Source organism: Mycoplasma corogypsi (genome assembly GCF_045276875.1).
Lineage (GTDB): Bacteria > Bacillota_I > Bacilli_A > Mycoplasmatales > Metamycoplasmataceae > Mycoplasmopsis > Mycoplasmopsis corogypsi.
This window is the reverse complement of sequence record NZ_CP174163.1, coordinates 634,385-749,727: the sequence shown is the minus strand read 5'-3', so window position 1 is coordinate 749,727 and position 115,343 is coordinate 634,385. Positions and strand designations below refer to the sequence as shown.

General features: G+C 29.8%; 94 protein-coding genes, 15 tRNA genes, 2 rRNA genes and 2 pseudogenes (2 of these 113 running past the window's edge). 78 read left to right on the top strand and 35 right to left on the bottom strand.

The window, feature by feature from the left end; translation table 4 throughout:
• The 9 genes from ACJA23_RS03190 to pgmB all read left to right on the top strand — a co-directional run.
• A protein-coding gene (locus tag ACJA23_RS03190) for an ABC transporter permease subunit (RefSeq protein WP_406613928.1) crosses the window boundary here: on the top strand, positions 1-2,467 show its 3' portion. Its footprint begins 710 nt before the window's first position; only the last 2,467 of its 3,177 coding nucleotides appear in the window; its start codon lies off the left edge, out of view; the stop codon is at positions 2,465-2,467.
• Positions 2,468-2,469: 2 nt separating this feature from the next.
• Positions 2,470-3,525, top strand: a complete 1,056-nt coding sequence (locus ACJA23_RS03185; protein ID WP_406613925.1) for a sugar ABC transporter permease — start codon at positions 2,470-2,472, stop codon at positions 3,523-3,525.
• A 3-nt stretch (positions 3,526-3,528) separates the two neighbouring features.
• The gene (locus ACJA23_RS03180) at positions 3,529-4,734 is read left to right on the top strand and encodes an ABC transporter ATP-binding protein (RefSeq protein ID WP_406613923.1); all 1,206 of its coding nucleotides are present in this window, start codon (positions 3,529-3,531) and stop codon (positions 4,732-4,734) included.
• A complete protein-coding gene (locus tag ACJA23_RS03175; RefSeq protein ID WP_406613921.1) occupies positions 4,734-5,945 on the top strand; it encodes a hypothetical protein in 1,212 nt (403 codons plus the stop codon). The genes ACJA23_RS03180 and ACJA23_RS03175 overlap by 1 nt, the downstream gene beginning before the upstream one ends.
• 88 nt (positions 5,946-6,033) lie before the next feature.
• Positions 6,034-6,711: a GntR family transcriptional regulator gene (locus ACJA23_RS03170; RefSeq protein WP_406613919.1), complete on the top strand. Its 678-nt coding sequence runs from the start codon at positions 6,034-6,036 to the stop codon at positions 6,709-6,711.
• A gap of 348 nt (positions 6,712-7,059) precedes the next feature.
• Positions 7,060-9,072, top strand: a complete 2,013-nt coding sequence (locus ACJA23_RS03165) for an alpha-amylase family glycosyl hydrolase (protein WP_406613917.1) — start codon at positions 7,060-7,062, stop codon at positions 9,070-9,072.
• Between the two features lie 6 nt (positions 9,073-9,078).
• Positions 9,079-10,719: an alpha-amylase family glycosyl hydrolase gene (locus tag ACJA23_RS03160; protein WP_406613915.1), complete on the top strand. Its 1,641-nt coding sequence runs from the start codon at positions 9,079-9,081 to the stop codon at positions 10,717-10,719.
• 9 nt (positions 10,720-10,728) lie between these two features.
• A complete protein-coding gene (locus ACJA23_RS03155; RefSeq protein ID WP_406613913.1) occupies positions 10,729-13,101 on the top strand; it encodes a glycosyl hydrolase family 65 protein in 2,373 nt (790 codons plus the stop codon).
• Entirely contained in the window at positions 13,094-13,762 is a 669-nt protein-coding gene (gene pgmB / locus ACJA23_RS03150; RefSeq protein WP_406613911.1) for a beta-phosphoglucomutase, read from the top strand. Before ACJA23_RS03155 ends, pgmB begins: the two co-directional genes overlap by 8 nt.
• A gap of 54 nt (positions 13,763-13,816) precedes the next feature.
• On the opposite strand, the gene ACJA23_RS03145 is transcribed toward pgmB, so the two are convergent.
• Positions 13,817-15,700, bottom strand: coding sequence for a hypothetical protein (locus ACJA23_RS03145; RefSeq protein ID WP_406613909.1), 1,884 nt, complete (start codon positions 15,698-15,700; stop codon positions 13,817-13,819).
• A 382-nt stretch (positions 15,701-16,082) separates the two neighbouring features.
• On the opposite strand from ACJA23_RS03145, the gene ACJA23_RS03140 reads away from it, so the two are divergent.
• From ACJA23_RS03140 to rplO, 23 genes and pseudogenes are all read left to right on the top strand, one after another.
• Positions 16,083-17,735, top strand: coding sequence for a ribonuclease J (locus ACJA23_RS03140; RefSeq protein WP_406613907.1), 1,653 nt, complete (start codon positions 16,083-16,085; stop codon positions 17,733-17,735).
• 2 nt (positions 17,736-17,737) lie between these two features.
• A complete protein-coding gene (locus tag ACJA23_RS03135) occupies positions 17,738-19,246 on the top strand; it encodes a hypothetical protein (RefSeq protein WP_406613905.1) in 1,509 nt (502 codons plus the stop codon).
• Complete coding sequence (locus tag ACJA23_RS03130; RefSeq protein WP_406613903.1) at positions 19,194-19,586, top strand: thioredoxin family protein; 393 nt, start codon at positions 19,194-19,196, stop codon at positions 19,584-19,586. Before ACJA23_RS03135 ends, ACJA23_RS03130 begins: the two co-directional genes overlap by 53 nt.
• Before the next feature lie 367 nt (positions 19,587-19,953).
• Positions 19,954-20,259 carry a 30S ribosomal protein S10 gene (rpsJ, locus tag ACJA23_RS03125; RefSeq protein WP_406613901.1) on the top strand — a complete coding sequence of 102 codons (306 nt, stop codon included), beginning with the start codon at positions 19,954-19,956 and terminating at the stop codon, positions 20,257-20,259.
• A gap of 20 nt (positions 20,260-20,279) precedes the next feature.
• Positions 20,280-20,903, top strand: a pseudogene (gene rplC / locus ACJA23_RS03120) (50S ribosomal protein L3); the annotation flags it as partial.
• 173 nt (positions 20,904-21,076) lie between these two features.
• Positions 21,077-21,724 carry a 50S ribosomal protein L4 gene (gene rplD, locus ACJA23_RS03115; RefSeq protein ID WP_406613899.1) on the top strand — a complete coding sequence of 216 codons (648 nt, stop codon included), beginning with the start codon at positions 21,077-21,079 and terminating at the stop codon, positions 21,722-21,724.
• The gene (gene rplW / locus ACJA23_RS03110) at positions 21,724-22,218 is read left to right on the top strand and encodes a 50S ribosomal protein L23 (protein WP_406613897.1); all 495 of its coding nucleotides are present in this window, start codon (positions 21,724-21,726) and stop codon (positions 22,216-22,218) included. Before rplD ends, rplW begins: the two co-directional genes overlap by 1 nt.
• A gap of 158 nt (positions 22,219-22,376) precedes the next feature.
• Positions 22,377-23,225 carry a 50S ribosomal protein L2 gene (gene rplB / locus ACJA23_RS03105; RefSeq protein WP_406613894.1) on the top strand — a complete coding sequence of 283 codons (849 nt, stop codon included), beginning with the start codon at positions 22,377-22,379 and terminating at the stop codon, positions 23,223-23,225.
• Positions 23,225-23,500, top strand: coding sequence for a 30S ribosomal protein S19 (gene rpsS, locus ACJA23_RS03100; RefSeq protein ID WP_406613892.1), 276 nt, complete (start codon positions 23,225-23,227; stop codon positions 23,498-23,500). The genes rplB and rpsS overlap by 1 nt, the downstream gene beginning before the upstream one ends.
• On the top strand, positions 23,500-23,841 hold the full coding sequence (gene rplV, locus ACJA23_RS03095) for a 50S ribosomal protein L22 (RefSeq protein ID WP_406613890.1): 342 nt from the start codon (positions 23,500-23,502) through the stop codon (positions 23,839-23,841). Before rpsS ends, rplV begins: the two co-directional genes overlap by 1 nt.
• Positions 23,841-24,515, top strand: coding sequence for a 30S ribosomal protein S3 (rpsC, locus tag ACJA23_RS03090; RefSeq protein WP_406613888.1), 675 nt, complete (start codon positions 23,841-23,843; stop codon positions 24,513-24,515). Before rplV ends, rpsC begins: the two co-directional genes overlap by 1 nt.
• Positions 24,493-24,912: a 50S ribosomal protein L16 gene (rplP, locus tag ACJA23_RS03085; RefSeq protein WP_406613886.1), complete on the top strand. Its 420-nt coding sequence runs from the start codon at positions 24,493-24,495 to the stop codon at positions 24,910-24,912. Before rpsC ends, rplP begins: the two co-directional genes overlap by 23 nt.
• A 2-nt stretch (positions 24,913-24,914) precedes the next feature.
• Entirely contained in the window at positions 24,915-25,109 is a 195-nt protein-coding gene (rpmC, locus tag ACJA23_RS03080) for a 50S ribosomal protein L29 (protein WP_406613884.1), read from the top strand.
• A gap of 2 nt (positions 25,110-25,111) precedes the next feature.
• The gene (rpsQ, locus tag ACJA23_RS03075; RefSeq protein ID WP_406613882.1) at positions 25,112-25,381 is read left to right on the top strand and encodes a 30S ribosomal protein S17; all 270 of its coding nucleotides are present in this window, start codon (positions 25,112-25,114) and stop codon (positions 25,379-25,381) included.
• A 1-nt stretch (position 25,382) separates the two neighbouring features.
• Positions 25,383-25,748 carry a 50S ribosomal protein L14 gene (gene rplN / locus ACJA23_RS03070; protein ID WP_406613880.1) on the top strand — a complete coding sequence of 122 codons (366 nt, stop codon included), beginning with the start codon at positions 25,383-25,385 and terminating at the stop codon, positions 25,746-25,748.
• Positions 25,749-25,789: 41 nt separating this feature from the next.
• Complete coding sequence (gene rplX / locus ACJA23_RS03065) at positions 25,790-26,113, top strand: 50S ribosomal protein L24 (protein ID WP_406613878.1); 324 nt, start codon at positions 25,790-25,792, stop codon at positions 26,111-26,113.
• Positions 26,114-26,115: 2 nt separating this feature from the next.
• Positions 26,116-26,661, top strand: coding sequence for a 50S ribosomal protein L5 (rplE, locus tag ACJA23_RS03060; protein ID WP_406613876.1), 546 nt, complete (start codon positions 26,116-26,118; stop codon positions 26,659-26,661).
• Positions 26,661-26,846, top strand: a complete 186-nt coding sequence (locus ACJA23_RS03055; protein ID WP_004795389.1) for a type Z 30S ribosomal protein S14 — start codon at positions 26,661-26,663, stop codon at positions 26,844-26,846. Before rplE ends, ACJA23_RS03055 begins: the two co-directional genes overlap by 1 nt.
• A 2-nt stretch (positions 26,847-26,848) precedes the next feature.
• Entirely contained in the window at positions 26,849-27,244 is a 396-nt protein-coding gene (gene rpsH / locus ACJA23_RS03050) for a 30S ribosomal protein S8 (protein WP_406613873.1), read from the top strand.
• Positions 27,245-27,253: 9 nt separating this feature from the next.
• The gene (gene rplF, locus ACJA23_RS03045; RefSeq protein ID WP_406613871.1) at positions 27,254-27,793 is read left to right on the top strand and encodes a 50S ribosomal protein L6; all 540 of its coding nucleotides are present in this window, start codon (positions 27,254-27,256) and stop codon (positions 27,791-27,793) included.
• Positions 27,794-27,817: 24 nt separating this feature from the next.
• Positions 27,818-28,168 carry a 50S ribosomal protein L18 gene (rplR, locus tag ACJA23_RS03040; protein ID WP_406613869.1) on the top strand — a complete coding sequence of 117 codons (351 nt, stop codon included), beginning with the start codon at positions 27,818-27,820 and terminating at the stop codon, positions 28,166-28,168.
• Between the two features lies 1 nt (position 28,169).
• Entirely contained in the window at positions 28,170-28,784 is a 615-nt protein-coding gene (rpsE, locus tag ACJA23_RS03035; RefSeq protein ID WP_406613867.1) for a 30S ribosomal protein S5, read from the top strand.
• A gap of 8 nt (positions 28,785-28,792) precedes the next feature.
• Complete coding sequence (rplO, locus tag ACJA23_RS03030; RefSeq protein ID WP_406614761.1) at positions 28,793-29,233, top strand: 50S ribosomal protein L15; 441 nt, start codon at positions 28,793-28,795, stop codon at positions 29,231-29,233.
• Positions 29,234-29,309: 76 nt separating this feature from the next.
• On the opposite strand, the gene ACJA23_RS03025 is transcribed toward rplO, so the two are convergent.
• On the bottom strand, positions 29,310-30,359 hold the full coding sequence (locus ACJA23_RS03025; protein ID WP_406613865.1) for a hypothetical protein: 1,050 nt from the start codon (positions 30,357-30,359) through the stop codon (positions 29,310-29,312).
• Between the two features lie 269 nt (positions 30,360-30,628).
• On the opposite strand from ACJA23_RS03025, the gene ACJA23_RS03020 reads away from it, so the two are divergent.
• From ACJA23_RS03020 to ACJA23_RS03005, 4 genes are all read left to right on the top strand, one after another.
• Positions 30,629-30,714, top strand: a tRNA-Leu gene (locus ACJA23_RS03020).
• Between the two features lie 6 nt (positions 30,715-30,720).
• Positions 30,721-30,796, top strand: a tRNA-Lys gene (locus ACJA23_RS03015).
• Between the two features lie 119 nt (positions 30,797-30,915).
• On the top strand, positions 30,916-32,376 hold the full coding sequence (locus ACJA23_RS03010) for a hypothetical protein (RefSeq protein WP_406613863.1): 1,461 nt from the start codon (positions 30,916-30,918) through the stop codon (positions 32,374-32,376).
• Between the two features lie 47 nt (positions 32,377-32,423).
• A complete protein-coding gene (locus ACJA23_RS03005) occupies positions 32,424-32,582 on the top strand; it encodes a hypothetical protein (RefSeq protein ID WP_406613861.1) in 159 nt (52 codons plus the stop codon).
• 139 nt (positions 32,583-32,721) lie between these two features.
• Here the strand turns inward: ACJA23_RS03005 and ACJA23_RS03000 are convergent.
• From ACJA23_RS03000 to ACJA23_RS02965, 8 genes are all read right to left on the bottom strand, one after another.
• Positions 32,722-32,806 (bottom strand) — tRNA-Leu (locus tag ACJA23_RS03000).
• Between the two features lie 9 nt (positions 32,807-32,815).
• Positions 32,816-32,891, bottom strand: a tRNA-Thr gene (locus ACJA23_RS02995).
• A gap of 1 nt (position 32,892) precedes the next feature.
• Positions 32,893-32,970: transfer RNA gene (locus ACJA23_RS02990), tRNA-Val, on the bottom strand.
• 7 nt (positions 32,971-32,977) lie between these two features.
• Positions 32,978-33,053: transfer RNA gene (locus tag ACJA23_RS02985), tRNA-Glu, on the bottom strand.
• A gap of 41 nt (positions 33,054-33,094) precedes the next feature.
• Positions 33,095-33,170 (bottom strand) — tRNA-Thr (locus ACJA23_RS02980).
• A 1-nt stretch (position 33,171) separates the two neighbouring features.
• Positions 33,172-33,247: transfer RNA gene (locus ACJA23_RS02975), tRNA-Val, on the bottom strand.
• 7 nt (positions 33,248-33,254) lie between these two features.
• Positions 33,255-33,330, bottom strand: a tRNA-Glu gene (locus ACJA23_RS02970).
• A gap of 4 nt (positions 33,331-33,334) precedes the next feature.
• Positions 33,335-33,409: transfer RNA gene (locus tag ACJA23_RS02965), tRNA-Asn, on the bottom strand.
• A gap of 309 nt (positions 33,410-33,718) precedes the next feature.
• Here ACJA23_RS02965 and ACJA23_RS02960 point away from each other — a divergent pair.
• From ACJA23_RS02960 to ACJA23_RS02865, 20 genes and pseudogenes are all read left to right on the top strand, one after another.
• Positions 33,719-34,774, top strand: a complete 1,056-nt coding sequence (locus ACJA23_RS02960; RefSeq protein ID WP_406613859.1) for a hypothetical protein — start codon at positions 33,719-33,721, stop codon at positions 34,772-34,774.
• Between the two features lie 95 nt (positions 34,775-34,869).
• Positions 34,870-35,574, top strand: coding sequence for a purine-nucleoside phosphorylase (gene deoD, locus ACJA23_RS02955; protein ID WP_406613857.1), 705 nt, complete (start codon positions 34,870-34,872; stop codon positions 35,572-35,574).
• Between the two features lie 3 nt (positions 35,575-35,577).
• Entirely contained in the window at positions 35,578-36,873 is a 1,296-nt protein-coding gene (locus ACJA23_RS02950; RefSeq protein WP_406613855.1) for a thymidine phosphorylase, read from the top strand.
• 7 nt (positions 36,874-36,880) lie between these two features.
• Complete coding sequence (deoC, locus tag ACJA23_RS02945) at positions 36,881-37,549, top strand: deoxyribose-phosphate aldolase (protein WP_406613853.1); 669 nt, start codon at positions 36,881-36,883, stop codon at positions 37,547-37,549.
• Positions 37,550-37,761: 212 nt separating this feature from the next.
• Positions 37,762-38,574, top strand: a complete 813-nt coding sequence (locus ACJA23_RS02940) for a TIGR00282 family metallophosphoesterase (protein ID WP_406613851.1) — start codon at positions 37,762-37,764, stop codon at positions 38,572-38,574.
• A 292-nt stretch (positions 38,575-38,866) separates the two neighbouring features.
• Positions 38,867-40,371, top strand: a 16S ribosomal RNA gene (locus ACJA23_RS02935).
• Positions 40,372-40,673: 302 nt separating this feature from the next.
• A 23S ribosomal RNA gene (locus tag ACJA23_RS02930) occupies positions 40,674-43,558 on the top strand.
• The 16S and 23S rRNA genes sit together here, the layout of an rRNA operon.
• 415 nt (positions 43,559-43,973) lie before the next feature.
• The gene (locus ACJA23_RS02925) at positions 43,974-47,729 is read left to right on the top strand and encodes a hypothetical protein (protein ID WP_406613849.1); all 3,756 of its coding nucleotides are present in this window, start codon (positions 43,974-43,976) and stop codon (positions 47,727-47,729) included.
• Positions 47,730-47,732: 3 nt separating this feature from the next.
• A complete protein-coding gene (locus ACJA23_RS02920) occupies positions 47,733-50,567 on the top strand; it encodes a hypothetical protein (RefSeq protein WP_406614760.1) in 2,835 nt (944 codons plus the stop codon).
• A 441-nt stretch (positions 50,568-51,008) separates the two neighbouring features.
• The gene (locus ACJA23_RS02915) at positions 51,009-51,347 is read left to right on the top strand and encodes a hypothetical protein (protein WP_406613847.1); all 339 of its coding nucleotides are present in this window, start codon (positions 51,009-51,011) and stop codon (positions 51,345-51,347) included.
• A gap of 28 nt (positions 51,348-51,375) precedes the next feature.
• Positions 51,376-51,765: a hypothetical protein gene (locus ACJA23_RS02910; RefSeq protein ID WP_406613845.1), complete on the top strand. Its 390-nt coding sequence runs from the start codon at positions 51,376-51,378 to the stop codon at positions 51,763-51,765.
• A gap of 9 nt (positions 51,766-51,774) precedes the next feature.
• Positions 51,775-58,380: a hypothetical protein gene (locus ACJA23_RS02905; protein WP_406613843.1), complete on the top strand. Its 6,606-nt coding sequence runs from the start codon at positions 51,775-51,777 to the stop codon at positions 58,378-58,380.
• Between the two features lie 183 nt (positions 58,381-58,563).
• Positions 58,564-58,689 (top strand): hypothetical protein, encoded by a 126-nt coding sequence (locus tag ACJA23_RS02900; RefSeq protein WP_406613841.1) that lies wholly within the window; start codon positions 58,564-58,566, stop codon positions 58,687-58,689.
• A 353-nt stretch (positions 58,690-59,042) separates the two neighbouring features.
• Positions 59,043-59,257 (top strand): annotated as a pseudogene (locus ACJA23_RS02895) (nucleoside triphosphate hydrolase); the annotation flags it as partial.
• 125 nt (positions 59,258-59,382) lie between these two features.
• Positions 59,383-59,598 carry a helix-turn-helix domain-containing protein gene (locus ACJA23_RS02890; protein WP_406613839.1) on the top strand — a complete coding sequence of 72 codons (216 nt, stop codon included), beginning with the start codon at positions 59,383-59,385 and terminating at the stop codon, positions 59,596-59,598.
• Positions 59,591-59,839: a hypothetical protein gene (locus tag ACJA23_RS02885; protein ID WP_406613837.1), complete on the top strand. Its 249-nt coding sequence runs from the start codon at positions 59,591-59,593 to the stop codon at positions 59,837-59,839. Before ACJA23_RS02890 ends, ACJA23_RS02885 begins: the two co-directional genes overlap by 8 nt.
• Positions 59,830-60,141: a MutH/Sau3AI family endonuclease gene (locus ACJA23_RS02880; protein ID WP_406613835.1), complete on the top strand. Its 312-nt coding sequence runs from the start codon at positions 59,830-59,832 to the stop codon at positions 60,139-60,141. The genes ACJA23_RS02885 and ACJA23_RS02880 overlap by 10 nt, the downstream gene beginning before the upstream one ends.
• A complete protein-coding gene (locus ACJA23_RS02875; RefSeq protein ID WP_406613833.1) occupies positions 60,092-61,063 on the top strand; it encodes a Sau3AI family type II restriction endonuclease in 972 nt (323 codons plus the stop codon). The genes ACJA23_RS02880 and ACJA23_RS02875 overlap by 50 nt, the downstream gene beginning before the upstream one ends.
• 15 nt (positions 61,064-61,078) lie before the next feature.
• A complete protein-coding gene (dcm, locus tag ACJA23_RS02870) occupies positions 61,079-62,317 on the top strand; it encodes a DNA (cytosine-5-)-methyltransferase (protein WP_406613831.1) in 1,239 nt (412 codons plus the stop codon).
• 733 nt (positions 62,318-63,050) lie between these two features.
• Positions 63,051-70,424 (top strand): hypothetical protein, encoded by a 7,374-nt coding sequence (locus ACJA23_RS02865; RefSeq protein ID WP_406613829.1) that lies wholly within the window; start codon positions 63,051-63,053, stop codon positions 70,422-70,424.
• 248 nt (positions 70,425-70,672) lie between these two features.
• On the opposite strand, the gene ACJA23_RS02860 is transcribed toward ACJA23_RS02865, so the two are convergent.
• The 20 genes from ACJA23_RS02860 to ACJA23_RS02765 form a co-directional block, all read right to left on the bottom strand.
• Positions 70,673-71,161, bottom strand: coding sequence for a hypothetical protein (locus ACJA23_RS02860; protein ID WP_406613827.1), 489 nt, complete (start codon positions 71,159-71,161; stop codon positions 70,673-70,675).
• A gap of 153 nt (positions 71,162-71,314) precedes the next feature.
• The gene (locus ACJA23_RS02855) at positions 71,315-72,271 is read right to left on the bottom strand and encodes a hypothetical protein (protein ID WP_406613825.1); all 957 of its coding nucleotides are present in this window, start codon (positions 72,269-72,271) and stop codon (positions 71,315-71,317) included.
• A 5-nt stretch (positions 72,272-72,276) separates the two neighbouring features.
• Positions 72,277-73,284 (bottom strand): hypothetical protein, encoded by a 1,008-nt coding sequence (locus tag ACJA23_RS02850; protein WP_406613823.1) that lies wholly within the window; start codon positions 73,282-73,284, stop codon positions 72,277-72,279.
• A gap of 140 nt (positions 73,285-73,424) precedes the next feature.
• Complete coding sequence (locus tag ACJA23_RS02845) at positions 73,425-74,378, bottom strand: DUF5378 family protein (protein ID WP_406613821.1); 954 nt, start codon at positions 74,376-74,378, stop codon at positions 73,425-73,427.
• Positions 74,379-74,530: 152 nt separating this feature from the next.
• Positions 74,531-74,607, bottom strand: a tRNA-Arg gene (locus ACJA23_RS02840).
• A 6-nt stretch (positions 74,608-74,613) separates the two neighbouring features.
• Positions 74,614-74,688, bottom strand: a tRNA-Cys gene (locus ACJA23_RS02835).
• A gap of 137 nt (positions 74,689-74,825) precedes the next feature.
• Complete coding sequence (locus ACJA23_RS02830) at positions 74,826-75,335, bottom strand: adenine phosphoribosyltransferase (RefSeq protein ID WP_406613819.1); 510 nt, start codon at positions 75,333-75,335, stop codon at positions 74,826-74,828.
• Between the two features lie 21 nt (positions 75,336-75,356).
• Positions 75,357-77,159, bottom strand: coding sequence for a translation initiation factor IF-2 (infB, locus tag ACJA23_RS02825; RefSeq protein WP_406613817.1), 1,803 nt, complete (start codon positions 77,157-77,159; stop codon positions 75,357-75,359).
• The gene (locus ACJA23_RS02820; RefSeq protein ID WP_406613815.1) at positions 77,137-77,436 is read right to left on the bottom strand and encodes a YlxR family protein; all 300 of its coding nucleotides are present in this window, start codon (positions 77,434-77,436) and stop codon (positions 77,137-77,139) included. Before ACJA23_RS02820 ends, infB begins: the two co-directional genes overlap by 23 nt.
• Positions 77,429-79,141, bottom strand: coding sequence for a hypothetical protein (locus ACJA23_RS02815; protein WP_406613813.1), 1,713 nt, complete (start codon positions 79,139-79,141; stop codon positions 77,429-77,431). Before ACJA23_RS02815 ends, ACJA23_RS02820 begins: the two co-directional genes overlap by 8 nt.
• Positions 79,142-79,163: 22 nt before the next feature.
• Positions 79,164-79,592: a hypothetical protein gene (locus tag ACJA23_RS02810; RefSeq protein ID WP_406613811.1), complete on the bottom strand. Its 429-nt coding sequence runs from the start codon at positions 79,590-79,592 to the stop codon at positions 79,164-79,166.
• A 240-nt stretch (positions 79,593-79,832) separates the two neighbouring features.
• Positions 79,833-79,907: transfer RNA gene (locus tag ACJA23_RS02805), tRNA-Trp, on the bottom strand.
• A gap of 40 nt (positions 79,908-79,947) precedes the next feature.
• A complete protein-coding gene (locus ACJA23_RS02800; protein WP_406613809.1) occupies positions 79,948-80,169 on the bottom strand; it encodes an acyl carrier protein in 222 nt (73 codons plus the stop codon).
• An 87-nt stretch (positions 80,170-80,256) separates the two neighbouring features.
• Complete coding sequence (locus ACJA23_RS02795) at positions 80,257-80,703, bottom strand: MHO_1590 family protein (protein WP_406613807.1); 447 nt, start codon at positions 80,701-80,703, stop codon at positions 80,257-80,259.
• Positions 80,687-81,856, bottom strand: a complete 1,170-nt coding sequence (locus ACJA23_RS02790; protein WP_406613805.1) for a hypothetical protein — start codon at positions 81,854-81,856, stop codon at positions 80,687-80,689. The genes ACJA23_RS02795 and ACJA23_RS02790 overlap by 17 nt, the downstream gene beginning before the upstream one ends.
• The gene (locus ACJA23_RS02785; protein ID WP_406613803.1) at positions 81,846-82,283 is read right to left on the bottom strand and encodes an MG284/MPN403 family protein; all 438 of its coding nucleotides are present in this window, start codon (positions 82,281-82,283) and stop codon (positions 81,846-81,848) included. Before ACJA23_RS02785 ends, ACJA23_RS02790 begins: the two co-directional genes overlap by 11 nt.
• A gap of 176 nt (positions 82,284-82,459) precedes the next feature.
• On the bottom strand, positions 82,460-83,905 hold the full coding sequence (gene proS / locus ACJA23_RS02780; RefSeq protein WP_406613801.1) for a proline--tRNA ligase: 1,446 nt from the start codon (positions 83,903-83,905) through the stop codon (positions 82,460-82,462).
• Positions 83,906-84,019: 114 nt separating this feature from the next.
• A tRNA-Gln gene (locus ACJA23_RS02775) sits at positions 84,020-84,094 on the bottom strand.
• 5 nt (positions 84,095-84,099) lie between these two features.
• A tRNA-Tyr gene (locus ACJA23_RS02770) sits at positions 84,100-84,183 on the bottom strand.
• A gap of 480 nt (positions 84,184-84,663) precedes the next feature.
• Complete coding sequence (locus ACJA23_RS02765; RefSeq protein WP_406613799.1) at positions 84,664-85,257, bottom strand: hypothetical protein; 594 nt, start codon at positions 85,255-85,257, stop codon at positions 84,664-84,666.
• Positions 85,258-85,322: 65 nt separating this feature from the next.
• Here ACJA23_RS02765 and ACJA23_RS02760 point away from each other — a divergent pair, with 65 nt between their 5' ends.
• The 10 genes from ACJA23_RS02760 (at position 85,323) to ACJA23_RS02715 (ending at position 98,317) form a co-directional block, all read left to right on the top strand.
• The gene (locus ACJA23_RS02760; protein WP_406613797.1) at positions 85,323-86,021 is read left to right on the top strand and encodes a pseudouridine synthase; all 699 of its coding nucleotides are present in this window, start codon (positions 85,323-85,325) and stop codon (positions 86,019-86,021) included.
• A 141-nt stretch (positions 86,022-86,162) separates the two neighbouring features.
• On the top strand, positions 86,163-87,002 hold the full coding sequence (locus tag ACJA23_RS02755) for a hypothetical protein (RefSeq protein ID WP_406613795.1): 840 nt from the start codon (positions 86,163-86,165) through the stop codon (positions 87,000-87,002).
• Positions 87,003-87,169: 167 nt separating this feature from the next.
• Positions 87,170-87,802: a hypothetical protein gene (locus ACJA23_RS02750; RefSeq protein ID WP_406613792.1), complete on the top strand. Its 633-nt coding sequence runs from the start codon at positions 87,170-87,172 to the stop codon at positions 87,800-87,802.
• 486 nt (positions 87,803-88,288) lie between these two features.
• Positions 88,289-89,752 (top strand): hypothetical protein, encoded by a 1,464-nt coding sequence (locus ACJA23_RS02745; protein ID WP_406613790.1) that lies wholly within the window; start codon positions 88,289-88,291, stop codon positions 89,750-89,752.
• 169 nt (positions 89,753-89,921) lie between these two features.
• A complete protein-coding gene (gene rpsT / locus ACJA23_RS02740; protein ID WP_406613788.1) occupies positions 89,922-90,188 on the top strand; it encodes a 30S ribosomal protein S20 in 267 nt (88 codons plus the stop codon).
• A gap of 173 nt (positions 90,189-90,361) precedes the next feature.
• Positions 90,362-90,565, top strand: a complete 204-nt coding sequence (rpmF, locus tag ACJA23_RS02735) for a 50S ribosomal protein L32 (RefSeq protein WP_406613786.1) — start codon at positions 90,362-90,364, stop codon at positions 90,563-90,565.
• 126 nt (positions 90,566-90,691) lie between these two features.
• Positions 90,692-91,294: a Holliday junction branch migration protein RuvA gene (gene ruvA / locus ACJA23_RS02730; RefSeq protein WP_406613784.1), complete on the top strand. Its 603-nt coding sequence runs from the start codon at positions 90,692-90,694 to the stop codon at positions 91,292-91,294.
• Complete coding sequence (ruvB, locus tag ACJA23_RS02725; RefSeq protein ID WP_406613782.1) at positions 91,287-92,237, top strand: Holliday junction branch migration DNA helicase RuvB; 951 nt, start codon at positions 91,287-91,289, stop codon at positions 92,235-92,237. The genes ruvA and ruvB overlap by 8 nt, the downstream gene beginning before the upstream one ends.
• Positions 92,238-92,312: 75 nt before the next feature.
• Positions 92,313-94,982, top strand: a complete 2,670-nt coding sequence (secDF, locus tag ACJA23_RS02720) for a protein translocase subunit SecDF (RefSeq protein ID WP_406613780.1) — start codon at positions 92,313-92,315, stop codon at positions 94,980-94,982.
• Positions 94,983-95,179: 197 nt separating this feature from the next.
• Positions 95,180-98,317 carry a putative immunoglobulin-blocking virulence protein gene (locus ACJA23_RS02715; protein ID WP_406613778.1) on the top strand — a complete coding sequence of 1,046 codons (3,138 nt, stop codon included), beginning with the start codon at positions 95,180-95,182 and terminating at the stop codon, positions 98,315-98,317.
• A gap of 42 nt (positions 98,318-98,359) precedes the next feature.
• On the opposite strand, the gene ACJA23_RS02710 is transcribed toward ACJA23_RS02715, so the two are convergent.
• A complete protein-coding gene (locus ACJA23_RS02710; protein WP_406613776.1) occupies positions 98,360-99,859 on the bottom strand; it encodes an APC family permease in 1,500 nt (499 codons plus the stop codon).
• A gap of 239 nt (positions 99,860-100,098) precedes the next feature.
• Between ACJA23_RS02710 and obgE the strand changes: the two genes are divergently transcribed.
• Positions 100,099-101,364, top strand: a complete 1,266-nt coding sequence (gene obgE, locus ACJA23_RS02705) for a GTPase ObgE (RefSeq protein ID WP_406613774.1) — start codon at positions 100,099-100,101, stop codon at positions 101,362-101,364.
• Positions 101,365-101,506: 142 nt separating this feature from the next.
• Here the strand turns inward: obgE and lepA are convergent, their stop codons facing one another.
• Positions 101,507-103,315 carry a translation elongation factor 4 gene (gene lepA / locus ACJA23_RS02700; RefSeq protein ID WP_406613772.1) on the bottom strand — a complete coding sequence of 603 codons (1,809 nt, stop codon included), beginning with the start codon at positions 103,313-103,315 and terminating at the stop codon, positions 101,507-101,509.
• 252 nt (positions 103,316-103,567) lie between these two features.
• Between lepA and ACJA23_RS02695 the strand changes: the two genes are divergently transcribed.
• From ACJA23_RS02695 to ACJA23_RS02685, 3 genes are all read left to right on the top strand, one after another.
• Positions 103,568-105,421, top strand: a complete 1,854-nt coding sequence (locus ACJA23_RS02695; RefSeq protein WP_406613770.1) for a DUF2179 domain-containing protein — start codon at positions 103,568-103,570, stop codon at positions 105,419-105,421.
• 153 nt (positions 105,422-105,574) lie between these two features.
• A complete protein-coding gene (locus ACJA23_RS02690) occupies positions 105,575-106,174 on the top strand; it encodes a thermonuclease family protein (protein WP_406613768.1) in 600 nt (199 codons plus the stop codon).
• 7 nt (positions 106,175-106,181) lie between these two features.
• A complete protein-coding gene (locus ACJA23_RS02685) occupies positions 106,182-106,526 on the top strand; it encodes a hypothetical protein (protein ID WP_406613766.1) in 345 nt (114 codons plus the stop codon).
• A gap of 64 nt (positions 106,527-106,590) precedes the next feature.
• Here ACJA23_RS02685 and fba read toward each other — a convergent pair whose 3' ends face one another.
• From fba to argS, 3 genes are all read right to left on the bottom strand, one after another.
• Positions 106,591-107,457 carry a class II fructose-1,6-bisphosphate aldolase gene (fba, locus tag ACJA23_RS02680; RefSeq protein WP_406613764.1) on the bottom strand — a complete coding sequence of 289 codons (867 nt, stop codon included), beginning with the start codon at positions 107,455-107,457 and terminating at the stop codon, positions 106,591-106,593.
• A gap of 32 nt (positions 107,458-107,489) precedes the next feature.
• A complete protein-coding gene (locus ACJA23_RS02675; protein ID WP_406613762.1) occupies positions 107,490-107,759 on the bottom strand; it encodes a hypothetical protein in 270 nt (89 codons plus the stop codon).
• A gap of 63 nt (positions 107,760-107,822) precedes the next feature.
• The gene (argS, locus tag ACJA23_RS02670; protein ID WP_406613760.1) at positions 107,823-109,475 is read right to left on the bottom strand and encodes an arginine--tRNA ligase; all 1,653 of its coding nucleotides are present in this window, start codon (positions 109,473-109,475) and stop codon (positions 107,823-107,825) included.
• A 236-nt stretch (positions 109,476-109,711) separates the two neighbouring features.
• Here argS and gltX point away from each other — a divergent pair, with 236 nt between their 5' ends.
• From gltX to ACJA23_RS02630, 8 genes are all read left to right on the top strand, one after another.
• The gene (gene gltX, locus ACJA23_RS02665; RefSeq protein WP_406613758.1) at positions 109,712-111,118 is read left to right on the top strand and encodes a glutamate--tRNA ligase; all 1,407 of its coding nucleotides are present in this window, start codon (positions 109,712-109,714) and stop codon (positions 111,116-111,118) included.
• On the top strand, positions 111,111-111,521 hold the full coding sequence (locus ACJA23_RS02660) for a hypothetical protein (RefSeq protein ID WP_406613756.1): 411 nt from the start codon (positions 111,111-111,113) through the stop codon (positions 111,519-111,521). The genes gltX and ACJA23_RS02660 overlap by 8 nt, the downstream gene beginning before the upstream one ends.
• A 245-nt stretch (positions 111,522-111,766) precedes the next feature.
• Positions 111,767-112,075, top strand: a complete 309-nt coding sequence (locus ACJA23_RS02655) for a 4'-phosphopantetheinyl transferase superfamily protein (RefSeq protein WP_406613754.1) — start codon at positions 111,767-111,769, stop codon at positions 112,073-112,075.
• A gap of 11 nt (positions 112,076-112,086) precedes the next feature.
• Positions 112,087-112,845 carry a lysophospholipid acyltransferase family protein gene (locus tag ACJA23_RS02650; RefSeq protein ID WP_406613752.1) on the top strand — a complete coding sequence of 253 codons (759 nt, stop codon included), beginning with the start codon at positions 112,087-112,089 and terminating at the stop codon, positions 112,843-112,845.
• A 2-nt stretch (positions 112,846-112,847) separates the two neighbouring features.
• Positions 112,848-113,666 (top strand): segregation/condensation protein A, encoded by an 819-nt coding sequence (locus ACJA23_RS02645; RefSeq protein WP_406613750.1) that lies wholly within the window; start codon positions 112,848-112,850, stop codon positions 113,664-113,666.
• Positions 113,656-114,231: an SMC-Scp complex subunit ScpB gene (gene scpB / locus ACJA23_RS02640; RefSeq protein ID WP_406613748.1), complete on the top strand. Its 576-nt coding sequence runs from the start codon at positions 113,656-113,658 to the stop codon at positions 114,229-114,231. Before ACJA23_RS02645 ends, scpB begins: the two co-directional genes overlap by 11 nt.
• A 56-nt stretch (positions 114,232-114,287) precedes the next feature.
• The gene (locus ACJA23_RS02635; protein WP_406613746.1) at positions 114,288-115,130 is read left to right on the top strand and encodes an RluA family pseudouridine synthase; all 843 of its coding nucleotides are present in this window, start codon (positions 114,288-114,290) and stop codon (positions 115,128-115,130) included.
• A gap of 7 nt (positions 115,131-115,137) precedes the next feature.
• Positions 115,138-115,343: the 5' portion of an aspartyl/glutamyl-tRNA amidotransferase subunit C gene (locus ACJA23_RS02630; protein WP_406613744.1), read on the top strand. Its footprint extends 97 nt past the window's final position; the window shows 206 of its 303 coding nt (coding positions 1-206); it begins with the start codon at positions 115,138-115,140; its stop codon lies beyond the right edge, outside the window.

Below are 115,343 nucleotides of genomic sequence, written 5' to 3'. Positions count from 1 at the left end.
TTACTTAAAAGAGCGTCAAAACATCATTTTAAGTGCTAACAAGCGTTTATTAGAAATCGAAGGTGAATACAACCAAAAAAGAGAACAAGCCGCATTAAATGCTAATGAATACAAGCGTCAAGCTTTATTAAAAGTTGAAGAACACAAAGAACAAATTTTGGCTGCTGAAAGAAAAAATAAAGCTAAAATTGACAAAATTTATGAAAATGCTGCTTTAGCTAGAAAAACACTAAAATCAGGTAAAAAACAAGCTATTTATGCTCAAAAACAAAAAGCAATGGTTAAGTTATACAAAGACTTTTATGCCTTTTTAATAGAACAAGAAGTATCAGTACCAGAATTAGATTTTGAAGCTTTAAGTAAGTTAGAAACTAGTGAAGCATTAAATACATTAAAATCTAAAACCGATGCATTTATAAATGAAAGTTCCCATAAATTAGTTAAATTAGCTTACAAACACTACTTTTCAGCCATCAATATCTATCATGTTAAAAGTGAAGCTAAATCAGTGACAATTGCTAAATACAATGAACTTTTAGCAGCTACTTACAAGTCTTATAGTTATGAAAGCGAATTTAAGTTAGAAGTTTCTGATGCATACAAAAACTGAGCAAAAGATGCTTATTTAACTAGAAATAAGTTTTTACAAGAAAGAGTTTTAGCTAAGTATGAATTATTAAAACTTTATACTCCAAGCGAACCAAAAGAAGTAACTGATCAAAAATTAGCTGACTTAAAACAAACTTTTGAGACTAAAAAATCAGGTGTTTCAGCTGAAGAAGCTAAAGAATTAGACAAAGAATATCTTGAACAATTCCGTGCAATTTCATCAAATGCCTCAAAAGTGTATGGTGAAAAATTATATGTTGCTCAAGTTTTAAAAGAAATTAAAGCTAAGTATTTAAGTGATCTACAAACACTTAAAACTAAACTACAAAACAGAGAAATTTCAAAACAAGCTTACAAAAATAGACTAGTTGAAATTAGAATTGCTAAAAAAGAAGCTAAATACGAATTAAAATTAAGTTCAAAAGTACTAAAAAATAAAGAAACATTAAAAACTTCATTTATTAGACAACTAGCTGAAAGAAAAATTAACAAGAAAATCTTTGATAGTAAAATCAACGAAGCTCAAAAATCAATTCCAGTTGAAACTTCATTAAATGTCAAACGTTTCACATGACTTTTAGGTTTCTTTTTCCCTGGATTACCAGAAGTATTATTCTTCAAACAATACTTTAAAGGTGCTTTATTGTTATTATTTACAGCCTTTAATTACATTGTCTTTTTACCATTTATTTTAGGATACTATGGTGACCAAATGAATGGAATTTTCGGAGCTTCTGATTTAGGAGCTAGCCATAATAAAGATGCTAGGTATTACTTACTTGGAAGTGTTATTTCAGTCATTCTGCTTTCGTTTATGTTGATTTACTTTACTGTTTCATCAATTAACGCCTATCGTGTGTCGAAAGCTTTATACTACGGAAATCGTCCAAGTCGTTGAAGTCACTCACGTAGATGATTGCAAACTTCTGGATTTCCATGAATGATTTCTATTGTGGGTTGAGTTTTAATGATTTTCGTTATTGTAGCGCCTGTTATTACTTCTGTTTTACTTTCATTTACTAACATTGGATTTAACCACATACCACCAAACAAAACGGTTGATTGAGTTGGTTTAGAACAATGAGGGAGATGATGAACTTTAAGAGATGCTAACTTACTAGGATCTATTTCAAACGTTTTAACTTGAACATTTATTTGAACTATTACTTCTACATTAATTCCAATTGGTCTAGGGATTTTAGTTGCTATTTTAACTAATAACAGCAGAATTGTAGGAAGAAAAATCTTTAGAATTATCTTCATCTTACCATGAGCAATTCCTGTCTTTGTTACAGTTGGATTTATTAAATCAATGTTTGCAGCTGGAGAAACAGGTTATATTAACACCATCTTATTCCAGTTATTTGGATTAAATCCAAAATCTTGATTAAACGATATTCAATGAACTAGAGCACTGTTAATCGTGGTTCAAACATGAATCGGATACGCATGAATTTTCATGCTTGTAACTGGTAACTTACAATCTATACCAAAAGATATTTACGAAGCTGGTTCAGTCGATGGAGCAAAAGGTAAACATCTATTTTGATACTTAACTCTTCCATCGCTATTATTATCAATTTCACCAATGTTAATTGGACTATTTGTTGGTGCATTTAACAACTTTACAACTATTTACCTATTTAACGGTGGTGGTCCTAACTACGCTAACCCTACACCATTTGGTGAAGGATCTACTGATATTATCGTTTCATGAGTTTATAAATTATCTAACCCTAACGGTGTTCAATTTGAAGGTAACCAAGCATTTGGTGCTGCGCTTGCAACACTTGCATCTATCTTCAGTATTGGAATTGCACTAAAAGGATTTATCAAAACAATGTCAAGGAGAGATTAAAAATGCTAAATTTATTTAAAAATAAAATTTATTCAAAAACTTTTAATAGCATCAAAGTCGATCCAAATAAACTCAATAAAAAGCGTCTTCATTTTAATGAATCAGATAGCAAACCGCCAACAACACCAGAACTATTTTGATTAGCATTTAACTATCTATTACTAATTTTTTGAGCGATAATCATACTATTTCCAGTAGTTTCATTATTTATTGCTTCATTTAACGTTAACAACCCTCGTGTTGCAACAGTTACTCCTTTTAAATTTGGATTTGATAACTTATTTTACTTATTCAAATATAAAAATGTAGCAGCTCTATCACCAGAGCAACTACAAATTCTAAAACAAAATAACGCAAGCTTGTTTAATTTTAGTGGTCAAACTTATATCTTTGATGCTCAAACTCGTTCATACTTTTCAGATTGATACTTAAACACTCTTTACATTGCTGGATTTACAGCTATTATCTCAACAACAGTTGTTGCCTTAAATGCTTACGCATACTCTCGTTTTAAATTCGCTGGTTCAAAACACTCCTTAACAATCATTATGTTAATTCAAATGATTCCAGCAACTTCATCACTTATTGTGCTATATATCATTGTGCAATTAGGAACTGACATTAATGTTTCACCAATTATTATGTTAGTGTTAATTTATTCAGGTGGAGCAATTGCAGGTAATACCTTTATGGTTAAAAGTTACCTAGATACAGTTTCTGCAGAGTTAGACGACTCAGCTAAAATCGATGGATGTAATAACTGAGGACTATTTTTCAAAATCTTATTACCAGTTATTCGTCCAGCACTAATTATGGTAGCACTATGATCATTCTTAATTCCATTTACAGATGTTTTACTACCTTCATTAGTTTTACCAAATCAACAAGATAAAACACTTGCTACTGGTTTACAACTATTTTTAAGCAACCAACAAGACATTCAAGCAGGTGCATATACAATGGGTACGCTTCTTGCTTCTTTACCAGCCTTTGTGTTATTTATGTACTTACAAAGATACATCATTGGTGGATTAAGCGACGGTGCGGTGAAAGGATAATTTATGTTCAAAAATGATTATGAATTAAATAACGAACTAAATGTTGATATTGAAGATGGTTTTGAAACTATCGATTTAGATAAATTAGTTTCAGAAGTAGGTTCAGTTTCACAAACAGCACAAGGTGCTCATATTAAGTTAGTTAATATTTCTAAAAAATACGAAGGTAATGAAAAATATACATTAAAAGACATTAACTTAGAAATTAAGCCAGGAACTTTCTGTATCTTTTTAGGACCTTCAGGTTGTGGTAAAACTACTTTACTTAGAATGATTGCTGGATTAAACTCAATTACAAAAGGTGACTTATTATTTAACGGAAAACGTTACAACAACTTACTACCAAATGAACGTAATATTGCTATGGTGTTCCAATCATACGCTCTATATCCTCACATGAACGTATACAACAACATTTCATTTGGTTTAAAAATTGCTAAAGAACGTAAAGATATCATTGATAGACGTGTCAAAGATGTTGCTAAAATTTTAAGAATTGATGAGTATCTATATAGAAAACCAAGAGACTTATCAGGTGGACAACGTCAGCGTGTAGCTATTGGACGTGCGATTGCTCGTAAACCATTAGTTTTCTTAATGGATGAGCCACTATCAAACCTAGATGCTAAATTACGTGAAAGCATGCGTCGTGAAATTGTTAACATTCATAGAATGTTAAACACAACAAGTATTTATGTTACACACGACCAGTTAGAAGCTATGACAATGGGTAATCAAATTATTGTCTTTAACGATGGTCAAATTCAACAAAATGGTACAGGTCGTGAATTATACTTTAAACCAGCTAATATTTTCGTTGCTAAATTTATCGGTTCACCGACAATGAATACTTTTGATGCTGTATATTCAAACAAAAAGGTTACTTCATTAGTTGCTAATGTAACTTTAGATGTTGATGAAGAATTTACTACTAACTTAAAAGAAGACCAAAAAGTAGTAGTTGGATTTAGAAGTGAAGATATCAAAATTTCAAAAGAAAAAACTGATAAAGCAATCAGTGGTAGAATTTCAAACATCGAGCTAATTGGTAAAGATCAGCTAATTGCTGTTGCTTTAGGTGAAAACCTTGAAGTAATTATTAACGCTCCAAATGATGTTGAATATGAGTTATATAGCGAAGTTTATGTATCATTTGTTTCAAACAGAATGCACATTTTTGATAAAGAAACTGAAGTTAGAATGAACTAATGTCAAACAATCACAATTCTAGTGCACTTAATGAAACTTCATTATTTGCCAACTTAAATTACAAATTATCAAACAGACTTGCTTCAGGAAAGTATTTACAAAGAAAATTTTTATCAATTTTATCTTTAATACTTATTGCAGCATGTGTTGGTTTCTTTATCTACTACATTATCATTTACAAAACATACGCTACAGAAGATTACAATTTCGTACTAAATAAAGCAACTTTTAGTTCAGAAAACACTTTCGGTGGAGTTATCAGAGGTGAATTTAAATTTGCTAGTTCCTACACTTTTATAAGTGCAGATACTCCAGTTGTTAAACTTCTTTTACAAAAAACTGATACAGCAGCTATTAATGCTAAAACAGTTTTAAATTTACAATCTGGTCAAAAACTATTCCTATTTGAACTTAGAGATATTACAAACAAAGTAATTAGTGGAGATGCTGCTACTATTCAAAAATGAATTGCAAATTACCAATCATACACACCACAACAAATTACTTTAATTGGTCAATTTATTAACACATACTTAGATGCTACTTTAGATTTTGTGCCTAAAACTGTTGCTATTCATCCAATTTTTAACGGTTTAAGTTCAACTATTTTAAGCTTCTATATGATGGCTACAATCTTACAAATAATTGTTTTATACTGATTATTCAAAGGAACAAGAAACGGAAATAAAATTTACAAATGAATTATTTTCTTCTGTGTAGCTTCATTTATTCTAACTTTCTTCTTAATTTCTCTTCAACCAGGAATAACTGAATTTGTTGATGGAAAAGTTAGAAAAGAAGTTGTGGAAGTTAAAGCAGGATTATCAATTACTGTTGTAGAAGAATTTCCAAACATCGTCAAAAATCCATTACACATTAGTTATTGAGGATTATGAATTACTCTAGGTTTATCACTAGTAATTTGCATTACATCAGTTCAAGCTAAAAAACGTTATGGATACCTTGATAATTCAGTAGTTTTAGCTCAAAAATTTGTTGATACTAAAGATTTAGTAAAACAAATTCAAGATATTCTAGATAGTTACCAAGATCATACTTCTAATTCAATTGAAAGACAAAATTTAGAGCGTTTAGCTTTAGAAATGGATCAATTAGAAGTTGAATTTACCCCTAAACACAAAACACCAGATACTAAATTATCTAAAATGGCTGTTGATTTTATCAACATTTCACACAGTACTAAAGAATAGCTTTAAATGTCAGCAAAATAGCTGGCATTTTTTATTTTGTGTAAAAATTCCCATTTTTTAATATAAATAAAAAATATATAATTAATATATGACACAAGGTCCAAAAAAAACAACTCAAATTATTACATACTTGATTGATTTAATTAGATCAGGTAAAGTTCCGGTTAATAAAATTATGCCAAGTGAACACCAACTAATGACTAAATTTAGTTGTTCACGTAACATTGTCGTTTCAGTTTATCAAAAACTAGCTTCACTAGGTGCAGTTTACTCAATCCAAAAAAGAGGTCATTTTGTTTCTGAAAACTTCCACAACTTCGTTAAACCTTTAAGCACGCTACTTAAAGTAGAAAAAATTGACGGAGAAGAAGTGTTACAAAATGAATGGGGAGGAGCTTCACAATTACCTCAATGAGCAGTTGAAAAACACATTATTTTTGTAGAAGGGTTTAGACACTTTAAGAAAAGATATTACATTAAAGATGAACTAATGGGTGAAGGTGATGTTTACGTATCACTTAAAAATTTAGACCCATTTGAACCTGTACACCCAGAAAAACCATTATTTGATCTCTTAAGTGAGCGTGGAGATTTACATAATGTCGTTTATGAATTAGTTTTTGAGGATGTTGAAAAGTTTGGTCAAAATCCTGCTTTAGTAATTAGATTTTTTGGATACGACAGTGATAGCATTTGTGTAGCTGGTCAATTCTACATTCATCCTAAATATTTCAAATTCAATCATCATGAATTTTCTATAAACTAATTAAGGATAGTTTTATAAATCGTTTTGAGGCTAATTATTAGCCTCTTTTTTGTTCTTTTTACTGCCTAAAAATAACAAAAATTAACACCTAAAATTAGGGGTGTGTATAAAATGTGGAAATGTGGAAAATTTAGACCTAAAATTAGGTTTTAGACACTATTTTGAAGAAAAACTAAAAAGTTAATTAATAGCTAATAAAATTACCAAAAAAGCAATTATTAAGTATTTTTGGTAATTTATTGTCGTGATTAAGCAAAGATAATACGCAAGGAATTAGCTCATATTGATGCGTCAAGAAACTAAGATATTAACACCCACAATATACTAATAATTTATAATATTTTAGCTATGAATATTAATTGAAAAAATGATAATGATTTTAGCTCTTTTGATGCAATATATAGCGATAAAAATGCTAAATTAGGTGTTAGTTACGAAGGTGATACCATCTTTGTTAGACTTTGACAACCACTTGCTAAAAAAGTTGAAGTTTTAATCTTTGAAAAAGATACCGATAATAGACCAGTTCAAATTATTCCAATGTACAAAAAAGATCATATTTGAACTGCATCAATTAGTTCAAAATATGACGGAAAATATTATCAATTTAGAATTGTGCACCACGATGATACTAAAACTATTGCTTTAGATCCTTATGCTTACAGTTTAGGTAGATTTAATTGAGAAGGTGATGAAACTAGAGTTGGAAAAGGTGCTTTTGTTAACTTAAACAGTGAAAAAGCAGGAAACAGACCAGTTAAATTGCTTTCAAATTTAAACAACAAAGTAGATCCATTAATTTATGAACTACACATTAGAGACTTTACAAGTTTATTAAATCAAGAAAATAAACTTGAAAGACTTGGAACTTTTAACGCTGCACTTGAAGAAGATATTTTTGGTTACTTAAGAGAGTTAAATGTTACTCACTTACAACTACTGCCAGTTCATTCAACTTACACAGTTAATGATTTTGAAACTAAAATTTACCAAAAAGGTGAAGGAAATGGTTGATTAACTAACTATAACTGAGGTTATGATCCGCACAACTATTTTGCGTTAAATGGTATATATTCAACAGATCCAAGTGATCCGTATGCTAGAATTAGAGAATTTCGTACATTTGTAAATGAAGCTCATAAAAATGGTGTTAGTGTTATTTTAGATGTAGTTTACAACCATATGATGACAAATAACATTTACAACAATGTTATGCCAAATTACTACTATCGTAATGAAGCTGAAGTAAAACCAGTAAATTATCCACCACTAGCTGATGAAAGAGTAATGGTGAAAAAAATCATTTTAGATTCACTTAAATACTATGTCAAAGAGTTTAATGTTGATGGATTTAGATTTGATTTATCTTCATTTTTACATGGAAGCACACTAAATGAAATAGCAACTGAATTAAGAAAACTAAACCCAAATATTGTGCTTCACGGTGAAGCTTGAAAATTCACTGATATTCCTTATGAAAACACCTATGTTAAAGGTATAACTGGAAATAATATTTCTTTTGCTTACTTTAACGATACTGTTAGAAATGCAACAAAAGGAAGTGACGAAGAAGAGGATGATAAAGGTTTAATAATCCAAAATGATTCAAAACACTTTGATGAATTTTTAGCTTCAGTTGTTGGTGGAATTAGCTATCCATTTACTGCCGAAAACAATATTGAAACCAACCCTTATGATTCATTTGCTAATGATGTAGCTATTAACTTATCTTACAGCCACTGTCATGATGGAATGACTTTATGAGACAAAATTAATGTTTCAAGTTTTGATTTAGGTTTTGATGAAAGAATTTTTAGATACAGACAAGCGTTAATGATGACTACACTAACTCAAGGTAGACAACTGATGCTAGCTGGAACCGAACTATTGCAAAGTAAACCTAATGATATTACTGGTATGGATGGTGATAGAACTAAACAATCTCACTATGATGATGAATTTTATGAATATGCAGATGGAAATAGATACCATTTAAATTCTTATAAAACAACTGACTATGTTAATGGATTAAAATGAGCACACTTACAACATCCAATGGTTAGAGATTTAGTATTTGATTTTACTGCAAGATTAAATAAATTTAGAAACGAAACTAAATTCTTCAGATTAAGCACAAATAAAGAAATTCTAGAATCATTAAAATTTGTTCATACAAACAAATATCAAGGAATTATCATTTTTGAAGTTACAGTTGATAACAAAACTGTAGTTGTAATTCACAACTTTAGTGAACAAGATTACAAATATATTTTTGACGAAAATAAAGTTATTTTATCAAGTCGTACTTTAATTAAATTAAACAAAGTACCAGCTCACACAAGCTTATTACTTTGAAAGTAGGAATTAATGAAAACTATTAAGTTAGAAGACAAAATTATTTACCAAATTTTCCCACGTTCTTTTTATGACTCAAATAATGATGGAGATGGTGATTTACAAGGTATTATCGCCAAAATGCCATATCTAAAAGATTTAGGTATTAACGCAATTTGACTTTGTCCAATTTACGAAACACGTTTTGTTGACGCTGGATATGATGTTTTAGACTACAAAAGTGTTTGAAAACAATTTGGTACTTTAGAAGACTTTAAAAAATTAACTGAAGTAGCAAGCGAACACGGTATTGACATTATTATGGATATCGTTTTAAATCACGTTTCAAATGAACACAACTGATTTGTGAAAGCATGCGAAAGCCGTGATAATGTTGAGCACAATTACTTTATTTGAAGAGACAGCTTAAGCGAAGAAGAAGCTAAAGCTCAAAGTATTTTTGGTGGAAGTGCTTGAGAATATGTTCCAAGTGTAAATAGATACTATTTCCACTTATTTTCTAAAGAACAAGTTGATTTAAACTGAGAACACCCAGACACAATTAAAGCAATGGTTGATGTTATTGACTTTTGATACAAATTAGGTGTTAGAGGATTTAGACTTGATGCTATTAAACACGTAGCTAAAAGTTTTGATGAAGTTGAAGCTAACCCTTACTTTGCTTGATGCAAAGGTGCAGTTGAATCACTTAAAGAATTCAATGAATTAGCACTTAAAGACAAAAAAGATGCTTACACACTTGGTGAAGCTAGTGGTATAACCGCTGAAGAATTATTAAAATATGGAACTGGAAAAAATAAAGTTTCAAACAACTACTTTAACTTTGCTTGATGATGAATTGGTTGAGGAAAACAAACCGGAAGAAACGGATATGATGCAAATTATGATGTAAAAGAATTTGTTTACCAACAAAAACCGTTTCAAGAAAATGACCTAATTAAACCTTATATGTTTACTAACTTCTTATCAAATCACGATACTTCAAGAAGTATTTCACGTTGAGGTGATGAAGGTTTATTTAGAGAAATGAGTGCTAAATCACAAGCTTTAATGTTACTTACAATCAAAGGGATTCCGTGTATTTACTATGGAGAAGAAATTGGGTTATTAAATACTCACTTTAATTCTCGTTATGAATTTAGAGATTGTGATATTCACAATGGATTTAAAGCGCTTGTAGATGAGTCTAAAACATATTCAGAAAGCGAAATGCTTTTATATTGCAACATCAATTCACGTGATGCAGGTAGATCACTAATGCAATGATGTGCGCACAAAAACGCTGGATTTAACAAAGGAAAATCACCATGAATTAATCTAGGTAGAAACAAAGAACAAATTAATGTTTTTGATGCCTTAAAAAACCCAAACAGCATTTATCATTTTTATAAACATTTAATTAAATTAAGAAAAGAAGACTTACACGATGTTTTAGTTTTAGGTAGCTCAAAAATGAACGTGTTAGACAACAACTTAATTACCGTAGAGCGTGAATTTAATGGTGAAAAAGTTAAAGCTTATATTAACTTAACTAACAAACAATTAGAACTAGAAAATGTATCAGGAACACAAATTTTATCTAGTTATACTGATAATAAAGTGGTAACAAATCAATTAAGACCATACGAGTCAATTTTAGTCAAAATAAAATAAGGAGTATTTATGGATTTTTTACAATACAATCCAAAGGAAAAGACAGTTTCACAAGTAAAATTCGATAAAAGTGTTGTTGCTAAAACTGAAAGTATTTTTTCTCTTGGTAATGGGTATTTAGGTATTAGAAGTGCTGATGAAGAACAAACTTCATACAATAAAGAAGACTTTTTCGTAAATGGTATTTTCAACAAAGATAATAAAGATGAAGTTCCTGAATTAGCTAATTTAGCTGACTGTTTAACCACACCAATTTTCCTAAATGGTAGACAATTTGAATTACATGAAAAAGATGTGTATAACAAAACTTTACACATTAAAGAGGGTTATCTAACTCGTGATATCGTAGCTGACCGTGATTATGGTGTTTTTGAGTTGAAATTTGAGCGTTTTGTTTCACAAGATGATGTTAATGTTTATGCTCAAAGAATTGAAATTAAAGTTATTGAAACTCCAGATAATATTGCTAAAGTTAGCTTACACCCTGGAATTAATGGTCAAGTAACTAACAACGGAACTCAACACTTTAGCGAAGGATTAAAACAAAGACCATCAAAAGAATCACTTCGTATGGAACAAAAAACTACTTTATCTAAGCGTTTTGTAGTTCACAACATGGTAACAAAATTATTTGTTAATGGAGAATTAATTACTGGTGGTGGAGATGACTATTTAATTGACATTAAAAGACGTAAAATTTACTTCAAAATTACACAAGAACTAAAAGCTGGAGATGTTTTAGTACTTGAAAAATTAATGTCAGTTCATACTACAGTAGATGACAAAAACTTACTATTAACTGATGAAGAAGTTTCGAAAAACGCAAATGAAAAAATGTTAATGCTACAAAATTCTAGCTATAGTGAACTAAAAGCTAGATCAATTAGCGCAATGCAACAAAAAGTGTGAAACAGATTTTTTGTTGAAATTGAAGGAAACGAAGAAGCTCAATACGATAGTTTATCATTAGACTTTGGTATTTTCCACTTAAACAACTTTGTACCAACTAATACAACTAATATGAACGTAGGTGCTAAAGGGCTAAGTGGTGAAGGATATCAAGGACACACTTACTGAGATACAGAATTTTTCATTAATCCAAACTACTTATTTAATGATCCTCAAGTTGTTAGAAACTTACTAACATATAGATATAAAGGGATTAAAGGTGCTAGAGCAAAAGCTCAAGAAGTTAAATTAAGAGAACAAGAAAGCAATCTTGAAGGTGCTCAATATCCTTGAGAAATGGCATGACCTACCGATGGAGAAGTATGTCCATATTGAGGTCAAGCAGATGTGGTAACTGGTGAGCAAGTTCCAATTGCTTCAAGAAGACAAGAAATCCATGTTTCAGCTGATATTGCTTACGCAATTAATCAATACTATCAAGTAACTAAAGACCAAGAATTTATGGACAAAATGGGTTATGAAATGGTTATTGATACAGCTTGATTTTACACAAATCGTGCTGAAAAACAGGCTGACGGAACTTACTCAATTTTAGATGTTATGGGACCAAATGAGTACAAAGGAAATATTGATAACAACGCTTACATTAATATGTTTGCTAAATTAAATATTGACTTAGCACTTAAATTTATTGGTGAATTAAAAGCTACAAATCCTAAATTACTTGAAAAAGTGCTTTCAAAACTACCATATAAAATTGGTGTTTCTAAAATGAAGGATGTATCTGAAAAACTAAAACAACAATTATCAAATGAACAACTAATTATTGCTGAAAATGATCAGTTCCTAAAATTACCGTTAAATGATGTAAAACCATTCCAAATGCTTGGCGATGCAGGTAAAAAATTATTTCACACCAAAGAAGGACATATTCGTTTAAGCGGTCAATTAGTTAAACAAGCTGATGTTGTATTATTGTTAAATATCCTTCCACACCTATATAATGAAGAGATTCGTAAAGCCAACTTTGATTATTATGAACCAATTACTACCCATGATTCTTCATTAAGTCCTGCAACTTACGCTATTGAAGCTGCTAGACTTAGAAAAATGGAAGAAGCATACAAAATCTTTAAATATGGAATTAACATCGATTTAGGTCCAAGCATGCATACTTCTGATGCTGGAATTCATGCTGGTTCTCTTGCTGCTATTTGACAAATGATTATTTTTGGTTTTGGTGGTTTAGATTGACACGATGATAAGCTATTTTTAAGCCCAGTATTACCAAAACAATGAACTAAATTAAGATATAAATTTAAATACCAAGGATCTGATTTTGAAGTTAATGTAAATCAAAATCAGTTTACAATTCAAGCAATTAATAGTTCAGAAGCTCGTGAAATTTATGTACTAAATCAAAAACACTTAATTGGACAACAAATGCAAACATTTGAGGTAAAACATGATTAAAGCTTTTGTATTTGATTTAGATGGTGTTATTACTGATACAGCAGTTTTACACTTTGAAGCTTGAAAACAAATTGTTAAAGAATTAGGTATCGATTACACTCACGAAGATAATGAAAAACTAAGAGGATTACCTCGTTTAGATACTCTAAAAGCTATTATTTTGATGAAAAAACCTGATCTTAATTTATCTGAAACTAAATTATTAGAGCTTTGTGAAACTAAAAACAACTTATATGTAGAGCTTTTAAGAACTACAGTTAATAAAAATTCAGTACTTCCTGGTGTTGTGAAATTATTAAATGATGCTAAAAAAGCAGGTGTTAAATTGTCAATTGCTTCAAGTAGCTATAACGCACCTATGATTTTAGAAAAATTAGAACTAAAAGATATGTTTGATTATATTGTTTACCCAGGTGATATTAAACACGGAAAACCAGCTCCAGATATTTTCTTAAAAGCAGCAGAAGGTGTTAGCGCTAAAGCTAGTGAATGTGTCGGTTTTGAAGACGCAGTTGCTGGTATTCAAGGGTTAAACGACGCTAAAATCTATTCAGTAGCTATTACACACGGAAATAAAGAAGATTTTTCAAAAGCTGATTTAGTTTTACAATCTACTAGCGAATTAGACTTTGATAAAATCATTCAATCAGCTAGTAAATAATTAATGATAAATTAATTCAAAATAAAAACTCTGCCATGATGCAGAGTTTTTTGATTAGGCACTATAACGATAATCTTGTGTTGTAGATAAAGGAATTTCAATTTCACTATAATTATTGTTTGTACCATTTGAGCTTGAAATGCCAATAGTTACAGTAGTTTTTACTGTAATATTTATTTTTTTAGTATTGGTATCAATTGAATTAATCGTGAAACTAACATTATTCATACTAATTCCGTTAACATCTAAATAATCTTTGTTATCACCGATTATGATGTCAGAAGTATGTGGCTCATATTTGGTACTTAATTCAACATAATCTACAACTGCTTCACTTGGTCTAATTAATAAATTAAAATAATTATTTGGATTAAATGGCACTTGATTATTTGAATGGAAGTCATCACTTGATGAAGGACGAATAAAAACTCATGGATTACTATTTGAAGCTAGTTGACCGATGATCGGACCTAGTGTTTCAGGTGTATCAAACACTTTCGAAGCATGCTGTGAATCGATATATTTCTTAGCTAATTTATCAATAGTGTTTTGTTTTTGTTGTGTTCTTAAAATTTTGCTTAAAAAGTCTTTAGAAATAGTTTTAAATCCGCTGATTTCATAGGTTTTACCAGTAATTTCAGCAGCTACCTCTTCGCTTCCATTAATTCATTTTAATGATTGAGTTAAGAATAATTTACCTTCTAAATCGTTTGTTTTTAATCCTGTTGTGAAAGCTTGTATTTTAGCTTTTTCGGCTTTACTGTTTGCATCTCATCTAGTAAATTCAGCTCATTGTGGATCAACAACTCAATAAGAAATTAGGATTTGACCTTTAGGGTGTGAACGATAAAGTTGTGTTCAATATGAAGCATAAATATTATTTCTTGGTTGGCTTATTCCACTACCTTCAATCATATGGTTTTTGCTAATGTATTCTAAAACATTGGTTTCGCTATAACCTTCAACTCTAATATCTTCTCTATTTAAGAAGCTTGATTCGGTATCTGTTGTGACACCATTATGCATTTTTTGTATTCTTTGTCTTAAATCTAGGGATAAAACACCATTATTATTAAATGTCGCTCTTTTAACGACTGCTGTTCCACTTTTTACCAAATTGATCAAATTATATTCAGCCATTCTACCATTTTCTTCAAAGGTAAATGCCTTTAACTTAGAAAACATTGGAATAACTTTTTCTGCTGGCCAGTTAGGTAATTCGTTTTTAATTATTTTGTTTTGAATTAAATAATCTTTACTAAATTCATAGTCAATAGATTGAATTCTTTTTGGAGGTAAAAAACCACTCACAGATACAGCACCAGTATTAAAATCTTTACCGTTATAAGTTCCTGTTGCGCTAAATTCTAATGTTCCAGCTTGATCATCATAAGCTGAGACGTTAACCGTTTTAACATTTAATCCATTCTTATTAAATGGCATAAAATTACTTATTTGCAAGTGAACAAGAGAGTTTGGCTCTAAACTTAAACCTTTTACAATCTCAACATATTTATTTACTTGTAAATATTTATGAGCTGTTCCTCCAGCTTCAATGTTTGAAACTGCTGGTTCTGGTTGCGGATTTACAGGCTCAGGCTGTGGTTCAGGTTGAACCTCTGGTTCAACAGGTTTTGGTTTAGTTTCACTATCTCCTCCACCTTGTTCAGGACTTATTGGTGTGTCTGGATTGGATGGTTTTTCAGGTTCAACTGGAGTAGGTTTTGTGTCTGTTTGGCCACTATCACTTTCACTTGGTGTAGTCTGGCTTCCCTTATCAATTTTATCAGCTTCTTTAGCAGATTCATCTTTTTTAGCTTCTTCTTTTTTGTCTTTTGCTATAGTTTCTATTTCATCACATGACATTGCAACACTTGTCATTAATGAAAAACTACTTAGAGCAATTAAAGGTAATAAAAATTTCTTCGCTTTTCTCATCTTTGTCCTTACAAGCAGTATTTAGTGCCAAAATACATCAATAAGGAATTTACAAATTAGTAAAAAACATACTGGAAATTTAAGCACTTTGACTAGTATGCATATTTTACAATATTTTAAAATTTTTTTAGTCCCATAAATACACTATTAGTGATATTATTAAAACATAGTAAAAATCTACTTTTTCAGTCCAAAAAAGCAGATTTTAAGAGTAATTGAATCTAAATTTTAGTCTAAAAACTTTTTAGCCTAAAATTAAACTAAAATAATACTAATTTAGCACTAAATACGGACAAATTAAAGGCGTTATTTTGTATAATTATAAAAACTGCCGAAATTACTCGCTTTTAGGTCAGATTTCACAAAATAATTTAGGAGAAAAATGGAGAATGTAAGTATTTTTGCACTCGGTGGACAAGATGAAAACGGTAAGAATTCATATGTGCTAGAGTACAATAAAGATATTTATGTGATTAATTGTGGTGTAAAGATTCCAATTAACTCCCACAATGGAGTTGATACCTTAATTCCCAATTTTTCATATTTAGAAAAATATAAAGATGACATCAAAGGTGTTTTTATAACAGACATTAAAAACGAAAGTTTTAGCGCCTTACCTTGACTTGTAATGAAAATTCCTGGGGTTAAAATTTATACTTCAGCTTTTAATAAAGTTTTTATTCAAGAAAGACTAAACAAATATAAAATCAACAATAATGACTATAAAATTGAAGTTATTGACACTAAAAAACAAATTGGATCACTAAAAGTAGTTCCAATAAAATTAACTGGATGTATTCCTGGAAATTTAGGTTTTAATTTTCAAACTAAAACTGGTGATTACTTATTTATGTTTAACTATGTTGAAGGTGATTTAGGTATTTTCGGTAAAACTTCATTTAATGAGATTGCTAATCAATTTAAAAATAGAAAAATCAATGCTTTTGTTTCAGATGCAGGAAAAAGTAATTATTCAGGAAAAGCAATTGATAAATTAAACAAATACCAACAAGTAAAAACAGCTTTTGAAACCACAAGTGAAGATGCGAGAATTATTGTTGGGGCTTATGATGAAGAAATGGTAGCTTTAGAACATGTTTTAAGGTTTGCAATCCAATACAATCGTCCTTTAATTACTTACGGTAAAACTTACGCACAAATTTTATACTTAATTAGCAAACTACATCCAGAATTAGGATTACCACAAATTATTGATTATAAATTTATAAACAAACACAAAAATGCAGTGGTATTAGTAACTGGTTCTATTGAACGTTTATATACTAGATTTTTAAGAATTACTGATAATAACGATGTTTACTTAAAATTAAATGCAAATGATACTGTTATTATGCTAGCTCCACCGGTTAATGGTTTAGAATCTATGTCAAGTTTATCACTTGATGAAATAGCGAGAATTGCACCAAAACTTTATGATATTAGTGACCAAGAATTTTTTATCGTTAGACCTACAAAACAAGATTTATTAGACGCGGTTAATGCTTTAAAACCTAAAACTTTTATACCAACTCAAGGTTTATACCGTTATTTAGTTGATGCTGCTAATTTTATTGAAGAAAATATTGATGATAAAAAAGAAATTACCAATGTAATCCTATTAAATGGAAAAATTGCTCGTTATACTGATGGTAATTTAGTAAGTACAAGCGATAAAATTAAAGATGTAAGTGACACAATAATCGATGGATTCGGAATTGGTGACATTTCTTCTGAAGTTATCGCTGAAAGAGAATCATTAGGGAGAGAAGGTGTTATTATCATTAACGCACTTTATTCTTCAAAAACTAAACAATTAGTAGGTAAATTACATGTTAATTACGTTGGTGTAATTGACGAAGCAGATCAAGATCGTATTACCACTTTAATTAAAAAGGTAATTATTGAGATTATGGATGAAGGAAAATTCACTTCTATGCGTGAAATTAACGAAAGATTAAGAAAAACAATTAGAAAAAGAATTTTCAAACTTACAGACAAAGACCCAATGATTGCTTTAACAATCACAAATAATTAATTATGAAACAAAACACTACATCTAAAAAGGCAACCTTAAAACAGGTTTATGATACTTTAAAAATTCAAAATAGCTATTTAGATAACACTTCTGCACCAATTGTTGCAAAAAGAAGAAAAAAAGCTATAGCTAACTTTAGTATTTCGTTTTTACTAACTTTGACTTACACGCTTTTTGTGTTTTTGGATGCTTTTAGTATTGTAGATCATAGTTCTTTTAAATGAATTGTGCATTTTACAACTTCATTAGCTTTTGGTTTTGCTAACTTCATTATTATTTTCTTTTTATGATCATATATAGTGCTTTTAGGTTTTAACTTACGAATGTATAACAGAACTTATAAATACTTCAAGCGTCATAAACAAGTGCCATTCAGTTTCATTGTGTCAAAAGTTAGAAAACTATTAATTTGACACTTTATAGCTGCAATTTGCTTGGCTTATAGTGTTTATTTTATTATGGAATCAGGCATCAAATGGCTTGAGTATCAAAATTGAGAGAAAGTTTTCGAATTCGGTTTTGTACAAAAATATCTTCGCGAAAAAGTCAAAACCTTAAAACAAATGGGGTATATCATAGAATTCTTACTAGGTGCTTTAACCGTTGTTTTTACCTATCCGTTTATACCTTTAGCACTGGCATTTAGTATTATTGTGTTCAGTCCACTTATTTTTAAAGCTAAAAAGAAAGAAGTTTTAAGAAACAAATTTTACAAAAAGAAAACTACTTATGAACTTAGATATGAAGTTAAACAAGGTAAAAGTTTTTACCTAAAAAGTGAATTAATTATTTGATATTATGACTTTTTAGAACAAGCTGCAAAACATTATAATTTAACTCGTTCATTCCAAATAGATAGCTATAAAAAGTTTGTTAAACTACTTTATCAACACTTATTAGTTAAAGATTTGGACGCAATTTTAGCAAAATTAAATAAAACAGAAGCAACCGTTCAGCTTCAAGAAACAGTAACTCCTAAAGTTGAAGAAGTTGAACAAGTTTTACCAAATGAGCCTGAAAAATCAGAAACTACGGCTCAAGAAGTTTTAGACAATAGATCTACTATGACATTAATTGAAGATGTTGACTTAAATGAAATGAATTCAATTTATGTAGCATCTAATGACTTTATGCCGCCAAAACAAAAGTTTGCTCATAAAGAAGAACCACAAGTTGATAACTCTCAATATTTTGAGGATTTTACAGTTCAAACTTTTGGTGAAGATGTCACAGTCCAAACCACACAAGTTGAATTACCTGTTGATGAATCTGAACTTCCTAATAAAAAACAACAAAATACTATTGAAACAATTTTAAGTTTAGATAACTATAGTATGTATGATAGTTTAGATAATGTAAAAACTGGTGAAGTGATTAATTTAGTTAAAACTGCTGACGAAAAAGATGAAATTGATTTATTGTTTGAAAATAATGCCGGAATGTCTAATTTAGGTATTAATGAAGACAAAAAACAAAATAACAAAAAACAAAATAAAACAATATGGTGGTAAAATGCAAGAATTAAAATGAGAAAAAGCCGAAAAAATTATTGAACAAATGCACAGTGATCAATTAATTTTTCTAGTGTTTACAACTAAATGATGTGGTGATTGTAAGATGATGAAACCAATCTTAAATCAAGTTTATGAAAAATATAAAAACAATAAACAAATAACATTTATGGAAGTAGATGCTGAAGAATCGCAAATGTTTAGAAATCCAAATACTAAATATCAAGTTTTAAGAGTACCTACAATGTTATTTATTAAAGAAGGTCAAATTATTGAAAAAGGTTACGAATATATTCCTGAAGAAGTTTTAAGTAACTGAATCGAAAAACAATTATCTTAGTAATAAAGTTAAAAAGAACCCAAATTGAAGCTTTTGGGTTCTTTTTTTTATATCTTTTTACTTGCTTAAAAACGACAGTTATAAGCTGCTATAATATATTGTAAAAATTCGTTTGTTTTTCTAAAAAATACATATATAATTAATAGCGTAGCCAACTCGATACACCGAGAAGAGTTGTTAGTAAATTGGCTATAAAAAAATTACTCAAAAATATTATATTTTTCGGTTTTGAAAAAATATAAATTACTCTATAATTGTAAAGCTACAATAGCTATGATCTATAAGGTTGCTACAGTGCAATGCGTTGTCGAGTACACTGTAGGTTTTTGTAGGGAGTTATGTTCAGCAAAGAACAAAGGAGACAACAATGTCAAAATTAAACATCAAAGTTAAGGGATTTGACCACGCTTTAGTTGATGAAGCTGCTGAAAAAGTTCATTTACTAGCTAAAGAAACTAAAACAAAAGTAAGTGGACCTGTTCCATTACCTACAAAGATGGAAGAAATTACAATTCTTAGATCAGTTCACGTTAATAAAACATCACGTGAACAGTTCGAAAGTAGAACACACCAAAGATTAGTTGTTCTAACTAACCCATCTGCAGAGGTGCAAGACAAACTAAAAAGACTTGAATTACCAGCAGGTGTTGAAATTCAAGTTAAAGTTAAATAAAACCAATTTAAGGAGTAAATATGAAAGGAATCTTAGGACGTAAAGTTGGTATGACTCAAATTTACACCGAAACAGGATTAAGTGTTCCTGTGACTGTAATAGAAGTACAACCAAATGTTGTGTCAAAAGTGTTAACAGCTGACAAAAACGGTTACGTTGCAACTCAACTTGCTGTATTTGATAAAAAAGCAAACAGAATCAACAAACCTGAAGCTGGACACTTCAAAAAAGCAAACACAACACCTAAGCGCTTCGTAAAAGAAGTTCGTAATATGTCAGGTTTCGAACTTGGACAAGAAGTTAAAGCTGACATTTTCCAAGCTGGAGAACTAGTAGATATTACTGGTATTTCAAAAGGTAAAGGGTTCGCTGGAACAATTAAAAGACACAACCAACACATCGGACCTAAATCACACGGTGGAGGGGGAGGTTCTCAACCTGTTCGTCAAACCGGATCACTTGGAGATATTTCAGGTAACAGAGTTGTTAAAGGTATGACAATGCCTGGACACTTAGGACATGTTAAAACAACAGTTCAAAACTTAGAAATTGTTAAAGTTGACGCTCAAAACAACTTACTTTTAGTTAAAGGATCAATTCCAGGAGCTAAAAAATCTTATGTAATGGTTAAACAAGCTGTTAAAGGATTACCAAGCCACACAGCTATCAAACTAGTTGACGTTGAAGAAGTTATTTTAATGAATGAATTAGTTGAAAAAGCTAAAAAATACAACGTTGAAGTTACAGTAGGAATGCACTCATCTGAATTAAAACAATTAATCGAAGCTGCCGAAGCTCAAGCTGAAGGGAATAAATAATGGCTAAAGCAAATAAAGCAAACGTAAACATCGTTAATGAAAAAGTTGCTAAAACAGTAGAATTTAAAGCTAAATTACCAGCAAGTTTATTTGCTAGTGAAAAAATCTACGAACAAGCTATTTTCGATACTATTATTTCAGATAGAGCATCAAGACGTCAAGGAACTCACAAAGTTAAAAACCGTGCTGAAGTTTCAGGGACAGGTAAAAAACCTTGAAAACAAAAAGGTACAGGTAGAGCACGTGCTGGATCACTTAGATCACCAGTATTCGTAGGTGGTGGTAGAGCTTTTGGGCCTAAACCAAACAGAAACTACACATTAAAAGTTAACAAAAAAGTTAGATACGCTGCATTTGTTTCAGCTTTAACAATGCTAGCAGAAGCTAAAGCAGTTGCAGTTGAAGACTTTAAATTAGCTAAACCTTCTACAAAAGAACTAGTTGAATCATTAACAAAATTAAATGTTATGGATTTGAAAAGAGTTTTAGTGGTAACTGAAGACGTAAATGTATTTTTATCAGCTAGAAACTTAAAAAACGTTACAACTACTAAAGCAAATTCATTAAGCGTTGAACAATTATTAGGAGCTGACGTAATGATTTTATCAAGCGAAAGCTTAAAACTTATTGAAGGGAGAGCTAAATAATGGAATTAACAAATGTTATTAAAGCACCTATTTTAACTGAGAAAACTGATACACAAAGAACAAAAGGTGTATTCACATTTAAAGTAGATTACCACGCTTCAAAATTTCAAATTAAAAACGCTGTTGAAACAATCTTTAAAGTTAAAGTTACAAAAGTAAACACAATTAAAGTTGAAAAACAACCAAAAAGAGTTGGAAGATTTAATGGATTTACTAACCGTTACAAAAAAGCTATGATTTGAGTTTCAAAAGACTCAGTAATGAACTACTTACCTGAAGATGAAGCACAAAAAGCAGAAGAAGTAACAAAAGCAACAACAAAAGCTGCTAAAGCTGCAAAAGCAACAGATGTTGAAGCTAAAGTTGCTGCTAAATTAGCTAAAAAACCAGCTGCTGCTAAAGCTCCAAAAACTGCTTCAAAAACTACAGCAACTAAAGCTGCTAAAGCACCAGTTAAAAAAACAACAACAAAACGTAAAGTTGGTGGTGAATAATAACCAGCTTTAAAACTTGTACTTATACACTTAATACATTTTTTATACACACTTTTATACATTTAGTTATTACGTAATCATAATGCGGTAAATTTGTATATATACTTGCTTAAAAGATAACACCGCAACTATTTTTAAGCAAAAGGAGAAAAAAGACAATGGCAATTAAACATTATAAGCCAACTACAAACGGTCGTAGAAATATGTCTTCTCTTGATTACAGACACAATTTATCAGGTCACAAACCAACAAAATCTCTTTTAGTAAATTTAAGAAATAATGCTGGTAGAAACAACCAAGGTAAAATTACTGTTAGACATCACGGAGGACGTGTAAAAAGATTCTACAGATTAGTAGACTTCAAACGTAATAAAGACAACATTCCTGCTGTAGTTAAAACAATCGAATACGATCCAAACAGATCAGCAAACATTTGTTTATTAGCGTATGCAGATGGAGAAAAAAGATACATATTAGCTCCTAAAGGAATTGAATTAGGACAAGTTGTTATTTCAGGAACAGAAAATGTTGATATTAAAGTAGGTAACTCATTACCATTAACTAACATTCCTGAAGGTACATTCATTCACAACATTGAAATGCAACCTGGAGGTGGAGGTATCATAGCACGTAGTGCTGGTACATCTGCTCAAATCTTAGGTAAAGACGATGACGGAAAATACGTAGTGTTAAAACTAAAATCAGGTGAAACACGTCGTATCTTAGCACGTTGCCGTGCAACAATCGGAGTTGTAGGTAACGAAGAACATTTACTTGTTAACGTTGGTAAAGCTGGAATTAACAGACATAAAGGAATCAGACCTACAGTTCGTGGTTCAGTTATGAACCCTGTAGACCACCCACATGGAGGAGGGGAAGGTAAACAACCAATCGGTCGTAAAGCCCCACTTACTCCATGAGGTAAAAAAGCTCTTGGTGTTAAAACAAGAAAAACTAAAAAATCTTCAAATAAACTTATTTTAAGAAGAAGAAAGGACGCTAAATAATGGCACGTAGTCTTAAAAAAGGTCCATTCGTAGACGATCACTTAATGAAAAAAGTTGAGGTTATGTTAGAAATTAAATCTAAAAAACCTATCAAAACTTGATCAAGACGTTCAACAATTTTCCCAGAATTTGTTGGATTAACATTTGCAGTACACAACGGAAACAAATTTATCGAAGTTTACGTAACTGATGATATGGTTGGACACAAATTAGGAGAATTTGCACCTACTAGAACATATACAGGTCATGGTGCAGATAAAGGGAAGAAAAAATAATGGCTCAACAAGCAGTCGCACACGTAAAACTTCAAAGAGTTAGTGTTAAAAAAGCTAAACTTGTAGCAGCTTTATTTAGAGGAAAAGATGTTAGTGTAGCATTAGGTATCCTACACAATACATCTAAAAAATCGGCTCCAATTTTTATCCAATTACTTAAATCAGCTATTGCAAATGCAACTAACAATCACGGAATGGATGCGTCAAAATTATTTGTTAAAACAGTTTATGTAAATGAAGGTCCAACACTAAAAAGATTCCAACCAAGAAGTCAAGGTAGAGCTTACTCAATTTTAAAAAGAACATCTAATTTATCAATCGTATTAGAGGAGAGAAACTAATGGGTCAAAAAGTTAATCCAAATGGATTCCGTTATGGAATTTCAAAACCACACAACTCAGTGTGATACGCAGAAAAAGAAAACTTTGGTACATATTTAGTAGAAGATGCTAAAATCTACAAATTTTTCGATAAATTAGTTCGTCAATACCAAATTGGTAAAGTACAAGTAAAACGTTCACAAGCAAACAAAATTACAGTTATCGTTCACACAGCTAAACCAGCTGCAATGTTAGGTAGTGAAGGTAAAAACATTCAAGAACTAACAACAAAATTACAAAAACACTTAAAAAATAGAAAAGCACACATTAATGTCCAAGTTGTAGAACTTGCGACTTCAGAATTAAACGCAACATTATTATCAGACATGATTGCTGCTAAATTAGAAAACCGTGAAAGCTTCCGTTCAGCTCAAAAAGCTGCAATGAGAATGGCTATGCGTGCTGGAGCTAAAGGTATTAAAACTGAAGTTTCAGGGCGTCTAAACGGTGTTGATATGGCTAGAAGTGAAGGTTATTCAGAAGGTGAAATGAAACTTCACACATTAAGACAAAACGTAGACTATGCAACAGCAACAGCGAGAACAACATACGGTGCTATCGGTGTTAAAGTTTGAGTATCATTAGGTGAAATTTTGGAAGGAGAAAAACAACATGCTTCAACCAAAAAGAACTAAATATAGAAAACCATTTTTAGTAAAACACGACAAACGTAAAGCTACAAAAGGAAACACAGTTTCATTTGGTGAATACGGATTACAAGCTTCTTCATCAGCATTAGTTACAGCTCGTCAAATTGAATCAGCTCGTATCGCTGCTACACGTAGAATGGGTCGTGAAGGGCAAGTTATTATTAGAATTTTCCCTCACTTTGCTAAAACTAGTAAACCAATTGGTGTTCGTATGGGATCAGGGAAAGGAACACCTGAATTATGATACACACCAGTTAAAGTTAACACAATGATGTTCGAAGTTGCCGGAGTTCCAGAAGACATCGCTCGTGATGCTCTACGTTTAGCTGGGCACAAATTACCTGTAACATGAAAAATCGTTAAAAGAGAAGGAGATAAATAATTATGGCACAATACAAAGAACTACAAGCTAAATCTGTTGAAGAATTAAAGCAATTAGTTAGTGATTTAAAAGCTGAATTATTTACTTTAAGATACAGAAACGTAACAGGTGATTTAAAAGAAACACACAAAATTTCAGTTATTAGAAAAGACATTGCTAGAGCACTTACAGCTTTAAGTGAAAAAGGAGCAAAATAGTTATGGAAAGAAATACAAGAAAAACCCTTGTTGGAACTGTTGTTTCAGCAGGGAAGTCACTAAAAACTATTATTGTTGCTGTTGATACATACAAAAAAGATCCAAAATACTCAAAACGTTTCAAATCAACCAAACGTTTCGCTGTTCATGATGAAGAACATGTTGCTAAATTAGGTGACATCGTTGTTATTATGGAAACTAGACCACTTTCAAAAACAAAACGTTTCAGACTTGTTTCAGTAAAACAAACTGCAATTCAAGGAGTAAACTAATATGTTATTAGAACTTTCAAGAGCAAATGTAGCTGATAACTCAGGTGCAAAAGAAGTTGGAATTATTCGTATTTTAGGTGGATCTAAAAAGAAAACAGCAAACATTGGTGATATTGTAGTATGTTCAGTTAAAAAATCTATGCCAGATGGTGTAGTTAAAGAGCATGCAGTAGTAAAAGCGGTTGTAGTTCGTTCACACTACGGAATTCACCGTGATAATGGATCATACATTCGTTTTGATGACAATGCAGTAGTAATTATTAAAGATGATTTAACTCCACGTGGAACTCGTGTTTTCGGACCAGTAGCTCGTGAGCTACGTGAAAAATTCCCAAAAATCGTTTCATTAGCACCAGAAGTTTTATAATCAACCTACTTATATTAAGCGCTTATTAAATAGGAGAAAATATGAAATTGAAGAAAAACGACGAAGTTATCGTTATCGCTGGAAAAGAAAAAGGGAAAATTGGAACTATTGAAAAAGTTCTAGCTAAAGAAAACAGAGTTATCATCAAAGGTTTAAACATTGTTACAAAACACAACAAACCAACACAACAAAACCATGACGGTTCTATAACTGAAATCGAAGCACCTATTCATGCTTCAAATGTTGCTTATTTAGTTAAAAAAGCAACAAAAACTGCTTCAGCAACTTATTCAAAACTTGGATACACAACTAACAAAGATGGAAAAAAAGTAAGAGTTGTAAGAAAAACTAAGAAGGAAATCTAATTATGTTAAAAAACTTATATAAAGAAAAAGTAGTACCTGCCTTAAAAGAACAATACAACTACTCTTCAATCATGCAAGTTCCAAGAATTGAAAAAATCGTCTTAAACATGACAGCTGGAAAAGAAGTTTCTAACTCAAAAGCAGTAGAAGAAGTTTTACAAGAATTAACACTTATTTCATCTCAAAAACCATATCAAACAAGAGCTAAAAAATCAAACGCATCATGAAAATTACGTGAAGGAATGCCTATGGGTGGAAAAGTTACTTTACGTAGAGAAAGAATGTGAGATTTTCTAGAAAAATTAATTAATGTTGCAATGCCTCGTATTCGTGACTTTAGAGGTGCTAACCCTAAAGCATTTGATGGTAGAGGAAACTGTGCTATCGGTATCAAAGAAGAAATCATCTTCCCAGAAATCGAATTTGACAAAATTCGTCGTATTAAAGGACTTGACGTCCTAATCGTAACAACTGCTCAATCTGATCAAGAAGCCAAATCATTATTAGAATTACTTGGTGTACCATTCGAGAAAAAAGGAGCTAAATAATGGCTAGAAAAGCATTAATCGAAAAAGCTAAACGTCACCCTAAGTTCTCAACACGTGCTTACACAAGATGTGAACTATGTGGAAGACCTCATTCAGTTTTAAGAAAATATAAAGTATGTCGTATCTGTTTTAGAAATCTTGCTCACGAAGGTAAGATTCCAGGTGTGAAGAAAGCGAGTTGATAATTATGTTTATTACAGATCCAATTTCAGATTTAATTGTTAGAATTAAAAACGCTAACGCTAGAAAACACAAAACTGTATCAATTCCATATTCAGCTAAAAAAGAAGCTATTGTTAAGCTAATCGAAGAACAAGGTTACATCAACTCATACGAAGTAAAAGGTGAAGGCGTAAATAAAGAAATCGTTGTTACATTAAAATACAAGAAAAACCAATCAGCAATCGTTGGTATTAAAAGAGTTTCAAAACCAGGACTTAGAGTTTATGTTAAATCTGATGAAATTCCATCAGTATTATCAGGTTATGGAACAGTAATTATCTCTACATCAAAAGGATTAATGACAGGAAATGAAGCTAGAAAGGCAAATGTTGGTGGTGAAATTATTGCCTTCATTTGATAGGTAACTTAAATGTCTCGTGTAGGAAATAGAATTTTAAGCATTCCTCAAGGAACAACAGTTGTTGTTGAAGGAACAAAAGTTACAGTTTCAGGTAAATTAGGTAAACTTGAAAGAGTTTTCAGTCCATTAATCAAAATTGAAGTAGCTGACAACACAGTTAGAACATACCGTAGTAATGAAGAAAAACACACAAAACAATTACACGGTACAACAAACTCACACATTGGAAACATGATTAAAGGTGTTTCTGAAGGTTACAAAGTTGAATTAGAAATTAAAGGGGTTGGATATAAAGCAACTCTTAAAGGTGAAGAACTAGAAATTTTAGCTGGTTATTCACATCCATTTGTGCTAAAAGTTCCACAAGGAATTACAGTTAAAGTTGGTAAACCAACTGAAGTTGAAGTTTCAGGTATTGATAAACAAGACGTAAACCACTTCGCAGCAGTAGTTAGAGAAGTTAGAAAACCTAGTGTATACTCAGGTAAAGGTATTAGCTACAAAGGTAAACAAATTAGACGTAAAGAAGGGAAAACAGCTTCTAAATAGTTTTGAGGCTGTAGGTAGAAAAATATGGCAAAATTATCACGTAATCAAGCTAGAAAAGTTAAACACGTTCGTTCACGTCAAAACATCGTTGGTACAGCTAACAAACCACGTTTAAATGTTTTCAAATCACACCAAAACTTTTACGCACAATTAATCGATGACTCTAAAGGTATTACTTTAGCAAGTGTTTCTACTTTAAAATCATCAACATACGGTGGAAACGTTGCAGCTGCTAAAGAATTAGGTTTAGAAATGGGTGAAAAAATTTCTAAATTAGGTATTCAAGAAGTAGTATTTGATCGTGGTGGATACATTTACCATGGTCGTGTTAAAGCATTTGCTGATTCAGTAAGAGAAAAAGGAGTTAAATTCTAATATGGAAAAAGAAACTAAAAAAGTTGAACAAGCAGGAACTCAAGAAGTTGCAGCTAAAAGAGCTCCTAAACGTGAAGTAAAAGATGGACAACCATCAGAAAAACGTCAATTTGTAAGAAAACCACGTCGTCCTAAAGTTGAATCTGAATTTACTGAAAAAGTTGTTGATATTGCACGTGTTACTAAAGTTGTTAAAGGTGGACGTAGATTCAGCTTTTCAGCCTTTGTTGTAGTAGGAAACAAAAAAGGATTAGTTGGATTTGGACACGGAAAAGCAAACGAAGTTCCAGATGCAATTAAAAAAGCTATTAAAGATGCACAAAACAACCTTGTTTCAGTTCCAGTTGTTAAAGGAACAATTCCTCACGAAATTAAAGCTAAATTCTTAGCATCTAGAGTTATGTTAAAACCAGCTCCTGAAGGAAAAGGGCTTATTGCTTCAGGTACAGTACGTGCTGTTGTTGAACTTGCAGGTTACACAGATATCGTTACAAAAACATATGGTTCACGTAGCAAAGCTAACACAGTTAAAGCTACACTAAAAGCTTTACAATCTTTAAGAACAGTAGAACAAATTCTATTCATTAGAGACAAAAAAGCTGAGGAGTTAAAATAATGGCTAGAATTAGATTACACGAATTAAGCTTTACAGAAGGTTCAAGACCAGAAAAACACCGTAAAGGTCGTGGTCACGCAGCAGGAAAAGGAAAACAAGCAGGTAAAGGTCAATCAGGACAAAATAAACGTTCAGGACACAGATTAGGATTCGAAGGGGGTCAAACACCATGATTCCGTCGTATCGGAAAACGTGGATTTACAAACGTTAACCACATTGAATTCCAAGTTGTGAATTTATCACAATTACAAAACTCATACCAAGCAAATGAAGAAGTTACTATTGAATCACTTTTTGCTAAAGGATTAGTAAAAAGAACATTACCTATCAAAGTTTTAGGTAATGGTGCAGAATCATTTAATAAACCATTAGTAGTTAGAGTTCACAAAATCAGTGAAGTAGCAGAAGCTGCTATCTTAAAAGCTGGTGGAAAAGTTGAAGCTTTATAATAACCAAATTTCAATTCAATAATTTCAAAATTAAAACACTATAACGCATCATGTTATAGTGTTTTTTATATTACATTTAAGCCTTAAATGGACCAATTTTAACGGTTTTATCAATAGTAATTAAACTAGTTAAATTAATCTTAAAATCAATTTGTAGTGTTTTATCTTGGTCTAATTTTGTTATTTGAATATCACTAATTGTAAATGGATAGTTATCTTTTAATGGAGATACTTGTTTTTCATCTACATCATTTCATCTAGTGTTTTCAAGGTTTTGGTACTTAAATCCTACTTTGATGTATGTTTCTTGACGCATTATTTTAGCTATTTCACTCATTGAATTTTGGAAATTAAAATAATGCATCATTAAATCACTTAAACTTAAATCATTTATATCACTAATAGCTAAATATTCATCAACTACATTTTGAAACATATTAAAGCTTTCTTGATCAAAGCGGATTGTTTCATATAATTTTTCTACTAATTTATTATTAATATCTTGATAAATAGGGATAAATTGAGTTTCTAACTCTTGTAATTTATTAAATGTAACATTATCATTAATTACACCAAACCACATTGTTTTTTGGTCTGAATCGCTCATACTTACCACAGCATCTCTCACACTTTTTTCAAGCGTATCTGCTTGTTTTATTTTATCAGCTAAATTTTGCACAATTAAGTTAGCTTCATTGCTTAAGACCTGGAAACTTGCTGGTTTAGTGTTATTTGCATTTAAAGCAGTATTTATTTTAGCTAAAATACTATTTAAGTTTTCTAATATTAAGTCATAAAAGGATTTTTGTAAAACTGCTATTTGAGTTTCTAAAGATTTAGATATATTTTCCAATTCCCTGATTAGATAGTTTCTTTTGTCAACTTGTAGCTCTATTTCATGGTATAGTTTTTTTAATTCATCTAAATTTTGTACTTTACCATAACGCTTTTTATATTCAACGCTTTTGTCAAGTAATTCAAGGTTATTTTGAATATAACTCTCCATATTCGACTTAAATTGTGCTTCATTTTTTTGGTAAATATAGGGAGTGGCTACAGCTAGCGAAATTGGTACAGAAATAATGGTTAAAAACCCTAATGGTACAAAAAATCTTCTTAGTTTCATAAAATCCTCATTTAATATTAAAATTATACTATTTTTTAATAAAGCTTTATTTTACTTTTAAGCCCTAATAATCAGCAAATAAGTGTAATTTTAAGCTCTAAACTGATCTATTAAAATTTTTAATCAAAATAACTCATAATTTTCTTGTTATAAACAAAATCTATGGTAAAATATTAACACTAAACAAGTTAGAAATAAACAATAAAAAATATTTTATTTTTTATTTGAAAATTAATTAATTTAGTATATAATTATAAAGCAAACAAATCGCCCAGGTGGTGGAATGGTAGACACAAGGGACTTAAAATCCCTCGGTAGCAATACCGTGCTGGTTCAAGTCCAGTTCTGGGCACCATGATGTGCGTCCTTAGCTCAGCAGGTAGAGCAAATGGCTTTTAACCATTGGGTCAGAGGTTCGAATCCTCTAGGACGTACCATTTCAAGAAATTGACCAAAAACTGAGAAACCTCAGTTTTTTTTATTTTATTTTTTTACAGTATTAATAAAAATTTAAATTTTGCTTAACCAAACAAGTAGTTTATTAGATAATTAAAGTATGCGAAGATCACATTGAAAAATTTCAAAAGAGAAAACTCGAAATGGTGATATCTTATGTGTTCTTTATCACTATCCTGAAAGAAATACATCGAGGAAGGTTGTTTTAGGATATTTACACGAGTTTTTGCCGTTTCATCAAAGTGAACAGAATATATTACACAAAATCAACTGGGCAATGCTCTATATAGGTCAAAATAAGTGTCGTTATACTGTTAAACATAAATTATGAAGTGAGCTAAAATCAAATCAATGAATACCACCAGTTTTTAAAACTATTTATTATGGATTTGAATTATTTGAAAAATTGCTTAAGAAAACAGGTTTATTTAATCATTGAGAAAGCAATAACAAACATAATCTAGCATGAGCTTTTAGCTATTTTGTTAAGCACAGTGCGATTGATCCGATGAACAATCTAGATATTATTAAACCTGGAACTGTGCTGGCAAAACTTAATAAATTTCATGATTCACTTGATTATTTAAGCGCTAATTATGAACAAGAATTAGACTCTTTATATAAGAGAATGCATGCATATTACCAAAATGATTGAAGCTTTGTTTATATCAATTGATGTTCATTTAATCTTGATGATGAAAATTTAGAAAATGAATGTACCAAAGTGTGATTTATAGTAGCAAGTGATGAAAATGGTTATCCACTCTTTTATCAAGCTTACCAAGAACGAAAATTTAGCTCAAAAGTTTTTATTTCATTTGTTGAATCTTTAGCTCACAAATTTCCGCTTAAATCTTTAGTATTTAAAAACCATAAACATCTTAATATTGATGATATTAAGCAATATTTAAGCAACAGAAACTTGCATTATGCCATAATTGAAGAAAATAGTACCAAACACACAACTTTTTCAAAAGCTACTATTTCTGAACCTAAATCAGCTTTTGAATTTATCAGACGCAATAGATACTTAATGAAAGAATTACATAAAAACTTTAATGTAAAAAGAAAGTATCATTACAGAGACTTTAAGCATTGATATAAAGCGAAATTCAGTTCACAAAACACTGAAGCTTTAGATACAAAACAAGCTGAAAAAAATGTATTTTTAGACTATGTTTTCGATAATAGAAGTTACGATGAACTATTAGCCATGGACAGCGAATATACTCGTATAGTTTCAATTAGTATGAAAAATCAAGCTTTTTATTTAAAAGAAACTGCTAATATTCATTATGATACTAACATTGATTATGTACAAAGTAGTACCTTAGACAAATATATTCGTAAGTACTTTGATTCTGAAGAAAATATGCATTGTATTTCAAAATATCTCAATACAAAATTATCATTTGAGTTATTTAACAATAATTATGATGGATATTTTGCAATGATCACCTTAATAATTATGGCATTTATATATTTAAGCGACCAAATCAATGGACACTTAAGGTTAGAAGGTATTCATGTGATGAATTCAATAAAATTTTTAGCATTATAGCTAATGTTAAAAGGTTTGCGCATATTGAAAATAAAACAGTTATTAAGGTGTTTGATCACATTAGTGATGAAAACCAAATCTCGTGAGATGACTTTTATAAAATGCAAGATACAGCTGTTGCTCTAGGTATTGTACAAAATCCAGTTAAGCATTTAGATCTAATGGAGCTGCAAGAAAAACTTCAGGAAGAGATTGATAATTCATAGCTATTAACGCTTATAAACTTATAAGCGTTTTTAATTTAAAACAAAAAGCACATTCTCTAAAATAGAATGTGCTTATATAATAATTAATTGCATTTTTATAAAATGATTTACAAATTATAAAAATGCAATTAATGTTAAATGGTGCGCGAAGAGGGACTTGAACCCTCATGCCGTAAAGCACTAGAGCCTAAATCTAGCGTGTCTGCCAATTTCACCATCCGCGCATGTTATTTTGGTGCCGTCTATAGGACTCGAACCTACGACCTACTGATTACAAGTCAGTTGCTCTACCAACTGAGCTAAGACGGCGTGGTGGAAGATGAGGGGCTCGAACCCACGACCTCCGCCTTGTAAGGGTGATGCTCTCCCAAAACTGAGCTAATCTTCCGATAAAATGGCAGTCTGTACGGGGATCGAACCCGTGCGTGCATGGATGAAAACCATGTGTGTTAACCGCTTCACCAACAGACCATTAAATAAAAATGGTAAAAAAAATATTCTTATTAGGAATTTGGTGCCGTCTATAGGACTCGAACCTACGACCTACTGATTACAAGTCAGTTGCTCTACCAACTGAGCTAAGACGGCATGGTGGAAGATGAGGGGCTCGAACCCACGACCTCCGCCTTGTAAGGGCGATGCTCTCCCAACTGAGCTAATCTTCCGATAAAATGGCAGTCTGTACGGGGATCGAACCCGTGCGTGCATGGATGAAAACCATGTGTGTTAACCGCTTCACCAACAGACCATAATGGCGCCGATTATTGGGATTGAACCAACGACCAACTGGTTAACAGCCAGCTGCTCTACCGCTGAGCTAAATCGGCATATAATATTTATTTGTTTGTTTGCTTTATTATTATACATAAAAAATAAAAATTAAGAAATTTATTTTTATTTTTTTATTTACCAAGCCAACTCGACAAATAAATGTTTTTTGCTTATATAAAATTATTTGTTTAGAATAAAGCATTTTGGTAAATGCAAGATAATTATACATTAAGGAATTTAAAAGCAAAATTAATTATCTAAATTTTTTGTTTTTATGTTTTTACTATTCACTGCCTCTTTTAAAATATAGTAGCAATTACCTAATTTGGTCAATCAAGCTATAATTATTATATCTCAAGGAGCATATGCATCAATCAAGTGAGAAAGAAACAAAACAGAAGTCAAAATTAAGAGTTCATGCAGTTGATTTAACTATTTATCAAGTTAACGATTCTAATGTTTTAAGTACAATGAGCTCAAGAAACACAGATGCTATCATTGTGCTTTATAAATTCACTAATGAATATCAAAATAAGTTAATAATTTTAGATAAAGATGGAAAGTTTCCTATACTAATTAATTATATTTTTGAGTTTAGATTTATGTTTTATAAGTTATTTGTAGAACAATTTAATAAGCGTAATTTAAAAATATTATCAAAAAATTATAGTGAGTTAAATGAACCGAATAATTATTTATATTTTAATATTATTGACCCAAGCAAAAGAGCTAAATACCCCAATATAATTTATAATATTCCATTCGAATATCAGCATAATTTAGGAAGAAAAGATAAAAATGAGCGATTAATAAATATTTATTTTGATATTTCATACTATCGACCAACTTTTGTTTTAGAATTTAACAAAATTAATTACACTGACAGTAAATTTAAAAAAGATTTAAGCACTATTTTAGATTTTTTCACCAAACGAGGTTATAAAGATTGTTTGGTTACTGATGTGTTTAAGATTTTGTACCAAAGAGAAAATAATTTTACCACTAAGAAAACTGAATTAGTGTTACTTTACATTTGATACTTTTTTATGCATAATCGCAAGAATAAAGGTGAAATTAATGTAACAACTAAATTACTTTGTTGTTTAGTTTTAAGAGATATAGTAGGTGATAGTTATTTTGAAAATTTAATATTTAATATGTATACCATTAGAAACCCAAAAGTATCAAATATTAAAATTGATCGAATATTTGACGAACTTGTGACTGATTTAGCAACTAGTCAAATTAGAATTCCACGAAACTGATCAGTTAATATTTTTAGAATTTTTAAGTGCACTCATAATAAAAAAGCTAAAACAAATATCAAAAACATAGGCCAATTAATCATTTTTTGAAAAAAATGAATTTTTAACTGTAGTTGCCTTACTCACATTGACCAAAATTTCGAACTGTTTTACTAGGTTTTTGTTGGGAAAAATTCGAAAAAATGGTAAACTTAATGTATGTAAACAACGTAGCAAATTTATGCATTTACGTTGTTATTTAGGGAGTATTAATGACACCACATATTAGTGCTAAAAAAGATGAAATTGCTAAAACAGTTATTATGCCAGGGGACCCACTTAGAGCTAAATTTATAGCTGAAACATATTTAGATGTTGGGTTTAAATTAGTAAGCAGTGTTAGAAATATGTTTATGTATACTGGTACTTATAAAGGTAGACCAATTACAATTGCAGGTAGCGGAATGGGTTGTCCATCAATTGGAATCTACTCATATGAATTATTTAAATTTTACGATGTAGACCGTATTATTAGAATTGGTTCAGCAGGTTCATATAAAGCTGATTTAGGTTTATATGAAGTTGTTTTAGCATCTGAAGCTTATGCTTATGGTGATGCGTTTAGAAAAATTGCATTAGGTAAAGAAGGGAATATAACTTTACCAAGTAAGAAACTAAACGATGAAATTAAAAAAATAGCACATAATTTAGGTATAAAAGTTCATGAAGGTAGAGTGCATTCATCAGATGTTTTTTACTCTGTTGTTCCTTTAGAAGAAAGAATTGCTACAACAAACAGTGTTTGTGTAGAAATGGAATCATTTGCATTATTCACAAATGCAGAAGCTACTGGTAAAGAAGCAGCTTGTTTACTTACAATTAGTGATAATTTAATTACTCACGAAGAAACAAGTGCAATTGAGCGTCAACACGCTTTTACAAAAATGATGGAGATCGCTTTAGAATTAGCTAAATAAAACATGCGTGTAGTAGACATTATTGAGAAAAAAAGATTAAATAAAGAATTAAACCAAGAAGAAATCAAGTTCCTAATTGATTCATATGTTAGTGAAAAAACACCTGATTATCAAATGAGTGCCTTTTTAATGGCTGTGATGTTCAATGGTATGAGTTCAAAAGAAACAGCATACTTTACCCAGTGTATGATGCATTCTGGAGATGTGCTGAATTTATCAAGTATTCCAGGTATTAAAGTCGACAAACACTCTACTGGCGGAATTGGTGATAAGACAACTTTAGCAATTGGGCCAATTGTAGCAACTTGCGGTGCACCTGTTGCTAAAATGAGTGGTAGAGGACTAGGTCATACTGGTGGAACTATCGATAAATTAGAATCAATTCCTGGTTTTAATGTTCAGTTAAGTGAACAAGAATTTATTAATCAAGTCAAAAAGCATAAACTAGCATTAATTAGTCAAAGTTCTAAATTAGTACCAGCTGATAAAAAAATATATGCATTAAGAGATGTAACTTCAACAGTTGAATCTATTCCATTAATTGCTTCAAGTATTATGTCTAAAAAATTAGCTACTGGTGCTGATGCAATTTTATTAGATGTTAAATGTGGCAATGGTGCATTTATGAAAGATTTAGCTAGTGCTAAAGAATTAGCTAGAACAATGATTAATATCGGTAAAGAATTAAATGTTGACGTTCGTGCAGAAATTACTAATATGTCTAGACCGATTGGTCGTGAAATCGGAAATAAAAACGAAGTTTTAGAAGTTATTAGAACTTTAAATGGTGAAGGATCTAGCGATTTTGTTGAACTAATTTATTCTTCATGTGCGACTATGCTACTACAAGCAAAAATAACAGATAATTATGAACATGCCTTACAACTAGTTGATGAAGCAATTAAAAGCAAGAAGGCACTTGCTAAGTTTTATGAATTTGTTGCTTTACAAGGTGGCGATGTACAAAAACTACAAAGTCCAAGTTTCTGAACTCCAAAATATAAATTAGAAATTAAAGCAGAAGCTGATGGATATTTAGAAATTTATGACGCATTAACTTTTGGTATTGTGTCAATGAAACTGGGTGCTGGTAGATTGACAAAAGAGGAAAATATTGACTTTGATGCTGGTATTACCTTGAATAAAAAAACAAACGAACCAGTATCAAAAAACGATACCTTATTCACACTTTATTCATCTAAGGAAATTGACCCTTCTTTAGCAATAGAACTACAAAATGGTTACAAAATTAATGATCACAAAGTTAACAACCAAATTATTTTAGAAAAAATGTCTTAATTAAAGGATGATTATGAAATTTAACAATATGATTGATCATACTTACTTAAAAGCAGAAGCTACAGTTAAAGATATTGATAAATTAGTCGCAGAAGCATTAAAATATGAATTTAAAACAGTTTGTGTAAATTCATCATGAGTTAAGTATGTTAAAGAAAAATTAAAAAATTCATCAGTTGGAATTACTAGCGTAGTTGGTTTTCCTCTTGGTGCAATGATTACACAAGCTAAAGCTCATGAAGCGAAATTAGCTATTGATCATGGCGCTGATGAAATTGATATGGTTATTAACGTTGGTAAATTTAAACAAGGTGACTATGAATATGTACTAAACGATATTAAAAAAGTTAAAGAAGCATGTGGTGACCATATTTTAAAAGTTATTATTGAAACAGCTTTACTAACAAAAGATGAAATCAAAAAAGCTACTGAAATAGTAATGAAATCAGGTGCTGAATTTATTAAAACTTCTACTGGTTTTAGTTACAGAGGTGCTACATTAGAAGATATTGAAATTATGAAATCTGTTTGTGGTGACCAATTGCTAATTAAAGCTGCTGGTGGAATTTCTACAATTGATGATATGAAAAAAATGCATGATGCAGGGGCTACTAGATTTGGCACTAGCCGTTCAGTAGCCATTCTTGAAGGTAAACAATCTTCAGGAAGCTATTAAATATGTTCAATTATCAATAACCCCAAATGATAAACCAATAGATATGACAATTACAGTCATACTGTAGAACATAGTTTATTAAGAATTTAGATCTTTATTTTATAAAGCTTAAGTGCTTTATGTATTCTTGTTATCCCTCCTCATTATTTGCTTAAATGAGGAGGTTCTTTTTATATATGTATAAGTAAATTAAAAAATAATATAATAGAAATATGAAAAAAATTAAACTATTATTTATAGGTGATATTTTTGGTGAATCAGGAGTAAAAACAGTTGAAAAAATTTTACCGAAATTACAAGATGAACATCAATTTGATTTTGTAATTGCACAAGGAGAAAATGTAACAGGCCGTAAAGGACTTTCTATTTTTGACTATCATAAATTAACTAATATCGGTATTAATGCAATTACTATGGGTAATCACGTATGATTTAACGAAGAAATTTACCAGTTTATAAATGACTCTAATGTCATCCGTCCATTTAATATTGATGAAAGCTATCAAGGAGTTGGTACTAAAGTTTTTGATGTTAAAGGTATTAAATTAAGAGTTACTTCAATGATGGGTATTAGTTTTAATACTTTATTAAAACCTTGAGAACACGAATATGCTAATAACTTTTTTGATGCAATTGATCAAATCAATCAAAATGATAATTCTGACTTTCACTTTTTAGATTTTCACGCCGAAACAACGAGTGAAAAATATGTCTTTGGTTTATACTGTGATAAAAACACTTCTGTATCAGCCTTTTGTGGCACTCATACTCATGTGCAAACAAATGATGCTAAGGTATTTGAAAATGGACTATGTTATATTACTGATGCTGGAATGACTGGACCTGAAAATAGCGCAATTGGAGCAAACTATCAAGAAGTGTATGAAAAAATGAGATTTGATGCAAAAAGCAAATTTCAAGTATCAACTAACAAAACACAATTTAATGGTGTTATCATTGAACTATTTGAAGATAAAACTAGAAATAAAATTACTCCAATTAATATTGAACATATTAGTATTTAATATAAAAAGCAAACTTCACAAGAAGTTTTTATTTTAAACTTATTGCTATAAATTTACCCAATAATATTCAGACCAATTTTAAAAGCAAAATTTTTATAAAAATAGTTTGACTTTTTAAAATCATATGTATAATAAATTTACTGTTTTTGATTTAACAGATCAAAGCAAAAAATTAATTAAAAAAATATTTAAAAATTATTTTCGTTAAAAATTTTTTAATGTATAATAATTTAGCAAACCAAATTTATAAAGTTCTTTGAAAACTAGATATATACAATACATGACAGTCAATTTTTTCGAGAGTTTGATCCTGGCTCAGGATGAACGCTGGCTGTGTGCCTAATACATGCATGTCGAGCGAAGTCTTCGGACTTAGCGGCGAATGGGTGAGTAACACGTACTTAACATGCCTTTCAGATTGGGATAACGCTGAGAAATTAGCGCTAATACCGGATACTTATATTTATCGCATGATAGATATATAAAAGGGGGGTTTCCCTCACTGGAAGATTGGGGTGCGTAACATTAGCTAGTTGGTAAGGTAATGGCTTACCAAGGCGATGATGTTTAGCGGGGTTGAGAGACTGATTCGCCATACTGGGACTGAGATACGGCCCAGACTCCTACGGGAGGCAGCAGTAGGGAATTTTCCACAATGGGCGAAAGCCTGATGGAGCGACACAGCGTGCAGGAGGAAGGTCTTCGGGTTGTGAACTGCTGTTATAAGGGAAGAAAAAGTAGGTTAGGAAATGAACTTACCTTGACGGTACCTTGTCAGAAAGCAACGGCTAACTATGTGCCAGCAGCCGCGGTAATACATAGGTTGCAAGCGTTATCCGGAATTATTGGGCGTAAAGCGTCTGTAGGTTGTGTGTTAAGTCTGGCGTCAAAACTTGGGGCTCAACCCCAAATCGCGTTGGATACTGGCATACTAGAATTGTGTAGAGGTTAGCGGAATTCCTAGTGAAGCGGTGAAATGCGTAGATATTAGGAAGAACACCAACTTGGCGAAGGCAGCTAACTGGGCACATATTGACACTGAGAGACGAAAGCGTGGGGAGCAAACAGGATTAGATACCCTGGTAGTCCACGCTGTAAACGATGATGATTAGCTAATGGAATCCATTGGCGCAGCTAACGCATTAAATCATCCGCCTGAGTAGTATGCTCGCAAGAGTGAAACTTAAAGGAATTGACGGGGACTCGCACAAGCGGTGGAGCATGTGGTTTAATTTGAAGATACGCGTAGAACCTTACCCACTCTTGGCATCTTCCGCAAAACTATAGAGATATAGTGGAGGTCAACGGAATGACAGATGGTGCATGGTTGTCGTCAGCTCGTGTCGTGAGATGTTCGGTTAAGTCCTGCAACGAGCGCAACCCTTTTCCTTAGTTAGATCAATCTAGGGATACTGCCGGAGTAATCCGGAGGAAGGTGGGGACGACGTCAAATCATCATGCCTCTTACGAGTGGGGCAACACACGTGCTACAATGGACGGTACAAAGAGACGCAATACGGCGACGTGGAGCAAATCTCAAAAAACCGTTCTCAGTTCGGATTGTAGTCTGCAACTCGACTACATGAAGTCGGAATCGCTAGTAATCGTAGAATTAGCTACGCTACGGTGAATACGTTCTCGGGTCTTGTACACACCGCCCGTCACACCATGGGAGCTGGTAATGCCCGAAGTCGGTTTTGTTAACTACGGAGACAACTGCCTAAGGCAGGACTGGTGACTGGGGTGAAGTCGTAACAAGGTATCCCTACGAGAACGTGGGGATGGATTACCTCCTTTCTACGGAGTACAATAATCGTTCTTACGATGATACAACCTTAACAAGACTATTTCATATTTAATTATTTAAGCGTCATGTACAAAGTTAATAGTCCTTTGATATATCTAGTTTTGAGAGAGCTTTCTCTCTTAATGTTCTTTGAAAACTGAATAGTAAAGATATTACAACGATATCAAATTGTAAATAAATTAATAAAATGGTTAATTTGTTTTGATATTGATACCGAGTAATTATTATGTAAAAATAATAATTTATTGAAATGTCTTTGAATATACATCAACAATAGGTCATATTGTTACAACTTTAAATAAGTAAGAGTTTGTGGTGGATGCCTTGGGTCTGGAAGTCGATGAAGGACGCGATTACCTGCGATAAGCCTCGTGGAGCTGGATATGAGCTACGAAACGGGGATTTCCGAATGGGGAACCTAACTAGAGTAATTTCTAGTTGCTATATTCTGAATACATAGGAATATTTGCGAGACACGTTGTGAACTGAAACATCTTAGTAGCAACAGGAAAAGAAAATAAATAATGATTCCATTAGTAGCGGCGAGCGAAATTGGAAGAGCCCAAACCACGATTTAGTGGGGTTGTAGGACTATCTACACGAAGTTACAAAATTATGATATAGCAGAATAAGTTGGGAAACTTAAGCATAGAAGGTGATACTCCTGTATGCGAAATGTCATAATCTTCTGATAGTATCCTGAGTAGGGCGAGGCACGTGAAACCTTGTCTGAATCTGCCGGGACCATCCGGTAAGGCTAAATACTAACCAGACACCGATAGCGAACTAGTACCGTGAGGGAAAGGTGAAAAGAACCCTGAAAAGGGAGTGAAATAGATTCTGAAACCACTTACTTACAAGTAGTCAGAGCGCGTTAATGCGTGATGGCGTACATCTTGCAGTATGGACCGGCGAGTTATGTTAACATGCGAGGTTAAGTAGAAAAAGCGGAGCCGTAGAGAAATCGAGTCTGAATAGGGCGTCTAGTATGTTGACATAGAACCGAAACCATGTGATTCTATCCATGAGCAGGCTGAAGCTTGGTTAACCCCAAGTGGAGGGCCGAACCGTAGTACGCTGAAAAGTGCCCGGATGACTTGTGGATAGCGGAGAAATTCCAATCGAACTTGGAGATAGCTGTTTCTCTCCGAAATAGCTTTAGGGCTAGCGTCTGATGTTAAACTTTGGTGGTAGAGCACTGAATATGGAATGGCCGCGCCTAGCGGTACTGACTATAATCAAACTCCGAATACCATTGTGTATTATCAGGCAGTCGGAACCGGGGTGCTAACGTCCCGGCTCGCGAGGGCAACAACCCAGATTGATCAGCTAAGGTCCAAAATTGTGTTAAGTCAGAAAGGTTGTGTGATTTCATAAACAACTAGGAGGTTGGCTTAGAAGCAGCCATCCTTTAAAGAGTGCGTAATAGCTCACTAGTCAAGAGATGATGCGCCAATAATTTAACGGGAGTAAAACACAATACCGAAGCTATGGGTATGAAAATACGTTAGGAGAGCGTTCTAAGTGCGGCGAAGTCAGACCGTGAGGACTGGTGGAGCGCTTAGAAGTGAGAATGCCGGTATGAGTAACGATTCGTGGTGAGAATCCACGACGCCTATTGGGAAAGGTTTCCTGGGCAAGGTTCGTCCACCCAGGGTTAGTCAGGACCTAAGGAGAGGCCGAAAGGCGTATCCGATGGACAACAGGTTAATATTCCTGTACTAGCGTAAATAAGTGATGGAGTGACGGAGAAGGAGAGCACTACCTATTATTGGATTTAGGGGTAAGTGCAAAGTGGTGAGTATAGTTAAATGCGCACTCTAATACTACAATGTACGATGCATAGCACTTTTGTGCGAATTGTGTGGCTTCATGCTTCCTAGAAAAGCTTCTAAGCGTTATAAAATTTATGCTACCTGTACCGAGAACGGACACACGTTCCCAAGATGAGTATTCTAAGGCGAGCGAGAAAACCAACGTTAAGGAACTCTGCAAAATTACCCTGTAAGTTCGCGAGAAAGGTGCCATCCCTAAAAAGATGGCCACAGTAATTGTGAGGGGCAACTGTTTATCAAAAACACAGCTCTCTGCTAAACCGTAAGGTGATGTATAGGGGGTGAAGCCTGCCCAGTGTCCGAAGGTTAAGCGGATGCGTTAGCTTTATGCGAAGCGTTGAAGTGAAGCCCGGATGAACGGCGGCCGTAACTATAACGGTCCTAAGGTAGCGAAATTCCTTGTCGGCTAAATACTGACCTGCACGAAAGGCGCAATGATCTCTCAACTGTCTCAACGTTGGACTCGGTGAAATTATGGTCCAGTGAAAACGCTGGGTACCCGCATCAAGACGAAAAGACCCCATGGAGCTTTACTACAACTTCGTATTGGAACTTGGCCTAACATGTGTAGGATAGGTGGGAGACATTGATTTTGAGGCGCTAGCCTCAGAGGAGTCGCCGTTGAAATACCACCCTTGGTATGTTGAGTTTCTAACCTGCTACCGTTATCCGGTAGGGGACAGTGCGTGGTGGGTAGTTTGACTGGGGCGGTCGCCTCCTAAAAGGTAACGGAGGCGTTCAAAGGTACACTCAATACGGTCAGAAACCGTATGCAGAGCGCAAAGGTAGAAGTGTGCTTGACTGCGAGACCTACAAGTCGAGCAGGTGCGAAAGCAGGACTTAGTCGATCCGGCTATACGTTATGGAACGGTAGTCGCTCAACGGATAAAAGTTACCCTGGGGATAACAGGCTTATCTTGCCCAGAGATCACATCGACGGCAAGGTTTGGCACCTCGATGTCGGCTCATCGCATCCTGGAGCTGGAGTCGGTTCCAAGGGTTTGGCTGTTCGCCAATTAAAGCGGTACGCGAGCTGGGTTCAGAACGTCGTGAGACAGTTCGGTCCCTATCTGATGTGGGCGTTGGAATATTGATGAGAGCTGCTCTTAGTACGAGAGGACCGGAGTGGACGTACCGCTGGTGTTCCAGTTGTTTCGCCAGAAGCACAGCTGGGTAGCTAAGTACGGAAAGGATAACCGCTGAAAGCATCTAAGTGGGAAGCCTCCTCAGAGATGAGTATTCCCTTGAAATTCCTTGTAGACGACGAGGTTGATAGGATGGAAGTGTACGTGTGGTAACACATTTAGCTGACCATTACTAATAAATTGATAGGTTTAAAAGTTGAAATGTATATTCAGACATTTTAATGAATTATTATTTACTATTCAGTTTTGAAAGAACATTGCCCAAGAGGGCTTTTTTTTATACTTTTTTTGATAAAAACGGCTAAATTAGATTAACCAATTTTATAACTACGAAAACTGAATTTTTAGAACATTAAGATAAAATAATGACTATACAAACTTACACATCTACCTTGACTAGCGAAATGGTTTAATATAACTATTATTAGTGTTAAAAGTACTTATTTACCAGTATTTTTGGTTATGGAATTGATTCCATATTCATCTTTCCACACTTGTTTTTTTTTTTTTTTTTGCCTATAATAAAGAAACTGACGAATTTTACGATTTAAACCTTTTATTATATCTTAATATTTATGGTTTTCATCTAATTTCACACATACAAAGGAAATTATGAAAAATAAAAAACGTTTTAATAAATGATTAGTTTCAGGTGCTGTTTTAACGCCATTAGTGTTAGTGGCTGCATCAAATAGCCCTGTAGCTGGTGGTATTAACGATCCTAATTCACTAGTTAGGCTTCCTAAAAACAGAAGATTTATCCAAACAGCAACTGAATTTCCAAATACGTTGGCATTATTAGATTATTTAGAAACAAAGGAAATAAAAGAAACATTAAATATAGATTTTAGTGCTTCAACTTTTGAAGGGGCTATAAATCATTCCAATCCAACATATAATGCATATACACTTATAAAAACTTGAATAAACCAATATGATCAGTATTTGAATGTTAAGGGTGATTTTAAAGTACCGATAAATAGAGTTAATAGAAAACCACAACAGTGAAGAAACCACGTAAGAGATGTTATAAATGAAACTTATGATTATATAAGGGATTTATTTTCTAATAACTGGGGTTCATGAAATATGTATAAATATTTTGCAGCACAGGAAAAAGAAAATAATAGATCAAGACCATCACAGATTTTTGGGTCTTACAGTACATCTGATGGACAGACTTGAGGAAATACAAGAGTTTTATTAAGAGACAGACTTGCAGATCCTACACAACAAAAGATCACTTGACTTTCATATCCTGAGAGTGGTAATAATAGAGGTAAAACTTGACCTGCCGCATTCAATGATAGTGTATTTTACACCATTGGAAAAGTTAGTTCAATGGCTATTCCAACGTTTTGAAACACATATCTATCGGATACATATGTTAATTTAGAATCTAAATCAGAAACTATTGGCATAACCAAATCACAAATTGGTGGAATTATGTGAGAATTTCAGTATTGAAATATGTCTCCTACAAGATATGGTTATGGTTTTAATGTTTATAATTCACCAGTGTATTGACTATCAACAGAAACAGAAAAAACCGATTCATATAATAAGTTAGAAGGTCTAGATGATTCTGGTGATAATCCAAAAATTAAGAATTTATATAAATTTATTACTAATTTTGATTCAACAGATGATTATCATGTCAATAATTCTTTTAGTGGAAGCAATTTACATACAAAACTTGAAAAAGCTTTAGAATCATCATTTAAGTCTTTGGTTTCTGGTAAACGTAAGTTTGATATTTTCAAGTCAATATTTGATGGTATAAAAAATAGCAAAGTCAAAACCCAAATGTATAATGACTACAAAGAATTGTTTTCTAACTACAGAAATGTTGATAGAACTGCACCAGTAGATAAAGCTAATGAATTTTATAATAAATATAAAGAGTTATTAAAGTTAAAGAAATTAACTATAGATATTAAGGATGATTTAAAAGATAATGGTGCATCATTAGCATATTCAATGTCTTCTAATAAAAATAAAACATTAGAATTAATCAAAACAATTGAGGGTAAATTCACCGCAGTTAATAGTGGTTATTTTAACACTGAAAATAATCCAAACAAAGATTTAATAGATAAAGATATAGCTGCCTTATTAAATAGTTTTGCTGAAGATTCGACTGACGGACTAAAAAATATAGTTAATAAAGCATTTAATATGATTGATGCTAAAGGTACGAATAAAATTAGTTTTGGTGAAAATAATGTAATTACGAAAGATGTATTAAAAACCAACGTTGATAATTTTCCGCTTATTGAACCGACTATTAGTGATGATTTAGTTTTTGGTAATGGATTAGATAAGCTTGAGTTAGCATACAAAAAGATCTTAAATGACATTATGCTAGCTACTATACCAAAGGTTACATATTTAAATGAATCAGGTGGAACAGAAACTAAACCTTTAATTACTGGTTTTGATGAAAATGATAATAAGATAAACAGTGGTTTATTTCAAACTTTTTATAATAAGTATATAAAAACCAAAACTACTGAAATAAAAGACCCAATTAATGATGGATTATTATTAAATGATGCTGATTGAAATAACTTTGATCCGTTAACATTTGATAAAAACTTTACCCCTTACTTGCTAGCAAAAATGTATGTTTTAAAAGAACTTGAAAACAACAAGGAATATCTAACAATTAAACAATATAATGACTTTTTAAGTTTTGTGGTTGAAACAGAAGATCCCAGAGAAGTTATCGCTAATTATGTTGGTGACAAGTTAAATAGTAATGGAACGTTTAATGAACATAGTTATACACATTCAGCAAATGGAGATTGATCTACTTCGATTTCAGATCCAAGTAAAAAATCACCAATAGGTTACATACTGCCAGTAATTAAGGTAATGAAAGGTATTGCTAAACAAGTTTCTGATTCTAATAATACAAAAACCGAAAATGGTCAATTAACTAATAAATATAAATATTCAACAACAACTAATAAAACAGATTTTGATGAGAAATTAAAAACTGCTACAACTGTAATAAGCAAGGACTCACAAACTACTGACTTAAAAGAATTGTTAAAAAATACTGGTGGTTTACCAGATAACTTTAATAAAGATACGAAAATATCATCAGGTTATTATGATGATTTACTAGCTGCAACTGAGAAATTAGATGGTGATACATTTTTTACAGAAAAAGTAAATTCAATTGATAATTTATCTAATTTATTAATGGAAAAACGTACTAATATCAAAGGTTTATTGGCTCAAACTAACACACGTGAAGATTTAGAAAAAGTATCAAACGATGCCAAAACATTGAATGATAAAATAAGTGCTATTAGTACTACAATTGGACAAATAAATGCCCAAATTACTAAATTTGAAACAGGTGCTTCAAGCGCTTTATCAAATGATAAAATAGTTTCGTATAAACAAAAAATAGAAGAATATAATACTCAATTAGAAGCTTTAAAAAATAACGCAGCTAATTTAACTAATGACACACTTTCAAATGAAGTTAATACTTCAAATACATTAAACACAAGTGTTGAAACACTTTTAGGTGTAAATTTATTAGATAGCAAATTAGAAGCATTAAATAAATTAACAAAACTTACAGGTGTATCAAACGAAACAAACAAAGATTTAGCTAATAAAATTTTAGAGGCTGGTTCATCTAAAGAAAATGTTAATGATAAATTAAATGCTACGATAACTGAAGCAGTTAATTCATTAAAAGCGATGTTTAAAAAACAGATTGAAAACAATACTTTAACTAATGATGAACAAACTGGTTTAACTAAAGCTATCGATGGAGCTAATGATTTAGACAAATTAGCTGAAGAATCTAGAAAACTTTTAGACAAATTAAAAGAAAGTCATAAAAGAGAAATAGCGAAACTTCCAAACATAAACAATAAAGATGCTTTAAATGAAGAACTAAAAGCAGCAAGTAGCTTAAAAGAACTAACTGCGATTTTAGAAAAGGCTAAAACTGCTGATAATAATAGTCTTGAAGGAGTAAAAGCCAAAGCTACACGTGATCTTGCTAATCTAACTAATTTAACTGCAAAACAAGTCGCAGAATTAACTAACGAAATCAAAAAAGCTAATTCAATGGATGCTATTGTAAATGCTCAAACAGGTATAAACAAAAAAGCTAATGATTTAAATCAAGTGATGAAGCAAGTTAAAGATGCCTTGAATAATACTAGTGAAGGTGTTAAAGGTAAAACTTCACCTAACTACAGTAACGCTTCAGATGAAACTAAAACAAAATTTGACCAAGCTTTAAGTAAAGTTTTAAGCTTAACAAATAACGAATCATCTGAAATAAATGATGAAAAAGTAAAAACGATCATTAATAAATACAACGCTGCTAAATAATCTTTAACAGATTCTTCAAAAGCGAAAACTTTATCTAAAGTTGATTCAACAATTAATGGTTTAGCTAGCTTATCAGAAGCTTTAAAAGAAAGCTTAAAAACTAAAGCCAAAAAATTAGATGATGCCCAAAAAATAGAAGATGCCTTAAAAGAAGCTAAAGCTTTAAATGAAAAATATGCTGAAGTAATTAAAACTTTAAAAGAAGCAAATGAAACATTTAAAGAAAGCGATGAATATAAAAACTCTTCTCCAGAAGCTAAACAAGCTTATGATGAAGCATTAAAAGCAGCATATACAAATAACGGTATAAATGCAAGTGGTTTAGGAAATAACCAAACTATTGATGTAGAAGCTTTAAAAACTTTAATCAATGATTCTAAAGCAACTTTAGATGCAGAAGAATACTTTGCTAAACAGAAAAAAGAAGCCAGTGACAAAATTGATGGTTTAACTAATTTAACCAATGATCAAAAAGGTAACTTTAAAGATTTAATCGAAAAAGCTACAACTGTAGATATGTTAAATGATGCCCAAAACGGTATTGTAAAACAAGCTAGCGATTTAGATGCTAAAATGGCTGACTTTAAGCAAAAACTAGCTGAAATTAGTAAGCTAGATAAAAATAGTGATACATATCGTTTAGCTGATCCTGCTTTACAACAAGATTATGAAAATGCACTAAAACTAGCTAGTGAAGCTGCTAGTGATGATTCAGTAAATCCTCAATATAATGGTGATCATTTAGATGAGTTATTAAATAATTTAACTAAAGCTAAAAATGCTTTAACAGACAATTCAAACGAAAACATTAATAACTTTAAGAAAACCATTGATAGCTTAAGTCATTTACCTATAGCTGCAAAAGATCAAATTAAAAATGTTGTTTTAGCTCAAAATAACTTAACAGAAGCTAAATCAGTTGTTGAACTAATTCAAAATACAACTGATGCAGCTCTAACACTTGATCATAACTTAACCAAAACTACAACCTATAATGATGCATTAGAAAAAGCACTAGCTTCTGATTTAATTAAATTTACTTCAAAAGATCTACAAGCTGAATTAAATGCAACAAAAGCCAAAATGAAAGATTATTTAGATAACTTAAATAATCCAAATCCAGCCATAACTAGTGTGGATGCTATTAAAAACTTAATTACTAAATCAAATGAATTAAACGATGATACATCTGTAACACTAAATAAAGTATCAGTAGATAAACTACAAGCAATTGTTGCTTTAGCTAAAAGTTTAGAATTAGATGAAGCTCAAAAACAAGACGCAATTAAAGAAATTGAAAATCTTCCAACTGGTGATAATTTAGGTGCTAGAATTAATGATGTTTTAAACAAAGCTTTTGAAAATTCGAAAGCTAAAGCAATTGAAAAACTAAAATTAAATGAAGACTTTGCTAAGTTAGCTCAAGATCAAAAAGATAAGTTAGTTAATGAAATAAACGCTTTAACTAAAGATGGTGTAGTTGATTTTGATAAGAAAGTTTCAGATAAATTAAATGATATTGCACTAAAACTCAAAAAAGATGTTGTAGTAGCAAAAGTCAAAGTTCAAAATAGCTTAACTGACAACTTAAAAACAAAACTTGAAGAATTAGTTAATTCTAAAACTGATCCATTAGAAGTATCATCAATTTCTAATTCAGTTGATACATTAGTAAAACTAACTAAACCATTAATTGATAATGCAACAGCAGCTAAACAAATAACTGAAGAAAATACAGATGAAAGATTTGTAAATGCTTCAGAAGTTTCTAAAAATGCTCTAAAAGAAGCTTATAATGATATAGTTAATTCAACCCTAAAACTAGTTGATGGTAAATTCTTAATCTATGATTCACAATTAACTAATGATAACTTTAGTGCCAAAATCTTAAAACAAACTAAAGATTTAAATGATGCAATTAACAATTTAGATGGTAAAAACAAAGTTTTAGCAGCTAAAAATAATGCAGCTCAAGCAATTGAGAAACTTAAAGAATTAGTAAATGACAATAGTATAACTGAGTTAAAAAATCAACTAGAAAATGCTAATTCAGTAGATAAAGTTAATGAATTAATCACTACAACTAATGAATTAGATAAACAAGCTACAGTTGTTAAAGAAGCTGCCAGCTTACTTTCAACTGAACAAGAATCAGATCAATATTTATACGCTTCTGATGAAGCTAGAAATGATTATTTAGAAGCTGCTAATAAGTTAAATGAGCTTATAAGTGATTTAAAACTAAATACTACTGATTTAACTAAAATTAAAAAAGCTTTAGATGATTTAGAAAAAGCTAAAGCTAAACTAGATGGAACTGAAAACTATAATTCAAACATTAAAGTTAATTTAGATAAAATACAAAACTTTACAAACTTAAGTCCAAAACTAAAAACAACTTTAAATGACCAAATCAAAAAATCTCGTGGCAAAGCACAAGTAGATAAAGTGGTTGCTAAAGCTACTAGTTTATCTAATGAGTATGGCAAACTGATTGTTCAACTAAATGAATTTGAAAAATACTACAATAATGCACCACACTATAAATTAACAAGCAAAACTAAAACCAAGGCACAAGATACTATTAAAGAACTTAGAATGTCACATAACTTATTATCTAATTCATTAGGTAATGATGAAGATATCTTAAATGTTAAATTAATGATGGATAATTTATTAACACAAAAATATAACATGGATTATGAACAAAATTTCTTTAATACTGTAGCTATTTCAATCGCAGCTGTAACTGGTACTATCTTAATTGTGGGACTAGTTGCTGGTATCATGCTACTTAGAAAGAAAATTAAATTAAGAAAACAAAAAAATGCAAGTTAATAAAAACAGACTACAAGCAGCCTTGTAGTCTTTTTGTTTGTTTAAAATAGCAATTAAGAAGAAGCGTACTTGTTGATACAAGAAAATGCTAGCGGTTATTACTGTTTAACATTCATAAATACTTTAGTAACTTATTATTTTACCTAATTTATTGGATATATTGAAATTTATACAAATAGTTTGAATTTACTATTGAAAACGGTAAAATTGCGCGCAATGAAGTTATCCCTATGAGGGACTGATCTTCACTAGCAAGAAAATTTTAAGCAAATAAATGAAACCAGAAATACCCAATTTATCAGCTTATTTGGTCAATTTTATCAATGTGTAAACGTTTCCACATTTTACCGATTGTCTCCATTGTTTTTTTTTTTTTTTTTTTTTTTGATTATAATATTTTCACTTTTTTGCAACTTTTTTGCAAAAATCACAGAGGATGATATGAAAAATAAAAAACACTTCAATAAATGATTGATATCTGGAGCCACTTTAACACCATTAGTGCTAGTTGCTGCTTCTCGCAACCCAATAGCTGATGGTATAAACGACCCAAATCCATTTGGTAATCTGCGTAAATCAAAAACTTTCTTAAAATCTAATATGTCATTTAAAAATAAGGATCAATTAGAAAATTATCTTGATACTCCCCAAATAAAAGAAGTTTTAAATATAAACTTTGGTGCTAACACTTACGCAGAAGCAAAAAGCAATAACAATGATGATAATGAATATAACGCATATACTATTATAAAAAAAATGAATAAATGATCATCAAAGTAAATTAAATGATACTGGTAATGGAAGAATTATGATTGGTCAGTATTTTGCTACTCCTCAAGAATGAAGGGATAATGTGCGAAATGTAATTGAACAAACTTACAATTATATTAGAGATATGTTTAGTAACAACTGAGGTTCTTGAGCAATGTACAAATATTTCGCTGCTCATGAAAAACCTACCGCAATGGACAGACCGATTCAAATTTTTGGTTCATATAATAATGCAACTGGACCTGTATGGAGTAATCAAAGAGTTTTATTAAAAACAAAATTAGCAAACCCTAATGATCCAGTAATAGCATGATATTTTGATGTTTCCAATGGTACAAATAGAACCAAAACATTCAGTGAAACTGCTAAAAATTCACCATTATATAATCTTTTATTTGCTTCTAGACACACAATTGGAGACTATTAAAATAATAAATTGCGTAATACTATAACTGGTTTAAACACAAATTCAAGGTTTTCAATATTAAATGTTTACGGTTTACAAAATAATTTTATGTGAGAACACCAGTATTGAAATGCTTCACCAACTTTTTTTGGGTACTCATTTAGTATTATAAACTCACCAGTTTATTGATTGTCAAATGAAAGTGAAAGAAGTGATTCATATTCAAAATTAGAGGGTGATCAGACAACAGTTGATGGAAGAAATTTACAAGATTTTTATAATTTTCTAACAAAATTTGATTCACCAAATGCAAGTGTGAACAGTGAATTTGCAGATGCAAATTTACCAAATAAGCTTTCTAAAGCATTAAATGATACTTTTGATGCTTTAGTTTCTGGGAATAGAAAAATAACAATATTTAATGATATATTCAATAATTTAAATTATACAAAACTAGAAACAAAGAAAGTATTACAAAAGGATTATTTAGATTTATATAACTATTATAAAAATGCTGACAAAAATGCAAATTCCGATAAAGCAAATGATTTCTATCAAAAATATAAAACTTTAATAGAATTAAAAAAATTTACAAATGATATTGAATCGACTATCAATAATAACGGTAACAAGCTACAATTCTCAAATGCTTCAAGACCGGAAAATACAAAAAGAATAATCCAAGAAATAAGATTTAATTTTACAAGCCAAAATAATCCATATTTCAGTAATAATCATCAACCTAATGAAGCAAAAATTAAAGAAGAAACTGAAAGATTACTTAAGAGCTACGCAGAAGAAGCGACAAATGGTTTAAAAAATATTGCAAAAAAAGCATTTGATAAAATCAGTGCTTTAAATAAAAGTCAAGGTGGTTTTGACGCTAATAATATAATTTCAAAAGAAAAAATTGAAGAGTTAATTAAAAACTTCCCTAATGCAACTCCAACACTAAATAGTGATTTAGTATTTAATGATGGATTAGCAAATGTTGTTTCAAAATATGAAGAATTTTGACATGATTTATTACTAGCGATTACACCAAAAGAAACATTTAATGATGAAAATGGTCAACCAATAACTAAACCTATTTTAAGCGGATACAATGAATCATCAAATAAAATTGAAAATGGATTACTGAAAACATATTTAGATAAATATAAAACTAGTGTTAATGATCCAGTAGAACTAGCTCTAAAAAATAATGATTCTGCTGAAAATAATCCTTTATCTTATAGTGAAAGTATAATAAATTCTTTAGTCGCAAAAATTAAAGCAATCGATATATTAAAGGAAAATAAATCATTACTTACTGATGCACAATATAATGATTTTGTGAAGTTTTTTGTTGAAGCAGAGGATCCTAGAGACGTTATTGCGAACTTAACAGGTAAAAATCTTAATAATGGTACATTTAATGGAAAAGATTTTGTATATTCTGCAAATGGTGAGTGATCAACATCAATTAGCAATCCTGATTCAAAATCACCTCGTGGATATTTATTACCTGTTATAGACTTGATGGATAAAATCAAAAAAGAAATAGATAAAGCTAAAAATGCTAAAGAAGTTGATGGAAAAAATTCAGATAGATATAAATTTGCAAGATCTGAAGCTAAACAAACTTTTGATCAAAATTACGAAAAATCAATAAAAGTTTTAGATAAGTCAAATAAAGATGTTAATTTAAAGACTTTATTAGCTGATACAACTGGTTTACCAGCGAATTATGATGGAACTAACAATACACTATTAACTACTAAATATGCAACTGATTTATCATCCGCAACAACTGCACTAGATGGTGATAAATTTTTATCTGAAAAACTAAAAGTAATAGATGGACTAAACCACTTAAGTGGTGATAAAAGAACTAAACTTAAAGAATTAGCTAATACAAGTAATGATAGAGATGCTCTTGATGAAATAGCCAAAATTTCCAAAGAATTAAATGATATTTTAGGAAAATTAGAATCTAAAATTACTGAAGCTGAAACTAAAGTTCAGAATTTTGAATCAAGCGAAACAAATCCTTGAACTAACGATAAAACCACCACTATTAAACAAAAGTTCGAAGAATATAAAAATCAGATCAAAACATTAAAAGACTCAACAGAAAATCTAACTGCTGAATCATTAAAAACAGAATTAGAAGGCGTAAAAGCTAGTTTAACTGATACAGAAAATAAGTTTAATCATGATTTAAATGACAAAAAGCTAGAAGAAATCAAAAAATTGGTCAAAGTGGTTGGAATTAGTGGTGAAACTAAAAATGAATTAGCTACAAAAATTCTAGAAGTTGGATCTAATTCTGCTGATGTTAATACAGAAGTGGCTAATAAAGTTACCGAAGTAGTTGAAGCATTAAAAGCAACATTTACAGAAGAAGTTAAAAATGAAACTTTAAATGATGATGAAAAACAAGAATTAAATGCAAGTATTGGTACAGCTAATACTTTGGATAAAGTCGCCGAAGAGTCTAAAAAGTTATTAGAAAAACTAAAAGCATCACATAAAAGAGAACTAGATAAACTTAAAAACCTTTCTAATAAATCAGAATTAGAAAAACAGTTAGCAAATTCAAATAATTTAAGTGATTTAACTGCAGTTTTAGCAAAAGCTAAACAAGAAGATAAAAATAGTTTAGATGGTGCTAAAGCTGATGCTCGAGCAAAATTAGAAGCATTAACCAATTTAACCGAAAAACAAAGAGCTGATTTAACAGATGAAATTAATAAAGCTGAAACTGTTGAAACAATTAATCATGAAACAAATGGTATAAACAAAAAAACAAATGATTTAAATGAATCAATGAAGAAAGTAGTTGATTTCTATAATAGTTTAGATGCAAAAGTAAAAGACAAAACTTCTGATAATTACTTAAAAGCAACTGATGAAAGTAAAAAAGCATTTGACAACGCTTTTGATGCTATCGATGCAGTAATTAAAGGTTTATCAACCGTCAATAACACAGCTGAGAAACTAGATGCAGCTTTAACCGCTCTAACAGAAGCTAATACTAAATTGTTAGAATCATCAAAAGAGGAAGCTACAAAGGCTGCTGATGAAACAATTAGTGGTTTAGACGGATTAAATGCTGACTTAATTGATAGATTAAAAACTAATCTAAAAACTTACAATAATGCTGAAGAAATTAAAACAGCCTTAGGTTCAGCTAATGCATTAAATGACAATTACAAAGAAGTTGTAAAACAAATTAATGATGCTAATGAATTTAAAAAGCAAAATCACTACATAAATTCAACTGAATCAGCTAAAAAAGCTTACGATGATGCAATTGGAAAACTAAAATCAACATTTGGTTTAGGCGATGATAATAAAGGTACAAATGAAAAGCTTGACATTGAAACATTTGAAAGAGCTCTAAATGATGCGAAAGCCTTATTAAATGGGGATCAAACTTTAGCTGATGCTAAACAAACTTCAAATAATAAAATTACTGCTTCAAGAAACTTAAATGATAAGCAAAAAGAAGCCTTAAAAACAGAAGTTAACGGTAAAAATTTAGTTTCTGAATTAACAGATACTAATAGTGGTGTAGATCAAAAAGTTGCAAAATTAGAAGAAGCAATGAAACAAATTCGTGAAGCATTTAATAATACTGACCAAGCTGTTAGAGGTAAAACTTCAGCTAACTATAATGATGCTTCAGAGGAAAATAGAAATAAATTTGATGAAGCACTAAACAAAGTTTTATCACTAGTTAATAATACTTCTAGTGAAGTTGACGAAACTAAATTAAAAGAAACCTTAAAAGAGTTTAATGATACAAAAACTGCTTTACTAGCGTCATCTAAAGCAACAGCAGTTGGTAAAGTTGATACAACAATTAATGGTTTAGCTAGCTTATCTGAATCATTAAAAGAAAGCTTAAGAACCAAAGCCAAATCATTAGATGATGCTCAAAAAATAGAAGATGCCTTAAAAGAAGCTCAAGCTTTAAATGAAAAATATGCTGAGGCAATTAAAGCATTAAAAGAAGCTAATGAAACATTTAAAGATAGCCTTGACTATAAAAACTCTTCACCAGCAGCTAAACAAGCTTATGATGAAGCATTAAATGCAGCATATGCAAATAATGGTATAGATGCAAATGGTTTAGGAAATAACCAAACTATTGATGTAGAAGCTTTAAAAACTTTAATCAATGATTCTAAAGCAGCTTTAGATGCACAAGAATACTTTGCTAAACAGAAAAAACAAGCCAATGATAAAATTGATAGTTTAACTAATTTAACAAATGATCAAAAAGGTAACTTTAAAGATTTAATTGAAAAAGCTACAACTGTAGACATGTTAAATGATGCCCAAAACGGTATTGTAAAACAAGCTAGTGATTTAGATACTAAAATGGCTGACTTTAAGCAAAAACTAGCTGAAATTAGTAAGCTAGATAAAAATAGTGATACTTATCGTTTAGCTGATCCAGCTTTACAACAAGATTATGAAAATGCACTAAAACTAGCTAAAGAAGCTGCTAGTGACGATTCAGTAAATCCTCAATATAATGGAAATAATTTAGATGAGTTATTAAATAATTTAACTAAAGCTAAAAATGCTTTAACAGATAATTCAAACGAAAATATTAATAACTTTAAGAAAACTATTGATAGCTTAACTCATTTACCTATAGCTGCAAAAGATCAAATTAAAAATGTTGTTTTAGGTCAAAATAGCTTAACAGAAGCTAAATCAGTAGTTGAACTAATTCAGAACACAACTGATGCGGCTGTATCGCTTGATCATAATTTAACTAAAACTTCAACCTATAATGATGCATTAGAAAAAGCACTAGCCTCTGATTTAATTGGATTTACTTCAAAAGATTTACAAGCTGAATTAAATGCAACAAAAGCAAAAATGAAAGATTATTTAGATAACTTAAATAATCCAAATCCAGCAATCACTAGTGTTGATGCTATTAAAAACTTAATTACTAAATCAAATGAATTAAACGATGATACATCTGTAACACTAAATAAAGTATCAGTAGAAAAACTACAAGCTATTGTTGCTTTAGCTAAAAGTTTAGAATTAGATGAAGCCCAAAAACAAGCTGCAATTAAAGAAATTGAAAATCTTCCAACTGGTGATAATTTAAACGCTAGAATTAATGATGTTTTAAACAAAGCTTTTGAAAATTCAAAAGCTAAAGCAATTGAAAAACTAAAATTAAATGAAGACTACGCTAAAATAGCTCAAAGTGAAAAGGATAAGTTAGTAAGTGAAATAAATACTTTAACTAAAGACGGTGTAGTTGATTTTGATAAGAAAGTTTCAGATAAATTAAATGATATTGCACTAAAACTTAAAAAAGATGTTGTAGTAGCAAAAGTTAAAGCTCAAAATAGTTTAACTGACAGCTTAAAAACAAAACTTGAAGAATTAATTAATTCTAAAACTGATCCATTAGAAGTGTCATCAATTTCTAATTCAGTTGATACATTAGTAAAACTAACTAAACCATTAATTGATAACGCAACAGCAGCTAAACAAATAACTGAAGAAAATACAGATGAAAGATTTGTGAATGCTTCAGAAGCTTCTAAAAATGCTCTAAAAGAAGCTTATAATGATATAGTTAATTCAACCCTAAAACTAGTTGATGGTAAATTCTTAATCGATGATTCACAATTAACTAATGTAAACTTCAGTGATAAAATCTTAAAACAAACTAAAGATTTAAATGATGCAATTAATAATTTAGATGGTAAAAACAAAGTTTTAGCAGCTAAAAATAATGCCGCACAAGCAATTGAAAAACTTAAAGAATTAGTAAATGACAATAGTATAACTGAGCTAAAAGCTCAACTAGAAAATGCTAATTCAGTAGATAAAGTTAATGAATTAATCACTACAACTAATGAATTAGATAAACAAGCTACGGTTGTTAAAGAAACTGCCAGCTTACTTATAACTGAACAAGAATCAGATCAATATTTATATGCTTCTGATGAAGCTAGAAATGATTATTTAGAAGCTGCTAATAAGTTAAATGAACTTATAAGTGATTTAAAACTAAATACTACTGATTTAACTAAAATTAAAAAAGCTTTAGATGATTTAGAAAAAGCTAAAGCTAAACTAGATGGAACACAAAACTATAATTCAAACATTAAAGTTAATTTAGATAAAATTCAAAACTTTACAAACTTAAGTCCAGAACTAAAAACAACTTTAAATGATCAAATCAAAAAATCTCGTGGCAAAGCACAAGTAGATAAAGTGGTTGCTAAAGCTACTAATTTATCTAATGAGTATGGAAAATTACTTGTTCAATTAAATGAATTTGAAAAATACTACAATAATGCACCACACTACAAATTAACAAGCAAAACCAAAACTAAAGCACAAGATACTATTAAAGAACTTAGAATGTCTCATAACTTATTATCTAATTCATTAGGTAATGATGAAGATATCTTAAATGTTAAATTAATGATGGATAATTTATTAACCCAAAAATATAACATAGATTATGAACAAAATTTCTTTAATACTGTAGCTATTTCAATCGCAGCTGTAACTGGTACTATCTTAATTGTCGGCCTAGTTGCAGGTATAGTGCTACTTAGAAAGAAAATTAAATTAAGAAAACAAAAAATTGCAAGTTAATAAAAACAGACTACAAGTAAGCCTTGTAGTCTTTTTGTTTGTTTAAAATAGCTAATTTACCAGTTTTTTTTAGTCAATTTTATCAATGTGTAAATGTTTCTGATTTTATCGATTGTCGCCATTGTTTTTGATAATAATATTTTCACTTTTTGCAACATTTTTGCAGAAATTACAAAGGATGATATGAAAAATAAAAAACACTCCAATAAATGATTGATATCTTGAGATGCTTTAACACCAATAGTGTTAGTAGCTGCATCAAATAGCCATGTAGCTGTTGGTATTAATTATCCAAATTCTATTTTATAGACTAAATATAAGCAGAACATTTATTAATACACAACTAAATGCCATCTATACAATAGCGTTAATTGACTATTTAGAAAGCAAGGAAATTAAAGAAGTATTAAATATTGATTTTAGTGCTCCAATATATAGTAAAGCAATGAATAAACAAATGATACATTTAATGCTTATACAATCATTAAACAATGAATAAATAAATTTAATACTTATTTAAGGGCGAATATTACCTCAAAAATTTTACTTATAATCGTTCTAAAAATACAAAAGCAACAATCCTTTCTTGGTCTCATAAAAATCAGTGAAATAATACAACACCAATATCCTACATGGGTGAAATATAACAAAGTAGTACATCTATAAATAAAGAATTAGAAAAAGTTATGATAGAAGATGTGGAATATACCTTTGATTCTAAAAATAAGAATACATCAAAAGCTGACATTCATAATGAAAGGTATGCTGTGAAAGAAGAAGAGGGACAAGTATTAGAGTTTTTCAGAAGGAGAATGATATTTAAGGCTGCTGTAAATGTAATAGAGATAGAGAAGTAAAAGAAAAAGAAAGACAAAAGTATTGAAAATAGGACTATCTTGAAAAACACTAACGCAAACACAAGTATTAGATTGTTGTAGATGACTTTTCTACTAATTCATGCTATAATTTAAAACAATGTTTAATAAGACAAGGAGATATAAAATGGCTATCAGTTATAAACCTTTATGACACTTGTTAGTTGAAAAAGAAATGAATAAAGAAGACTTGAAAAAAGCTGCGAATATAACAAGTAATGTAGTATCAAGGATGAGCAAAAATACTTATGTAAACCTTGATTCAATAGAAAAAATCTGTTTAGCGATGGATTGCAAAATTGAAGATGTGGTAGAAATTGTTAGAGAGGATAGCTATGAATAAGCTACCATACGATGATGCTAACATTAAAGATATTTTTAGATACTCAACTGATTTGATAGAACAATCATTTGTTGATGTATTAAGTCGTATATTTAAAGGCAAAGAACTCGATGAAAAAACAAATTACTATAATAATCCTAAAGCAAAAGGGGGATTAGGGAACTTGCTTGAGGAACACTATTTTTTTACAAGCCTAATAGTGACTCTATACCAGATTTTGATAAGGTTGGAATGGAATTAAAAGTGACTCCGTACGAAAAGAATTCTAAGGGATTGAGAGCAGGAGAAAGACTTGTTATAACGATGATACCTTTTGATAAGCCGATTGATAAAGAGTTTAAAGGATCTCATTTAGAGAGCAAGTTAAAATTAATTCTTTTAATTTGGTATCATCGCATAAAAACACAGCCTAGAATATTAAATAAGATTCATTATGTTAATTTATTTAACTTATATAGTGATGTATTATCAAAAGATTTAAAGATAATTATTGATGATTATAAAAAAAATAGTTGAAAAAGTAATGACAGGAAATGCCCATAAAATTTCTGAGGGAGATACAAAGTATTTAGGCGCTTGCACTAAAGGACAGACAGCGGATAAAAGTTTGCAACCTCAATATTATAATGACTTAGTGCCGGCAAAAAGAAGAGCTTTTTCTCTAAAACAGTCATATATGACCTATATATTGAACAATTATACTCATGAGGGTCTATTGAATTATGACTCAATATTTAGTGAGTCAGAATTAAAAAATGGAAATTTTGATGATAAAGTCTTAGAAAAGATTAATAGCAATATTGGCAAAACGGAGCATGAATTATATACAGAATTTTCAATAGATACAAATACAAACTCTAAACAAATAAATAGAACTTTAACGAATAGAATGTTAGGTATAAAAACAAACAATGCAGAAGAGTTTGAAAAAGCAAATATAAAAATTAAAACAATTCGAGTTCAAAAGAATGGAAAGCCTAAGGAAAGTATGTCTTTCCCTAAAATAATTATCAAAGAGTTTGTGAAGCAAGAGTTTGAAAACTCATTTGAGTATGATTTTTTTGAGTCAACTAGATTTTTATTTGTTGTATTCAAGGAGAATGACAATGGAGACTATGTTCTAAGAGGAGCAAAGTTTTGAAATATGCCGATTGATGAGTTAGAAATGATTGGTAAAGTAGAGTGGGAAAGTTACAAACAAAAATTTTTAACAGGCGTAAATTTTGAAGTGAAACAACAAAAAACAGGAAAGATAATAGTTAGCAACGATTTGCCAAAGAAAAGTGATAACGAGATATTTCATTTAAGACCACACTCTAAAAAGAGTGCATATTTAATTAATGGGATTTGATATGGTGAGGGGAATGAAACAGATATGGATACACTTCCTAATGGGGATAAGATGACTCATCAGTGTTTTTGGCTTAATAATGACTATATATCAAAGATAATAGATGATATTTAGTAGGAGGTATATTATATGGAATTAACAGTAGTGGAATTATTTGCTGGGGTCGGAGGATTTAGAGTTGGACTTAATAAAATAAAAGAAATAGACATTAATGGGAGAGCGATAGAAAATAATGTATGGGACTTTGTTTGGGCAAATCAATTTGAACCATCAACTAAAATACAGCATGCATTTGAATGCTATGTTCAAAGATTCGGGGAATATAATCATTCGAATGAAGATATAAATAAAGTAATAAAGCGAGATATACCTAATCATTCATTACTTGTAGGAGGATTCCCTTGTCAAGATTATTCAGTAGCAAGATCATTATCCAAAGAGAAAGGTATTGAGGGAAAAAAAGGTGTTTTATTCTGGGATATAAAGGATGTATTACTTGCTAAAAATACCCCATTTGTTTTATTAGAGAATGTAGATAGACTACTAAAATCACCGGCATCAAAAAGAGGAAGAGATTTTGCGATTATGTTAAAAACCTTTGATGAATTAAATTATGATGTTCATTGGAGAGTTATTAATGCAGCTGATTATGGTATGCCACAGAAAAGAAAAAGAGTATTCATTTTTGCATATAAGAGACATTTACAATTCGCACAAAATCAGAGACAAAAAATCAAATTAAATGAAAATATATTTAATTTAGAATTTAAAGCAAAATTAAAAGGTGAAATAAAGGTTGTTGATTTAACAAAATATGAAGATACAGTAGAAATATCAAATAATTTTTCAGATGGGAAATTCCTAGATTGTGGGGTTATGGTTGATGGAATAGTTAATCATTCAGATATTACACCTATCATCGAAGAAAAATATTCATTAGGGCAAATTATTAATCAAGCTAGTGTTCAAGATATAGATTTAACTAAATATATTGTTAAAGAAGATACTCTTAAAAAATGGAAATATTTAAAGGGAACAAAGCGTATAGAAAGAACTTCGAAAAATGGTCATTCATATATTTATAGTGAGGGACAAATGTCTTTTCCTGAAAACTTAAATGAACCTGCAAGAACAATGTTGACAAGTGAGGGAACGGTTAATAGATCATCACACATTATATTTGATGAAGAAATAAAGCAATATAGAACATTAACTCCTATTGAGTGTGAATTAATTCAAATGTTTCCAATGAATTGGACAAATACTATGACAGAAAAGAAAAGGTATTTCATGATGGGGAATGCACTTGTTACAGGTATTGTCTCAAGAATGGAACCATTGCTTCGGAATATTATTTCTATAGAATAAAGAAAATTAAAAAAAGATATTAACTATGAATTAAAAATATACCAAAAAAGAAATTAAGAAAAATAACTGATAAAAGCTATGTAGAAATTGCTAAGTCATTGATTAGTTTGGAAAAAGAATATTGATAATGGACAATTTACTAACCAAAAATATAACATGGATTATGAACAAAATTTCTTAATACTGTAGCTATTTCAATCGCAGCTGTAACTGGTACTATCTTAATTGTTGGGCTAGTTACTGGTATCGTGTTACTTAGAAAAAAATTAAATTAAGAAAACAAAAAATTGCAAGTTAATAAAAACAGACTACAAGCAAGTCTTGTAGTCTTTTTGTTTATTTAAAATAGCTAATCAAGAAGTAACATACTTGTTGATACAAGAAAATGCTAGCGGTTATTATTGTTTAACATTCATAAATACTTTAGTAACTAATTATTTTACCTATTTTAATGAATATATAACAATTTATACTAATAGTTTGAATTTATTGTAGAAAATGGAAAAATTATGCTTTATTAAGTTATACCTAAGAGATACTAATCTTGACAAGTAAGACAATTTTAAGGAAATAATAGAAACCAAAAATATCGAATTTATCAGCTTTTTAGTCAATTTTATCAATGTGTAAACGTTTCCACATTTCACCGTTTGTCTCCATTGTTTTTTTTTTTTTTTTTTGATTATAATATTTTCACTTTTTGCAACTTTTTGCAGAAATCACAAAGGATGATATGAAAAATAAAAAACACTTCAATAAATGATTGATATCTGGAGCAACTTTAACACCATTAGTGTTAGTTGCTGTTTCTAGTACTGGAGTTACAGGTGGGATTAACGATTCTGACGTTTTCGCTAGTAGACCGAAGAAAACCAACTATTTAAAAACAAGTTTTAAATTTAGTAATTATTTCGGTTTAAATGATTATCTAAGACTAGTTCCAGAAATCAAAGAAGTATTAAATATAAATTTTAATGCTAACACTTTTGAAGAAGCTATAAGTAATAATAATAGTGATGAAAAATTTAATGCGTTCACAATAATTAAAAAATGGATTGATACAAATCAAGCAGTACTTGATTTAAAAACTAATGAACCAGTTGTAATAAATAGTGTGTCTCGAACTCCGCAACAATGGAGAGATAATGTGCGAGATGTTATTAATGAAACTTATTTATATATAAGGGATATGTTTGCTAATAACTGGGGTTCTTGAAATATGTACAAATATTTCGCAGCCAGTGAGAAACACAATCCAAACGATAGACCTATACAAATTTTCGGTTCAAATAATAATGCTATAGGTAGAGATGCAAATAAAGAAAAAGTGTTATTAATTGAAAGATTGAATAATCCATTATATCCAAAAATTAGATGATGATCAAATACATTTGCTGGTACAGCTAGAAATGATAAACAATTCAAGGCAGTTGCCAGTGGATCAACTTTTTATAATGTATTAGAGACTTCTAGAAATATTCTTTCTGATTTCTGAAATACATATCTTGCTAAAACATATTTAAATGATCCTATCCCTACAAACTCTAGAACTACGCCCACAATTTCTGCTTCTTTACATGTTATGACTAATGGGTGAGAATATCAATACTGAAATGCAAGCCCTTCAATATTTGGATATCAATTCAGTGTAATAGGTTCTCCTGTATATTGATTATCTAACCAAGATGAAAGAAATAAATCATACTCTATTTTAGATGGTCCTCAAACAACGCAAGAATCGATTAAACTACAAGCTTTTTACAAGTTTATTACTGACTTTAATTCTGCAAACAAAAAAATTACAAATGATTTTGATTCAAATGATTTATCAAAAAAATTAGGCTCTACATTAGCAGAAACGTATAAGGCTTTAGAATCAGGTGACAGAAAATTCACAATATTTACTAATATTTACAACGCTACTAGACACGTAAAAGCAAAATCTGTATTATTCGACAGTTACAAAGAATTATTTACATATTATAAAAAAGCTAATAAGGATGCTTCTGCCGATAAAGCTAATGAATTTTACGCAAAATATAAAGATTTAATTGAACTAAAATTCTTAACAACAGAGCTAAATAATAAAATTAATGCTTCAAATTCTAATTTAGCATACTTAAGAGGGACTAATAAAGGAAATTTACAGCAAATGATTAATGGAATTAATCAGAATTTTAATAACAATAGATCTCCTTACTATAACGTAAATGGTGGCATAACAACAAAAGTAAAAGATGATTTAAATAGATTATTAAACACTTATGCTAAAGAAGTTACTAATGGTCTAAAAAATATCGTTAATGATGCTCTAAATAAGGTCTCTGCTCTTGAATCTGGAAAAGGTGGATTTGGTGAAAATCATGTTGTATCCAAATCTAAAATAGATGAACTAGTACAAAGTTTCCCATATGCAACATCGAGAGTTACTGATGATTTAGTTTTTGATGATGGAATAAGTCAGATTATTCCGAAATATGAAGAATTTTGAAGTAGCTTACTATTAGCGATGACACCAACAGAAACTTATATCGATTCTAATGGTATGGAAGTGACTAAACCAATATTAAGTGGTTTTGATGCAACTAATTCTAAAATTAAAAATGGTATTTTAGAGAAATATAAATTAACTAGCAACTCAAATTCGAATTATCCATTACCACAAGCGATAACAAGTGCGGCTGATAAAACTGATTTTGAACCACTAAGTTATGGCGATAATTTTATTGATGAATTAATTGCGAAAACATTTGTAATTAGCAAGTTAAAAGAAAACAAAAATGTATTAACAACTGCTCAATATAATGATTTTATGAGGTTTATTGTTGAAGTTGAGGATCCTAGAGATGCAATAGCAAATTACACAGGTGAACACCTTAACAATGGCTCATATAATGGTAATAATTTTGAATATTCTGCTAATGGTGATTGATCAGTTTCAATATCTAATACAACTGAAAAATCAAACAGAGGATATTTACTTCCTGTTATTGAATTAATGAAGCAAATAAAGGCACAAGTTAATGAATCCAAAATTGCTAAAGAAAATAATGGTGTAGCAACAGATAAATATAAATTCTCTGATGCAAATGCTAAAAATACATTCAATGAAACTCTTAAAAAATCAAGTAATGTAATTGATAAAGACAATACAAATACTGATCTTAAAGTTCTATTAGAAGGTACTAATGGTTTACCTCAAAATTATAATGGTAAGCAAGCTATTCCTACCAAATTTGTAAGTGATTTATCAGCTGCTACAACCGCACTTGATGGGGATGTTTATTTAGCTAAAAAACTACCTGAAATCGAAGGATTAAATAATTTAAGTGCTGAAAAAAGAAACCAATTAAAAGAATTAGCACAATTAAGCGCTGACAGAGATTCGTTAAATGCTGTTGCTTCAACTTCAAGTGAATTAGATAAAACTTTAGGTAATCTTGCTACAAAATTATCAGAACTTGAAGCAAAAATTCAAAACTTTGATACTGCTGATATATCTGGTTGAACTAATGATAAAACTACACCTATTAAGCACAATTTAGCAGAATATAAAAATCAACTTGAAACTTTAAAAGGCTCAACAGAAAATCTAACTGCTGAATTATTAAAAACAGAATTAGAAAGAGTAAAAACTAGTTTAACTGATACAAAAAATAAGCTTAATCTTGATTTAAACACTAAAAAGCTAGAAGAAATCAAAAAATTAGTCAATGTAGTTGGAATTAGTGAAGAAACTAAAAAAGAATTAGCTATAAAAATTCTAGAAGCTGGATTTAACACTAATGATGTTGATGCAGAAGTTGCTAAAAAAGTTACCGAAGTAGTTGAAGCATTAAAAGCCACATTTACAGAAGAAGCTAAAAATGATACTTTAACTGATAGCGAAAAACAAGAATTAAATACAAGTATTGGCGCAGCTAACACTTTGGAAAAAGTCGCAGAAGAGTCTAAAAAATTATTAGCCAAATTAAAAGAATCACATAAAAGAGAACTAGATAAACTTAAAAACATTTCTAATAAATCAGCATTAGAAGAAGAGTTAGCAAATTCAAATAATTTAAGTGATTTAACTGCAGTTTTAGCAAAAGCTAAACAAGAGGATAAAAATAGTTTAGAAGGCGCTAAAGCTGATGCTAAAGCAAAATTAGAAGCATTAACCAGTTTAACCGAAAAACAAAGAGCTGATTTAACAGCTGAAATTGATAAAGCTGAAACTGTTAAAAAAATTAATCATGAAACAACTGGTATAAACAAAAAGGCTAGTGATTTAAATGAATCAATGAAGAAAGTAGTTGATTTCTATAATGGTTTAGATGCAAAAGTAAAAGATAATACTTCTGATAATTACTTAAAAGCAACTGATGAAAGTAAAAAAGCATTTGACAACGCTTTCAATGCTATTGATGCAGTAATTAAAGGTGCAACAACTGACAATAACACAGCTGAGAAACTAAATGAAGCTTTAACCGCTCTAACAGAAGCTAATACTAAATTATTAGAATCATCAAAAGCCGAAGCTACAAAGGCTGCTGATAAAACAATTAATGGTTTAGATGGATTAAACTCTGACTTAATTGAAAGATTAAAAACTAATCTAAAAACTTACAAAGATGTTGAAGAAATTAAAACAGCTTTAGGTTTAGCTGATGCACTAAATAACAATTACAAAGAAGTTGTAAAACAAATTAATGATGCTAATGAATTCAAAAAGCACAATCACTACATAAATTCAACTGAATCAGCTAAAAAAGCTTATGATGATGCAGTAGAAAAACTAAAAACAACATTTGGTTTAAACAATGATAATAAAGGTACAGATGAAAACCTTAACATTGTAGCTTTTGAAAATGCTCTAAATGATGCAAAAGCCTTATTAAATGGGGATCAAACTTTAGCTGATGCTAAACAAGCTTTAAATGATAAAATTACTGTTTCAAGAAACTTAAATGATCAGCAAAAAGAAGCTTTAAAAACAGAAGTTAATGGTAAAAATTTAGTTTCTGAATTAACAGATACTAATACTGGTCTAGATCAAAAAGTTGCTAACTTAGAAGAAGCAATGAAACAAATTCGTGAAGCATTTAATAACACTGACCAAGCTGTTAGAGGTAAAACTTCAGCTAACTATAATCATGCTTCAGAGGTTAATAGAAATAAATTTGATGAAGCACTAAATAAAGTTTCAGCATTAGTTAATAACACTTCTAGTGAAGTTGATGAAGCTAAATTAAAAGAAACCTTAAAAGAGTTCAATGATACAAAAACTGCTTTATTAGCATCATCAAAAGAAACAGCAGTTGCAAAAGTAGATTCAACAATTAATGGTTTATCTAGCTTATCAGAGACTTTAAAAGCAAGCTTAAAAACTAAAGCTAAATCATTAGATGATGCCCAAAAAATAGAAGATGCCTTAAAAGAAGCGCAAGCTTTAAATGAAAAATATGCTGAGGCAATTAAAACTTTAAAAGAAGCTGATAAAACATTTAAAGATAGCCTTGAATATAAAAACTCTTCTCCAGCAGCGAAACAAGCTTATGATGAAGCGTTAAAAGCAGCATATGCAAATAACGGTATAAACGAAAATGGTTTAGGAAATAACCAAACTATTGATCTAGAAGCTTTAAAAACTTTAATCGAAAATTCTAAAGCAGCTTTAGATGCACAAGAATACTTTGCTAAACAGAAAAAACAAGCCAATGATAAAATTGATGGTTTAACTAATTTAACAAATGATCAAAAAGCTAACTTTAAAGATTTAATCGAAAAAGCCACAACTGTAGATATGTTAAATGATGCCCAAAACGGTATTGTAAAACAAGCTAGTGATTTAGATACTAAAATGGCTGACTTTAAACAAAAATTAGCTGAAATTAGTAATCTAGATAAAAATAGCGATACTTATCGTTTAGCTGATCCATCTTTACAACAAGATTATGAAAATACACTAAAACTAGCTAGTGAAGCTGCTAGTGATGATTCAGTAAATCCTCAATATAATGGAGATCATTTAGCTGAGTTATTAAATAATTTAACTAAAGCTAAAAATGCTTTAACAGATAATTCAAACGAAAACATTAATAACTTTAAGAAAACTATTGATAGCTTAACTCATTTACCTATAGCTGCTAAAGATCAAATTAAAAATGTTGTTTTAGTCCAAAAGAACTTAATGGAAGCTAAATCAGTAGTTGAACTAATTCAAAATACAACTGATGCAGCTATATCACTTGATCATAGCTTAACTAAAACTTCAACTTATAATGATGCATTAGAAAAAGCACTGGCTTCTGATTTAATTAAATTTACTTCAAAAGATCTACAAGCTGAATTAAATGTAACAAAAGACAAAATGAAAGATTATTTAGATAACTTAAATAATCCTAATCCAGCAATTACTAGCGTTGATGCTATTAAAAACTTAATTACTAAATCAAATGAATTAAACGATAATACATCTGTAACACTAAATAAAGTATCAGTAGAAAAACTACAAGCTATTGTTGCTTTAGCTAAAAGTTTAGAATTAGATGAAGCTCAAAAACTAGCTGCAATTAAAGAAATTGAAAATCTTCCAACCGGTGATAATTTAGGTGCTAGAATTAATGAAGTTTTAAACAAAGCTTTTGAAAATTCAAAAGCTAAAGCAATTGAAAAACTAAAATCAAATGAAGACTATGCTAACTTAGCTCAAGGTGAAAAAGATAAGTTACTAAGTGAAATAAATACTTTAACTAAAGATGGTGTAGTTGATTTTGATAAGAAAGTTTCAGATAAATTAAACGATATTGCATTAAAACTTAAAAAAGATGTTGTAGTAGCAAAAGTGAAAGCTCAAAATAGTTTAACTGACAATTTAAAAGCAAAACTTGAAGAATTAGTTAATTCTAAAACTGATCCATTAGAAGTATCATCAATATCTAATTCAGTTGATACATTAGTAAAACTAACTAAACCATTAATTGATAATGCAACAGCAGCAAAACAAATAACAGAAGAAAATACAGATGAAAGATTTGTAAATGCTTCAGAAGCTTCTAAAAATGCTCTAAAAGAAGCTTATAATGATATAGTTAATTCAACCCTAAAACTAGTTGATGGTAAATTCTTAATCGATGATTCACAATTAACTAATGATAACTTTAGTGGCAAAATTCTAAAACAAACTAAAGATTTAAATGATGCAATTAATAATTTAGATGGTAAAAACAAAGTTTTAGCAGCTAAAAATAATGCCGCACAAGCAATTGAAAAACTTAAAGAATTAGTAAATGATAATAGTATAACTGAACTAAAAACTCAACTAGAAAATGCTAATTCAGTAGATAAAGTTAATGAATTAATCACTACAACTAACGAATTAGATAAACAAGCTACAGTTGTTAAAGAAGCTGCCAGCTTACTATCAACTGAACAAGAATCAGATCAATATGTATACGCTTCTGATGAAGCTAGAAATGATTATTTAGAAGCTGCTAATAAGTTAAATGAGCTTATAAGTGATTTAAAACTAAATACTACTGATTTAACTAAAATTAAAAAAGCTTTAGATGATTTAGAAAAAGCTAAAGCTAAACTAGATGGAACACAAAACTATAATTCAAACATTAAAGTTAATTTAGATAAAATACAAAACTTTGATGACTTAAGTCCAGAACTAAAAACAACTTTAAATGATCAAATCAAAAAATCTCGTGGTAAAGCACAAGTAGATAAAGTGGTTGCTAAAGCTACTAATTTATCAAATGAGTATGGAAAATTACTTAAACAATTAAATGAATTTGAAAAATACTACAATAATGCACCACACTATAAATTAACAAGCAAAACTAAAACTAAAGCACAAGATACTATTAAAGAACTTAGAATGTCACATAACTTATTATCTAATTCACTAGGTAATGATGAAGATATCTTAAATGTTAAATTAATGATGGATAATTTACTAACCCAGAAATATAACATGGATTATGAACAAAATTTCTTTAATACTGTAGCTATTTCAATCGCAGCTGTAACTGGTACTATCTTAATTGTTGGACTAGTTGCCGGTATCGTGCTACTTAGAAAGAAAATTAAATTAAGAAAACAAAAAATTGCAAGTTAATAAAAACAGACTACAAGTAAAACTTGTAGTCTTTTTGTTTGTTTGAAATAGTTAATTTACGAGTTTTTTAGTCAATTTTATCAATGGTAAACGCTTTTACATTTTATCGATTGTCACCATTGTTTTTTAATAATAATATTTTTACTTTGTTGCATAAATCACAAAGGATGATATGAAAAATAAAAAACACTTCAATAAATGATTGATATCTGGAGCTGCTTTAACACCATTAGTGTTAGTTGTTGTTTCTAGTAATCCAATATATTATTTCTAAATGTTTTTTCATCATAAAAATCACCGGTATCTAAATCCATAATCATATTGAGTTTCAACGTAGAATTTACTCCACCGTTTCACATATATTCACCCTCTAAAGTTTGTTCATCTAATTTAAATGAGATATTAAAATACTTACCGGTTTTTGTTTTTCGAATTAAATTATTTTCTTTTAAAAAGCTAAGAATTTTAATATGTCTATCGTAGTCACTGTAGTTAGCATAAAAAATATAGACTACACTATCAATTCCATACACTGGGTCATAGATTTCATTAGTACGTTTAACTGCAATAAAAGATTCTTGCTCAAAACCTTTCAATACTAAATCATCTAAATACTCAATATTTTCATGTTTAGCAAATATCAATCATTTGCCATTTTCATCAGTATCTAAAGTTTTTATTGTTTCTTCATCAATAAATCATTTTCAAGCTAAGTCAGTAGAAATTTTTAATTTCATATTTTATCCTTTTGATTACAATCTATGTTTGAATTGTTTAGTTGTTAAATAATAATTTAATCATAATTTATATATAGTGTAATTATAAACAAGCAAAACAAAAAATTGCAAGTTAATAAAACAGACTACAAGCAAACCTTGTAGTCTTTTTGTTTACTTATATTTTCTAAGCGCTTTATATAGCACTTTTAGGAAATAATTATCATTTTTATCAAGTTGAGTATTGGCATTGTTTTTAATACCAATCCGATAGCTAACGTATAGTAAGTGTTCAATATTTTGGAATAAAATTTTATAGTTTTTAGTTAGCTTAAATTCACGACTTATAATATAACAAATTGCGATAATACCTAATAAACCATTAGATAAGTTAAATTTATTAGAGTGGAAATTTAATAAATAATCACAAAATTCAATTAATTGTTGTTTAACTTTTTCATCTTTATCAACAAATTTATAGTATCAAACCAATAAGAATAAATAGCCGCTTAAACCGTTATTTAGATAAGTGCTAATATAATCTTTGTTTTTGTACCCAATTAGATTACTGCTAATGATTATACTTTCAGATAGGTTGGTTATAAACTGTTGAATTTCACTTAATTTATTTTGGTTTTTAGTGTACTTAAATAGTTTAAAAAATAGTTCATTAAATTCTAGGTTAAATTCTTTTAATAACAATCCAGTTTTTAAAACATGTCTAGCGGCAAATTTAACAGTTTTAGCTGATAAATTTTTCGCTTTAAGAAATTTGTACATTCAGTAGTAAATACTATTAACTTTTAACATACCAATTTTTTGTTTTGGAATGTTTTTAACAAGTGATCAGCTAATACCTAATTTTTCTGGTTGAACTTCTGGTTCAATGGTTTTATTTAAAATAGCTTTTAGCCTGGTTAAATCAGTAAAATCAGTATTAAGCAACTCATTAAAAAAGTTAATTAAGTAACTACTTTGAGGATTTAGTCCTAATAAAAAGTTTACATAAAGTGAAATTTGCAACATACTATTTTCACTAAATAATAATGAATCACCAGTTAAAAATGTGTATGCCATTTTATAGATGCTGATATTTTTGTAGTTATAATCACTATTTTGACTTAGTCTCATTGCGTCTACATCACAATATTGGTTTTAAATTCGTCTTGAGTGTCTTTGTTAAAAATTTGATACAAACAAACCAAACTCAAAGTTTTGCTATTTTGATCAAAAACGAAATTATATAAAGAATAGTCGTTAATTTCGTAATTTGGATTAGTAGAAACAAAGTCTAACAGTGAACTAAAAATATTACCAAAATCTTCAAGTGGTTTAGTTAAATCCATTGTACGGCAATTGTAAAACAATGAATAACCTTTATAACTGTAATTTAAGTTATTGCCTTGTTTGTATTCTCAAATAGAATAGTAGTCATCTTTCGAAGCGAAGCTATCGATAAATTTCGGTATCATATGAGAATTTAGTTCCCTAGCTAAATGAATTTCATGGCTTTGAACTAAAAATGAATCAATTTGATTGTTAGTTAAAACACCTTTTTTAGCTTGTTTAGCAATATAAAACTGATTAGTTTTTATGTCTTTAACGAGTAAGGTATTTCCTCAAGGTTTTTTCTGGATGATATTTTCGATTTGGTACTTTTTATTTAGCATTAATTGTTTAGTTAAAACAGTAATGCTGTACTTAGATTTTCAGCTAGTTTGATTTTTGCTTTGATCTTCGTTATCTAAAGTAATAGCTCCATAAGTGTAGTATAAAATTTTAGAATACTTAAATGGTAGATCCCCTTGGATAACTTCACCTTCATATTCATCAAGTAAGTTTAATAAAATCTCACCAACTTCTAGCGTAGTAGGCTTATCTTTTGAATAGATGGTAATTAAAGTAACTTCACCAACATTTATATGGTTAGCATCAACAACTTTAAAAGATAAATTAAATTGGTTTAAAACTGGAATGATATGTTCGAAAATTTCACGTGTGTCATGTGGTTTAGTAGCGAGATGGAACTTATATCCATCTTTTTCTAACTTATGGTTTTTATTATTGTAAAACACATAAGTATCTGAATTTAGCTTGTGATAATTGCGATTGACCAGTGTATCAATAATGGATTCAAATTTCAAATTATCTCCTTTATAAGTTTAGCTACTATATACTATTTATATTTTAGCTTAAGAACTATAAAACGAATAATAATAGCAAGAAAAAAATAAATTTGCAGACTTATTCCATATTAAAAAAAGCCAGCATATGGCTGGCAGTTTTAAGTACGTTGAAACTTCAACTTAAATTTAGGTAAAATTTTAGTTTTAATTAAACCAAATGATGCAAATCTAAGTAAAGCAATACCGATAATTGAAAAGTAAGCTATAGCATAGAAAATAATAGCATCAATTGGGTGTACATATGAAGTAAATTTATTAACTAAAGTACCTACAGCTCTAAATGAACCAGTAATTCAGTCGTAATAAGATAATCCAGTTGTTCCTTCAATGATATTAAAACTATATTTCATAGTTGTTACATACATTATGAAAATAAAGGCAGTAATATGGATTTTAACAATAATTTCAGATTTAGTTTTGTGATTTAATTTTGGATCGTAGTTGACAAAAGCAAGTGATCCAAAAACAAGAATAAATCAGTGAATAAAGTAGTAAAGTCTAAATAAATCAGAACCAAAGAAAATGAATTTAATTGCTCCTCTAAAACTCTTAAAGCTTTCTAATGCATTAGTTTGGTCAGTAGTTGCTACAAACGGAATAACTAAAAGTGAAGCAAAAATACAAAATGGACTAACTATAAAAGAAGCGAATTTCTTTTTGCCAAAAATCATAGTTAAACATAATGCCACAGTAAAAAATGGACATAGTTCAATTAACAATACTCTACTTAAAGTGTAGTTATAATATACTAAATCACGATTATTAATAAAGTCGCTAGCTAAAGATCGCTGCATGTTGGTTAGATTATCAAAATCAATCCTTCCAGCTCAATTTTGCGGTGCTTTATGACCTAATTGAATGTATTCAATTATTTTAGCTCAGTCTCCTGAAAATCTAAAAGCAATCACATAAGCAAGAACAAACAGTCCTATACCCATTCGAATATAATAGTTATCTAAAAATTTATAAAATTTCCGATTGATAACTTGAACGAATACAATACTGATAAATGCAAAAGCAATTAAAATCAACGTTATATCTGAAATTGTCATATTAATAATTTTATAGAATTAATTAGTTTTTTATAAATCTATTTAACTGCGTAAATAAGACTTTTACGCAGTTAAAATATTTTTAAGAAAAAATAAAAGCCATCTTAAGCTTAATAAGATGGCTTTTTTATATTTTGGTAACTTTCGTTATATGGCGCGCCCGGCAGGAGTCGAACCCGCAACCTCTAGGGCCGTAACCTAACACTCTGTCCAATTGAGCTACGAGCGCGTTTAATGGAGGCACCAACCGGATTCGAACCGGTAATCAGGGTGTTGCAGACCCATGCCTTGGCCGTTTGGCTATGGTGCCGTTTGTCTGTATGATTATTATACCAAAAAGTTTTTATTATTAAAAATTTATTTGATTATTTTTGTGCCTTAAAGTATAGTATTTTAGGTTTAATTTTATTACAAAGTCATAAAAGTATAAAAAATAGAGCTTACGCTCTATACATTGATCAATGAGACTACTTCCACATCTTTTCCAAGTAGCTCTCTTCCACCTAGTTGGTTTAATTCTAATAGTACAATTACTTTTGTAACAATAACACCTTGTGATTCAAGTAGTTTGATAATCGCTTTAGTTGTACCACCAGTAGCTAAAACATCATCAACAATAACAGCTTTTTGACCAGCTTTAACAAAGCCTTCTTGAATTTCAAGTGTATTTGATCCGTATTCTAGATCGTAGTTCATTGAAATTACTTTACCAGGTAGTTTGTTTGGTTTTCTAACCATAATAAATGGTTTTTTAAGTACACTAGCTGCAGGAGTGCCGAATAGGAAACCTCTTGCGTCAGGTCCTACGATAATATCTGCATCTTTACAGTGTTTTGCAATTTGTTCGATTGTATAATGAAGAGCTTCACCATCAGCTAATAATGGAGAAATATCTTTGAAAATAATTCCTTCTTTAGGGAAATTAGGAACATCACGAATTAAATTTTTAATATCCATATAAACCTACTTTATTATAAGTTAGTTGATTCTTACATCTTCGTAAAACATTAAGACATCATCAACTTCGATGTCATTAAATCCTTTGATGTGAGTACCAAAATCTTTTCCTTTTAGCACTTCTTTTGCATCGTTAGTTTCACGTTTTAGCGAATCAATTTTACCTTCGAATACAAGTTTTGCACGTCTGTAAATTTTAACTTTACAGTTTTGCCTCACAACTCCTGTATCCATCATACATCCGGCAATTTTTCCAACTTTTGAGTAGAAAAACACTTTAATAATGTGAGCTTCACCAATTTTTTGTTCTTCATAAATTGGTGTGATAAATCCGTCTAAAAGTTTTTGACAGTCTTTTTCAATTTCGTAAATAACTGAATGAGAAATAATGTCAATTCCTTTAGCTTTAGCATTTTGTTTAATGTTTGGAGAAACTTTGTTATTAAATGTAAAAATGTGTGCTTTAGAAGCTTCAGCTAGTAATAAGTCAGTTTCACTTACAATTCCAGCTCCAGCTGAAATAACTTTGATAATAGCATCATCATTTGCCATGTCGTTAATAGTTGCTTTAATAGCTTCAGCAGTACCATCAACGTCAGTTTTCACTATTACATTGATAATTTTTTTACCGTTTAATTCAGTGCTTTGGATGTTTTTATCATGCAATAGGTTCATTTTATCTTGGGTGTATTTTTCTTGAGCTAATTTTTTAGCAAATTTTTCGTCATTAAATCCTACGAATTTATCACCAGCACTTGGAGCGTAGTTTAATCCAACAACAATTCCAGGTCATCCTGGTTTTACACATTCGATTTCATTTCCTTGTGCATCTTTTAGCATTCTAATACGACCACATTTGCTTCCAGCAACTAAGAAATCACCCTTGTATAGTGTTCCGTTTTCAACAATAATAGTTGAAACAACCCCAACACCTTTATCAATTCTTGATTCAATAACAGTTCCAATTGGATAACGTTTAGCGTTAGCTTTAAGTTCTAATAATTCAGCTAAAAGCTTGATTTTATCAAATAATTCGTTTAGCCCATCACCACTTAAGGCTGATCCGTAAACAATTTGGACATCTCCACCATATTCTTCGATAACTACATCACATTCAGCTAATTTACCCTTGATTCTGTCTAAATCTTTGTTTGGTTTATCCATTTTGTTAACAAAAACAATAATTGGAACTCCACCGGCTTTAGCGTGTGCGATAGCTTCTTTAGTTTGAGGCATAACACCATCATCAGCAGCTACAACTAAAATGATAATATCAGTAACTTTAGCTCCTCTTGAACGCATTTTAGTAAAGGCTTCATGTCCTGGTGTATCTAAGAAAGTAATTCTAAATCCATTGTGTTTAATTTGGTAAGCTCCAGTATGCTGAGTAATTCCGCTACTTTCGCTAGCTACAATGTTCGAATTTCTAATTTTGTCAATTAAAGTTGTTTTACCGTGGTCAACGTGTCCCATAACAGTAATAACCGGAGTTCTTCTGGCTAAATCTTCATCTTTATCTGTGAAGTTAACTTCATCTAAAAAATTAGATGCATCAATATTAGTTTCTTTTTGAAAATCGAATCCATATGAAATACATAATTCAGCAATTTCTTCTTCTTCTAAAAGATGGTTTAAGTTATATGTTTTACCTTCTAGGAAATATTTTTTCAAAATTTCATTTGGATTAATTTTTGTTTTTGAGGCAAAATCATAAATTGACATTTTACCTGTAAAAATAAATTTTCCATCTTTTAATTCAGTTTTCGTAGTTGAAAGCTGTTGTTTAATATCATTAATATTACTAATTCTGTTCTTCTTGTTCATATAGAACCTCCATTATTTGTGCTTCTATGGCTTCATAAGTTTCTTTTGATACACTAGTTCTAAAAGCACGATTTAGTGCTTTGGATTTTAGGGCTTCTTCTCAATTTTTTTTGGTTGGGATAAAATATGCTCCCCTACCTTTTTTATTTTTAGCTAGGTCTAAAGTTATTTGATTATTTTTTTTATCGTAATCAAAACGAATAAGCTGACCAATATTTACAATTTGACCTGTGATTATGCATTTTCTTGTGTGTTTATCGTTTATATAATTAGTCATCTCACTCTGAAGAATCAAAGTCTTCTAATAATAAATCACTATCTAAACCATAGTTTGCTAAAGCACTATCTTCTTTGAAATCTTTCATATCAATTCTTGATTTTTCGTATGCTTTAACAACTTTAGATTTAGCAGGTTTAGTAGTTTTGGGTTGTTCTAGACTAGTTTCAGTTTCAGATGCAGGTTGTGCATTTGTTTTTTCATTAAAGTCATAATCAATTTCGTCTTGTAAATTATTTAAGTCATAACTTAAGTTAACATCTTCAAATAAAGCATCCATATCATCTAAATTTAACATGTGGCTCTTAGCTTTTGGAGCTTGGCTGTTTGTATGTGATTTATGAGAGTTAGAAAATACGCTATCAACTTCTTTTACTAAATCTATATCACTTTCAAGTTTTAGCTTCTTAATATCAGCTTTAATATCATCCATGCTTCCGATATTAACTTTATTGAAAAACATAGCTGTATTTGATGAACTTTTTGAACTTGATAAGCTTCTTGCTGATTTTAAGCTTTCTAAAGCAGATTGATCAAAACTAATACCTTTAGCAATTGCTTCATCAGCTAGTAAAACTTCTATTTTAACATTAGTTAATTTTGAAGCTAATCTAACATTAATTCCACCTTGTCCGATAGCTACTGTAATGTTTTTTCTATCTGTAATAGCTTTAGCTGTTTTTTGATCTTCGCTTAAAAGTACATCAGCTACTAATGCTGGATTTAATGCGTTTTTGATGTATTGTTTTAAATCTTCACTTCAAAGCACTAAATCAATTTTTTCTGTACCTAATTTAGATTCAATAATGTTTTTTCTTGAACTATTTTCACCAATTAAGTTTCCTAAAATATCTTTAGCTTCGATTTTATTATCTGTTGCTCTTAAAGCAACTTTTGTACGTGATTTAGGAACTCTAGCTACATTTACGATTTCAATTTCTTTATTTGCAATTTCAGGGATTTCTTGAGTTAAAGTATCTTCAATAATATTTTTTGAATCGAATGATAAATTAACAACGCAACGTCTACTTTCAGGGCTTATGCTTTCAATATAAACATCGTGGTATGTTCCAGGATTTAATCCTTCTTTATTAAATACACAACTTGAAGGCATGAATGCTTCAGTTCCATCTTCTAATTCAAAGTAGTAAGCTTTATTATTTGTGTCATTTGTGTTTGCACATGAAGTAAGTTTAGCAGTTACTTTTTGACCTACTTTAGATTCGTATTTTTGAATAATTAATTCTTTTTGAGCTAATTTTAGAGCTTGTTTAATTCCTTGGAAAATAGCATTTTTTGATTTGTGATTTAACATATCAAAATTAATTGGAAGTTTAACAATATCACCTACTTGCACTTGTTTTCCGTAAAGTTTTTGCGCAGTTGAAAGAGGCATGAAAGTATTTCTTTCAGGATCCATTGTATTAGTTGCTAAATTATCTTCAAATTCAAAGTCATCTTCAACAACTTCACCTTGAGTATTGATAAATTGAACTGTTTTGTCATCTTCGTTAACTTCAACTTCTAAAATTAATTCTTTGTTATCTCTTTCAAGTGCTCTAAAAATTTCTGATTGAAATAACTTTAATGTTTGATCAAATCCTAATTTTGATTCAATTGCCTTACCTTCAATGATTTTGTATCAATCAATTGCTGTAGCGACTTGATTTCTTAAATTTTCTTGAGATCTTTTAATGTCTTTCATTATTTCTCCTCTTTATAACTGGTTAAAATTTGATGTACTCTTCAATTAATTTAATGTTTAATTTATCAAATTTAACTTTTCTGATTTGCCCTTTTTTGTTTCATTTAACTAAAATTTGATCACATAAATCTTCTAACAGTTCAACAATAAATATATTTAATGATTCAAAACTTTTAATTGTTTCGATTTTAACTGTTTTACCAATATTGTTGTTAATTTCATCTAAACTAACAGTTAAATCAGTTCCTTTAGACAACACTTCTACATAATAGTCATCTTTAAATCACTCTTGAGTTTCTAAAAATTCGTTAATTTGTTTAGTAATGCTTTCAATTTCTGCTAACTCACGAGTATTTACGACAATTTCTAAAACTGTGATATCTTTTCTAATTAGTTTAGCATCTAAAATTTTATTTTCAAATTTACTATTAAGTAAATTCTTATAGTCCATATTTATCTCCTGAAAATAGAAAGAAGTTGCCTTAGCAACTTCTATATTTTGCAATATTTTTGAAGTACCTACATTATACCACATAAATTCACTCATTAAATTATTAAGTAGCTTAAAACAAAATAATTTTTTAGATTATTTTCTTCTAAACTAATTACTAAAAGCTTGATTACATAGTATTTTCAGGTATTTTAAAATTATTTTTTAGTTTCATCGTAAAAAAATAAAAAAAACTAACCTTGGCGGGAGTGGCAGGACTCGAACCCACAGCACACGGGGTTGAAGCCCGTTGTTCTACCATTGAACTACACTCCCTTTTGTGTTAGTAAAAGTATTATACAATAAATTTTTAAATTTATTCAATTAATTTAGTTAATAGTGAAATAATATCATTAATAGTTAGCAAGGATGCAATTTCATCATCATTTATAGTGATATGAAATTTACTTTCTGTCTCGGTTACTAACATTGCTAAATCGAGAGAATCAACACCCAAGGTTGAAATAACCGAGTCTTCATCAAATGACTTTTTAGTCATTTTTTTTAATTCTCCGAACACATAGTCCTTAACGTTCATAGTATAAATTATATCAAAATATCGTTATTTTTAGGTATCTTTTAGTTTAAAAAGTGTACAAATTAATTGCTTAATTTGTACTGAAATTTAAGATATATAAATACGATATGCACTTTGATCTACGATCTGATTTTGCTCATTTAAGTAATTAAAGAGCAGTAAAATCTCTATTAAACGACCAAAATCATCTTTTTGGAGTTTATAATCAAAATCAATAGCACCTTTAAATTGTTTTACATTTCTTACTACATATTTAATAAAATCAGGAACAATACTTTCTTTTATAAAGGGTAGGTTTTCTTCATCAAAACTTAGGTAATTACTAAATGTTTTTACATTAATTCTTGGAAATACTTTGGGATTATTTGGGGTATTTTTCTTGGATATGAAGGTTTTCTTTATATTATTATTCTTATTATTTGGTTTTCTGATTTGTTTCAAATATGCAATGTAAGCATATGTTCCAACTGCGACAACTGCAATTGATACTAAAGGAGCTAGTATAAGAAAAAATTTTCTAGACCTGAATCTCATTACTTCGCTTAATAAATCATGCTAATTCTCAAATAGGTTCTGCGTTAAACTTAAAATCAATAGGTAATTGAACTTGATATTTTAATTTTGGAAATTTAGCTTCAATTAAATCAGAAGGTAGTTGTTCAATTTTAATTTCACTTAGGATATTAGTGTTGGTTGTTGATTGATTACTAGGATTGAATTCTAAAATGTTTCGATATCATAATAATTCAAAGAAAGCTGAATCAAATTTGTATATTGCACTTAAGGATTTAGTTACATTTTTATAATTAATTGATCCAAATGATGAAATTGGAGTTTCTGAAACTATATTTATTGCGTCTTTGTTGCTAATTAGATTGTAGTCATATTTAAAATAATATTTGTTAGTTGAGTAATCTTTTAGGACTGTATTAGAGTCACTATTACTTGTTATGCCACTTACGTTTTCATCAACAGTTTCAAGCTTTTGGTTCTTTTTACCATCAATTAGTATCTCTTCTAATCTTACATAAATGTGTGTGTTACCTTTTAAATGGTTATTTAGAATAAAGTTTCTCGGCAATAATTGTGTAACACGAGCTGCAATTTTAGCCCCATGTGATAAGTGAAATGTTTCAATTTTAATTTCTTGAAATTTAATTAGTGGTTTATGTGTGGTATAGGTATGAAAGTTAAATTGATATTGGAGTGGTAATTTCACAATATAAGACACATAAGGATTATGAGTTACAAGTTTTTGCTTAGTGAAGTTACTAAAATCAATTTGATAGTAAGCTATGACACTATCAGTTTTGATTCTTGAGTAAATTTTAACTTTAATTTGTTTGATTTTATCTAAATCTAAATTTAATATATTAAACTTAATGTTTTTAGAATTAGTTCCAAACATATAACCAATTGACTTTCCATTTACTTCTAATAACACTTTATTGTTAGAAGTTTTCATTTGACTTTTAAGTTCAAGATCGACTTTATTTACATTTGCATATACGTTGATTAAATTAACAGTTATTTTTGGATCAATTGATTCAAATTCAGCACTAAAGTCTTGGTTTTCTGATACTTTAACGCTAGTTTGATACTTTCGATTGATTACAGTTGATTGTGTAGTTTGGGATACTTGAAGCTGTTTTGTTATATTGTATAATAAATCAGTATTATAATGCATGATTAAAATAAAAGCTTAAGAATTCAGTTATAGCTTCACGCTTCCTCTTGTAATAAGTTGATTTAGAAAAATATTCTTCATATCACTTTTTATCCTGTAGTTCCGCTTGTTCTATGAAACATTTTTCCATCATCCATTTATTTTGAGGTCCCATATTAATAATAACTGTTTTCGCAATACTATTAGCATCACTAATTTTATCTTCTAAATTATTTTTTAGATCGTAGTATTTATCTTCTGTTATTTGTTGCATTTGTCTTAACCTATCTAAAATTAAGAGCTTTTCTTTAATAATTTGGTTATATAGTTTTTCTGCTTTAAAGATTTCGTTAACAACAACTAATTGTTGATCAACAAGTTTCTTTTCTAGCTGAAGGCTGCTTGCTGAAACCATTTTATTGTCATTATCAGTTATTTTAGTTTGCATGGGACCTCCTCCCTCATATCCACTCTTATGTTAACCTAGGTTGTGGATAACTTTTTTGTTCAAAAACATTAATTTTGATTTTAGAACACTATTTTTTATTGCATGCTATGCTTTGTAGTGAATACAAAAATAAGATTTAAAAATTAAAAGTCGCAGTAGGATGCGACTTTTTGATTTTAATATGCTTTAGCAAAAATAACAAATCTATTAGTTTTTTTAGAACATTCTGGGAAAATGCACTTGATGTTTCTTGTTTCTTTTTCAAGTTTTTTAGGAATACATCTAGTTGTCGCACCAGTTTCTTCTTTGATACGATCTTCAGCTCAACCTGAACAACAAAATGGGGTAATAACTCATTTTTTCTGTTCAATTTTTTCTTTGAAATCATCATATGAATAAGCAAAAACCGTATTGTTATCAAGTCTTTCTAATGCTTTTTCATATAAATTATCATGTATGTCATCAAGTAAATTAGCAACTACTTCCTTAATATTTTGGTCTAAACTAATTGTTAGTTTGTTTTCAATATCATCACGACGTACAATTGTGATTAAGTTATTTTGTAAGTCTCTAGGTCCAATTTCAATTCTCAATGGCACACCTTGTATTTCGCTGTTTGATGCCTTAAAACCAGGGTTTTTATCACTTGAATCTAATCTTACTCTGAATTTTTTAGATAATATCTTGTGTAATTCAGCAGCAACTTCTGAAACTCTAGGATCTTTTTTGTTAAATAATTCTAAAATATCAATTTGAACAGAAGCAACTCTTGGTGGGATTATTACACCTCTATTATCACCGTGAGTTAAAATAATTGCACCAATTAATCTGGTTGACACACCTCAAGATGTTTGATAAACAAACTCTTGTTCATTATTTTTATTTTTAAATGTTATATTGTATGGTTTTGAAAAGTTTTGAGCTAAATAATGGCTAGTTCCAGCTTGTAGCGCTTTACCATCTTTCATCATAGCTTCAATTGTATAAGTAGAACAAGCACCAGCGAATTTTTCGTGTGGTGTTTTTTTACCAATTACTGTTGGAATAGCTAAATAATTTTTTAAGAATTTTGAGTATGTACTAATTATTGTTCTGGTTAATTTTCTAGCTTCCATAGGATTATCATGACAAGTATGAGCTTCTTGTCATAAAAATTCTCTACTTCTTAAAAATGGATTAGTTGTTTTTTCTCATCTAACAACATTAGCTCATTGGTTATAAATAATTGGCAAATCATTGTATGAATCGATTTCGTTTTTAAAAAAATCAGCAAATAAAACTTCAGAAGTTGGTCTTACATATAATTTTTCACTTAATTCTCTATCACCAACATGTGTTACAGTTGCTAATTCTGGATTAAAACCTTCAACATGTTCTTTTTCTTTAGCGAATAAACTTTCTGGAATAAAAAGTGGGAAATATACATTTTGTACACCCAGCTCTTTGAAAATTTCGTCTAAATTTCTTTGGATTAACTCTCAAATACCATATGCATTTGGTTTAAAAATTATTGTACCTTTAGCAGGTCCGTAAGCAATTAAATTTCCGTTTTTGACTACATCAGTGTATCATTTGGCTGAATCTTGCTCAATTGGTGTGATCTTTTCTAGTTCTTTGTTCATATACATGCTATTTTATACCTTTTTTAGCTTTTTTTCATGATTTTAGTGTTAAAAAAGCCGGTAATTTCTAAGAAACTACTCGGCAATAAGTTTATTATTACACCTATGGTGATATGGCTGCCCCAGTTAGATTCGAACTAACGAATGACGGAACCAAAACCCGTTGCCTTACCACTTGGCTATGGGGCAAAAAATGGTGGGGGGAGAGGGATTCGAACCCCCGAATCCGAAGAAAGTGGGTTACAGCCACCCGCATTTGGCCGCTTTGCTATCCCCCCATTTGTTTGCTATATTATTATACATCAAAAAAATAAAATTAACAATTAATTTTTATTTTTTCTAGCAAACCACTCAATGTGGTTGAAATTATTATATCACAAATAAAAATAATTAAATAAAAAGTTAGCAAAAAATCATACTTGTTTGATAGTATGATTTTGAGATTAACATGAAATATGACATGGATATTAATAAATACATAATCTTAGGTAGATTATGAGACATATAAATTCTAAAAATTATACGTTAAATTTACTTGCACCATTTTAATAAGAATATTAAAAAAGTGCATAAAAGCTACAAGGCGTTTGGTAGCTAATCATGTTAATCATTAATATTCTACTATAAACTTAAGTTTTAAATGGTTGAAATTTACTTATACTATATTAATCATAGAAATTTACACCAGTTTTTTCATAGTTAGAAATTAAAAATTAGCATCTTTTTGATGCTAAATATTTCATTTTTATACTTAATATTTAAGCATAAGTAGGTTCTTTTGCTTTATTTTTGTTTCATAAAAAGGCACATACTGGTGTAAGTAAAGCACCAACAAATCCGATAGCTAAAAATTCAACTAAAGCATTGACTCAAATTAGGATAATTCAAGTTTTAATATCACCAACTATTTTATGAATAGTGCCATATTCAGTAACAGAATTTCTAAATTGTAAGTATGCAGATACAAAGAAAGTGTTACTAAAAGCTATTAAAGCACCAAAGATAAAGTTAATTCAGTATTTTGGGCCAGTTTTCTTAATCACAAATACATAAAATAATGCAAGAGGAATAAAAATTAAAACTCTTGGAACGATCGCAACATCAGGAAGACTAAATAAGATTGCACCAAAAACTAATGATCCTATATAACTTAGTACTCCAATAGTCAAACATCCCACCATTATACCTAAAAGACCCAAATGATATGTCATTACTAAAATTACAGAAAAAATTAAAGCAATAGCAATTGGTCCGATATTGATATACCCGGTATTTGGAACAAATGTTAAAAGCATAATGATAGAAACATATAAACCTAAATATGCCATATTTCTAACCGATATTTTTGACATTGTAAAACTATTATATAATAGATTAAAGGTAATTAATAAAATATAATATAAAAAAAGTAGGTAGAATGGATCGAATCGAAAAAATTATAGCTAATAATTCTAGCTATACTCGTAGTCAGATTAAAGCTTTATTAAAGGCTAAAAAAATTAAAGTTAATGGTGAAATTATAACTAGTTCAATAAAAGTTTCTAATTTAGATGAAATTTACATAGATGAAACTAAATTAGAAATAAATAAATTTCACTATATATTGTTAAACAAACCAGCTGGTTATGTTTGTGCAAACAGTGATCAAATAAATTTAACTGTTTTTGATTATTTAAAAAGTTTAGGATTAAATTTAAACTTTAATAAATTACATACAGTTGGAAGATTAGATAAAGATACAACTGGTATTTTACTAATTACAGATGATGGTGAATATGCTCATCAATTAGTTAATGGTAAAAAACATGTTGCAAAAGTATATGACGTTTTAGTTGATTTACCACTAAAAGATGAACTAATTCAAGCATTCGAAAACGGAGTTGATATTGGTGAAAATGAGCTAACTAAAAGCGCAAAGCTTACAATTTTATCTGAATATTTTTGTCAATTAGAAATTAAAGAAGGAAAATATCATCAAGTTAAAAGGATGTTTTCAAAGTTTGGATATACAGTCAAATCTTTACATCGAAGTGTTTTTGGTCCTTATAGACTTGTGGACAACAATCTAAAAAATGGGGAATTTATTTTACTTAATAACAAAGAAAAAAACTTTTAAAGCTATATACTAGTATTAAAAATTTTCCACATATATTTATTACCCCAAAAATAAGACTATAATAATTATATATATATATTGAGTACACATTTTGGGCATGGATTTTTAAGTGTACACATACATTTCAAAGGACATCATTTTATGCATAGCAAAATTAAAAAAACATTACTTCTTACGTCTGTAAGTGCAATTTCTCTAGGAGCACCTTTAACTGCTTTATCAATGGAAAATAATACATCTGATAACGTTAATGCTACTGGAGAAGCTGGTGCAAGTACCGCAACAGATGCAAATGATACGGCTATTTCTAAGTTAGAAACTGCTATCACAAGCAAATTGACAGAAGTTAATAAAAATTTAGACACTTTAGTTACTGCATATCCTGATTTAGCTACTTATTTTAAAAATGTAAAAGTAGCATTACAAAAATCATTTGAAACAGCTAAAAGTCAAAATACCGATAACAAGAGTGATAAAGTAGAAAATCTATTTTCATTACAATCTACATATTCTATTTACTACTGAATGACAACATTTTTAGTAGGATATAATGAATCATTTGTGCCAAAAAACAAATTATTTAAAGATAATTCACAAATTTTAGCAGTCCAAAAAGAAACTTTCCAAAAAGAATTTTTAAGCACAGCAATTAAAGAAAAAGGTGATTTATTAGTTATTTTACCTACAGTTTTAGCTAAAATGAACCTTACAGCAGTTGTAAATCAAACAAGAATTTACGCAAGATATTTACAATTAGCGGAAGAAGTACAAAAAGTTCTACCAGCTAATAATATGTCTAGACCATCTTCAGGAACAACCGGAAGATTAGATTCAACTTTCGCTACAAACGATATTAATAAATCTTTAAACACACCATTTTACAGTATTGATAATAGTGTTTCTGTTACTATGAATGCAACTGGAGCACAAGAAAATGCAGATGATGTTTTAATTAAGAATTTATATAAAAAATACCAATAACTGAAATTACATCTGGATTATCAAAACTTTCTGTTGAGTTTCCTAAATTAGCAGGTTATTTTAATGGTCTTAGTAAAGCTTTAAAAGAACAATATGATAAAGACGTTGCTAATACTACAGCACAAGATAAATATGAAAGACTATTAAAATCTCAAACAACACTGGCTATGCAGTTATATGTAGCTAAATTGTTAGAATCATATGCTATATCATATAAAATTACAACAAAAACACCTGAAGTAGAAAAAGAAATACTAAATTTATCTAAAGGACAATTTCAAGACCAAATTTTAATGCTTATGAAGGGTAAAACTTCAGATTCAAAAGCGATGATAACAATTATCCCTTCCGCTTTTGTGGCCATGAATACAATTTCAGCTACTTTTCAAAATCAAATTTTAGATAAACTAGCTGAACTAGTGCCGCTTTATGAAAGTACTGGTCGTAAAATTCAGGATATCAAACCTGTTGAACCAATAGTAGTTCCAGAAACACCTAAAGAACCAGAAGTTACACCTCCTACACCTGAAACTCCATCAAGTGGTGGTGATACAACTCCAGCGGAACCCACTACACCTACCGAACCTACAACACCTAGTGAGCCTGCTGAACCAACCACTCCTACAGAACCTGTTAAACCTGAACCACCTAAACCAGTAAAACCAGAGAAAAAAGAAGAAACTAAACCTGAAAAAACTTCTACAGCTAAAATTGCAATTATATCAGCTGTGTCAGTTTCACTAGGTTTAGTAACTATTACTGGATTAGCCTTTTTAATTAGAAAATTCATGAATAGATAATCCAAGACTCAACAAATAAACTTCAACGTAAGAAACAAAAAATTAACATCGTAAAAAATGTTAATTTTTTTTTTTGTATAACTTTAAGAGAAATATGAAACTGTCTAAATTTCACATAATTAATATTAATATCTAAAATATTAAAAATCCTGTAAAACTAAAAGAAGTAAATAAATATTCAATTTAATATCAATATTAACTTTTTATATAATTTAATGCAAAACATCTATAATTAGAAGATAATTTATATGTGAATATATGCCAATAAAATTACCACATTTCTTTTTGTGGATAAAAATATAACTATAATAATATAATATATATATAGGTATAATTAATATATTAATAGCAGTACATATGGGTATAGACTTATATTGTACGCATACATTTCAAAGGACATCATTTTATGCATAGTAAAATTAAAAAACATTACTTCTTACGTCTGTAAGTACAATTTCTTTAGTAGCGCCTTTAACTGCTTTATCAATGGAAACCAATTCATCTAATAATAATGGAGAAGCGGGAACACCTGCGACTGCTGAAACAGGTGCATCCGCTAGTGGAAATAATGCGGCAACAAATGTAATGACAACCGTAAGTAACGATGTTGTTGAGCGTTTAAAAAGTAAAGTTGATGAAACATTAAAATTAATTGATGATCGTGCTGATAATTTAGTTAATATTTATCCAAAATTAGCTTCGTTTTTTGAAGCTGTAAAAACTTCATTAAGAAAAACTTTAGAAACTGATTTAGTAAATGCTAAAGATAATAATTTACAAAAAACAACTTCTTTATTTGCTTTACAATCTACATTTTCAATTTACTACTGAATTACAACATTTCTAGCAGCTTACAATAATGCGTTTACACTACCAGGTAACCCTGCTGCGGCAGATCAAAGAATTTTCACTCTTCAAAAAGAACAATTCCAAGATGAATTTTTAGCAGAATTTAAAGCAGCTGATAACAAAGGTGATTTATTTATTGTATTACCAAAAGTTTTAGCAAAAATGAACCTTATTCGTGCAACTAACCAAACTAGACTTCTTGAAGGAATTAATAAATTAAATGAAAACATTAAAAACCTTTCAAACAATAATTCAAGCTCAACAGTTCAGTCATTAGAGGCAACACTAGTTTCAAACTATAAAGTTGAAAACAAAGCTAAATACTCATATAGTATGGAAGCGACAGCGGCTTCAACAGGTTCAGCAACTAATCCTCAATCAACAGATATAATTTTAGGACTTTTATATGCTAAAATTCCAATGACAGATATTAATAATAATTTAAATACATTGACAACAACATATCCAGATTTGGCACGTTACTTTAATCCATTAAAAATATATTTAAATAAAATTTATAACGATTCTAGACGAACCACTGGATCAGAAGAAACTAAATTTGAGAAACTATTTAGTGCTCAATCTACACTTGCTATTCAGTTATATATTTCTCAATTTTTAATAGCATATAATGCAGCTTTCAATCCACCAGCTGAATTACCTGAAAAAGATAAAGAAATTTACAGTCTTCAAAAATCTCAATTCCAAAAAGAACTTTTTAGTCTAGTGTCTAATCCTAAAACATCAGATTTACTTTCTTCACTACCAGTAGCTTTAGTTAAAATGAATATTATTGGTGGTACAAACCAAAACAGAATGTTAAACTTATCTTCAAAACTAACAGCCGAATATGAAGAACTTAAAAAAGAAGCTGAATCAAAACCTTCAACTGGTGATGATAAAGAAAAACAACCAGAACCTACAAAACCAACTACCCCAGAAACAAAAGAAACCCAATCATCAACTAAATGAATTATTACAGTTGCGATTTTAAGTGCTTTAGCAGTTTCTGTTGCATTAAATATAACATTTATCATCAGTTTAGCAGTTGTTGCATCTAAACTTAAAAGAAAAGATCATCATAATAAAATAAAAGTCTAAACATAGAAAATTAACATTTACGAATGTTAATTTTTTCTACTTTTTCCTAAAATCCTGAAGTTATGCATGTAAAAGAAAATAATAATTTTGTAAATTTGAATAAATTTAATATATAATATTAAAGATTTTTCACAAGTTAAATCATTAACCAAGAAAAAGGGAGGAAATCATGGCAAATATTAAATCAAAGATTAAAAGTATTGCTAAAATGGAAGCAGCTCGTGTAAAAAACGCAGCTATGAAATCACGTGTTAAAACAGCTATTAGAAAAGCTAGAGAAGCAGTTTTAGTAAATGCCGAAAACGCTACAGTTTTAGTACAAGCTGCACACAAAGTTATTGCTAAAGCAGTATCTAAAGGTGTATTCCACGCTAACAAGGGTGCTAGAAAACACTCACGTTTAGACGAATTTGTTAACAAAAACAAAGTGCAATAAAATCATTTACCTTCGATGATTTTCCTAACGATGTCGTTAGGTTTTCTTTAAAAAGTGATAATTTATTTATAGTTTTTTATAGGTATTAAATTAATATATTTTTGTTTTAATTTAAAAATTTATAATATATAATTATAAAGCAAATTAAAAACCACAAATAAGGAGGTAAGACCATGGCTATAGTACCAAAACGTAAGACTTCAAAACAACGTAAACATAAAAGACAATCACACAGTGCTTTAGAAACACCTAACTTAGTTAGATGTGGAAACTGTTCAAACATGATTGAACAACATGTTGTATGTAGATTTTGTGGTTTTTACAAAGGTAAAAAAGTATTAGGATACACAGCAATTAATGATCGTGTCCAAAAATAATTAAATTATTACACTTTATATATAAAGCGACATCAGTGAATTATAAACTGGTGTTTTTTTAGTCCATTTTTTGTCTTAAATTTGTGTTTTATTTAATAATAAAACGAAGACCAAAAAGGAGACAAAATGATTTTATACAGATTTGGAGAAATTACCTGAATAAACAGTAATAACCTAATTTTAGAAAGTTATGGAAACGGCTATATTGTGACAGTGCCAAACATTTCTCGCTTTGAGCAAGGACAAAAAGTAAAATTATACTTTTATGAATATCGAAACGAATATATGCAATATTCATATGGATTTAAAGACTTTAAAGAGCGACTATTATTTATGGATCTAATTAGTATTGATAAAATTGGACCAAAAATTGCTATTTCACTACTTGATAAAGGTTGAGAAAATATTGCTAATTTAATAGCTAATGATGATTGACAATCTTTAAGTGGCTTTAACTATATTTCAGAACGAACAGCAAAACTAATAATTGTCGAATTAAAGACTAAATGAGCCAAAATGCTAAATAAAATGACGTCAACTAAAGCTAGCTCTAAAAGAAATGAAACTATTGATAGTATTGCTCGTTCACTTGAAAACATTGGATTTAGTAAAAATGAAATTGATGGTGCTTTATCTAATGTAGATTGAAATCTACCTGATGAAGAAATCTTAAGCAACTCAATTACATGAATAACTCAAAATAGACATACTAAGGGTATAAATGTATAAGTTAGAAAATAGACTAACTAGCTTTAGTAATTTTATTGGTCAAGATAAAATTATTCAAACATTAAAAGCTATGATTAATAGTACTTTAGTACAAGAAACTTCATTTCCACATACCTTAATTTACGGTGCACCTGGGATGGGTAAAACTACATTAGCTAGCATTATAGCTAATGAATTACAAGTGAATATTCACTATATTCAAGGAGCTAACATCGAAAAAAAGTCTGATTTAATCAGCGTTTTAAGCTTAATTCAGGAAAATGACATTGTCTTTATTGATGAAATTCATAGTATTAATAAAAATGTAATTGAATTTTTATACAATGCAATGGAAGATTTTGTTTTTGATTTAATTTTAGGAGTAGACGACAATGCTAAAGCGATGCGTATGCGCATTAAACCATTTACTTTAATAGGCGCAACAACCAAATTAAATGATATAGCTCAACCATTAAAAGATCGTTTTGGATATTTAGCAAGAGTGGTTGATTATACTGATGAAAATATTAACCAAATCATTGAAAAAACTAGCCAAGACAACAATATAGAGATATCAAAAAATTCAATTAGCTTAATTTCTAAATATTCTCGCCAAACACCAAGATTAGCCAACAATTTACTTTTTAGAGTAAATGACTTTGCAATTAGCGAAAACTCTGGAATTATAGACACAAAAATTATACATACTACATTCAAATCCCTTGATTTGTATGAATACGGACTAACTAAAGACCATATTGAATATATGCAAATTTTATATGAAGGTTTTGATGAGTTATCAGTAGCTTTAGATACTATTTGCGGTTTAGTGTTGCATTCGAAAGAAACGATTGTCAATGAAATTGAACCCATTTTACTATTTCACAAGTTCATTTTAAAAACTTCAAGAGGGAGAAAGATTACACAAAAAGGAATTGAATATTTAAAACGTCAAAGACTTTAAAGCTTGAATTTATAGACAAATTTGAATGATGTTTTTAGCTCTATTTTATGCTAAATGTGGTATTATTTAATCAATATGATTAAATCTAAAATCAAATTCAATAAGAATGTGTTACGCTTTTTTGTTGCGTTTATCACTATTATTGGTGCTATATGTGCTTTTGTTTTTGGGGGTTTATTTTTCTTAAAACCAAACATTAGCAATCATGTTTCAAAAGATTATCGTGGTGGTGTAAGAATTACAGCAAAAATCGATAATGAAAATGCCACTTCAAACAATAATGATGCTTTAATTAGATACATCGCTTCTGAAGTTCAAAATAAATTGAGGGGAGAAAAAGCTGAATATGCTGACGCAGAAGTGCGTCCAGCTGGTGATCGGATTTTAGATACTTCAATTCGTCAAGATATCAATTATGATCGATTTGAAAATAGTCTTTTAACTACATCAAATGTAACTTTAACTGATGTGTATGGAAGACCACTGTTTTATCGTGATGGAAACCAAACATTAGCTAACAATGTTAATGCTCGTTTAATTGATCAAGATGGAAATTGAATTACTTCAAACATTAAAGATTACAATGCTCCATTTTCTAAATCTGTTGGTTCAATTGCTGCTACTTTTGAATCAACATTAGGTGGAACAAGAGATGCGTTTTGAAGTGTAAATATTAATGTTGATCGTCGTGATCAATGAATTGATGCTGCAAATTCAATTACAAAATTACAAAATGATCCTGCTGTAGGATCATCTATTCATAATATTTTAGTTTGAAAAGATTTAGATAAATTAGTGCAGTATGCTCAAAAGAATGATCCAGAAGGATGAAAAAAAGCTAAGTTTAACCCATGAGTATATATTCATAAAAACCAAGCTGTAGCTCCTGAAAGTCCACAAACTAATCCAAATCCTAATATTCCTCAACCACCAATGCCAAAAGCTAATGCTGAGAATATTATTGAAACTAAATTTAGACCATACTTGCTAATAAACACAGAAGCTCGTGTTTTTGCTCAAACCAATGTTGATTCATACAACATTAAAAGCACTACTGCATGAGATAAAGATCAAGCTAGTTATGTTGCAAGTACTTTATGATTATCAACTATTGACTTACAATTTAACAAACAAGTACAAATTCAATATTTTCAAGCAACAGGAGACTTTAGATATGTTTTAATCGCTGGTGCTATTGTTTCTGCTTTAATTGCTATTTTAATGATTTGAAATTATGGACTACTTGGTACATTAAGTACAATCAGTATGGCTTTATACATGTTTTTAACTTTAGTTGTATTTACCGTTTTAAGAGGTGAATATTCACCAGCAGTTGTTGCAGCTTGAATTATCGGAATTGGTATAAATGTTGATTCAAGTATTTTAACTTTTGAAAATTTCAAAAAACATTTATATGAAGCACAGACGCTCAAAAAAGCTTACAAAACAGCTGAACGTGTCCAATTACCGCCACTTTTAGATGTTAATATTAACTTATTATTAGCTTCATTTATTCTATTTTATTTAGGTTCAGGTGTAATTCACGGTTATAGCACTGTATTAACTTTATCTATTTTCTTTGTCTTAATTACCACTTTAATTTTCCAAAGAGTTATTGCTAACTGACTAATCAATTCAGGTCTATTTGAAAATAAACCAAGATTTTTCGGTGTATGAAGTTCAAAAATTGAACAACCTAGAAAATTCAATCACCTAACAAATTCAATCAATTATGTAAAATCTTCAAAATGATTTAGCCTAATAACTGTTGCCTTTATTATTGCAGGAATTATTGTTTATGCATCATTTGCAGGAATAAATGGTTCTGCTTTAGGTGGTATTAATATCGCAACTAGATTTGGAGCTTCAAATGAGGCTTTAGTATCTACAGATGGTGGATTTGATTTAGAAAAAGCAAACCAAGTTAAAGTTGATCTTACAAATATTTTTGTTCGTTATCCTGCTTTAAATTCACTCATTGATAAAACTAAACTAACTCATACAACTTTTGGGCATTACAATGTTTTAGTTTCATTCCAAAATAATGCATTAATTACTGATGTTAGAAACTTATTAGAAGTATATGCAAAAACCAACAACCTTCATTTCGAACTTTATACTTATAGCGGTTTAGTTGCTTCAGAATTAGTTAAATATGTCTCTATTTCTATGTCAATTATCGTGGCATTACTAGTTATATATATATTCATTAGACATGGTTATACATACGCTTTAAGTGCTTTTATTTCTCTATTTATTGATTTTCTAGCTGTAGTTGCGTTTGTTGTTGTAGCTCGTATTGAAATTAATGAATTAATTCTAACTGCGCTAATTACAGTTGTTGCCTTTAGTATTAGCAACACATTTATTCTATTTAGTACGATTAAAAACAAAATCAGTCATGAATATGCTTATAGAAACTTGTATAAAGAACAAGTGGAAAACGTAGCAAATGAATCAGTGGCGGAAATTATGTCTCGTTCAATTTATTCATCACTAGTTTTAATTACCAGCATCGTAGTCTTTATTGCCTTTAATACTGGAATTGATTGACAAATGGGATTAACTATTATTTTTGGTGTAGTTAGTGGATTTATCACAAGTCACTTTATAATCATTAAACTATGATCAATTTTAGAAACTAAACGCCAAAGCAGAATTATGCATCGTAAAGAAACTGGCTTTTGAGATATTAGTCACCCAGAAGAAGAAACCTTTAACGGAATTAATGATTTTTCAGATTAATAATTAAAGATTTAAAACTTGCAAACTAACTTTGCAAGTTTTTTAGTCATAAAATATTTTCAAATTAATAACTTTAGCGAAAATTACCACATTATTTATTTCTGTATATTTAGCTTAAAAGTAAAAAGCTGGAAAAACCACATTTTTTGGGCAAAAAGTAAAAAAGTTTATAATTTAAATATAAATAAGAGGCAACAATGTTAAACAAAGCAAAAAAGAAAAAAATACTTAAATCAACAGCTATAGCGTCAGCTACGACATTAGGTCTTAGTTTACCTATTGCTTTAGTTTTTCAATCTTTTAATAAAAGTTCAAATGAAGTTGGTGTCGGAAACATTAGCAGAATTCAGAGATTAAATCATGAAATAATAGAAGCTAGTCCTGATGCATCTTCTTCTATTTCAGATGACTTATTAAAAGAAGTAACAACAACAATTATTTTCCAAACACCAGATGGGAAAACTTTTCCAGAAGTTAAAATCAAATCTCGTCGTTTAGATACATTAAAAATTAACCTTCGTAAATATATACCAGAAGGTTATGTTTTAGATCCAAATAAATACCCAGATCGTGATAATTTTGATGCAAGTAAGTTAATATTACTTGGTAAAGTTAATACAATTTTCATTATTGAAGCTGATCAATTAAAACAAACTTTTGTTGAATTTAAGTTAAGAAATACAACAATTATTCCACCTATTGCTTTAACTGTTGAAGATCAAAAATTAACTATTGTTGAAATAGCTAAAAAATACTTGCCTCATTACCAAAGATATGATATGGAAGCATTGGTTGGAACAATGCTTAACATTGGTCAAAATAATGTTATTAACTTAACATTACTAGCTAAAAAACTAACTACACAACTTAGATACATTTTAAATGACAATACAGAGCAACCCTTTAGAATCGAAACTATTGAAGAGTTTGAAGATGTTAAAATTAACGCTAACGAATTCTTACCTAAAGGTTATATCTTTAGTTCTGGTCAAGGTTTACAATTTAATGCTTTAGATCCTGGTAAAACCTACGATTTAAAAATCGAAAAAAGCACTAAAGAGCCAGATAACAAAATTAGAACAACAATTAATTTTGTTTTCAATGCCAAAATTGTTAATGCTCAAACTATTGAATCTGAACCAGGGACTCAAACTGTAAACATTATGGATATTATTCCAAAAAACTACACTTTAGATGATAAGTTAAATGCTAGTCAAAACTTAAACTTAACTGCATTACCAACTGGAAAAACTTACAATATTTTCGTAACAAGAAATTCTGATGCTGAACGTATTAATACAAAATTTAGATTTGTTTTTGGAACACAAGTTATTGACATAAAAGATGTTATGACTGAAGTTAAAACCAAAGTTAGTGCTGTTCCATATGTTCCTGAAGGCTATGACATTGTTAATTCTAACGAATATGCTAGTTTAGATTCTGGTGGAGACTATACAATACCAGTTCAAAAAGCACAAGATAAAACTTTAAAATTACCTGATTCAATTGTTGCTAGGGATGTTTTAACAAAAGAAGAAGTAGATAAAATTTTAAATAATGCAGGAAATCAAGAAGATCCTGATAGTGTATTTATAGAAACACCAAGTTCATTACCAGATGTTCCAAAAAGCAAAGTTCCAGATGCTGTTTATAAAGAAAACAAAAAGAGATTTAATTTATTTTCTAAATTGATAAGCAAATCAGCAAGTGAAGATTATACAGTAGAAGACTTTAAAGAAATTTTCAAAGAACAATACAATACCAATAAGGATTGGTTAGGTTCATTTGTGCAATACTTAAATGGTGTTGATGTCTTTCCTTATGATGTTCCAAATAAACCTAATAGAGAACAATTAAGACAAATTCTAAAAGCACAAATTGAAGTTGCAATGAGTATGTATGACTCAGAAACCGCAAAAGGAAATGTTCCTGATTTCCATGTTAGCGCTAACACTTGAGGATTTAACCTGGGAATTAACTATGGTCCTCAAAGCGATGAAGAAAACTCTACATTAGTTTCAATTAAACGTGCAAACGAACGCAGAGCCTTTGCTAATAACACTTATTACAATAGAACTTCTGACAAATTGTTAAGTGGTGAATACACTGGTTGAAGCAGAACTGATGCTACTGACAACTATATTAAATATGGTTTAGTACCAATTAGTGATAGAAACAAAATGGTACTAGATAAAGACTTTAAAAATGTTCCTAAAGATGACAAAATTAGAGTTTGAACCTATAAACCAAACGCCGATAATGATGCAGTTGCTGATAAAAACAAAACATTCAAGGTTTTAGATGTCGACTTTACTGGTACGGATTCGATTGAACATTATTTTGATTTTCTTAAAAAATACAAAGGTAATGACATTTTCGGTGTCTACTTTAAAAACATTCTAACATCTGAAAATGATAGAACATTTTACAATATGTTAAAAATGATGCCGAAAAGCGTTAAAAAAGTTACACTAGATTTTGCTAGTGAAAAAATGTTTGGTATTATAGCTCTAAAAGATCGTGAATTGATTGAAGTTGACTTAATTACCTCGCTAAATAATACTAATGATAATATTGGTGATTTAAGTGTACCAGGAACTGATACAAACTCATATGGTTGAGGTATTGATCCAATTGCATTCAATAAAACAAAAGCGATTGCATATGATTATATTCCAGTTAAATCATGAGAAAGTATTAATGTTTGAAATACAGTTAGATCAGCTGGAGCTATCCAATTTAATGTTATTCGTCCTGACATAGGTGCAACTGATAGCGATATTAAAGAAGGATTTAAGTTAGCGTTAAATAAACATAGTGATTGAAGGGTTTATAACGGTAACTATGGTGATGGTTCATATCCTGTAAAAATTGACTTATCAAATATTCCTACTCGTACCAGTTTAATCGGTATTGACTTAAATGATAGATACAAAAAGCAAAAACGTTTTAAAACTTTAAAACTATATGCTGATTCAGATACATTTACCGTTCCATTATTACAATTCGATAAACAACAATGAGAAGCAATGTTGGCTAACTTTGGACCAAGACCAGAGGATAAACCAAAAATCATCTTTTCAAATAGATCAGTCACTAAAGTTTATATCAAAGGTGATGGTAAGAATTTAATTGGTCAAAAAGGCTACAAAAACCAATTCGCTGGACTATTTTACGGTCTATCAAATGCTAGAAGAGTTACAGATATTCTTGTTGATTCACAAGAAGTTATTGACTTAATTAAAGTTTCTGGTTCAGATTCATATTTAGGTAATATGACTTTAAGAGTGGTTACACCAGAAGAAAAAGCTGAGTTAGAAGCACATAATCAATAATTAAAAAATTCACTTAGAAGCATCTAAGTGAATTTTCTTATTTTAGCTTTCGCTAACATAATCGCTATCAATATCGTTAGTTTTTAATCCTAATTTTTCTAGTTCATATCTAGATAAATCTTTTGTTGAGTGTTCTTTTTCTATTTGAATGTGCTCTTTTTTCTTAAAGTGTCATGAATATAAGTATAAAGCAAATCCAAAGATCATTGAAATAGCGTACGAAATTAACGTAATTCCATCCCCTAAAGTGAAAGTATTTTTACCTCCAATTGGTGGAATAAAGTTAACTAATGTAACTATTAAAATGAAAATAATTGAAAAGTAATATGTTGCTTGTTCATATCAAGGAATTGGTGCAATTCTTTTTTGATAAGCTAAAACTAAAGCTGTTACAAAAGTCCCTAGCGATTGCATAAAGAATGCAATCGTTCCTAGTTCTACCACTTTATTAAAGTAATTAACACTATTTTTTCCATCACTTTGAACTGTTAATAGTGGTATTAAGGTAAAGACTAATAATGATAATATCGTAAGACCAAAGTTAAACCAAATAGCATTTTTATATTCATTTTTCTTATTTAGTTTTGATAAAGATACTGGCAAGTATCTTTCTTCACTAAGCGAAGCTAATATACGAGCGTTACTTAAAGTGGTTGTTAGAAGTGAAGCTATATTATATGTAACTAAATAAATAGCAAATAATATTACCCCAGTTAAACCAAAAGTAAGGCGATAAATTAGTAAGAAAGCACTACCTGGTGCAGAAACTAAATTAGTTGACGCAAATAAGATATAACCGAATAAATAGAAAGTAAAAATAAATAAAAAGATTCCGAGCATTGCTAACTTAAAGTTTTTAGTTTTTACTTGATTTGAAAATGATGGTAAGCTTTCCATTCCTCTAAAAGCAAAACTAAACAGCAATACATTTTGCATAATAATATAGGTATCTATCTTTTTCGATGCTGCATCAGCAAAGTTTTTAGCTAATAACCCTTGTTTTTCAGCTAAAGCAACAAATGATACCATACCGATAATTAAAACTGATCACTTAATTGCCATATTGAAAAAGATTAGTTTTTTAGAAAATTTTAATCCTAATGTTGATGAGAAAATTAAAGCCACAAAAAATAAAATTGAAAGCACTCTCACCACATTAATAATGATACTTTTTTGACTGTCTGTTAGTACACTGTCTTTAACAAACACATCTGCTATACTAGTTAAAAATAATGCTCCGCTACCAGCTAAAAGTGGTCCACTTATGTATTGATTTCATCCAATAAAAAATGAAAACGCTGGTTTTTTAAGCTTATTAGCATAACTAAATGAACTACCTATTTCATTAGGATATTCATTTGTTAATCGACTAAACACAAAAGCGCTAGCTAGTGTAAAAAGTGCTACTAAAACGAAAACCAATAACCCTCATCAACCAAAACTGGTAACTTGAGTAATTGTAGTGACGAATCCAAAACCAATAACATAATTGATACCTAAAGCCATAAAGGTTTTAGTATTAAATTGTTTTTTATTTGGCATGTGTTCCTTTCTACTAGTATTATAAAATAAAAAAATAAATTTCATTATTTTTAGTCTCAAAAGAGTGGTTTAAGACCAAAAATATTAAAAAAGGTGTGAATTTTGCCACTTTTTTACATTTTTCTTTTAATTAAAGTTTATTAATTTAGTGTAAAACCACAGCTTTACACTAAAAAATTACCAGCTAATTTTAGAGTAAAAAATGTTATAATTATGCTACTTATAATAATGGGGGTAATATGGCTAAATTTATTGATGAAGTTAAAGTTATCATCCAAGCTGGTAAAGGTGGAGATGGGATGATGTCATTCCGTCGTGAAGCCCACGTTGATCGTGGTGGACCAGATGGTGGTGATGGTGGAAAAGGTGGAAGTGTTTATTTTGTCGGAGACGAAGGAAAAAACACACTTTTAGCTTTTTACAAAAACAAACACATCACTGCTGAAGATGGAGTTAAAGGTGGTCCTAAAAACCTTTATGGAGCTGGTGGTAGCGATACATTTATCAAAGTACCAATTGGGACATTAGTTTATAACGGAAACAAACTAGTAGCTGATGTAATCGAAGCTAATAAGCCATATTTAATCGCCAAAGGTGGAAAAGGTGGTCGTGGAAATACTAAATTTAAGACTGCCAAAAACACAGCCCCTAAACTGTACGAAAATGGTTTACCTGGTGAAAAATTTGAAGCTCATATTGTTTTAAAAATTCTTTCTGATGTTGGATTAATTGGTAAACCAAGTGCTGGTAAATCTACTTTCTTAAATGTGGTTTCAAATGCTAAAGCTAAAGTAGCTGACTATGCTTTTACCACTTTAGTGCCACAACTTGGTTTAGTAGAATTTCACGAAAATTCATTTACAGTGGCAGACTTACCAGGGTTAATTAAAGGTGCTTCACTTGGAAAAGGTTTAGGAATTCAATTCTTAAAACATATTGAGCGTTGTAGAGTTGTAGCTCATATTATTGATTTTGGTTCTGAAGATAAAAACCCAATTGAAGACTACGAAACAATTAATGAAGAGCTAAAAAATTACAACTTAAAACTTGAAGCTAAACCTCAATTAGTTATTGCTAACAAAAAAGATTTAGATGCTTTTAATAGTAATGTTAAAAAATTCAAGAAAAAATACCCAAATGTTGAATTGATTGAAATTTCTGCAATTAATCATGAAAATATAGAACCAGTTAAAGCTGCGCTTTGAAACTTAATCGAAAAACATAACCTAGCTCCAGTCGAAATGGAAGAACAGGAAATGAAAGTTATTACTTTTGAACCTGATTTTACAGTCGAAGAGTTATACAAAGGATACTTTGAAGTTTCAGGTAAAAAAGTTAAAGAACTATATGACAAAATCCCTGTAAACACTTATGATAACCTTTTAAGATTTAACAATATTCTTAAAAAAATTGGTGTATGAGAAGATTTAGTTCGTAGAGGAATTCAGCCTGGCGATACCGTTGTGATATATGGTTTCCAATTTGAATGAGAAGACGATAAATAATGTCAATCAAAAATCACTCAGTATTTTCTGAGTGATTTTTTCATTAATTTATTACTTTTAAACTTGGAAATACAATTTTTAAACTTATATAAGTTAAATTTAAAACAAAAGCTCCACAACTATTTTGTAGAGCTTATTTTAATTATTGTTTTGGATCAATATTGGTTTTAAGAATTGATAAGAATGCTTCTTGGGGTACTTCGATTGACCCAAGTTTTTTCATTCTTTTCTTTCCTTCTTTTTGTTTTTTAAGTAGTTTTTGTCTTCTAGTTACATCACCACCATATAATTTAGCAGTAACATCTTTTCGATATGCTTTAATAGTTTCACGAGCAATAATTTTACCACCAATTGCAGCTTGCACAGGTACTTCAAAGTTTTGTCTAGGAATAGCATCTTTTAGTTTTTGACACAATTCTCTAGAACTTTCATATGCTCTATCTCTATGAGTGATAACTGAAAAGGCATCAACCTTATCACCATTTAGTAAAATATCAACTTTTACTAAATCACTTTCACGATAACCAATTCATTCATATTCGAAAGAAGCATAACCTTTAGTAGTTGATTTTAAACGATCAAAGAAATCGAAAATGGTTTCTGCAAGTGGTAATTCATAAACAACCTTAGAACGGCGCTCATCAATCATATCTAATGATTTGTAAATACCACGCTTGTTTTGACAAAGTTCCATAACATTACCAATGTAATTGTTTGGAATAAAAATTGTAGCTTCAACAAAAGGTTCTTCAATGTGATCGATAAATGTTCGATCCGGTAGCATTGTAGGGTTAGAAATCATTTCTACATCCCCATTAGTCATAAATACTTTGTACTCAACTGATGGAGCAGTGGCGATAATACCCACTTTGTATTCTCGGTCTAGTCTTTCTTGAAGAATTTCCATATGTAATAGACCTAAAAAACCAACACGAAAACCAAAACCTAAAGCTTTTGAAGTTTCTTGTTCTCAAGTAATTGATGAATCACTTAAAGAAATCTTTTCTAAACTTTCTTTTAAGATTGAATAATCTCTAGTATCAATTGGATAAAACCCAGTAAATACTACTGGTTTCATCTTTTTATACCCTGGAAGTGCTTCTTTAGTTGGGTTATTTGCTAAAGTGATTGTATCTCCGACATTAACTTCTTTAGCATCTCTAATTGCAGCTGAAACCCATCCAACTTCACCAGCCTCAAGATAATCTTTTTTAGTTTCGTGAGGATTTCTAACCCCTAAATCTATCACGTGGTAATCTTGTTGTTCATTCTTTTTAGACATAAAGATAAATTTATCACCAGTTGATAATTTACCTTCAAAAACTCTAATTAACATAACAACACCACGATATGGATCAAAATAACTATCAAAAATTAAAGCTTTAAGCGGTTTAGAATCATCTGCATTTTTAGGAGAAGGTACATAATTTACGATAGCTTCTAGTAATTCATGTACACCTTGTCCAGTTTTAGCTGAAACTAAAATAGCATTTTCAGCTGAAATACCAATAACTTCTTCAATTTCTTTTTTAACACCTTCTACATTAGCACTAGGTAAATCAATTTTGTTAATTACTGGTATGATTTCTAAATTGTTTTCTAAAGCTAAATAAACATTAGCTAAAGTTTGAGCTTCAATACCTTGTGATGCATCAACGATTAAAAGTGCAGCTTCACTAGCTGCTAATGAACGAGAAACTTCGTAAGTGAAATCGACATGTCCTGGTGTATCAATTAAGTGAAATACATAATCTTTATACTTAATTTGCACAGCATTAAGTTTAATGGTAATTCCTCTTTCTTGTTCTAATTCCATAGAATCAAGGAATTGAGCTTTTAAATCACGATTAGCAACTGTATTTGTATATTCTAAAATACGATCTGCTAAAGTACTTTTACCATGATCGATATGAGCGATAATTGAGAAATTTTTAATTTTTTCTTTATTCATTTTTTAATTATATTAAAAAATTGATTTTAACCACTAAAAAACCATAGTTTTAAAGCATAATTTATAAAAATTTTAGTGCTATTTTTAAGCTATTTACACCTAGTTAAATACTTTTCAAATATGAAAACATTACCACTTTTTAAAAAGAAATTTAAGAAAAAACAATATATTAAGCAAAAACCTAGTAAAATAATAAGTACGACTACCTAATTTTGGGAGTTTTTTATTTTATTCTCTACATAATGGAGGTCTATGTTTAATTTTTTTAAAAATAAAAGAAAACAAGACCAAGATATTGAAGATGCGATTAATGGTTTTGACACTAATTATATAAATATCATAAAAGCGAACACGACTTATAAACGCACCAAAATGTCAAACTTTGGTCTTAAATTAAATTCTTTATATTCACATCTTTCAATGAGAAAGATTATTTCTATTACGATTTTAGCTGCATTATTTTTTGGAACAATTAGCGTATTTTTCGTTAAAAATGTTGGAATTTATAACTTTGGTTTAGCAGCTTTTGGACAATCTGCTGCGAGAATAATTGTAACTGCAATTAAAGCTGATTCAGGTATCACTGTAGCTATTAGAAACTTAATTGATCAGTTTGTCTTTTGGGTGTTATATATTATTTTAAGTATTCCAATCTTTATTTTCGGTTATAAAAAGATTGGTAAAGTCTTTACAGCTTTAACAGTTCTATTTTTAGCAGTTTCTTCACTAGTTTCATTTAGTATCGGACTTATACCAGGGGCTAATGATGTATATTTAATTGGAAACTTTGATAATACTACTGTAAAAAATGTTTTACCAGAGTATAAAAAAGCTTTAAGTGGCATTATTCCACTACTTTGAAGTGATGGTGGAAACATTATTGCTTTAATGATTTATTCAATTGCTTATGGGTATATGCTAGCTTATATTTTTGCTATTATTCAAATTATTGGTGGAACTGCTGGAGTTACTGGGGTAATTGGTGAGTGATATGCTAATGAAAAGCAAAAATCATTTGGTTCAATTTCAGGGTATATGAATATTATCATTGTCTTTATTTCGGTGTTAGTTGGTTCATGACTTCCTGGCTCTCTTTTATTACAAGAAGCCAAAACTGAACAAATGAATAATATTAAAGCTTTATCAAAAGTAATAGCTGACCCACAACTAGTACTAAAAGACTTTAATTTAGCTAACCCAGTCAACCAAAATTACAGTGATGCAGTTGCTAAAATTTCAAAGGCACTAGAATCTGGTAATTTTGATTTAGCACATTCAATTTTTAATAACTTTAATAAATCACTTTCTGAAGCTCAAAAAGTTGACTTTGCTAAATTCTTATTTGTTAATAACTATGAACATTTAGACAATGCGCTTTATAGTTCTGAACTTAAAAAACTTATATTGCTTGATAATACTGTATTAAACGAATTTAATAAATTAAATTCAGAATTACAAAACTACTCAGATTTATTAACTAGAGAAGTTCAAAATGCGGCCATTATGATACGTTCAGGGTTGAATAACCCAATTGAAGTTAACACTAAACTACAAGCGTTTAACTTTAATGCAAAACAAAATACTGCTCTAGCTAGTGTGTTATTTACCGATTATATCAATAACCCAAATCAAGCTAATTTAATTAGAGATGTCGTAAATTACAATGTTGCATTAAATAGCGAATTTGTACAACTACAAAACCAATACAATGCTCTAACAAGCGTTACAAGCAAAGCGTGAACTTTTGAATTATATTTATCACCAAACTTTGTTGCTACTGTTTTAACTAATATTGTTTATATTATCGTGTTAAACAAACTTTATCCAAAATTCAAATTAGTGCGTGTTGAAATCTTCTCAAATCTTTCAGAAGAAATTAAAAACAAAATTAATTCAGACCGTAAAATTGTAACCGGTATGACAATGTTTAAAGCTGAAGGTGGATACAAAGGTGAAGAATTTACAGTTGTAACATCAATTGCTTTATTCCGTCATGTAATGCGTTTAATAAAAGATGTTAGAAAAGTTGATCCAGATGCCTTTATTTCTATTTCAGATGTAACAAGTATTGATGGATATGTTTATTTACCAAAAGACAAGTTCTAATTTAATAATTACTAATTGCATAGTAAAACCAGACCTTTGGTCTGGTTTTTTGTATAACTAAATTTATTTTGGTATAAATTTAGTTTAGTTTTAGTGCTATATTTTAGTTTTTCTTATTAATAAGATGTGCGATGAAATTACAAAATATTAACTTTGCTTAGTTTTTTACTAATCTTTTTAGCATCTAGCTCTTGTGGTCAAAGTTTTTATTATAAATTTAATGAAAGATTTCAAACTAATTTCACTACTGATGACCACTTTATTGTCGCTAAATACCGTATTATTCGTGTTATTGATGGTGATACAGTACAAACAGATATAGGTGATATAGTCAGACTTATATTTATTGACACACCAGAAACCTTAAAAAGAGATAATAAAGACAAATTAGCACCTTATGAAGACTTTTATGCACAACGTGCTAGATTGTTTCTTAAAGACTTAGCTAATAAACAAGAGTACTTTTGGTTTGAGTTTCGTAAAAATGATATTTACGGTAGAAGATTGGCAATTATTTTTTTAGATCAAAACTATGATGTTAAAAAATCAGTAAATTACGAAATGGTGTTTAATGGCTTGGCTAGAAATTCCTTTTATAACTTTAAGCCAGATTTAGGTAGCTTAAATCCTAGAAAAGATAAAGAAAACCAGCTTTATTATGCATTAATAGAGGCTCAAAACGAAGCTAAAATGCACAAGCGAAATATATGAATGCATAGTGCACAGTTAGTATTTTCTCGTAACTACAAATAGGAGTAATATGAAATACAATGTAGAACATTTAAAAGATAAGAAAATTTTTATCTTTCACATTAATGATAATCTAAAATATGTGGCTAAAATTAGTAACAAACTAGATGTAGATATTTACAAAAGTAAATGTATTGAGATTTTTGCAAATGATATTATGGATAATTTTAATGGTAATTTTCCGAAAAGCGAAGAGCTTTTACATGTCCTTATTTTCCACTTATGTTGACATAAAATTTATCAAGAAAATAACAAAATTCCTGAATATGAGCAAGTATATAATATGGCAGTGGACGAAATCAAAAATAACAACTTAGGACCTACAGTTTATACTGGACAATTTATTTCATCATAAGTAAATAAAAAAAAAAAAAAAAAAAATAAGTGCAAACGCACTTATTTTAATCATTATAAGAAAATTAAGCTTTTCCGTTTGAACCAAATTCGTGAATTTTAGCTTTAACAGTTTCACACATAGCGTCAAATCCTGGTTTGTATAATTTACGTGGGTCGAAGTTTTTACCTTCTAAATCTTTACCGCTTAAGATGTATTCTCTTAAAGCTTTGTGGTTTGCTTGTTGTAATTCTGTGTTAACGTTAATTTTTGTAATTCCTAAGCTAATAGCTTTTTTAATTTGTTCAGTTGGAATACCGCTTCCACCGTGTAAAACAATACCAACACCTGCAGCTTCTGAAATTTTTTCTAATGTTTCAAAGCTTAATGATTTTCATGATGTTGGGTAAGGGCCATGAATGTTTCCGATGCCTGCAGCAAGAACATCAATTCCTAACTCAGCAATTTTCTTAGCTTCTTCTGGGTTAGCAAATTCACCATCACCAACGATACCGTCTTCTTCACCACCGATTGTACCAACTTCAGCTTCAACTGACATGTTTTTAGCTTTTGCTAATTTAACTAATTCAGCTGTTTTTGTGTAGTTTTCTTCAAATGGAGAGTGTGAACCATCGAACATAATTGATGTATATCCTTCATTTTCGATAGCTTTTAAACAACCTTCGTATGAACCGTGGTCTAAGTGTAAAGCAACTGGAACTGTAATTTTAAGGTCTTTAATTAATCCTAAAACCATTCCACTAATTGCGTCAAATCCACCCATGTATTTAACTGCACCTTCAGATGTAGCAACAATAACTGGTGATTTTTCTTGCTCAGCTGTTAATAAAACTGCTTTAGCTCATTCTAAGTTATTAATGTTGATGTGAGGAACTGCGTATTTTCCTTTTTTTGCTTTTTTAAGCATTTCTGTTGCGTTTGTTAATGCCATAATTTTCTCCTTATTCAATGAATATATAATTATTAAAAGACTTCTGCACTACTACATTCTCATTCACCGTGTTCATTACGTTTGAATGTTTTGTCAACTGTTAGAATACGTCATAGTTCACCGATTTTTCTTTTTCTAACCTCTTCATAAGTTAATTGGTTATTAAAAGCGTATTCATTTCAAGTGTTAGATAATACTTCTTCAACTTGAGCAAAAATATCGTCAAATTGATGTGATGCTGAGGTATCCTTAGTTATAATATTTTTTGCAATATCAAGCATTGTAAATACTTTATCTGACATATAGTCCTTTCCTTATAGCTTATTATATTATATATGTAAATATTAAAATTATAAATGAAAAGGCTACATACTTTCAGGAGCGCTTACACCGATTAATTTTAACCCTAATTGAAGCACAATTTGAACAGCTTTAACTAAATATGCATATTCGCTTTCGTTGTCATGACCGATTAATTTAGTTTCTGAATAGAAACTATTAAAAGCTTTAGCTAAATTAATTAAATATTGACTCATTAAGTTTACTTTGTTAGTTGAAACAATAGTTTGAATTAATTCAGTAAATTCATCAAGCATAACGACAACTTTTTTAGCTTTTGCAGTAAGCTCGAATTCACCTTTTTTAGCTTCTTTTAATCTGTTAATTAAACTTACTGTACGTGAGTGAGCGTATTGAACGATAAATACAGGGTTATTTGAATCGGTTGAGTTAGCTAAATCAATATCAAAATCAAATTTGCTATTGATTTCACGAGTTAATAAAGTAAATCTAATAGCATCTGGTGAAGCTACTTCTAATAAATCTTCTAATGTCACAGATGTTCCAGCACGTTTAGACATTTTAAATTCTTGTCCGTCTTTAATTAAACGTACTAATTGAATAGTTAAAACATCTAAATCATTTGGATTGTGACCTAAACATTGCATAGCTATTTTCATTCTAGCAATATAACCACTATGGTCTGCACCTCAAATGTTAATTAATTTTTTAGCACGAGAAAATTTTTGTTCATGATAAGCAATATCAGGAAGCAAGTAAGTTGATGAACCATCATTTTTAACTAATACACGATCTTTATCATCACCAAATTCAGTCGTATTTAGTCATAAAGCGCCATCTTTTACATATGTGTGTGGTTTTAATTTTTCTAAAACTGGTTCTATTAAGTTATTATTGTAAATATCTTTTTCGCTTGAGTATCTATCTAAAGAAATATTAAGTCTGCTTAAATCATGTTTAATTTTAAATAATAAAACTTTAACTGCTGCTTCTTTAAATTCTTCTCTTAAACCATAAATTGATAAGTCAATGAATTTATCATCATATAAATCTTTGATTTTTTGTGCAGCTCAAACAATGTCATTCCCTCTGTAGCAATCTTCAGGCATAGTTGCTTCAACACCAAAAAGTTCTAAATATCTAACATGAGCTGAATCGGCTAATACATTAATTTGATTTCCAGCGTCATTTACATAATATTCAGTTTCTAAATTATGTCCTGCATGTTTGTAAATTTTAGCTAATGCATCTCCAAAACAAGCACCTCTCACGTGTCCAACATGTAAAAAACCAGTAGGATTAGCTGAAATGTATTCTAAATTAATTTGTTCAGGTTTAACAACATTTGCACCATATTTATCTTGTTTTCGATTAACTTCATCAATAACTTTAATAAAAGATAAATAACTTAAAACGATGTTGATAAACCCTGGCATAGAACACATAATGTCTTTAATATACTCACTATCAATCAAGATTTCTTTTAATTTTTCAGCAATAACAATTGGGGCAACTTTTTTATAGTTTTTCAATAAAAACGGAGCATTAGTTGAATAATCAAACAGAATATTATTTGGATTTGCTTTTTCTGGTACATTCGGTTCAGTTAAGTTAATTACTAAATCATCAACATTAAATTCAGCATCAAAAAAACCTTCATTTTGTAATTTTTTAACACCATTTATTATTTCATTTTTAATAGTTTGTTTTAGCGACATAAAGCTTCCTTTTTAGCATTTCTCTTTTTAAATTTAGTATTTTAATTATATTAAAATAATAAAATATTAAAACTTTAATTTATAGACCAGTAGACTAATCACAGAAATAAAATTGAATCAACTTAAACTTTTAAAGTAGTAAAACCAAGCTTTTAGATAATTTAAAAAGCTTATGATTTTTATGCAGCTAACTAAATAAATTAATTTATAATTTTAATACTTATTAAGGAGTTAAAATGGATAAAAAAGTAAGAACTCGTTATGCACCTAGTCCAACTGGATATCTACACATAGGTGGAGCCAGAACAGCTTTATTTTGTTATTTATTTGCTAAACATTTTAATGGAGATTTTATCTTTAGGCTTGAAGATACTGACTTTAAACGTAATGTTGAAGGTGGTGAGGCATCACAGTTAGATAATTTAGCTTGACTTGGAATTATTCCTGATGAAAGTCCATACAAGAAAAACCCAGCTTGTGGAAATTACCGACAAAGTGAAAAATTAGATAGATATAGAGCAATTGCTGATGATTTAATTGCAAAAGGGTTTGCTTATAAAGCCTACGATTCAGCTGAAGAATTAGAACAACAAAAACTAGAAAGCGATGCTAAAGGTATCGCAAGCTTTAGATATGATAGAAATTGGTTAAAAATTTCTGATCCAGAAAAACAAAAAAGAGATCAATCTGGTGAATATTCTATTCGTTTAGCAATGCCAAAAGACAAAATTTATAGTTGAGAAGACATTGTTAGAGGCAAAATTGAATTCAATTCTAGCGAAATTGGGGACTGAGTTATTTACAAATCTGATGGTTATCCGACATATAATTTTGCTGTTGTTGTTGATGACCATGATATGTTCATCACTCATGTTTTAAGGGGTGAAGAACACATAGGAAATACACCTAAACAACTAGCAATTTATGATGCTTTAGGGTGAGAAGCTCCTAGTTTTGGACACTTAACAATTATTACCAACATGGAAGGTAAAAAACTTTCAAAAAGAGATAATTCAGTAAAACAATTTATTGAGGATTACAAAAATGAAGGTTATATCCCTGAAGGTATTTTTAACTTTCTAGCACTACTTGGTTGAACTAGTGCTGATGCTCAAGAAGTTTTATCTAAAGAAGAATTAGTTACTAAATTTGACCCAGAAAGATTAAGCAAAAGCCCATCAAAATTTGACATTGTCAAAATGAACTGATTTTCAAAACTATATCTAAAAAACAAGTCAAATGAAGAGTTAATTAAACTATTAAATCTAAACCAAGATCAATTTGACCCAGAGTGACTAGATTTATTTATTTCAACATTCAAAGAAAGTTCAACTACAGTTTCAGAATTAAAATCTCACCTAGATACTTATTTAAATGTAAGCGAATGTAAAGTTGATTTTAATGAAAAAGAATTATTAGTAGTTAAAACTTTTACTGCCTTACTAAAAGAAGTTAATTTTGATGTTGAATCAATAAATGGTGTGATTAAACAAGTTCAAAAAGAAACTGGATCTAAAGGAAAAGAACTATTTATGCCAATTAGGTTAGCCGCTACTTGTGTTGAACATGGACCAGAATTAGCCAAAGCAATCTATTTATATGGTCAGGAACTAGTTTTTAAACGTTTAAGTCAATATGAGTAAAAAAATTACTTTTAAATCAATTATCAATTACGATCATTCAAAAGAAGAACAAGTAATTGAATTTACTGCTCCTGTTTCAATTAGCCAAACTGATGAATTTCCAGTAGTTTTTGATTTTGTTGAACCTTCTAACCAAGTTAGAAATATGTTCGAAATTTCAGATAATTTAGTTAATATCATTGCTGGTTCACAATTTATTACCTTAAAAAAAGATCAATTAGCTAATTTTCCTTATAGTGTTAGTGTCGATAATAAAGTTTTAGAAATGATTCTTCAAACTAGAATGTATGATTTAGTTATTTCACCAAACCACTATGAAATTAAGTACGAACTGTATATCTTAAATGATAGTGAGAAAACTAAAACTGGTGATTTCCACATTACATTAAAAATTAGTGAATAGTTAGATTTGAACTAAAAAAGTTATTGTTTCATCAATAACTTTTTTATTTTCTTCTAAAACAATGATAATTAAGGCGTTTTAGTATGATAACAATAAAATCTAATAAGATTTTATCTTTTGTAAAAAGTTTATTTTTAGCTCTAAAATAGACAAAAATTGAAATATTTAATTTTGCTAGTAAAAAATTAACAAAACTATGCAAAAAATTTTCATTTTACTAAATAATTTTTTATAATTTTAATACCATGTTTAAATTAGGAATCGATATGACTTCAATTTCTCGTTTTGAAGGTAAACCAGATACATTTGTAAAAAGAATTTTATCTGAAAATGAGTATAAACTATACTTAGAAACTGAAACTGATCTTAAAGCGTTATTTTTAGCTAGAGCGTGAGCTATTAAAGAAGCAATTTTTAAAGCTAATAACGCATATGCAAATTTTTCACAAGTAGAATTGTATAAATTAGATAAGGTTTGAAGATTTAAAAATTTCAGCATTTCAATTACACACGAAAACGACACTTTAATTGCAATGGTAGTTGAGAATGATTAATAAGGAGAGATATGAAAAAGCTTGCAATTAATATTACCCTAAAACAAGTATTAACTAGTCCAATTTGATTATTAAGAGCTTGAAGATTAAGATCAAAAGCTCGTAAATATCAAAAAACACCAGAATTATTACCAATCGAAGATAGATACTCATACATTCTAAAACTATCTAAAAAAATCTTAAAAATGTATAACATTGATTTAGTTGTTGAAGGGTATGATAATTTACCAGCTAACGGAGGAGTAATTTTAGCTCCAAACCATAAATCGAATATCGATCCAATTGTGCTAATTGCAGCTTTACAAAAACAATCAGAAGAAGCTGGAGCAATGCACAAATACCCAACTTTTATCGCTAAAGATGAACTAAATAAAAAATTAATGGTTGGTAATGCGCTTAAATTATTAGATTGCGCAACAATCGACCGTAAAAACTTTAGAGAAAGTATTCAAAAATTATTTAATTTTACAAAAGAAATTAAAGCAAATAAAACCTATGGAGTCATTTTCCCTGAAGGAACTAGAGTTAAAGGTGATGAACTAGGTGAGTTTAAAGGCGGAGCTTTCACCGCTGCACAAAAAAACCTAAACAACATCGTACCAGTTTGCATCAAAAATTCTGAATTTGCATTAGATAAAACAAAACGTAAAGGACGTTTAACTATTACTGTTAAATTTTTACCAGTTTTAAAAGCTAATAATTTCTTAGCTCAAGATTCAAAATCTATTGGTGAGCATGTTAGAAACTTAATCGCCAAAGAAATGAGATAGTTATGTCATTAAAACCTAGTAAAACCAAACATTTAACAAGTCAAATATTTAAAAATCCATTCAAAGAACATACAACATATGTTTCAAACGAATATACTTTTAAACTTAAAGACTTCGATGGACCTTTAGATTTACTTTTATCTTTAGTTAAAGATAAGAAAATTAACATTCTTGATATTAACTTATTAGAAATTGCAACCCAATATTTAGATATCATTCATCAACTTAAGGAAGATGAAGTTGATATAGCTGGTGAATATTTAGTTATGGCAACCACATTGTTAAAACTAAAAACAAATATGCTGCTAAAAGATCCAAGTGAAATGGATCAAGAAATTGAAGAAGTTAAACAAAAACTAATTAGCGACCTTGTTGAATATCAACAATTTAAGGAAATTAGAGATACCTTAAAATCTTTAGAGTTAGAACGTCAAGACATTTTTATTAAAAAACCAAGTAATATTGATGAATTTATCGTTGATACTACCGATGAAAGACTTGATGGACATTCAAATCCAACTAAGTTAATTATGGTACTTAGAAAAATGTTTGAACGTGTTTATGCTCAAAGATTAAGACAAACCAAAATTGAAAGTTTTAAAGTTACACCTGCTGACCAAATTGTAATTATTAAAAAACTTTTAAGAGAAAATGACCGTTTAACTTTTGAACAGGTGTTTACAGTGCCATCAATTAAGCACTTTGTTGTTACTTTATTAGCTATTTTAGATTTATCAAGACAGCAGTTTATTCACATTCATCAAGATGAACAATTTGGCGAAATCTTAATAACTAAAGGAGAAGGATATCATGAAAAATAAAATTTTAGAAGCTTTATTATATATCCAAGGTGATGAAGGTCTTAATTTAGAACAAGTTAAAGATATTTTCTCACTTAATAATGTAAGTGAAGCTAAGAAAGTTATGCAAGACTTTCATAAAGCTTTTAATGAGCAAGATCGTGGTCTTAAGGTTGTTAACTTTAATGATAATTACAAATTAGCAACCAGAGAATCTGTTAAAGAGTTTGTGCAAAAAATGGTTACTGTTACTAAAAAACAACGTTTATCAAATGCTTCTATTGAAGTAGCTGGTATTATCGCTTACAAACAACCAATTACTAGAGGACAAATTAACGCAATTAGAGGAACAGCAAGTGACCAAGTTATTAACACTTTACTTGCTAAAAAAGTTATTGAAGAAGTTGGAGTTTCACCAACTCCAGGAAATCCTACCTTATATGGTGTAACAAGCAAGTTTTATGATCACTTTAGAATTACTAATATGCGTGATTTACCAAAAATGAATGACTTTAACTTCGTGGATGGAGTAGAAAACGAAAACTCTGATTTTGATTTATACGGTAGTCAAAGAGAGGATCATTAGTATTTAAAAGCCCTATTAATCCTTTAATTAATAGGTTTTTTATTTTCTAACAAATTATGTTTGAATTTATAGCAACTAAAAATGATGCAGGTAGAACACTAATTAAACTACTGCAAAAATATTTAAATAACTTACCAAATAGTAAAATTGAAAAGATTTTTCGTAAAAAAGATGTCAAAGTAAATGGGAAAAGAACTAACCAAAAAGACTTAATAATCAACGAAAACGACCAAGTAGTTATCTATGGAATTTTTGATGCTAGCGTAGCTAGTACAACAGTCAATACTAAGCCGAATCTAATTATTTTATATGAAGATGAACACATTTTAGTTTTAAATAAACAAGCTGGAGTTGAAGTGCACGGAAGTGACAATTCACTAGATAACCAAGTACTTTCATACTTAAATTACAAGCAAGTTGATAGCTTTAAACCTTCTCATATTGGTCGGCTAGATAAAGAAACAAGTGGAATAATTGTTTATGGAAAAACTTATCTAGCAGTTAGTCGACTAAATGAACACAACCACCAATTTACTAAAAAATACCAATTCCAAAGTGAATTTAATGGACCTGAGCAAACATTAAAACTTTACCTATATAAAGATGAAACTAACAAAAAAGTTAAAGCTTCAAAAGTAGAAGTTCCAAATTCAAAATTAGCAATTACTAAGTTATATATTGAAAACAAAAAGAAAATAGCTGAAATTTTAACTGGTAAAAAACACCAAATCAGAGTTAGTTTACAATTCATTGGTAAACCAATTTATGGAGATAGACGCTATGGTGGTAAGAAAATGGATCGTTTAATGCTTCATTCATATTACTTAAAATTATCAGGATTAACTGGTGAGTTAAAATATCTAAATAATATGGAATTTTACGCTTTAGCTAAATGATAGGAGTACAATGCAAAAAATTGATAACAACAAACTAAAAGAAATTGTTAGTTCATTAATGTTTGAGCCTACTGAAATAGTTATTAATGAAATTTTAGATAACTGACATGTTTTAGAAAAAGAACTAAAGTATCTAGATTTACTTGATTTAGAAGATGTAGCTCCACTAACACATATTAATGAAACATTACAGTATGATTTTTTACGTGAAGATAA